The sequence below is a fragment of the Variovorax sp. BGA-UO-ETr-C22 genome (genome assembly GCF_059567965.1).
This window is the reverse complement of record NZ_JCAQPA010000011.1, coordinates 2,503,393-2,615,003: the sequence shown is the minus strand read 5'-3', so window position 1 is coordinate 2,615,003 and position 111,611 is coordinate 2,503,393. Positions and strand designations below refer to the sequence as shown.

The window sequence follows — 111,611 nt, the reverse complement described above, 5'->3', positions numbered from 1 at the left end:
CCAGGATCGCCATCGTCTGGTACAAAAAGTTCAGCGGGTTGGCCGGATGGTTGAAGAACATCACGTAGCCCAAGCCCAGCACCAGGCCCGGCACCGCCATCGACAGCACCGCCATCAGGTGCATGCCCTTGCGCATGAGGCCCAGGTTGCGCGTCTTCTCGATCAGGTAGGCGCCCACGAACACGATGAGCGAGCCGGCCACCGCGGTGACCATGGCCACGAGCAGGCTGTTGCCGTAGGCGGCGGCCATGTCGCTTTCCACCAGCACGAAGTGGTAGTGCTTGAGCGTGAACGACAGGTCGTAGGGCCACAGAGAGATCGCCGAGGTGTAGATTGCCATGCCGATGGTGGCCAGCAGCAGGCTGCAGACCACGGTGCAGAACAGCGTGAGCAGCGCATCGGCCACCTTGCGCGGCTTGGGCGTGTAGGGCACCGAGCGCGCCGTGAGCTGCGCCTTCAGCTTGCGCCGCACCACGTAGTCGATCACGAAGGAAATGATCGACGGAACGAGCAGCAGCATGCCCACCACCGCACCGATGGAGAAGTTGTGCTGGCCCACCACCTGCTTGAACACGTCGACCGACAGCACGTTGAAGTTGCCGCCGATGACCTTGGGCGCGCCGAAGTCGCTCACCACGTAGGTGAAGACCACGGTGGCCGCGCTGATCAGGCCGTACTTGCACGAGGGCAGGGTGATCGTCATGAACTGGCGCAGGGGCCGCGTGCGCAGCGCGGTGGCCGCCTCGTACAGCCGGCCGTCGGCCAGCGACAGCGCGGTGACCAGGATCATCAGCGCGTGCGGAAAGGTGTTGTAGACCTCGGCCAGGATGATCCCGGGCGCGCCGTAGATCGAGGCGCCGCCCAGCAGGAACTTGAGCGCGCCCTGGTTGCCGAACCACTGCACGAACGAGATGGCCGACAGCAGCGAGGGCGCGAGCAGCGGAATGAGCGCGATGAGGCGGAACACCGCCTTCAGCGGCGCCGGCATGCGGCTGCGCGTGAGCGCGTAGGCGAACACGAAGGCCGTGGGCACCGAGATCATCACCACCGCGGCCGACACCCACACCGAGTTCCAGGCCGCGCGCAGCAGGCTCGGCGTCTGGAAGTAGGTGATGAAATGGGCCAGGCCGACGAAGCGGCCGTTCTTGTCCTGCACCGCGTGGGCCAGGATGGTCAGCAGCGGCGCGATGAGGAACACGAACAGCATCGCCATCACCACGAAAAGGATGGCGCGCGCGATGGTCTCGTCGCGGCTCCAGCGCAAGGCTGGGCGTGCGGCGAGCACAGGGCGGGGGTGTGCCAGCGTGTTCATGGCTTGGCGGTGCGCGCGGCAAAGGCGCGGATGCGGTTGGCGCGCAGGGCGATGTCGATCGTGTTGCCCTCGCGGATGTCCAGGTCGTGCAGCTGGTTCAGCGAGAAGTGCAGGCCCAGCGTCTGGCCGTGCAGCGCGTCGGCCGTCACTTCGGCAATGCACAGGCCGCCCAGGAACTCGACCTTCGTGACCTTGGCCTGCAGGCGATTCGGCGTGTCCTCGCGCAGGTGTTCCACCGCACGGTCTTCGGGCCGCAGGTACAGGTTGACGGCGTCGCCGGGCTCGAAGGCGCCGTCGCAGGCGTCGCACTGCAGCTCCATGTCGCCGACCTGGAAGCGCTGGTTGCCCAGCGCCATCGCGCGCAGCACGTTGACCTTGCCCACGAAGTCGGCCACGAAGGGCGTGGCCGGCTGCTCGTAGATTTCCATCGGCGTGCCGACCTGCTCGATCACGCCGTGGTTCATCACCACGATGCGGTCGGCCATCGACAGCGCTTCTTCCTGGTCGTGCGTGACCATGATGGTCGTGATGCCGACCTGCTTCTGCAGCCGGCGGATCTCGCCGCGCAGGCGAATGCGCTCCAGCGCGTCGAGCGCCGACAGCGGCTCGTCCAGCAACAGCAGGCCCGGCCGCGTGGCCAGCGCACGGGCCAGGGCCACGCGCTGTTGCTGGCCGCCCGAGAGCTGGCTCGGGTACTTGGCGCCCGAGGTCGGCAGGCCGACCAGCTTCAGCAGCTCGTCGACGCGCGCCTTGATCTCGCCGCGCTTCGCACGGCTGTTGACGAGGCCGTAGCCCACGTTCTCGGCGATCGACAGGTTGGGAAAGAGCGCGTACGACTGGAACACGATGCCGTAGTCGCGCTTGTCCGGCGACAGCCACGAGACGTCCTTGCCGTTCTGCAGGATCTGCCCGGCGGTCTGCGTCTCCAGGCCCGCGATGATGCGCAGCAGCGTGGTCTTGCCGCAGCCCGAGGGGCCGAGAAAGCACAGCATCTCGCCCGGGTTCACGCGCAGGTGCACGTCGCGCAGCGCGCTGAAGGTCTCGAAGTCCTTGCGAACGCCGACGATCTCGAGGGCCGCGGGCGGGGCCGAGGTGGGAGTCAACTGGCTGGCGATGAAGCGGGTGTCGGTCATGTCCATTTTTCGCACTCGTCGTTGGAGGGCGTCACCAGCTGCGGCGGCACCCTTGAATTGAAAACCGGGGGATGCCGTCGGGCTTATTTGGGTTCGGCCTTGCCTTCGTAGCGCTTGCTCCACTCCGCGAGGATGCGTTCGCGGTTCTTGGCGGCCCAGTTCAGGTCGTTCTTGGCCAGCAGCTTCTCGTAGTTGTCCGGAATGCCTTCGAGCTTGGAGACCACGCCCGGGTAGGCGACCACCGCCCACCAGCGCGCGCTGATCTGGTTGGCTTCCTTGCTCGCCATCCAGTCGGCAAAGCGCTTGCCTTGCGCCAGCTTCGTGCTGGTCTTCATGAGGCTGGTGGCCTCGATGTCCCAGCCCAGGCCTTCCTTGGGGAAGATCAGGTCGACCGGCGCGCCCGACTTCTTCACCTGGTGCGCGCGGAACTCGAACGAGATGCCGATGGGGAACTCGCCCGCGCCCGCCTGCTTGCAGGGCTTGGAGCCCGAGTGCACGTACTGCGCGATGTTCTGGTGCAGCGCGTCCATGTACTTCCAGCCTTCGGCGTCGCCCATGTTCTGCAGCCAGTACGACACGTCGAGGTAGCCGGTGCCGCTGGAGGCGGGGTGCGGCATCGAGATCGTGCCCTTGTAGATGGGCTTGGTCAGGTCCTTCCAGCTCTCGGGCTTGGGCAGGCCGAGCTTCTTGGCCTCGACCGTGTTGAAGCAGATGGTGGCGGCCCACACGTCCATGCCGACCCAGGCGGGCGGGCGGGCTGCGTCGGAGTACGCGGGGTTCAGCTCCTTGAAGCCCTTGGGCTCATAAGGAAGCAGCATGCCTTCCTGCTGCAGCAGCGCCAGGCTGCTGGCGGCCAGGCCGGCCACCACGTCGGCCTGCGGGTTGGCTTTTTCGGCCAGCAGCTTGGCGGTGACGATGCCGGTGGAGTCGCGCACCCACTTCACCTCGATGTCGGGGTTGGCCTTCTCGAACGCGTCCTTGTAGAGCTTCATGGCGTCGGTCTCGAGCGCCGTGTAGACCAGGAGCGGCGTCTTTTGCGCCCACGCACTGCCGGACATGAGGCCGAGGGCCGCAACACACAGGGCGGCCGTGAGACGGCGCGTGCTTTGTTTCATCGTCATCTGTTTCTCCTGAAAGGCTGGCTGTCACTGAAGAAGGGTGAGGGCTGGCGCCGGCGCGAGGGTGGGCAACGCCATCCGGTGTTTGCAATGTAGGTTGCTGATTGATGACTGTCAATAAAAAATTGTTGACAGTTGACGATCCTTCGGGAAAATACGCCCCATGGTCACCAGCAATCACTCCGCCGCCCTCGCGTTCCTCCAGTCCAGCTCGCTGCCGATGCTGATGCAGGAAGAAATCGAGCGTTTGATCATGACGGGCGAGCTCCCTGTGGGCAGCCGCATCAACGAGAGCGAGCTCTCGCAGCGCTTCAACACCAGCCGCGGCCCGATCCGCGAGGCGTTGCGTGCGCTGGAAGAGGCGGGCCTCGTGCGCAACGAGAAGAACCGCGGCGTCTTCGTGCGCGAGATCGCGTTCGAGGAGGCCGACGAGATCTACGAATTGCGCGAGGCGCTGGAAGAAATCATCGGCCGGCGCGTGGCCCTGGCCATCCAGCCCGACGCGGTGGAGCGCCTGCGCGCCATGGTCGACGCCATGCGCTCGGCGGCCCAGGCGCAGGACGTGGAGCAGTACGCGCAGCTAAACCTGCAGTTCCACGAGATCCTGCTCGACACCGCCGGCAGCAAGAAGCTCACCGAAACCTACAAGCGGCTCGTCAAGGAGTTGCACCTTTTCAGAATGCGCGCGCTCGACAGCGGCGGCGGCCTGCGGGTCTCGGCCGACGAGCACAGCCACATCGTCGACGCCATCGCCAGCGGCAACCCCGACACGGCAGGGCGCGCACTGCGTGAACACGTGGCCGGCAGCCGCGCACGCATGCACAAGGCCTTCGGCCGCATCGACAGCGATGCGGCCACTTCCAGCAACACCACCGCTACCCCGAACCACCCACCCCAAAAGGAAGTCTGAAATGACACCGGAGACACTTGAAGTCAATGCCAGGAGCTATCGCTGGATGGCGCGTCCGATCGTGGTCGTGTGCGTGGACGGCTGCGAGCCGGCGTACCTCGACGCGGCCATCGAAGCCGGCGTGGCGCCCTACATCGCCCGCATGCGCAAGGACGGCGCCGACCTGCTCGCCGATTGCGTCGTGCCCTCGTTCACCAACCCCAACAACCTGTCGATCGTGACCGGCGCACCGCCGGCCGTGCACGGCATCTGCGGCAACTACTTCTTCGACCGCGAGCTGGGCCAGGAAGTGATGATGAACGACCCCAAGTACCTGCGCGCCGGCACGGTGCTGGCTGCGTTTGCCGACGCGGGCGCCAAGCTCGCGGTGGTCACGGCCAAGGACAAGCTGCGCAAGCTGCTGGGCCACAAGATGAAGGGCATCTGTTTCTCGTCCGAGAAGTCGGACCAGGTGACGATGGAAGAGAACGGCATCGACAACGTGCTCGACATGGTCGGCATGCCCGTGCCCTCGGTCTACAGCGCAGAGCTGTCGGAGTTCGTGTTCGCGGCTGGCGTGAAGCTCATGGAATCGCGCCGCCCTGACCTGATGTACCTGTCGACCACCGACTACGTGCAGCACAAGGCCGCGCCGGGCAGCCCCGCAGCGAACGCCTTCTACCAAATGATGGACGGCTACCTCGCGCAGCTCGACGCGCTGGGCGCGACCATCGTGCTCACGGCCGACCACGGCATGAACGACAAGCACGGCGCCGACGGCTCGCCCAACGTGATCTACCTGCAGGACGTGCTCGACGGCTGGTACGGCGCTGAAAAGGCCCGCGTGATCCTGCCGATCACCGACCCCTACGTGGTGCACCACGGCGCGCTCGGTTCCTTCGCCACCGTGTACGCACCGGACGAAGCCAGCGTGCCGGGCTGGATCGAACGCATCAAGGGCATTCCGGGCATGGAGCTCGTGCTCTCGCGCGCCGAAGCCGCCAAGCGCTTCGAGCTGCCGCCGGACCGCATCGGCGACATCGTGGTGGTGAGTGAGCAGAGCACCGTCATCGGCACCGCCGCCAGCCGCCATGACCTGTCGGCACTCGAAGTGCCGCTGCGTTCGCACGGTGGTGTCTCGGAGCAGAAGGTGCCGCTGATCTGCAACCGCCCGGTCGAAGGCATTGCACCCGGGCGCCGGCTGCGCAACTTCGATGCGCTCGACCTCGCCCTGAACCACGCACGCTGACACCGCACGGAGCACTCATGAGCCAAGCCATCCTGAAGCCAGGCACCGTCCACCGCGAAGCGCTGCGCATCGCCGGCGAGAAAGTCCATCGCGACCGCACCATCGAGGTCACCTACCCGTACACCGGCGAGGTGATCGCCACCGTGCCCAAGGCCACGCTGGACGACGTGCGCAACGCCCTGCGCATCGCCCGCGACTACAAGCCCACGCTCACGCGCTACGAGCGCTACAAGATCCTCATGCGCGCCGGCGAGATCATCGCTTCGCGCCTGGATGAAATGTCGCGCACCATCACGCTCGAATCGGGCCTGTCGCGCAAGGACTCGCTGTACGAAGTGGGCCGCGCCTCCGACGTGCTGCTGTTCGCCGCCAACCAGGCGCTGGTGGACGACGGCCAGGTGTTCTCCTGCGACCTCACGCACCACGGCAAGAGCCGCAAGGTCTACACGATGCGCGAGCCGCTCTTGGGCGCCATCACCGCCATCACGCCGTTCAACCATCCGCTGAACCAGGTGATCCACAAGGTGGCGCCGGCCATTGCGACCAACAACCGCATCGTGCTCAAACCCAGCGAGAAGACGCCGCTCACGGCCTTCCTGCTGGCCGACATCCTGTACGAGGCGGGCCTGCCGCCGCAGATGCTGTCGGTGCTCACGGGTGACCCCAAGGAGATCGCCGACGAGCTGCTGACCAATGCCGATGTCGACCTCGTCACCTTCACCGGCGGCGTGCCCATCGGCAAGTACATTGCGGGCAAGGCCACCTACAAGCGCCAGATCCTTGAGCTGGGTGGCAACGACCCGATCATCGTGATGGAAGACGCGGACATCGAGGAGGCTGCGACGCTGGCCGCCAACGGGTCGTACAAGAACTCGGGGCAGCGTTGCACAGCGGTGAAGCGCATGCTGGTGCACGAAGCCGTGGCCGATCGCTTTGTCGAGCTGCTGGTGCAGAAGACCAAGGCCTTGAAGTACGGCGACCCGATGGACCCCGACACCGACATGGGCACCGTGATCGACGAGGCGGCTGCGAAGCAGTTCGAAGCCGTGGTCAACGAAGCCATCGCGGCCGGCGCCAAGCTCTTGTACGGCAACGAACGCCGCGGCGCGCTGTACTCGCCCACCGTGCTCGACCACGTCGATCCCGAGATGACCGTCGCCAAGCACGAGACCTTCGGCCCCGTGTCGCCCGTCATCCGCTTCAAGAACATCGACGAGGCGATCCGCATCTCCAACGGCACCGCCTACGGCCTGTCGTCCTCGATCTGCACCAACCGGCTGGACTACATCACGCGCTTCATCCGCGAGCTGAACGTGGGCAGCGTCAATGTGCGCGAGGTGCCCGGCTACCGCCTGGAGCTCACGCCCTTCGGCGGCATCAAGGACTCGGGCCTGGGCTACAAGGAAGGCGTGCTCGAAGCGATGAAGAGCTTCACCAACACCAAGACCTATTCGCTGCCCTGGTAACCATGAGCCTCAGCATCCCCGACATCGTCGGCCTCTTCGAGACCAAGGGCCATGCGCAGTACGACGGCGAGCCGGTCACGCAGCTGGAGCACGCGCTGCAGTCCGCGCACCTGGCCGAGCAGGAGGGGGCGGACAGCGCGCTGATCGCCGCCGCCCTGCTGCACGACCTGGGCCACCTGCTGCACGACTTCGGCGGCACGCCGACGCAGCAGGGCCTGGACGACCTGCACCAGTACCGCTGCCTGCCGTTCCTGCGTGCGCTGTTCGGCCCGGCCACGCTGGAGCCGATCCGGTTGCATGTGGACGCCAAGCGCTTCCTGTGCGCGCGCGTGCCCGGCTACCTGGAGGCGCTGTCGCCCGACTCGAAGCGCAGCCTGCAACTGCAGGGCGGCGTCTTCGACGAGGCGCAGGCCCAGGCTTTCGAGACGCTGCCGTATGCAATGGACGCAGTGCGCCTGCGGCAGTGGGACGACACGGCCAAGTTGGCCGATGCCGACATGCCCGGCCTCGCGCATTTCGTGCGCCACCTCGAGATCAGTTCCGCCGGCCACCGGCAAGCCCTCACCACCGCTTAAGGCACACGGATGCGCCCCTTCTGGATCGAACAAGCGCTCTTCAACGATGGCGATCTGGCACCGGCGCTGCAAGGTGAAACCAGCGCCGACGTCTGCATCGTCGGTGGCGGCTTCACCGGCCTGTGGACGGCCATCCAGGCCAAGCTGCAGGCGCCCGCGCTGGACATCGTCATTCTCGAAAGCGACTTGTGCGGCGCCGGCGCCAGCGGGCGCAACGGCGGTTGCCTGCTCACCTGGTCGGCCAAGTTCCTGACCCTGCGGCGGCTGTTCGGCGAAGACGAGGCGGTGCGTCTCGTGAAGGCGTCGGAAGCGGCGGTGGGGCACATCGCCGACTTCTGCGCGGCGCACGGCATCGACGCCGAGCTGCGGCGCGACGGCACGCTCTACACGGCGACCTCGCAGGCGCAGATCGGCACGCTCGATCCGATGATGCAGGCGCTGGAGGCGCGCGGCATCCACTCGTACCACGCGCTGCCGCCCGACGAGGTGGCGCGGCGCTCGGGTTCTGCGCGCAACCTGGCCGGCGTGTACTCGCCGATCGCCGCCACCGTGCATCCGGGCAAGCTGGTGCGCGGGCTGCGGCGCGTGGCGCTGGCCATGGGCATCCGCATCCACGAGCGCACGCCCATGCTCGACTTCAGCACCGACCAGCCCGTGCTGGTGCGCACGCCGACCGGGCGCGTGCGCGCGAAGAAACTGGTGCTCGCGATGAACGCGTGGATGGCCAGCCGCTTTCCGCAGTTCGAGCGGACCATCGCCATCGTGTCGAGCGACATGATCATCACCGAGCGCTGCCCGGAGCTGCTGCAGCAGATCGGGCTGACCGACGGCGTGTCGGTGCTCGACTCGCGCACCTTCGTGTACTACTACCGCAGCACGGTCGACGGCCGCATCATGCTGGGCAAGGGCGGCAACACCTTCGCCTGGGGCGGCCGCATGGCCAAGGTGTTCGACGAGCGCTCGCCGTACGAGGCCGAGCTCACGCAGGCGCTGCATTCCTTCTTCCCGGCACTGAGCAACACGCCGATCACCGCGAGCTGGAACGGCCCGTCCGACCGCTCGGTGACCGGCTTTCCGTTCTTCGGCAAGCTCGATGGCGCGCCGCACATCTACTACGGCTTCGGCTACTCGGGCAATGGGGTGGGGCCGACCTACATGGGCGGGCAGATCCTGTCGTCGCTGGTGCTCGACCAGGACAACGCATGGACGCGCAGCCCGATCACGGGCGGGCCACTGGGCTACTTTCCGCCGGAGCCCATGCGCTATGTGGGCTCGATCGTCGTGCGCAACGCGATCCGCCGCAAGGAACGCGCTGAGGATGAGGACCGCCAGCCATGGCTGGTGGACCGCATGCTCAGCAAGCTCGCGAACGCCGCAGGCAAGGCTGATAAGGCCTGACCTGCGGAGACCACATCAACGGTTCGAGGGGAACGAGAACATCGTGCCCTCGCGCACGCCGGCCGAGGGCCAACGCTGCGTGACGGTCTTGCGCTTGGTGTAGAAGCGCACGGCGTCGGGGCCGTAGGCGTGCAGGTCGCCGAACAGCGAACGCTTCCAGCCGCCGAACGAGTGGTACGCCACGGGCACCGGCAGCGGCACGTTGATGCCGACCATGCCGACCTGGATGTTGTCGCTGAACCAGCGCGCGGCCTCGCCGTCGCGCGTGAAGATGCAGGTGCCGTTGCCGTACTCGTGCGCGTCGATCAGGTCCATGGCTTCCTGCAGCGTCTTCACGCGCACCACGCCGAGCACCGGGCCGAAGATTTCTTCCTGGTAGATCGTCATGCCGGGCTTGACGTGGTCGAACAGGCAGGCGCCCAGGTAGTAGCCGCCTTCGTGGCCTTCGACCTGGATGCCGCGGCCGTCGACCACCAGCTTGGCGCCGGCGGCCACGCCCGCGTCGACGAAGGCCTTGACCTTCTCGAAGTGCGGCTGGGTGACCAGCGGGCCCATGTCGTTGCCGTTGTCGGTGCCGGGGCCGACCTTCATCTTGGCGATCTCGACCTTCAGGCCTTCGACCACCGCGTCGGCCGTGGCGTCGCCCACGGCCACCACCAGCGGGATCGCCATGCAGCGCTCGCCGCACGAGCCGTAGGCCGCGCCCATGAGCGCGCTCACGGCGTTGCCGATGTCGGCATCAGGCATCACCACCGCGTGGTTCTTGGCGCCGCCGAGTGCCTGCACGCGCTTGCCGTGGGCCGTGCCCGTGGTGTAGATGTATTCGGCGATGGGCGTGGAGCCCACGAAGCTCACGGCCTTCACGCGGCGGTCGGTCAGCAGCGTGTCGACCGCTTCCTTGTCGCCGTTGACCACGTTCAGCACGCCCGGCGGCAGGCCGGCCTGCAGCGCGAGTTCGGCCATGAACAGCGTGGAGGAGGGCGTGCGCTCCGAGGGCTTGAGCACGAAGGTGTTGCCGCAGGCCACGGCCATCGGCCACATCCACAGCGGCACCATGACGGGGAAGTTGAACGGCGTGATGCCGGCCGCCACGCCCATGGCCTGGAACTCGCTCCACGAGTCGATCGACGGGCCCACGTTCTTGCTGTGCTCGCCCTTGAGCAGCTCGGGCACGTAGCTGGCGTACTCGACGTTCTCGATGCCGCGCTGCAGCTCGCCGTGCGCGTCGGCCAGCACCTTGCCGTGCTCGGCGGTGATCAGCGCGGCGATGGTGTCGGCGTTTTCTTCGAGCAGCGTCTTCAGGCGGCTCATCACGCGGGCGCGCTTGAGCGGCGGCGTGTTGCGCCAGGCCGGGAAGGCGGCCTGCGCCGAGGCGATGGCCTGCTCGACCGTGAGCTTGTCGGCGAGTGCCACGCTCTTGGCCGACAGGCCGGTGGCGGGGTCGAACACCGGCTGCACGCGGCTGCCGCCGCCGACGTGCTTGCCGTCGATGAAGTGGCCGATGGTGGCGGTGACGTTCTTGTCGTGTTGCATGTCTTGGTATCTCGAAAGGGGATCAGTTGGTTTCGGCGAGGGCGTCGGCGAGGGCGTTGACCATGCGGTCGATCTCGGCCTTCTCGGCGATGAACGGCGGGGCGAGCTGGATCGTGTCGCCGCCGTAGCGCACGTAGAAGCCCTTCTTCCAGCAGTTCATCGCGATCTCGTAGGGACGGCGTGCGGGCTCGCCCGGCAGCGCGGCGATGGTGATGCCGGCGGCCAGGCCGTAGTTGCGGATGTCGGCGACGTGCTTGCTGCCCTTCAGGCTGTGCACGGCGTTCTCGAAGTGCGGGGCCAGCGTCTGCACGCGGCCGATCATGTCTTCCTTCTGGAGCACGTCGAGCGCGGCGATGCCGGCGGCGCAGGCCACGGGGTGCGCGCCGTAGGTGTAGCCGTGCGGGAACTCGAGCATGTACTCGGGGCCGCCGGCGGCCATGAAGGTGTCGTAGATGTCCTTGCTGGCCACCACCGCGCCCAGCGGCTGCGCGCCGTTGGTGACTTGCTTGGCGATGTTCATGATGTCGGGCGTGACGCCGAAGGCATCGGCGCCCGTGAGCGCGCCGCAGCGGCCGAACCCGGTGATCACTTCGTCAAAAATCAGCAGGATGTTGTTCGCCGTGCAGATGTCGCGCAGGCGCTTCAGGTAGCCCTTGGGCGGAATCACCACGCCGGCTGAGCCCGCGAAGGGCTCGACGATCACAGCCGCGATGGTCGAGGCGTCGTGCAGCGCAATCAGGTCGAGCAGGCGGTCGGCCAGCTCGGCGCCGCTTTCGGGCATGCCGCGCGAGAAGGCATTGCTGGCCAGCTGCGTGTGCGGCAGGTGGTCGGCCTCGACGCCCTGGCCGAACAGCTTGCGGTTGGCCGCGATGCCGCCCACCGAGATGCCGCCGTAGTTCACGCCGTGGTAGCCCTTCTCGCGGCCGATCAGGCGCGTCTTGCCGGCCTGGCCCTTGGTGCGCCAGTAGGCGCGCGCCATCTTCAGCGAGGTGTCGGCGGCTTCGGAGCCCGAGCCGGTGAAGAACACGTAGTCCAGGCCGGCAGGCGTCAGTTCCTTGATCTTGTTGGCCAGCTCGAACGAGAGCGGGTGGCCGAACTGGAAAGCGGGCGAGTAGTCGAGCCTGGCGATCTGGCGGCTCACCGCCTCGGTGATCTCGGGGCGGCCGTGGCCCAGGCCCGAGCACCACAGGCCCGACAGGCCGTCGAAGATCTTGCGGCCGTCGTTGTCGGTGAAGTAGGCGCCCTTGGCCTCCACGATGATCCGCGGATCGGCCTTGAAGTTGCGGTTGCCGGTGTAGGGCATCCAGTGCGCCTCGAGCCAGGCGGCGTCGGTGCGCGCGGTGGGCGTGGGTTCGATGGCGGGTGTGGCGAGGGTCATGGCGCATCCCGCGCAAGGCGGGCTCCGGGGGTGAAGGGATGTGCCGATTGTTCGCAACGCCTTCAGTGTGGAGAATGGCGCAATATCAATGTTCACTTGACGATCCATGCAAGTAAAGGCCAAGGCCTCGCCCGCCACCGAAACCAGTGCCCAGGGCACCCGCAACCGCGCCGTGCTGGGGCAGCTCAGCGACATGGATTTGCGCCTGCTCAAGGTGTTCAAGAGCGTGGTCGACTGCGGCGGCATGGCGGCCGCCGAGCTGGAGCTGAACATCGGCACCTCCACCGTGAGCCGCCACGTGAAAGACCTGGAAACCCGCCTGGGCCTCGTGCTGTGCCGGCGCGGCCGGGCGGGCTTTGCGCTCACGGCCGAGGGCCAGCGCGTGTACGACGAGACGCTGCGCCTGCTGGCCTCGGTCGACGCCTTTCGCGGCAGCATCGACGACATCCACAACCGCATGGGCGGGCAGCTCGACGTGGCGCTGTTCGACAAGACCGCGACCAACCCGAAGGCGCGCATCGGCGAGGCCATTGCGCGTTTCACCGAGATCGCGCCCGAGGTGAACCTGGCGGTGCACGTGGGCTCCATCAACGCCATCGAGCAGGGCGTGCTGGAGGGCAACTTCCAGATCGGCATCATCCCGGCGCACCGCAGCTCGAAGAGCCTGGTGTATGCCGACCTGTTCGACGAGACCATGCTGCTGTACTGCGGCGTGGGGCATCCGCTGTTCGACAGCCCGCACGGCAAGCTCACCTGGTCGAAGCTGGGCGAACACCATTTCGCGGGGCTGGGATACCACTCGCCGAACATGGAACTGAGCCACCGGGCGAGGCTGTCGCGCAAGGCGACGGGGTTCGACCAGGAGGCGATTGCGACGCTGATCCTGTCGGGGCGCTTCCTGGGCTTCTTGCCCGACCACTACGCGCAGGTGTTCGAGCAGCGCGGGCTCATGAAGGCGGTGCTGCCGGCGCGTTTCAACTATGCGTGCCGGTTTGTGAGCCTGCTGCGGCGGTCGCCGAAGCCTTCACGGGCGGTGTTGGCGTTTCAGGCGTGCCTGGAGAAGGCGCATGGCGATGCGAAGATCTGAAGGCACCGAAACCACCCAAGATGACCGAAACACCACTGCGTATTCGCCCTGCACTTGCGTCGGAACACCGGGCACTCGAAGACTTGCAGCGGCGCGCATCGCTCGCGAACCCCGGCGATCGCGAGGCGATTCAGTCCGACCCGGACGCCATCGAACTGCCTCTGGCCCAGATCGTCGATGGCCGGGTGTTCGTGGCAGAGATCCATGGCGTGACGGCGGGGTTCGCTGTCGTGCTGCCCAACGATGACGGCAGCGCCGAACTCGATGGGTTGTTCGTCGAGCCCGAGGCATGGCGTCGCGGCATCGGCAAGGCATTGGTCGCGCACTGTGTCGAGCTTTCCCGGCGCCAGCGTGCATCGGCACTCCACGTCACCGGCAATCCACACGCCGGGTCGTTCTACTTTCGATGCGGATTCGAGGCGAACGGCACTGTCGCCGTGCGCTTCGGCAGGGCCGAGCGGTTCCGCAAGGTCTTCTAGACCTTTGTGGTGCTATCGCTGTCCGCTGGGCAGCAACAAGTGCTTCGCCCCGATGTGCGCTTCCATCTCATGCATGTGGTGCTCCGCATCCACCATGTGCTCCACCATCAACCGCCGCACCTCGTCCGCATCTTCCTTGCGGTAGGCCGCCAGCAGCTGCGTGTGGTAGTCCACGTTGGTCTCGCCGAAGTGGTGGTGGTCCAGCGCCTTCTTGTAGACGACGAGATCGCGCAGCAGGTCGTTGAGAAAGCGGCACATGAAGGACAGCACCGGGTTGGGGCACGCCTCGGCCAGCATCGTGTGAAAGGCCAGCTCGGCCTCGCGCTGCGTGCGCAGTTCGTCCTCGTTGGTGGGCTCGACGGTGCACAGGCGCACGTTGTCTTCGAGCCGCGCGAACTGCTCGGGCGTGAGCCGCCCGACCACGCTCACGGCCAGTTCGGGCTCCAGCGCCTTGCGCAGCTGGTAGATGTGGTGGCCGTCCAGGTGATGAAAGTGCAGGAAGTTGCGCAGCGGCTCCGACGCATGGTCGACCGACACCTGCTGCAGGTACGCGCCGCCGCCCGGGCCGGTGCGGATCGAGATCAGCCCGCGCACCTCGAGCGCCTTCAGCGCCTCGCGCACCGTGCTCTTCGAATAGCCGAAGAGCTCGATCAGTTCCTTCTCGTTCGGTAGCCGGTCGCCGGGCTGCTTGCGCTCGGCAACGATCCATCGCTTGACGTCTTCGACGATGACGTCCGAGAGCTTTTGCCGCTTCGGAGGGTTGTGCCCCACTCTCATCAAAACGCTCCATCCATGCACATCGGGAGATGCGCGGGATGCGCAACAGCGCGCGATCTTAACGGCGTCATCGGCAGGGTCGGGTTGGGTTTGGGCACGGGGCTTGCTAACGGGTTTTTACCAACATATTAATCCTATTTATCCGCTTAAATTGCCGGCGATCGCAGGCACTGTGTTTTCTTCCCCACTTCCCACACCACGACCGGAGAACCCCATGCAACGCAGACAACTCCTTCAGCTGGCCGCCCTGTCGGCCGCCCCGGCTTCGCTCCTGATGAGCCGCTCGGTCTTCGCCCAGGCCACCGACGCGATCCGATTCGGTGCACCGGTGCCCATGTCGGGTGCCTTCGCGGCCAACGGCAAGTTCGCCGACCTGGGCACCAAGCTGGCGATCGAGCAGTACGGCAAGGTGCTGAACCGGCCGCTGGCCTACACGGTGCTCGACACCGAGGGCAAGCCGGCCACGGCCGTGCGCAAGGTGCAGGAGGCCTCGCAGCAGCAGGGCGCGAAGTTCTTCGTCGGCGGCATCCTGTCGTCCGAGGCGCTGGCCATGGGCAAGGAGGCCGAGAAGGCCGGCGGCCTGTTCATCACCACCGCGGGCGCCGATGAGATCACCGGCAAGGACTGCAACCCCGCCACCTTCCGCTGGTCGGTGCCCACCTTCGGTGCCATCGAGCAGACGGTGCGCCCGCTGATCGCGGCCATGCCCAAGGCCAAGCGCTGGTACACGATCACGCCGCAGTACGTCTTCGGCGACGGCCTGCTGAGCGCGGCCAAGACCATCTTCCAGGAGAAGGGCATCGAGCACGTGGGCAACAGCTACCACTCGCTCAACGACAAGGAGTTCAGCGGCTACCTCACCAACGCCATGGCCGCCAAGCCCGACGTGCTGCTGCTCTTGAACTTCGGCGCGCAGTCGTCCGCCGCGCTGCGCCAGGCGGTGAGCTTCGGCATGCACAAGAACATGACGATCCTCATGGCCTGGGCCTCGGGCCTGGAGCAGTTCGACGAGCTGGGCGCCGACCTGTGCGACGGCGTCTACTTCGGTGCGCAGTACTGGCACACGGTCGACACGCCGCTCAACAAGGACCTGGTGAAGCGCACCGCCGACAAGCTGAAGATCGTGCCCAACTACAGCCTGGCCGGCTCGTACATCTGCACCAAGATCCTCATCGACGGCATCGTGAAGGCCGGCACGGTCGACCCGAAGGCGGTGGTCGCGGCGCTCGAAGGCATGAAGTTCGACGGCCTCACGGGCGTGGAAGAAATCCGCAAGGCCGACCACCAGGTCATCAAGGACTACTACCTGCTCAAGGGCAAGGCGAAGTCGAAGATGGCCAACCCGGCCGACTACGTGGACGTGGTGAGTTCCGGCAAGTCGTTCCTGCCGATCGACAAGACCGGCTGCAAGCTGGCCTGACGCCGCCCGGCTTCGCGCCGCGCCCGCGCCGTTTTTGGGCGCGGGCAGGGCGCGTGCCGCCTGCACGTTTGCCACCCCCACGACACCTATGTCCGTCTACCTGCTCCAGACCATCAACGGAATCGGCATCGGCATGCTGTATTTCCTGCTGGCCGTTGGCTTGTCCATCGTGTTCGGCCTGCTGCGCTTCGTGAACTTCGCGCACGGCGCCTTCTACCTGCTGGGTGCCTACCTGTGCTTCCAGGCCATGCAGTGGGGCCTCAATTTCTGGGCCGCGCTCGTGCTGGTGCCGCTGTTCGTCGGCGCGCTCGGCTGGCTGGCCGAGAAGCTGCTGCTGCGCCGCGTGTACGCCAAGCCGCACGAGTTCCACATCCTCGTGACCGTGGGCCTGGCGCTCGCGGTGCAGGAGATCGTCATCGTGTTCTGGGGCCCGCTGGGCAACAGCGTGCCCACGCCCGACCTGCTGCAGGGCGTGGTGATGTGGGGCAGCTTCATCTACCCGAAGTACCGGCTCTTCGTGATCGGCTTCACCGCCGTGCTCGCGGTGGGGCTGTGGTGGGTGCTCGAAGGCACGCGCCTGGGCAGCGCGGTGCGCGCGGGCAGCGAATCGACCGAGATGGTCTCGCTGCTGGGCATCAACGTGTTCCGCGTGTTCAGCCTGGTGTTCGCGCTCGGCGCGGCCACGGCGGCGCTGGCCGGCGTGCTCGCTGCGCCCATCCGCGGGGCCGAGCCCTTCATGGGCGTCGAGGCGCTGGGCGTGGCCTTCGTGGTCGTGGTGATCGGCGGGCTCGGCAGCTTCAGCGGGGCGCTGGTCGGCGGCGTGCTGATCGGCATCGTGCAAAGCCTCATGAGCACCATCTGGCCGCCGGGGGCGAGCCTGATGATCTACATCGCGATGGGCGCCGTGCTGCTGCTGCGCCCGCATGGCCTGCTCGGCCGCAGAGGATGAACGCCGCCATGCCAAAGAAATACACCTTCCTGCTGGCGCTGATCGTCGCGCTCGCGCTGCCGCTGTTCATGCGCTCGGGCTCGCTCGCGAGCGAAGTGCTCATCTACGCGCTCGCGGCCCTGGGCTGCAACCTGCTGCTGGGCTACACGGGGTTGCTCTCGTTCGGCCAGGGCATCTTCTTCGGGCTGGGCAGCTACACCATCGCGATCCTGCTCACGCGGCTGCAACTGCCGATGCCGCTCGCCTTGCTTGCCGCCATCGGCATGGGCGCACTGGGCGCGGCGGTGGTCGGCTGGGTCGCCATCCGCCAGCGCGGCACCTACTTCGTGATGCTCACGCTGGCCTTCGCGCAGATGTTCTATTTCATCGCCTACACGGCCTCGGGGCTCACGGGCGGCGACAACGGCCTGCTCGACGTGCCGCGCCCGGCCTTCATGGACACGCCGTGGAAGTACTACGCCTTCGTGGCGGTGATCTTCCTGGCCGCGTTCGCGCTGCTGCTCAAGGTGACCGACTCGGTCTTCGGCCGCACGCTGCTCGCCATCCGCGACAACGAGGACCGCGCCGCCGCCGTGGGCTACGACCTGAAGCGCTTCAAGCTGCTGGCCTTCGTGATCTCGGGCGCCGTCACCGGCCTGGCCGGCGGCCTGCACGCGATGATGACCGGCATCGCGCCGCTGTCCAACGCCGAGTACCACACGAGCGAAATGATCCTGGTCATCACCGTGATCGGCGGCACCGGCAACCTCTTCGCCTCGGTGCTGGGCTCGGCCTTCTACGTGCTGCTGGCCGACTGGCTCTCCACGCTGTGGCCGCGCTGGCTGCTGCTGCTGGGCCTGCTGCTGATCGGCGTGAGCATCGGCATGCAACGCGGCCTCTGGGGCCTGGGTGAAAGCGCCTGGCGCCGGGTGTTCCGCAAGACGTCGGCCGCGGCCAAGGCGCCGACCGTGCAAGGAGAACAGGCATGAGCGACATCCTCATCGAAGCCATCGGCGTCACCAAGCACTACGGCAAGTTCGCCGCGCTCGGCGGGGTCGACCTGAAGATCAAGCGCAACACCGTGCACTCGGTGATCGGGCCCAACGGCGCGGGCAAGACCACGCTGTTTCACATGCTCACGGGCACCGGCACCACCACGGGCGGGCGCATCCTGTTCGACGGCCACGACGTGACGCGTGAGCCCGACCACCAGCGCGTGCAGCGCGGCATGGCGCGCTCGTTCCAGGTCACCAGCCTGTTCCCCAGCCTGTCGGTGCGCGAGAACCTGCGCGTGGCGGCGCAGGGCGTTGCGCCGCGCCAGGCCATGAACTGCTGGCGCGCGCCCATCGGCGAGCGCGCCTGCGCCGACACGGTGGCCGAGGTGCTCGCGCGCGTCGGCCTCGAACGGCTGGCCGACACGCCCGCCAGCGTGCTCTCGCACGGCCAGCAGCGCCGCCTCGAAGTGGGCATGGCGCTGGCTGCGAAGCCCAAGGCCATCTTCCTGGACGAGCCGACCTCGGGCATGGGCATCGACGACCTCGACGACATGAAGCAGCTCATCCGCGGCCTGCGCGACGCGCACACCGTGGTGCTGATCGAGCACAACATGAACATCGTGATGGACATCTCCGACACCGTGACCGTCATGCAGCTGGGCCGCGTGCTGGCCGAGGGGCTGCCGGGCGACATCCGCTCGGACGCGCGCGTGCGCACGGCGTACCTGGGCAACATGATCACCGGAGGCAAGGCATGAGCGCCGCGAAGAACATCCTCGAAGTCGAAGGCCTGCACGCGCACTACGGCAAGAGCCATGTGCTGCAAGGCGTGTCGCTCACGGTGGGCGAGGCCGAGCTGGTCACGCTGCTGGGCCGCAACGGCGCGGGCAAGTCGACCACACTCAAGAGCATTGCCGGCGCCGTCACGCCCACGAAAGGGCGCGTGCGCTTCCAGGGCGCGGACATCGCGGGCCAGCCGCCGCACCGCATCGCCACGCGCGGCGTGTGCCTGGTGCCGGAGCACCGCGGCATCTTCAAGCTGCTCACGGTGGAGGAGAACCTGCTGCTCGGCCTGCGGCGCGATTCGCCCTGGCAGCTGGCCGACATCTACCGCATCTTTCCGCGCCTGAAGGAGCGCCGGCGCAACGGCGGCGGGCAGCTGTCGGGCGGCGAGCAGCAGATGCTGGCCATCGGCCGCGCCCTCATGAACCACCCGCGCCTGTTGATCCTCGACGAGCCCGTGGAAGGCCTGGCGCCGGTGATCGTGGAAGAGATCGTCGCGCAGCTCAAGACCATCAAGGCCGCGGGCGTGGCCATCCTGCTGGTCGAGCAGAACCTCGAGGTCTGCGTGCAGCTGGCCGACCGCCACTACATCGTGGAGCAGGGCGTGATCGTGCACGAGGCCGGCAACGCCGCCTTCATGGCCGACCACGACGTGAAAGACCGCTATCTGGGTGTTGGCCTTGCCTGAACCCGCCATTCATTCGTCGCAAAAACCATGAACACAACGAACGAACTTTCCACCGCAACGGACGTGCGCGCCCTGCGCGTGAACGGCCAGCGTCTCTGGGACTCGCTGATGCAGCTCGCACAGCTCGGCGCCACCGAGAAGGGCGGCGTGTGCCGCATCGCGCTCACCGACCTGGACCGCCAGGGCCGCGACCTCTTCACGCGCTGGGCGCGCGAGGCTGGCTGCGAGGTGCGCGTGGACGCCATCGGCAACATCTTCGCGCGCCGCGCGGGCCGCAACAACGCGCTGCCGCCCATCACGACCGGCAGCCACATCGACACGCAGCCCACGGGCGGCAAGTTCGACGGCAACTACGGCGTGCTCGCGGGGCTCGAAGTGATCCGCAGCCTGAACGACGCCGGCATCGAAACCGAAGCACCGGTCGAGGTGGCGGTGTGGACCAACGAGGAAGGCTCGCGCTTCGTGCCCGTGATGATGGGCTCGGGCGTGTTCGCCGGCGCCTTCACGCTGGAGCACGCGCTCGCGCAGCGCGACACCGAAGGCGTGAGCGTGGCCGATGCGCTCTCGGCCATCGGCTATGCCGGCGCCGTGCCCGCCTCGGCGGCGGCGTCGCCGGTCGGCGCCTACTTCGAGGCGCACATCGAACAGGGCCCGGTGCTCGAAGCCAACGAGCGCGTCATCGGCGTGGTCGAGGGCGCGCTGGGCCAGCGCTGGTACGACGTGGTGGTGCAAGGCATGGAAGCCCATGCCGGCCCCACGCCGATGGAACTGCGAAAAGACGCGCTGCTGGCCGCCGCCGAACTCGTGGTCGAGGTGAACCGCATCGCGCTGGCCCATGCGCCGCACGGGCGCGGCACGGTCGGCTGGATCGACAACTACCCGAACTCGCGCAACGTGATCCCGGGCCGCGTGAAGCTCAGCGTCGACCTGCGCGCGGCCGACGACGTGGTGCTGTCGGCCATGGACGCGGCGCTGAAGGAAGCCGTGCAGCGCATCGCCACCAAGGGCAAGGTCGAGGCGACGGCCGAGCAGGTCGTGTACTTCCCGCCGCAGCCGTTCACGCCCGCGCTGGTGTCGGCCGTGCGCGAGGCCGCGCAGGACCAGGGCATGACATGGATGAACGTGATCAGCGGCGCCGGCCACGACGCCGTGTACCTCGCGCGCGTGTGCCCCGCGGCGATGATCTTCGTGCCCTGTCTGGACGGCATCAGCCACAACGAGATCGAGGACGCGCAGCCGGATCACCTCGAGGCCGGCTGCAACGTGCTGCTGCAGGCGATGCTGCAGAGCGCGGGAGTGGCCGCGTGAAGGCGGCGCTTCGCCGCATCGGCCTGCACTGCGTGCTGGCGATGGGCATGGTCGCGGTGTCGACGGCGGCCCTGGCGGCTGGAGAACCGATCCTGGTCGGCCAGTCCGCGGTGCTCACCGGCCCGTTCACGCCGAACAGCCTCGCGTTCATGGAAGGCCAGACACTGTTCCTCGACCAGTTGAACAAGGCGGGCGGCGTCGGTGGCCGGCCCGTCAAGATGATCACCTACGACGACGCCTACATCCCCGAGAAGGCCGCGGCCAATGCCGAGAAGCTGCTCGGCACGGACCGCGTCGTCTGCCTGTTCGGAACCATGGGCACGGGCATCGGCGCGGCCATGGTGCCGGTGGCGGCGAAGTACGACAGCTTCATCTTCGGCGGGCTGACCGGCGCGGCGGTGCTGCGCGGGCCGAAGGTGCCGATCTATCACGTGCGGGAGTCGTATGCCGACGAGGTCTCGCGTGTGATGAACCACCTGACGACCGTGGGCCTGACGCGCATTGCCATCGTCTCCAGCGATGACGCCTACGGCAAGGGCATCGAGAAGGACGCGGTGGCCGCGCTCGAGAAGAACAAGCGGCCGGCCCTGCTGTCGCTGCGCTTCGATCCGAAGGAAAAGGACCATCCCGCCATCGCGCAACAGGTCATCGCGAGCGGGGCGCAGGCGGTGTACGTCATCGCGGCCGGCACGCCGGCTATCAACATCATCCGCTCGCTGGTGGCCGCGCCCATCCATCCGCAGATCTACACGAACTCGGTGGCGAGCTCGTTCCTTCTGTACAAGGAACTCGGCGACAAGAGCCGCGGCATCGTGCTGTCGCAGGTGGTGCCGCCGTTCTGGAAGACACGCTTTCCCATCGTCGACGAATACCAGCGCGCGAGGAAGGCCGCGGGCAGCGAAGGCGAAGGCTCCTACCTGGGGCTGGAGGGCTACATCACGGCCAAGGCCTTTGCGGAATCGCTGCAGCGCGTGAAGGGGCCGATCACCACCGAATCGCTGCGCCGCACCATCGAGAACTCGCCGCCCATGAACCTGAACGGCTTCACGGTCGCGTTCCGTCCCGACAACCGCAACGGCTCCAGCTTTGGTGACATCACCATGCTGGGAAGTGCCGGAAAGTTTGCTCAATGAAAGTCCTGATCGCACGTCTCAACCACGAGACCAACACCTTCTCGCCCGTGCCCACGCCGCTCGCGGCCTTCGGGCCCGACGGTCCGACCTTCGGTGCGCAGGCCTACACCGACAACAAGGGCATGCGCACCGCGATGTCGGCCTTCATCGAGCTGGCCGAAGCGGCGGGCGCGCAGCTCGTCACGCCGGTGTCGGCTTCGGCCAACCCGAGCGGGCCGGTCGATGCGCAGGCCTACACCACGCTCACGCAATGCATCGTCGATGCGGCGCCGGGCTGCGATGCCATCCTGCTCGACCTGCACGGCGCGATGGTGGCGCAGAACAGCACCGACGGCGAAGGCGACCTGCTGGTGCGCCTGCGCGCTGCCGCGCCCGGCGTGCCGATCGGCGTGGCGCTGGACCTGCATGCCAACGTGACGCCCGCGATGGTGGAGAACGCCGACGTGATCGTCGGCTTCAAGACCTACCCGCACGTCGACATGTACGAGACCGGCGAGCACGCCGGCCGCCTGCTGTTCGACCTGCTGGCCGGACGCAGCCAGCCGCACATGCGCTGGCGGCAGCTGCCGCTGATGGCGCACACGCTGCGCAGCGCCTCGTTCACCGGTGCGATGCAGCGGGCCATCGAGGCGGCGCGCGCGGCGGAAGTCTCCGAGTCGCTGGCGGTGTCGATCCTGGCGGGCTTCTCGCTGTCGGACATCACGGCGCCGTGCATGAGCGTGATCGCGGTCGATGCGCAATCGCCCGCGCGCGCGCAGGCCACGGCCGACCGCATCGCGGCGCAGATGTGGGCCGAGCGCGAGGCCTTCATCTACCGCAGCGAGCCGCTGGCCGCGTCGGTGGCGCGCGCGAAGCTCATCGCGGGCGGTGCCACGCGCCCGGTGCTGCTGCTCGACCACGGCGACAACTGCATGTCGGGCGGCAGCTGCGACACCATGGACGTGCTGCAGGAAGCGCTGGCGCAGGGCCTGGACGGCATCGGCGTCGGGCCGCTGTGCGACCCCGAGGCGGTGGCCGCGCTGGTCGCGGCGGGCGAGGGCGCCGAGGTGACGGTGGCGCTGGGCAACAAGGTGTCGCTTGAAGGCATCGGCCTGAAGAAGACACCGGTGCAGCTGACGGGCGTCGTGCGAACGGTCAGCGACGGCGAGTACGTGATCACCGGCCCCACCTACACCGGCCAGCGCAGCAGCATGGGGCGCACCGTGCTGTTCGACATCGGCGCGGCGCGCATCGTCGTCACCGAGCGCACGCAGGAGCCGTGGGACATCGGCGTGTTCGAATGCGCCGGGCTCGACCCGCGCACCGAGCGTTTCCTGCTGCTGAAGTCGCGCATGTACTGCCGGCCGGTGTTCGAGCCGCTGTCGGCGGCGCTGGTGGAGTGCGACAGCCCGGGCGTGACCAGCTCCGACTACAGCCTGTTCCCGTTCAGCCAGGTGCGCCGGCCGGTGTTTCCGCTCGATGCGAACGCGGCGATGGACGCGCCGGCATAACCTGCCACGTCATCGACGCGCGGCGCGTGCCCCGCGACCATTCCTTCACCCCGCGCTGTTGCGGGTCGAACCCTCGAAAGGAACAGTCGCCATGAACACCGCCGCCCACGACGCCCATGCCATCGCCACGGGCTACATCGCCGTCTGGAACGAGACCGACGCCGCGCGCCGCGCCGCGCTCATCGACGCCGGCTGGACCGCCGACGCCCGCTATGTCGACCCGATGGCGCAGGCCAGCGGCCGCGAGCAGATCAGCGCGCTGGTCGGCGCAGTGCACCAGCGCTACCCGGGCTTTCGCTTCCACCTGCTGGGCAAGGCCGAGGCGCACGGCGACAACCTGCGCTTCTCGTGGACCCTGGGCCCGAGCGGCACCGACGACCTGATCCAGGGCACCGACTTCGCGCAGGTCGACGCAGGCAAGCTGCGCGTGGTGACGGGTTTTCTCGACCGCGTGCCCGCAGGCGCGTGATGAAGCAGGCGGGTCAGTCGCCCGCCGGCCGACCGCGCCAGAGCTTGCGGTAGACCGTGGCGCGGCTGATGCCCAGCGTGCGCGCCGCCTCGGCCACGTTGCCGCGCGCGTCGCTCACCGCCTTGCGGATCAGGGCGGTTTCCACGTCGCGCAGGCGGGGGCGGCCATCGGTGGCGTCGCCGGGCATGCCCGGCACGCCGCCGTGCTCGCTGCCGCCGCGCTGGGCCCGCACCTGCACCCGCAGGCCCGACCACAGCGGCACCTCGAGCATGGCGTCGCCGCGCCGGGCGGCGTCGAACATCATGTGCAGCGGCAGCGCGAACAGGTCGTTGAAATGCAGGCCGCCGGCGTGGCAGACCAGCGGCTGGTGCAGCATCTGCCGCGCCGCCGCGTTGGCGCCGGTGACGTGGCCGGCGGCGTCGATGCACAGCAGGCCTTCGGTGGTCTCGCTGCTCGGACAACCGGGCCAGAGCAGGCGCAGCAGCAACTCGCAGGGCTCGCGCTGCACCAGCAGGTTCTCGATGCTGCGCGCCGACAGCGTGGCCAGGTGGCGCAGTTCGGGCCGCTCGACCACCTGCACGCCCGTGAGGTCGAGCATGCCGATGCAGTCGCCCCGGGGGCCGAAGAGCGGGGCGCCGGCGCAGCTGTACACACTGGTGTCGTCAAAAAAGTGTTCACCCCGGTGCAGCCACACCGATTCCTGCTCGGCCAGCGCCGTGCCGATCGCGCTGGTGCCGATGGCGCTTTCGGACAGGTCGACGCCGATGCGCCCGATGTCGCGTGCATAGCGGGCGGCGGGGTCGGTGCCGTCGGGCAAGGTACCCACGTCGACCACGATGCCGCGGGCGTCGGTCAGGATGGCGAAATAGCGGGTGTCGGCAATGGCGCGCGAGAGCCGTTCGATCACCGGACGCGCCGCCGTGACCAGGGCCCGGTTGCATTCCGTGACCTCGCGGCTGGCGGTGCGGCTCACGGGCTCGAAGCTCACGCGCTGCTGGGGCCGGCGGCCGGCCTCCAGGCAGCGCTGCCAGGAGCGCGTGATGCCCGGGTCGACCCGCACGCTGCCGCGCGGGCGGGGGCCGTCGCCGTCGATCAGCTCGCGGCGCGCCTGCGCAATGGCCAGCGAGCGCTCAGCAGGAGGGGGGACGGCGGAAGCGGACATCATCGTGAAAGTTCTTCTTCGCGCGGGGAGGGCTGCTTTTGCGGGCCGGCCGGTTGGCAAGCTGTTTCATTTTGAGAATTTCCCGCGCTCTGTGCAAGTGTCAAGGGTTTTTGCCTAGGATAGTGCGAAAGGGCGGCATCCAAGATGCCTCGCTGAACCAGCCATCACCTTTCACGGAGACAGCCACATGCAGGTCGCTTTCAAGGTCAACGGCCGGCCGGTCACGGTCGACGCCCCACCCAACACCTTCCTTGTGCACGCGATCCGCGAGCACCTCCACCTCACCGGCACCCACGTCGGCTGCGACACCGCCCAGTGCGGCGCCTGCACGGTCCACCTGAACGGCCGCGCGGTCAAGTCGTGCAACATCCTGGTCGCGCAGGCGGCCGGCGCCGACGTCACCACCATCGAGGGCGTGGCCGCCGCCGACGGCACCATGCATCCCATGCAGGCGGCCTTCAAGGAATGCCACGGCCTGCAGTGCGGTTTCTGCACCCCGGGCATGGTCATGAGCGCCATCGACCTGTGCACCCACCACCCCAAGTCGAGCGAATCGGAGATCCGCGAGCTGCTCGAGGGCAACCTGTGCCGGTGCACGGGCTACCAGAACATCGTCAAGGCCGTGAAGATGGGCGGCGAGGCCATGGCATCGGGCAATCCGGTGCCGACCCAGCAAACCACGGTCACGGCCTGAGGAGAGCGACATGGGCGCTTCCGACTTCTCCAACCTGCCGCACATCGGCGAGGCGCTGCGGCGCAAGGAAGACTATCGCTTCCTGACCGGCGCGGGCAACTACACCGACGACATCACGCTGGCCAACCAGAGCCATGCGGTCTTCGTGCGCTCGCCGCACGCGCATGCCGTCATCAAGTCCATCGACATCGCCGAGGCCTCGAAGATGCCCGGCGTGGTTGGCATCTTCAGCGGCAAGGACATCGAAGGAAAGATGGGCGGGCTGCCCTGCGGCTGGCTCATCAACAACCCCGACGGCACCCCGATGAAGGAGCCGATGCACCCGATCCTGGCGATCAACAAGGTGCGCTACGTGGGCGACCACGTGGCCATGGTGGTGGCCGAGACGGTCGAGCAGGCCAAGAACGCGGCCGAGGCCGTGGTGGTCGACTACGACGTGCTGCCGGCCCTGGTGAGCGTGGCCGACGCCGCCAAGAAGGCCAGCGGCGTCACCCTGCACGACGAGGCGCCCGACAACCAGTGCTACAAGTGGGCGCTGGGCGACAAGGCGGCGGTCGACAACGTGTTCACCACGGCGGCGCACGTCACCAAGCTCGACCTCGTCAACAACCGGCTGATTCCCAACCCGATCGAGCCGCGCGTGGCCATCGGTAGCTACAGCCGCGGCACCGACGACTACACGCTCTACGTGTCGAACCAGAACCCGCACGTCGAGCGCCTGCTGATGACGGCCTTCGTGCTGGGCCTGCCCGAGCACAAGGTGCGCGTGATCGCGCCCGACGTGGGCGGCGGCTTCGGCTCCAAGATCTTTTTGTACGCCGAAGACGTGTGCCTGACCTGGGCGGCCAAGCAGCTCAACCGCAACATCAAGTGGACGGCGGAACGCTCGGAGTGCTTCCTGTCGGATGCGCACGGCCGCGACCACGTGAGCTACGCAGAGATGGCGATGGACAAGGACGGCAAGTTCCTGGCCATGCGCGTGCACACCGATGCCAACCTCGGCGCGTATCTGTCGACCTTCTCGACCGCGGTGCCGACCATCCTGTACGCCACGCTGCTGGCGGGCCAGTACACCACGCCGCAGATCTACGTCGAGGTCGATGCCTGGTTCACCAACACCTCGCCGGTCGATGCGTACCGCGGGGCCGGGCGGCCCGAGGCCACCTACCTGCTGGAGCGCCTGGTGTCGCGCTGCGCCTGGGAAATGAACCTGGGCCAGGACGAGATCCGCAAGCGCAACTTCATCACCAGCTTCCCGTACCAGACGCCCGTGGCGCTGCAGTACGACACCGGCGACTTCCATGCCTGCATGGACAAGGCGCGGGTGCTGGCCGAGGTCGACGGCTACGCCGCGCGCAAGGCGGCAACCGAGGCCAAGGGCAAGCTGCGCGGCATGGGCTATTCGAGCTACATCGAGGCCTGCGGCATCGCGCCGTCGAACATCGCGGGGGCGCTCGGCGCGCGCGCGGGCCTGTTCGAGTGCGGCGAGATCCGCGTGCACCCGACCGGCAGCGTGACGGTGTTCACCGGCTCGCACAGCCACGGCCAGGGCCATGAAACCACCTTCGCGCAGGTCGTGGCCGCACGCCTGGGCATTCCGGTCGAGAACGTCGACGTGGTGCACGGCGACACCGGTCGCGTGCCCTTCGGCATGGGCACCTACGGCTCGCGCTCCATCTCGGTGGGCGGCGCGGCCATCATGAAGGCGCTCGACAAGATCGAGACCAAGGCCAAGAAGATCGCCGCGCACCTCATGGAGGCGAGCGACGCCGACATCGAGTTCGCCAACGGCGAGTTCACGGTCAAGGGCACCGACAAGAAGATCCCGTTCGGCCAGGTGGCGCTCACGGCCTACGTGCCGCACAACTACCCGCTCGACAAGCTCGAGCCCGGCCTGAACGAAACCGCCTTCTACGACCCGACCAACTTCACCTTCCCGGGCGGCACCTACATCTGCGAGGTCGAGATCGACAAAGAGACCGGCGAAGTGAAGGTCGACCGCTTCACCGCGGTGGACGACTTCGGCACCATCATCAACCCGATGATCGTCGAGGGCCAGGTGCACGGCGGGCTGGTGCAGGGCATCGGCCAGGCGCTGCTCGAGAACTGCGTGTACGACAACGAAACCGGCCAGCTGCTCACCGGCAGCTTCATGGACTACGCCATGCCGCGCGCCGGCGACTTCCCGCAGTTCAAGCTCGACACCGTCTGCACCCCCTGCACCCACAACCCGCTGGGCACCAAGGGCTGCGGCGAGGCGGGCGCCATCGGGTCGCCGCCGGCGGTCATCAACGCCGTGCTCGATGCGCTGGCGCCGCTGGGCGTCAAGGATTTCGACATGCCCGCTTCGTCCAGCCGCGTCTGGGAAGCGATGCAAGCCGCCGCCAAGCCCTGAACGACACAAGAAATAACAGAGAAGGAATCACCCCATGTATGCCTTCACACTCGAACGGCCCGCCAGCGTGGCGGACGCGGCCCGGCTCATCGCCGCGGGCGGCAAGCCACTGGCCGGCGGACAGACCCTGCTGGCCTCGATGAAGCTGCGGCTGTCGGCGCCCGAGCAGCTCGTCGACCTCGGCGGCATCAAGGAACTCACCGGCATCAAGAAGGACGGCGGCGCGATCACCCTCGGCGCCATGTCGCGCCACCTCGACGTGGCGAACAACGCCGACGTGAAGGCCGCGTACCCCGCGCTGGCCGACCTCGCGTCGCGCATCGGCGACCGGCAGGTGCGCGCGATGGGCACGGTCGGCGGCTCGGTGGCCAACAACGACCCGGCGGCGTGCTACCCGAGCGCGGTGCTGGCCTCGGGCGCGACCATCGTCACCTCGAAGCGCGAGATTGCGGCCGACGACTTCTTCCAGGGGCTGTTCACCACGGCGCTCGAAGAAGACGAGCTGATCGTCGCCATCCGCTTCCCGATTCCGAAGCGCGCGGTGTACGAGAAGCTGCGCCAGAAGGCCTCGAACTTCCCGCTGGTCGGCATCTTCCTGGCGCAGTACGACAGCGGCGTGCGCGTGGCCGTCACCGGCGCGGGCAACGGCGTGTTCCGCCATGCCGGGCTCGAAGATGCGCTCAACAAGAGCTTCACCGCCGCGTCCGCCGCGGCCGTGAAGATCGACGCGAGCGACCTCAACAGCGACCTGCATGCCTCGGCCGCCTACCGCGCGAACCTGATCAGCGTGCTGACGCAGCGCGCCGTGACCAAAGCACTCGGCTGAAGCAGCCCAGCGCCGCCGCCCACCGGAAGGCGCGACACCCTCGCGTCTTCCGCTACGCTTGCCCATGATCTTCCCGACCATCGACGCCCTTTCCGACGGCTTGCGGCAGGCCGGCTACTTTGCCGACCGCCGCCTGGCCACCGCGGTGTTCCTCGCGCTCAAGCTGCAGCGCCCGCTGCTGCTCGAAGGCGAGCCGGGCGTCGGCAAGACCGAGCTGGCCAAGGCGCTGTCGACGGCCCTGAACCGCGAGCTGCTGCGCCTGCAGTGCTACGACGGCATGGAGCAGCGCGAGGCGCTTTATGAATGGAACTACGCCGCGCAGCTGCTGCACATGCGCGCGGCCGAAGCCACCGGGGCGGCACGCGACGTGGAGGCCGAGGTCTACCAGCCGCACTACCTGATCCGCCGCCCGCTGCTGCAGGCGCTGCAGACGCCGGCCCCTGGCTCGGTGCTGCTGATCGACGAGGTCGACCGCGCCGACGAGCCCTTCGAAGCCTTCCTGCTCGAATACCTGGGCGAGTACCAGGTCAGCATTCCCGAGCTGGGCACCGTGCGCGCCGTGGTGCCGCCGGTCACCTTGCTCACCAGCAACCGCACGCGCGAACTCAACGACGCCGTGAAGCGGCGCTGCCTCTACCACTGGCTCGACTACCCCGAGCGCGAGCGCGAGCTCGCCATCGTGCGCGCGCAGGTGCCGCAGGCCGGCGAGGTGCTGTCGGCGCAGGTGGCGGCCTTTGTCGCGCGGCTGCGTTCGGCGCCGTTCGTCAACGCCTTCCAGCGCGCACCCGGCATCGCCGAAAGCGTGGAGTGGGCGCGGGCGCTCATCGCGCTCGACACCGTCGAACTCGATCCTGAAGTGGTCGTCGACACCGCCGGCATCCTCTTCAAGCAGCGCGACGATGTGGCGGCGCTGACGCACGAGCTGGCCTCCGACCTGCTGAGGCCCGAGGAACCGCTCGCGAGCTGAGCGAGGCCGAGGCACCTACATGGCCGGCATCCAGCAACTCGGCGACGTGCGCAGCGGCAAGCTGGCGGGCAACATCGCCGCCTTCGGCCGCGCACTGCGCCGCGCCGGCGTACGCACCGACGCCATGCGCATCGCGCTCGCCACCGAGGCGGCCACGCTGGTCGGCGTGGAAGACAAGCTCGACCTGGGCGCCGCCATGGAAGCCGTGATGGTCAGCCGCGAGCAGGACCGGCTGGTGTTCCGCGAACTCTTCGACGCGTGGTTTCGCGACCCCGAACTGGCCAACAAGCTGCTCGCCCAGATGCTGCCCAGCGCCGAAGGCAAGGCCGAGCCCTCCAAACGCCGCCCGCGCGTGCGCGAAGCGCTGAGCTCGCCGCGCGATGCCGTGAAGCCCGCGACGCCGACGAAGCCCGACGAGGAAATCAAGTTCGACGCCGCCATGACGGCCAGCGACCGCCAGCGGCTGCAGCACGCCGACTTCAACGCGCTGGGCGCGGCCGAGTACCGCCTGGTCGAGCGGCTGGCGCGCGACATCCGCTTGCCGGTGCCCGAACTGCCCGCGCGCCGCCTGCGCCCGGCGGGCGACGCGGGCCGGGCGCACGCCCGCATGCACTGGCCCGGCGTGCTGCACGAGGCGGCCCGCACCGGTGGCGAGATCCTGCGCCTGCCCCGGCTGGCGCGGCGCGAGCAGCCCCTGCCGCTGCTGGTGCTGGTCGATGTGTCGGGCTCGATGGAGCGCTACGCCCGCCTGCTGCTGGCCTTCCTGCATGCCGCCACGCGACGGGCCGGGCGGCGCGACGTGTTCGCCTTCGGCACGCGGCTGACCGACCTCACGCCGGCCTTCCGGCTGGCCGACACCGACGCCATGCTGGGGGCCGCCAGCCTGGCCATCGACGATTTCGCGGGTGGCACGCGGCTGGGCGGTTCGCTGACCGAGTTGCGCCAGTCGCATGCGCGCCGGCTCATCGGCCGCCGCACGCTGGTGCTGGTGATCAGCGACGGCCTCGACACGGGCGAGCCCGCGCAGCTCGAGACCGAGCTGCAGTGGCTGAAGCGCCATTCGCGCCGGCTGCTGTGGCTCAACCCGCTGCTGCGCTTCGAGGGCTACGCCCCTCTGGCGCGTGGGGCCGCCGTGCTGCACCGCCATGCGGACGCGATGCTGGCGGTCCACAATCTGAATGCACTCGAACAGCTGGCCGCCAGCCTGGCCGCGCTGATGCGCGCCAGTCGCTAGGACTGGACTCAGGAAGGAACAAAGGAAACCCACCATGGAAATGCTCGGAAACCGCCGCCTCGGCGTCACCCAACAACAGGCCTGGGACGCGCTCAACGATCCCGAGACGCTCAAGAAGTGCATCCCCGGCTGCGACAAGTTCGAGCTCACGGGCGACAACACCTACAGCGTGGCGCTGGCCGTGAAGATCGGCCCGGTGTCGGCCAAGTTCAGCGGCAAGGTGATGCTGTCGGACATCGTTGCGCCCGACGGCTACAAGCTCACCTTCGAGGGGCAGGGCGGCGTGGCGGGGTTTGCCAAGGGCTCGTCGAGCGTGTCGCTCAAGCCGGTGGCCGGCGCATCGGAAGCGGCGCCCGTCGTGGCCGCGACCGACGGCGCACCTGCCACCGAAGCCGCCCCCGTGGCGGCGACATCCGCCGGCTGCGAACTCGACTACACCGTGCAGGCCCAGGTCGGCGGCAAGATCGCCCAGCTCGGCCAGCGCCTGATCGACGGCGCGGCCAAGTCCACCGCCGACGATTTCTTCAAGCGCTTCGAGGCCGAGATGCAAAGCCGCTACGGCCCGCCGCCCGCACCGCCCGCGGAAGCGGCGGCCGAGGCGCCCGCCGAGAAGGCCGGCGTGATGTCGGGCCTCATGAAGAAGATGGGCTTCGGCAAGAAGGACGGCGAAGACGCCGCCACCCCGGGCGACGCCGCCTGACGCACAAGGTCCTGCCATGGAAAACCTCGACGTCATGGTGCTGCGCACGCTGCGCGACTGGCGGCGTGCCGGCAAGCGCGCGCTGCTGACCACCGTGGTGCGCACCTGGGGCTCCTCGCCGCGGCCCGTGGGCTCGATCATGGCGCTGGCCGAGGACGGCGCCGTGGTCGGCTCGGTCTCGGGCGGCTGCATCGAGGACGACCTCATCGCGCGCTACAGCCATGCCCACGGCAAGGGCGAAGACGTGCCGCTGGGCGCGCCGCCCGCGCTCGTCAAGTACGGCATCACGGCCGACGAGGCGCACCGCTTCGGGCTGCCCTGCGGCGGCACGCTCGAGCTGCTGCTCGAATACGCGCCCGACGCCGACGCGCTCGACACGCTGGTCGCCGAACTCGAACGCGGCAAGCTCATGCGCCGCACGGTGACGCTGGCCACCGGCGCGGTGCGGCTGGCCGAGGCGACCGCGCCCGACGAGCTCACGGTGAACGACACCGAGCTCACCAACACCTTCGGCCCCGAGTACCGCATGCTGCTGATCGGCGCCGGCCAGCTCGCCGAGTACCTGGCGACCATGGCCAAGTTCAGCGGCTTCGCCGTGACGTTGTGCGACCCGCGCGCCGAGTACCGCACCGCGTGGACGCTGTCCGGCGTGACGATCACCACCGAGATGCCCGACGACGCCGTGCTGGCCTTCAAGCCCGATCGCCGCAGCTGCGTGGTCGCGCTCACGCACGACCCCAAGCTGGACGACCTCGCGCTGCTCGAGGCGTTGCAGAGCGAGGCCTTCTACGTGGGCGCCATCGGTTCGCGCCGCAACGCCGACGCGCGGCGCGACCGCATGATCGAACACTTCGACCAGACGGCCGAGTCGCTCGCACGCCTGCGCGGGCCCATCGGCATCTTCATCGGCAGCAAGACGCCGCCCGAGATCGCGGTGAGCGTGATGGCGGAGATCCTGGCCGTGAAGAACGCGGTGACCCTGCCGCGCGAAGTGGAAGTGGCGCGCGCCAAGGAAATCCAGCAGCTGCAACCCAGCTGAGCTGAACCGGCCTGCTGCGCGGGGCTCAGTCCACGCCCAGCAGGTCGTAGATGCGGCGCACGTACTCGCCGAACTCGGGGCTGGTCTTCACGTGCAGCTTGCGCGGCTCGGGCAGGTCGATGCGAAAGAAGTCGGCCATGCGCGCCGGCCCGGCCGTGAGCACGGCGCAGTGCGAGCCCAGGAACACGGCTTCCTGGATGCTGTGTGTGACCACGATGAAGGTCTTGCGGCTGCGCTCCCAGATGCGCAGCATCTCCAGGTTCATCTTCTCGCGCGTGAGCGCATCGAGCGCGCCGAAGGGCTCGTCCATCAGCACCAGCTTCGGGTCGTGGATGAGCGCACGCGCGATGGCCGCGCGCTGCTGCATGCCGCCCGAGAGTTCGTAGGGCAGCTTGTCGGCGAAGCCCGTGAGGCCGACCATGTCGAGCAGCTCGTGCGCGCGCGCCTTGGCAGCCTTGCGGTCCAGCCCGAGGATGTCGGCGGGCAGCAGCACGTTCTCGAGAATCGTGCGCCACTTCAGCAGCAGCGGCTGCTGGAACACCATGCCGACGTCGCGGCCCGGGTTGAAGCCCGTGCCACCGGGGCCGCCGATCTCGAGCGTGCCGCCGTCGTGGCCGTGCAGGCCCGAGAGAATCTTCAGCAGCGTCGACTTGCCGCAGCCCGAGGGACCGACCAGCGAGATCATGTCGCCCGCATGCACGTCCATCGTGACGTCGGACACCGCGAGGAATTCTTCGTTGCGCTTGCGGTAGACCTTGCGCAGCTGCTGCATGCGGATCAGCGGCGCATCTTGCTGCGGTGCGAGCACGGCGCTCATGCCAGCCACCGTGCCAGGTTGTCGCGCACGAAGGCGTCGTCGGCCAGGTCGCCGTGCTGGCGGTAGACGCGGTCGATTTCCGCCGACTGCCCGTGGCCCAGGCCTTCTTCGGGGTCGAGGCACCAGATGCCTTCAAGCAGACCTTGGCGCCGCAGCACCTCGTGGCAGCCCGCGATGCAGCCGTGGAAGTTGTTCGCCACGTCGAAGAAGGCGGCGTTGCAGTCGGTCACGCGCGAATCGAGCGCGAGCAGGGCGGGGCTCAGCGCGCCGCCGCTGGCGGCCAGCTCGGCCTTGATCTGCTGCAGCTGGTGCACCGCGCTCGACGTCCACACCGACCAGTGGCCCAGCAGGCCGCCGCGAAAGCGCACCTGCACGGGCACGCCGTCGCGCATCGCGGCAAAGGGCAGCGCCAGGTCGAGCACGATGTGGTCGTCGTTGCCGGTGTAGAGGAACACGCGCTCCTCGGCGCGCGCATCGACCAGCCCGCGCACCACGTCGATGCTGCGGTAGCGGTTGAAGGGCGCCACCTTGATCGCCAGCGCGTTGGGAATGAGCGCGAAGCGGCGCCAGAAGTCGCTCGACAGGATCGGGCCGCCGACCACGCTCTGCAGGTAGAAGCCGATCAGCGGAATCTCCTGCGCCACCGCCTCGCAGTGCGCGATGAGTGCGTCTTCCGACGAGCCGGCCAGCGCCGCGAGGCTCAGCAATCCTGCGTGATAGCCGAGAGAAACGGCGGTGCGCGCCTCGGCCTGCGCCTGCGCGGTCGGGCCGCACAGGCCCGCGATCATCGCCATCGGGCGGTCGTTCCAGGCCAGGCGGTCCTGCATCGCGGCCTCGAGCACGGTGGCGTACAGGCCGCGCTCGCGGATCGCGAACTGCGTGGTGTGCACGCCCACCGCGAGGCCGCCCACGCCGGCATCGACGTAGTAGCGCGTGAGCGCGCGCTGGCGCCGGCGGTCGAACTGGCGTTCGGCGTCGAGCGCGAGCGGATGCGCCGGGATGACGGTGCCTTGCGACAGCAGCGCAAGCACGTCGGCGGGAAGGTCGGAGCGGTTCAGTGGCATGGGAAAAGGTCCTCAGGCGAACTCGGGGCCGGCGATGGCGTGGATGAAGGCGGGGTGTCCGGTGGGCGGCTGCGCGCCCTCGCGCGTGGCCAGCGCCATGCGTGCGAAGCTGCGCTGCGGTGTGAAGCCGGCGGCGCGCAACGCGGCGGTCATGGCCTTGCGGTCGTCGGGCACGTCGACATAGATGCGACCGTCGAGGCCGCGTGCGGCCTGCGTCAGCAGCGCGGTGGCCGTGGCCTCATCGGACGACAGCAGCGGTCCGATGTGGTGTGCGGTGCGGCCCGCGCGCACGAGGCCGAAGCCCAGGCCGTTGCGCACGCAGCGACTGTCCTCGCGGCCGAGCAGGTCGGCGAGCACGGCGGGGCGTGCGAAGCCCAGCGCCTGCGCGTCGAGCGCCGCCAGGTTGTCGAGGGCTGGCTTGTCTGTGGTGAGCGATGCGGTGGCGGGCGCGGCCTCGCGCTGCCAGCGCGTGAGGCACCACAGCGGCGTGAAGCCGAAGCTCGCATAGAGCGGCTCGCCCTGCGGCGTGGCGTCGAGCATCGCGACGAGGCCGGCGGCCTTCACCTGGGCGAGGCAGTGCGCGAACACCGCGCGGCCCTGGCCTTGCCCGCGCGCGGCAGGCATCACGAGGATCATGCTGATCCAGGCCACGTCGTCCATCGGCAGCACCGCGCCGCTGGCGACGAGCTGGCCTTCGCCGTCACGCACACCATGCACCGTGCCGAGCCGCTCGAACAGCCGCCAGTCGTGCGCGGTCTGGTTCCAGCCGCTCGCGGCGACCAGCGCGTCGAGCATCGGGGCGATGCCGGGCGTGATCGACGACAGGGCTTCGACGGCGGGCATGGTCATGGGCTCAGTACTTGCCGTCGCGCGATTCGAATTTGGTCGGCTTGCCGTACTGGCGCTGCGCGCGCGAAATCCAGTCAGCCACCCAGCGGATCTGCTGCGCCAGCGGCACGCGCGGGTAGCCGAACAGGCGCTCGGCTTCGCCGGTGTTCATGAGCCACGCGGTCGGTGCTTCTTGACCGGCGATCGTCACGGGTTTGCCGAACTGGCGCGCGAACTCTTCCGCGAGCCAGCGGATCGACGTGGTCTCGGGCCCGCTCACGTTGAGCGGCGAGGTCGGCACCGTGGCCGCCGCGAGGCAGCGCAGCGCCTGCGCGTTCGCGTCGCCCTGCCAGATCACGTTGACGTGGCCCATGGTCACGTCGACCGGCTCGCCGCGCCACACCTTGAGCGCCACGTCGGCCAGCACGCCGTAGCGCAGGTCGATGGCGTAGCTCAGGCGGAACAGGCGGCCCGGTGTGCCGTGGCGCTGCGAGAAGTACTCGAACATGCGCTCGCGGCCCACGCACGAGTTGGCGTACTCGCCGGGCGGGTTGGGCGCGTCGCTCTCGCTCGCGCCCTGGCTGGTCACGGGCACGAAGGGGTACACGCAGGCGGTCGAGAAGGCGACGATGCGCGAGGCGTGGAAGTGCTCGGCCACCAGCGCCGGCACGTGCGCGTTCATGGCCCAGGTCAGCGGGTTGTCTGCGTCGGCGCCGAACTTGCGCCCGGCCATGAAGACCACGTTGGCGCACGGCGGCAGCGCGGCGATGGCGGCGCGGTCGAGCAGGTCGCAGGCGATGGTCTCGATGCCGTGCGCTTCGAGCGCTTCGCGCACGCCGGCTTCGCTGAAGCGGGCGACGGCGATCACGCGGCGACCGGGCATGGCGTTCTTCGCGAGGCGGGCCAGCGTGGGGCCCATCTTGCCGCCCACGCCGAGGATCATCAGGTCGCCGTCGAGGCGGGCCATGTCGCGCACGAGATCGCGCGAGGGCGTGGCCAGGTAGTCTTCAAGCGCGGCTTCGCTCTCGAAGCGCTCGGGAAAGGGCAGGTCGTCGAGGACAGGCGTGGAGGTCATTGGATTCTTGCGTCCTGGGTGATGAAGAGGCGCTCCAGCAGAAGCACCAGCAGATAGAGCAGCACGCCCAGGCCCGTGATGAGCAGCACGGCCATGAAGACCGCGGGCGTGTCCAGCGAGGCCTGGACCTGGATCATCAGATAGCCCAGGCCGCGTTCCGAGGCGATGAACTCGCCCACCACCGCGCCCGCCACGGCGAGGATGGTGGCGACCTTCATGCCCGAGAACACGTACGGCAGCGAGCCCGGCAGCTGGATGTAGCGAAACAGCTGCCAGCGCGAACCCTTGAGCGCGCGCACCAGGTCGAGCAGCTCGGGCTCGGTCTCGTTCAGGCCGCGGATGGTGGTCAGCAGGATGGGGAAGAAGCACAGGCTGAAGGTGATGAGGATGTTCGGCCCGATGCCGTAGCTGAACCACACGATCACCAGCGGCCCCATCGCCACCTTCGGAATCATGTTGAGCGTGACCAGCAGCGGGAACACCAGCAGCATCAGCCGCTTGCTGGTGATGAAGAGCAGCGCGCAAAGAATGCCGAGCACCAGCCCCAGCGCGTAGCCGCCGAACACTTCGAGCGCGGTGACGCCGGTGTTCTTGAGCCAGCTGTAGTTCGGGTTGGCCAGCGTGGCCAGCACCTTCGAGGGCGCCGGCAGGATGAAGGGCTGGATCGCGAAGACCCGCACCGCGAGCTCCCACAGCGCGATGCCCGCCAGATGCACCGCGACCACGAGGGCCCAGCGCTGCCATTCGGGGCGCTCGCCCGACAAGGGCGCAGGTGCAGGGGGCGCCAGAGCGCCATCAGGTGCCGTCATCTCAATTCCTGGGTCTAGGAAGCAATGCGGCGAATCATAGGAGTCGCCACGACCCGAGTCAACCAACTAGTTGATAATTTTCATGCGGCAGCTTTGTCGGGCCGCAAGGCGTTGAGCGCGAACTCGATCACGTGCCGGCGCCGCTGCAGCAGCGCGCCGCGTGCATCGAGCGGCTTGCCGAAGATGGCCGACAGCGTGTGGTTGTTGGAGAAGAAGAAGTACGAGATGCCGGCGATCGAGATGTAGAGGTTGATCGCGTCGAAGTCGGGCCGGAACACGCCGGCCGCCACGCCGCGCTCGAGCGTGGCCTCGAGCATCTCGATGAAGGGCGAGTGCATCTTCTGCAGCCGCTCCGACTCGCGCAGGTGCGCGCCGTGGTTGCGGTTCTCGTCGGCCAGCAGCGCGATGAACTCGGGGTGCTCGGCCAGGTAGTCGAACGAGAAGGCCACCAGCTGTTTCATGGCCTCCAGCGGCTCGAGTGCATCGAGCGTGAGCTTCTGTTCCTTCTCGCGGATCTCGGCATAGACCGATTCGAGCGCGACCAGGTACAGCCCCTGCTTGCTGTCGAAGTAGTGGTACACGAGCTGCTTGTTGACGCCGGCGTTGGCGGCGATCTCGTCGACGCGCGCGCCCGCGAAGCCCTTGGTGGCGAACTCGGCCACCGCGGCAGATATGAGGGCTTGCTTGGCGGCGACGGGATCGCGCTCGCGTTTCGTGGCGACGGCGGTGCGGGCGGGGGTTGCGGGGCTCGCGGGCTTGGTGGCGGTCATGGTGTTTTTGATTCTCCCGGCAGGGGCAACTCAGTCTGGATGATCTGGATTGCCTGTCAACCAAACAGTTGGTAATATGAATTTCAGGACTTGTTTTTACCTTCTTTTGGAGTGTTCCGCATGAAAAAGCTGTTGTCGGCCGCCGGCGCCACCGCCTTGCTCATGGCCTCGGCCCCTGCCGCGTTCGCGGCCGATGCCATGAGCCTGATGCTCAACTGGACACCCACGGCCGATCATGCGCCGATCTATTTCGCGAAGGCCAAGGGCTGGTACACCAAAGCGGGCATCGACCTGAACATCGAGGCCGGCAAGGGCTCGGCCGTGTCGGCACAGCGCGTGGGCACGGGCGGCAGCGACCTGGGCATTTCCGACCTGCCCACCACGATCCAGGCCAAGGGCAAGGGCGCCGACGTGAAGGCCGTGATGGTCATCTACGCCAACAGCCCGCAGGGCTTCTACTGGCTCAAGTCCTCGGGCATCAACGGGCCCAAGGACTTCGCGGGCCGCAAGATCGGCAACCCGCCCGGCGACGCCGCGCGCCTCATGTGGCCGGCCTTCGCCAAGAAGGTGGGGCTCGACCCGGCCAGCGTGACCTTCGTCAACGTGAGCCCGCAGGCCAAGGTGGCGGCGCTGAAGAGCAAGTCGGTCGACATCATCAGCGACTTCTACAACGAGCACGACCTGAAGGCGCGCGAGTTCGGCGCCGACCTGGGCTTCCAGCCGTGGCGCGACGCGGGCGTGAACGTGTACGGCAACTCGCTGATCGTGAACGGCCCGTACCTCGCGAAGAACCCCGGCCAGGTGAAGAAGTTCGTGGCCGTGACGCAGCGTGCCTACGACGCCTGCGTGAAGAGCTTCGAGCCCTGCCTGCAGGCGCTGCAGGCCAGCGTGAGCGGCCTCACGCCCGACAACCAGCGCGACCAGTGGAATCGCATCAAGCAGCTGATGCGCGACGACACCACCACCAAGGTGGCGCTCGGCGCCTTCGACGGTGCGCGCGTGAAGGCCGACTACGAATTGGTGTCTTCGCTGATCGGCATCGACAAGGCCTACGACCCTGCGACGCTCTTTACCAACGAGTTCCTCGAAAAGGGCGTGCGCATGGCGCCCAACTGATGGGAGAGAGCCGCTTCAGCGCGACTCGGAGGAAGGCGGCACCTTCGTGTTGCCCTTCTGCCGTTCGCGGAAGAGGGCGGCACGCATCAGGAAGATGGTGGTGATCGGCGCCGTCAGCACGATGAACAGCACGATCAGCACCGCGTGCAGGAACAGGCTGAAGCCCTGCACCGAGAAGTAGGCGATGGTGGCCACCGTCAGGCACCAGGCGCCCACCGTGGCGCCCAGCGTGGGTGCATGGATGCGGCGGAAGAAGGTGGGCATGCGCACCAGGCCGAAGGAGCCGATGGCCGCGAAGGCCGCGCCCAGCACCGCGAACACGGCGGTGATGATCTCGGCCCAAAGAGGAAGTGCGGTGGTCATTGGTGTACCTTCGTGCTTCGCACTGCGGTGCGAGCTTGCTTGGGGCGGCCCGGCGCGGCGCTCATTCGATGACCTCCCCGCGCAGCAAGAACTTGGCGATCGAGGTCGACCCCACGAAGCCGAACAGCGCCACCAGCATCGCCGCCTCGAAGTACACGCTGCTCGCGTAGTTGATGCCGAGCACCAGCATCATCAGCATGCCGTTGATGTAGAGGCAGTCGAGCGCCATCACGCGGTCCTGCGCGGACGGGCCGGCCAGCAGGCGAAAGAGCGCGCACAGCATCGCCACGGCCAGCAGGAAGAGCGCGGCCTTCAGGGCCCAGAAGAGAACAGGCGTCATGATTCGAAAATCTCCATCAGCGGACGTTCGTAGCGGGTCTTGATCAGGGCGATGAAGGCCGCCTCGTCCTCGAGGTCGAACACGTGGATCAGCAGCGTGGTGCGGTCGAACGAGACCTCGCCCCAGGCCGTGCCTGGCGTGAGGCACATGATCATCGCGAGCACGGCGAGGCCGTTGGGGTCGCGCATGTCCAGCGGAATCTGCACGAAGCGCGCCGAGATGTCGGCGGTGCGGCGCGTGAGCAGCAGCCGCGCCACGTCGTACGCCGACTTCAGCATGTCGAAGGTGACGAGGAACGACAGCCGCAGCGCCACGCCGGGCCGGCGCATGCGCACGGTGGCGGGGCGCAGGCCCTTGGTGATCAGCGGCACGGCAATGGCGAGCAGCGCGGCCGACAGCAGCGTGGCCGCTTCGAGCGACTGGTTGAGCAGCAGCCAGATGACGAACAGCGCGAACGACAGCGGCGGGGAAGGCATCAAGCGCTTCATGGCTTGGCCTCCTCTTTCTTCACGGGCCCCGGGTTGGGCTTCTGCTTGGCGCCGAGCACGGCCTCGCGGTACGCGGTGGGCGTGCGCAGCCCGCCGGCGGTGGCCTGGGCGTGCTGCATCACGGGTTCGGCCCAGACGGTGAGCGCGACGCAGGCCGCGAGCAGGGCCGCCACCGGCAGTACCTCGAGCGCAGGCAGCGAGGGCATGGTGGCGTGGGGCTGCGTCCAGAAATGGCGGATGCCGGTGCGGCTCAGGGCGATCAGCGAGAGAAAGCCCGAGACGATCAGCAGGCCCAGGAAGGTCCAGCCGGCCGAGGCCATGGCCCTGCCGTCGAGCAGACCCGAGAGCATCGCGAACTTGCCGACAAAGCCCGACAGCGGCGGCAGGCCCGCCAGCAGCAGCGTGCACAGCATGAAGCTCAGGCCCAGGAAGGCCACGCCCGCCGGGATGGCGCGGCCGTAGAGCGCCTGGGCGTCGTCGTCGAGGTTCACGTCGTCGAGCGCGCGCAGGTCTTCGGCCAGGAAGGGCGCGTTGCCCGCCGCCTCGTGAGGCGCGACGCTCATGCCCGCATTGCGCCAGCGCTCGATCATGTCGATCAGCAGGAAGAAGGCCGCCACCGCGAGCGTCGAGCTCAGCATGTAATACAGCGCACCCGCCCACACGGCCGGATCGCCCAGCCCGACGGCGGCCAGCAGCGTGCCCGCCGACACCAGCACGCTGAAGCCCGCGAGGTTCGACAGCCGCTGCGTGCCGACGATGCCGATGGCGCCGACGAACAGCGTCGCCAGCCCCACGCCCACCAGCGCGGCCTGCCCGAAGGCGGCCGAGGCGCCGGTGTCGGGCGCGAACAGCACGGTCCACAGGCGCAGCACGGTGTACACGCCGAGCTTGGTCAGGAGCGCAAACACCGCGCCCACCGGCGACACGGCCGCGCTGTAGGCCGGCACCAGCCAGAAGTTGAGCGGCCACGCGCCCGCCTTGGCGAAGAAGGCGGTGGCCAGGATGGCTGCGGCGGCGTGCACCAGGCCGCGGTCGCCCGGCGCGAGCTCGGCGATGCGCGCGCCCAGGTCGGCCATGTTGAGCGTGCCGGTCACGCCGTACAGGATGGCCGCGCCGATCAGGAACAGCGACGAGGCCGCGAGGTTGATCGCGATGTAGTGCAGCCCGGCGCGCACGCGCAGCCGGCCCGAGCCGTGCAGCAGCAGGCCGTACGAGGCCGCCAGCATCACCTCGAAGAACACGAACAGGTTGAACAGGTCGCCCGTGAGGAAGGCGCCGTTCAGGCCCATGAGCTGCAGCTGCAGCAGTGGATGAAAGTGCACGCCCGCGCGGTCCCAGCGCGAGGTGGAGTAGATCGAGGCCGCGAAGGCGACCACGCCCGTGAGCGCGACCATCATGGTCGAGAGCCGGTCGGCCACCAGCGTGATGCCGAAGGGCGCGCGCCAGTTGCCCGGCAGGTACACGCCGATGGAGCCCGGACCGCCGCCGGTGTCGGCCGCGTTCACCCAGCGCAGCAGCGCGAGCGCGGCCAGCAGGCCGACCAGGCCCGAGACCACGCTGAGGAAGGACTTGGTGCGCCGGTGGTTCTCGTTCATCAGCAGCATCAGCGCCGCCGTGAGCATGGGCACGAGGATGGGCACCGCCACCAGGTGCGGCATGCTGAACTCGAGGAAGCGGTCGAGCAGGTGGAACACGTCGTTCATTCGACCGCCTCCCGCTCTTCACCGTCCACGTGGTCGGTGCCCGACAGGCCGCGCGAGGCGAGCATCACGACGAGGAACAGGGCGGTCATCGCGAAGCCGATCACGATCGCCGTGAGCACCAGCGCCTGCGGCATCGGGTCGGCCGTGTTGGCCAGCGTGGCCTTGAAGCCTTCGACCAGCACCGGCTCGCTGTCGACCTTGAGCCGGCCCATGCTGAAGATGAACAGGTTGACCGCGTACGAGATGAGCGTCAGGCCCATGATGACCTGGAAGGTGCGCGGGCGCAGCAGCAGGTACACGCCCGACCCGGTGAGCACGCCGATGGCGATGGCCAGCACGATTTCCATCAGCGGGCCCCTCCGGTGGCGGCAGCCGCTTCTTCGGCTTCGGCGGCCGCGCGGGCCTGCGCTTCTTTCTCTTCTTGCTCGTCGGCCCAGCGGTGGCTTCGGATGGACTGGTGGGCCAGCGCGGTCAGGATCAGCATGGTGGCGCCGAGCACCAGCGCGAACACGCCGATGTCGAAGAAGAGGGCGCTGGGCACGTGCATGTCGCCCAGCAGCGGCACGTGCACGTGCGCGGTGTGCGTGGTGAGGAACGGGTAGCCGAACACGATCGCGCCGCCGCCGGTGGCGAGCGCGAACAGCAGGCCGATGGCGATCCAGCGGCGCGGGTAGATGCGCAGGTGCTCTTCCACCCACTCGGTGCCCGAGACGATGAACTGCAGCACCAGCGCGACCGACATCACCAGCCCCGCGACGAAGCCGCCGCCGGGTGCGTTGTGGCCGCGCATGAAGAAGTACACCGACACCAGCACGGCCACCGGCAGCACGAGGCGCACCAGCACGGCCGGCACCATCAGGTAGCCGATGGCGGAGTCGGTGGCGCGGCGCGGGTTCAGCAGGTCGCTGCTGCCGTCGTCGACCTGCAGCCGCTGCTGGATGGGCAGCGCCATCGATTCGATGGCCGGGCGGAAGCGCCGCAGCAGCGCATACACGGTGAGCGCCACGATGCCCAGCACGGTGATCTCGCCGAAGGTGTCGAAGCCGCGGAAGTCGACCAGCATCACGTTGACCACGTTGGTGCCGCCGCCTTCGGTGAGCGCGCGTTCGAGGAAGAAGGGCGAGATGCTCTGCGGGAAGGTGCGCGTCATCATCGCCCAGGCCAGCGCCGCCATGCCGCAGCCGGCGATGGTGGCCACCAGCAGGTCGCGTCCGCGCCGACCCCAGGGCCGCAGCCGCATGCGCGCGGGCTGCACCACGTCCTTGCTGCGCATCGGCAGCCAGCGCAGGCCGAGCAGGATGAGCACGGTGGTCACGGCCTCGACCACCAGCTGCGTGAGCGCCAGGTCGGGGGCCGAGAACCAGATGTAGGTGACGCACGAGACCAGCCCGGCGCCCGCGGCCAGCATCAGCGCGGCGAGCCGGTGGAACTTGGCCTGCCAGGCGGCGGCCACGGCGCAGGTGCAGCCGATGAGCCAGGTCATCGCGAACATCGGCGAGAACGGCAGCAGCTCGCGCGTGCCGCGATCGGCCGGCGTGGTCCACAGCGAGGCCGCGGCGCCGGCCACGGCCACCACCACCAGCCACAGCAGCTGCCATTGCAGGCGGCGCGTGCCGAAGAGGCGGCGGCTGCGCCGGCCGGCTTCGCTCAGCAGCGCGATCAGGTGTTCGAAGATGAGCTGCCCGTCGAAGCGGTGCAGCAGCGGCGTGTGCTCCAGGCGCCCGCTGCCCAGCGGACGGCGCAGCAGCAGGTAGAGCACGGCGCCGCCTGCCAGTGCGACGAAGCTCATCATCAGCGGCAGGTTGAAGCCGTGCCACACGGCCAGGCTGTAGACGGGCAGCGTGCCGCCGACCACCGGCGTGGCCGCGGCCGCGAGCATCGGGCCGACCGACCAGGCCGGCGCCACGCCCACCACCAGGCACACCAGCACCAGCAGCTCGACCGGCACGCGCATCCAGTGCGGCGGCTCGTGCGGCGGCTTGGGCACGTCGGGGCCGCAGGGCGGGCCGAAGAACACGTCGAACACGAAGCGCGCCGAGTACGCCACGCTGAAGATGCCCGCGAGCGTGGCGATGACCGGCAGGCTGAAGTCGATCCAGGGCGTGGCCTGGATGAAGACGGTCTCGGCGAAGAACATCTCCTTCGACAGAAAGCCGTTGAGCAGCGGCACGCCGGCCATCGAGGCGCTGGCGATGATGGCCAGCGTGCCCGTGATGGGCATGAGGCGCATCAGGCCGCTGAGCTTGCGGATGTCGCGCGTGCCGGTCTCGTGGTCGATGATGCCGGCCGCCATGAACAGCGACGCCTTGAAGGTCGCGTGGTTCATCACGTGGAAGACGGCCGCGACGGCCGCCAGCGGGCTGTTCAGGCCCAGCAGCAGCGTGATGAGGCCCAGGTGCGAGATGGTCGAGTAGGCCAGCAGCGCCTTCAGGTCGCGCTGGAACATGGCCGCGAAGCCGCCCAGCAGCAGCGTGATCGCACCCGCGCCGCCCACCATCCAGAACCACTGCTCGGTGCCCGAGAGCACGGGCCACAGGCGCGCCATCAGGAACACGCCCAGCTTCACCATGGTGGCCGAGTGCAGGTAGGCCGACACCGGCGTGGGCGCGGCCATGGCGCGCGGCAGCCAGAAGTGGAACGGGAACTGCGCGCTCTTGGTGAACGCGCCGAGCAGGATCAGCACCAGCGCCACCGGGTACAGCGCGTGCGCGCGGATGATGTCGCCCGAGGCCAGCACGATGTCGAGCTCGTAGCTGCCGACGATGCGGCCCAGCACGAGCACGCCGGCCAAGAGGCACAGCCCGCCCGCGCCGGTGACGGTGAGCGCCATGCGCGCGCCGCGCCGCGCGTCGCGCCGGTGGTGCCAGTAGCCGATGAGCAGGAAGGAGAACAGGCTGGTGAGCTCCCAGAACAGCACCATCTGAATGAGGTTGCCCGAGAGCACCACGCCCATCATCGCGCCCATGAACGCGAGGAAGAACGAGAAGAAGCGCGGCACCGGGTCGGAGGCCGACATGTAGTAGCGCGCATAGAGCACCACCAGCGCGCCGATGCCCAGCACCAGCATGCAGAACAGCCACGCGAAGCCGTCGAGGCGGAACACGAGGTTCAGGCCGAGGGCGGGCAGCCACTCGATCTCCTGGCGCAGCACGTTGCCGTGCGCGATCTGCGGAAAGAGCCATGCGACCTGGATCGCGCAGCCCAATGCGACGAGCCCTGCGAGGGTCGACTCCCGGTTGCGCGCGTTGGACGGCATCAACGCGGCCAGCACGCTGGCAAGAAAGGGGAGTGCGACGAGAAGGGCGAGGGGCATCGGGGGTCGATTCTATCGACCGGCCCTCTGGAGAGCCCCTGTCTATAACCGCAGGAGCGCGGGCAGTTTTGTCGCTGTCACGAAGCCAGCACGAGCTGCACGCTGCGGATGCCCAGCCAGGTCAGCACCAGCGAACCGCACAGGTGCAGCAGGCCGGTGCCCAGCGCCAGCAAGGGCCGTCCGCCGAGCAGCAGCGCGACCACTTCGGCCGAGAAGCTCGAGAAGGTCGTGAGCCCGCCGAGGAAACCGGTGATGAGCAGCAGCCGCCACACCGGGTCGAGCTGCGGCAGCGCCTGGAAGACGGCCACGGCCACGCCGACGAGGTAGCCGCCGACGAGGTTGGCGGCCAGCGTGCCGTAGGGCACGGGGCCGCCGGTGTTGAGCCACAGGCCCAGGCCCCAGCGGGCGAGGGCGCCGCACGAGGCTCCCACGCAGATCGCTAGAACCGGCAATAGAGGAGGCATCCGTTCCCTTGTCGTCGTCGCACTGTCATTTCTCCTTGCCCATCACCAGGTCGGGCAGGATCGTGACGATACCCGGGAACAGCGTGATCAGCGCGATGCACAGCACGAGGCAGAAGAAGAACGGAATGGCCGCCTTGGCGATCACGTTGCTGTCTTTTCCGGTCATGTTCTGCAGCACGAACAGGTTGAAGCCCACCGGCGGCGTGACCTCGGCGATCTCGACCAGCAGCACCACGAAGATGCCGAACCAGACCAGGTCGAAGCCCGCCTTCTGGATCATCGGCAGCACCACCGCGCTGGTCAGCACGATCATCGAGATGCCGTCCAGCGCCGTGCCCAGCACGAGGTACACCACCACCAGCGCACCGATGAGCGCATAGGGCGACAGGTGCATGCTGTCGACCCACTCGGCCAGCTCGCGCGGGATGCCGGTGAAGGCCATGGTCTTGGTCAGGAAGGCGGCGCCGGCCAGGATGAACATGATCATGCAACTGGTGCGCGTGGCGCCCATGATCCCGTCCTTGAAGTTCTGCCAGGTCAGGCTCTTGCCGTAGGCCGCGATGGCCAGCGAGCCCAGCACGCCGAAGGCCGCGCACTCGGTGGCCGTGGCCCAGCCGGCCACCAGCACCCAGACGATGAACACGATCAGCAGCGCGCAGGGAATGAGGTTGCCCGAGAGCCGGATCTTCTCCATGAAGGTGGTCGGTGGATCGGCCGGCGGCACCTGGTCGGGGTGGCGCAGGCTCCACCAGCCGATGTAGCCCGAGAACAGCAGCATCAGCAGGAAGCCCGGCAGGAAGCCGGCCAGGAAGATGCGGATGATCGAGGCGTCGGCCGCCACCGCGTACACCACCATCGTGATCGAGGGCGGAATCAGGATGCCCAGCGTGCCGGCCGTGGCCAGCGAGCCGATGGCCAGCTTCTCGTTGTAGCCGCGGCGCTTGAGCTCGGGCAGCGCCACCTTGGCGATGGTCGCGCAGGTGGCGGCCGAGGAGCCCGAGACCGAGCCGAACACGCCGCAGCCGAGGATGGTGGTGTGCATGAGCCGGCCGGGCACGCGGTTGAGCCAGGGGCGCAGGCCCTCGAACATCTCCTCGCTGAGCTTGGTTCTGAAGAGGATCTCGCCCATCCAGATGAACAGGGGCAGCGCCGCCAGCTCCCAGCTCGCGTTGCTTTCCCAGAAGGCCGAGAACAGGTTCTTGCCCGGCAGCGTGTTGGTGAAGAAGGCCTGGCCGACCCAGCCGACGATGGCCAGGGTCATGGCGATCCAGACGCCGCCGGCGAGCAGCAACAGCATGATGCCGAGCAGCAGCGCGCCCATCAAAAGGGTTTCGAGCATCGGTGTCTTTTGTTGTTGTCGTTATCGGTCAGACGTCGGAAGAGAAGTCGCCCGCCGCGTGGCGCTCCTCGACGGCGCGCTGGTAGCTGGGCTTCTCGCCGCGCACCACACCCACCAGCTCATCGACCATGGCGATCAAGAGCAGCCAGCAGCCGATCACGAAGCTCGACTGCGGAATCCAGATCGGGATCACGAGCAGGCCCGTGGCCATTTCCTTGAACTCGTAGCTCTCGTACGTGAAGCTGGTGGCCCAGTAAGTCAGGTAGGCGACCGAGACGGCGGCGATCAGCAGGCAGGCCACGTCGAGCACGCGGCGCACCTTCGGCGGCACGGCATCGAGCAGCAGCGTGACGCGCACGAAGTCGCCGTGGCGAAAGGCGTGCGCCATCGCGAAGAAGGCTGCCGCCGCGCACAGCCAGGCCACCGCGTCGTTGAGCCCGCTCACATGCCAGTTCATCTGGCGGCCCACGCCGGCCACGATCATCAGCACGAAGATCAGGAACACGCAGAAAGCGCCGAGCGCGCCGGCACCGTTGTACAGGCGGTCGAGGAAGCGCCTCACGGCTTACTTCTTCTTGTAGGCGTCGACGATCGCCGCGCCGTCTGCACCGGCCGCCTTGAGCCAGTCGGCCTGCATGATGCCGCCGACCTGGCGCATGTCGGTGTCCAGCTTGGGCGAGGGCTTGTGGATCTTCATGCCGCGCTCGGCCAGGAGGCGCTTGTACTCGTCGTTCTTCTCCTGCGCGACCTTCCAGCCGCGTGCCTCGGCATCGGCTGCGGCCTTGGTCACGGCGGCCTTGCCGGCGGCGTCGAGTGCATCGAAGGCCTTGGCGTTCACGAGGATCGCGTTCTTCGGAATCCAGGCCTGCGTGTCGTAGAAGTTCTTGATGTGCTCGAAGGTCTTGGTGTCGTAGCCGGTGGAGCCCGAGCTCATGTAGCTCTCGATCACGCCGGTCGCCATGGCGGCGCTCAGTTCAGCCTGCTGGATTTGCACGGGCTGCGCACCGATGAGCTCGGCGATCTTGGCCGTGGCCGGGCTGTAGGCGCGCCACTTGATGCCGCGCAGGTCGGCCACCGAGCCGATCTCCTTCTTGGTGTAGATGCCCTGCGGCGCCCAGGGCACCACGAACAGCACCTTGATGCCTTGGGCGGCCAGCAGCTTGTCCATCGCGGGCTTGGAGGCGTCGTAGAGCTTGCGGGCTTCGGGATAGGTTGTCGCCAAGAAGGGCACACCGTCCAGTGCGTAGATAGGGTTCTCGTTGGCGTAGTTGGCCAGCAGGATCTCGCCGGCCTGGGCCTGCCCGCTTTGCACGGCGCGCTTGATCTCGGGCGCCTTGAACAGCGACGCGTTGGCGTGCACCGTGATCTTCAGCTTGCCGCCGGTGGCCGCGTCCACGTCCTTGGCGAACTGCGTGATGTTCTCGGTGTGGTAGTTGGTCGCGGGGTAGGCGGTGGGCAGGTCCCACTTGGTTTGCGCGAAGGCGGCGGCGCCAAGGGTGAGGCCCGCCAGGGCAATGCCGAACTTGTGATTCATGGACGCGCTCCGGAATGTAGTCAAAGCTGAATGAAAGAAAAGCATACGTGCAAATTCCGGGCCATTCGCTGAGGCATTTCCCTGCCATGTGGTGTCGATGCGGCACCCGGCGCGGGCATGAAAAAACCGCCTCGGGGGCGGTTTCTTCGTTTCAGGGCGAGGTCACTGCTTGGCGGGTTTCGCCTCGGCCACCTTGGCGGCCTTGCTTGCCTTGGCCGGTGCCGCCGCGCCGTTGAAGCTCTGGCCGTTGACCGTCAGGCCTTCGGCCGACAGCTTGGCCGCGCTCTTTTCCTTCACGCCCTTCACGCGCTGCATGAGGTCGGGCCAGTCCTTGAACTCGCCTTCCTTGCGCGCGTCGAGGATGCGCTTGGACAGCGAGGGGCCGACGCCCTTGAGGCCGTCGAGGTCGGCGGCGCTGCCCTTGTTGGCGTCGACGGCGGCAAACGAGACGGCCGCGAAGCACATGGCGAGCGTGGCGATGACTTTCTTGAACATGGTGAAAACTCCCTCTTCAATCGTTGGTATGGCTATGCCGACAGGAATATCGGCTTCGGCTCAACGAGAGGGCGCGCGCGGCAGTTGACGTGAAAACGGGGCCCAGGGCCCCGTGTGACGATTGTTCTGAACCGTGGTCAGAGTTCTTCCACGCGCCGCGGTGGGTAGCTGTCCCAGGCCTGGCAGCCGGGGCAGTGCCAGAAGTACTGGTGCGCCTCGAAGCCGCAGGCCGCGCAGCGGTAGCGCATGAGCGGACGGGTCGCCTGGTCGAGCGCGCGTTGCACCTGCGGGTGGAACTGCTCGTGCTCGAAGCGCTCGCCAGCCAGCCAGCGCGAGGCGGCGACCAGCGAGGGCTGGTGCGCGAGGTGTGCGATGTAGCTGTCGCGCGGCGTGGGGGCTTCGGTGGGCGTGTCCGATGGCGTGGCGTCGGGTGTGCCGCCGAGCGCGATCATCGCTTCGAGCACGTCGATCGACGGCGACTCGGCATAGCGTCGTTGCAGCAATGCCAGCGCCTCGCCTTCGCGCTGCGCGGCCACGGCGGCCTTCTGCAGCGACGCGGCATACAGCGGCAGCGCCAGCGGCGCCGTGTCGCTGAGCCCTTCGAGCGTGTCGAAGGCCGAGGCGGCTTCGCCGTTGCGCAGCTGCAAGGTGGCGGTGTCGATGGCCGGGCGCGGTGCCTGCGGTGCCAGCGCGCGGGCCTGCGTGAGCAGGTCGCTGGCGCCCTGCAGGTCGCCGGCCGCGACGCGTTCGTTGGCCTGCTCGCACAGGTGGTGGGCGCGGCGCGTGCTGTAGCTGGCCTGGTCGGACTCGTCGAGCTTCTGTGCCACGTCGGCGGCCTGCGCCCATTCGCGCGAGCGTTCGTAGATGGCCAGCAGCGCGAGGCGGGCCTCGTTCTCGTAGCGCGTGCCTTCGAGCTTTTGAAGCGCCGCTTCGGCGCGGTCGAGCAGCCCGGCGCGCAGGAAGTCTTGCGCCAGCGCGTGCTGTGCGCGCTCGCGGTCGGCACGGCTCAGGTCGCCGCGACCCAGCAGGTGCTCGTGCACGCGCACGGCGCGCTGGTACTCGCCGCGGCGGCGGAACAGGTTGCCGAGCGCGAAGTGCAACTCTTGCGTGTCGGGGTCGTTCTGCACGGCCTCGATGAAGGCGTCGATGGCCTGGTCCTGCTGCTCGTTGAGCAGGAAGTTCAGGCCGCGAAAGTAGGCCTTGGGCGCCTGCCGGTTCTCGAGCTTGAGCTGGCGGATGTCGAAGCGCGATGCGAGCCAACCCAGCACGAAGGCGACGGGCAGGCCGATCAGCAGCCAGCTGGGATCAAAGTCCATGTTGACGTACGGCGGGAAGGTCGGTGGCGGAGATGGACGGCGTTGCCGCGGAGGCGGTCGCAGTGGCCAGCGGTGCGGGCGAGGGGGCTTCGGTGGTGGCAGGCACTTGCGCCGCGGCGGCGCGGTGTTTCCACCAGCCGGGCAGCATGCCCAGCGCGCCGACCACGAGCCCGCCGGCAAAGGCCGCGAGCACGACGAGCACCAGCGGCGCGCGCCAGTGGGTTCCGAAGAAGAAGTAGACGGTCGCGTCGTGCTGGTTGTTCAGCGCGAAGGCGAAGAGCGTAAAAAAAATGGCTGCCTTGAGCAGCCACAGGAGGTACTTCATAGCTGTTCCCGTTGCCGGGAGCATTCTACGTTTGCATTCATTTGCATCAGGCCTTGCGGCCGGCGGCTTCCTTGCCTGCATCGAGCTCAGCGGTCTTCGCGTCGACGGCTTCGCGCAGCGCCTTGCCCGGCTTGAAGTGCGGCACGCGCTTCTCGGGAATCTGCACGCTCTCGCCCGAACGCGGGTTGCGGCCGATGCGCGGCGGACGGCGGTTGACCGAGAAGCTGCCGAAGCCACGGATCTCGATGCGGTGGCCACGCACCAGCGCGTCGCTCATGGCGTCCAGGATGGTCTTGACGGCGTATTCGGCATCGCGGTGCGTGAGCTGCGCGAAACGGGCTGCGAGTTCTTCGACGAGGTCTGAGCGGGTCATAGGCCAAACATAAACGAAAAACGTGGACGAAAAAAAAGACAGAGCGGCCCCGGGGGCCTGCCTCTGTCTTCGGACTCAGCTTACTTGTTGTCGCTGTTGTCGAGCTTGGCGCGCAGCAGGGCGCCCAGGCTGGTCGTGCCCGCGTTTTCGCGTGCCGACTGCTGGCTCAGGCTGGCCATGGCGCCTTGTTCGTCGACCATGTCCTTCTGCTTGATCGACAGCTGGATGTTGCGGGTCTTGCGATCCACATTCACCACGATGGCCGTGACTTCGTCGCCTTCCTTGAGCACGTTGCGGGCATCTTCGACGCGGTCGCGCGAGATTTCCGAAGCACGCAGGTAGCCGATGATGTCTTCGCCGAGGTCGATTTCAGCGCCGCGGGCGTCCACGGTCTTGACCTTGCCGGTCACGATCTGGCCCTTGTCGTTCACGGTGGTGAACGTGGTGAACGGATCGCTGTCGAGCTGCTTGATGCCCAGCGAGATGCGTTCGCGGTCGACGTCGACAGCCAGCACGATCGCTTCGACTTCCTGGCCCTTCTTGTAGTTGCGAACGGCGGTTTCGCCGGTTTCGTTCCACGAGAGGTCCGACAGGTGAACCAGGCCGTCGATGCCGGCAGCCAGACCCACGAACACGCCGAAGTCGGTGATCGACTTGATCGGGCCCTTGACGCGGTCGCCACGCTTCGTGTTCTGAGCGAACTCTTGCCACGGGTTGGCCTTGCACTGCTTCATGCCCAGGCTGATGCGGCGCTTGTCTTCGTCGATTTCCAGGACCATGACTTCGACTTCGTCGCCCAGCGAGACGATCTTGTTCGGAGCGATGTTCTTGTTGGTCCAGTCCATTTCGGAGACGTGCACCAGGCCTTCGATGCCGGGTTCGAGTTCGACGAACGCGCCGTAGTCGGCAATGTTCGTGACCTTGCCGAACAGGCGGGTCGATTGCGGGTAGCGGCGCGAAACGCCCATCCACGGGTCGTCACCCATTTGCTTGAGACCCAGCGAGACACGGTTCTTTTCGGTGTCGAACTTGAGGATCTTGGCGGTGATTTCCTGGCCGGCCTGAACGACTTCGCTCGGGTGGCGGACACGGCGCCATGCCATGTCGGTGATGTGCAGCAGGCCGTCGATGCCGCCGAGGTCCACGAACGCACCGTATTCGGTGATGTTCTTGACCACGCCGCGCACGACTGCGCCTTCCTTCAGGGTTTCCATCAGCTTGGCGCGTTCTTCGCCCATGCTGGCTTCGACCACGGCACGGCGCGACAGCACGACGTTGTTGCGCTTGCGATCGAGCTTGATGACCTTGAATTCGAGGGTCTTGTTTTCGTACGGGGTCAGGTCCTTGATCGGACGCGTGTCGATCAGCGAACCCGGCAGGAACGCGCGGATGCCGTTGACCAGGACGGTGAGACCGCCCTTGACCTTGCCGCTGGTGGTGCCGGTGACGAAGTCGCCCGATTCCAGGGCCTTCTCGAGGGCGAGCCACGAAGCCAGACGCTTGGCGGTGTCGCGCGAGAGGATGGTGTCGCCGTAGCCGTTTTCAACGCTGCCGATGGCAACGGAAACGAAATCGCCGGCCTGGACTTCGAGTTCGCCCTTGTCGTTCTTGAACTCTTCGATCGGCACATACGCTTCGGACTTCAGACCGGCGTTGACGACGACGTGGTTGTGTTCGACACGCACGACTTCGGCGGTGATGACCTCGCCGCTGCGCATTTCGGAACGCTTCAGGGACTCTTCGAATAGGTCGGCAAAAGATTCAGACATTTATGGTTCCTTCCGTCAGGCAGGGTTGGCAGGCGCTCTTGCGAAATTGCGTGCGGCTGCTGTGGGTCTGTAGACGGCGGTTAGGTTGTGGGCGTGAGCCCGGTTGGTTGAACAACCAGCAGGCCGGTGCGCTGTCGCGCGGAAGGAGCCTGCTGGAGCGGTAGGCGCCACCCGGAACACCCGGGAGACGCAAGCCTTTCAAGCGGACTTGAAAGGCTGCACTTCAATCCGCTCAAGCGGACTTGAACGGTTGAATTTCTTGCCACCAGTTCAACACCGTGTCGATCGAGCGTTCGATGGACAGCTGGGAGTTGTCGAGGTGGCGAGCGTCCTGCGCCGGCTTCAGAGGTGCAACGCTGCGGGAAGAGTCCCGGGCGTCACGTGCTTCCAAGTCGGAGCGAAGACTGTCGAGTGTAGTCGAAATACCCTTTGAAATCAACTGCTTATGCCGTCGTTCGGCGCGCTGGGCGGCACCCGCCGTGAGGAACACCTTGAGCGCCGCGTCGGGGAAGATCACGGTGCCCATGTCGCGCCCGTCGGCCACGAGGCCGGGCAGGCGGCGAAAGCGGTGCTGCAGGTCTTGCAGCGCCTCGCGCACGGCCGGCAGCGCGGAGACGCGCGAGGCGTTCATGCCGGCGGCTTCGGTGCGGATGTCGTCGCTCACGTCTTCGCCGGCCAGCAGCACCTTGCCCTCGGTGAACTGCAGGGGCAGGGCGGCGGCGAGGGCGGCGATCTGCGCTTCGTTCGCGGCGTTGGCCTCCAGGCCGGCGCGGCGCGCGGCAAGCCCGGTCACGCGGTAGAGCGACCCCGAATCGAGGTAGTGGTAGCCCAGCAGGCGCCCCACCTCGGCCGCCAGCGTGCCCTTGCCCGAGGCGGTCGGGCCGTCGATGCAGATCACGGGCACTTCGGCGGCATCAGCCACCGAGAACAAGGTCTCGAAGTAGTCGGGGAAGGTCTTGGCGACGCAGTGTGGCTCGAGGATGCGCACCGGCACGCCGGCCGGGTTGAAGGCCGCGAGCGAGAAGCACATGGCGACCCGGTGGTCGTCGTAGGTGCGGATGCTGGCGGGCCGCCAGCCGGCGGCGGGGAGGGGGTGGACGCGGATGAAATCGGGCCCGGCCTCGACCGTGGCGCCGAGCTTTTGCAGCTCGTTCGCCATGGCGTCGATGCGGTCGGTTTCCTTCACGCGCCAGCTCGCGATGTTGCGCAGGGTGGTGGGACCGTCGGCGTACAACGCCATGACGGCCAGCGTCATAGCGGCGTCGGGGATGTGGTTCGCGTCGAGGTCGATGGCCTTCAGGGGCCAGGCGCCGCGGCGGATTTCGAGCCAGTTCGGGCCACTGTCGACCCGCGCACCCATCTGTTGGGCAGCGTCGATGAAGCGGATGTCGCCCTGGATCGAGGCCGCGCCGACGCCTTCGATGCGGATGCCGTTCCGGCCCGAAACGCCCGTTGCGATGGCGCCGAGTGCTATGAAATAGCTAGCAGACGAGGCGTCCGCCTCGACGTGGATCTCGCCCGGCGAGCTGTAGCGGCTGCCGGCGGGGATGGTGAAGCGCTCCCAGCCGTCGCGCTGCACCGTGATGCCGAAGCGGGCCAGCAGGTTCAGCGTGATCTCGATGTAGGGCTTGGAAATCAGCTCGCCGACGACCTCGATCACGATGTCGTGGGCCGCCGCGAGCGGCAGCGCCAGCAGCAGGGCGGTCAGGAACTGGCTCGACACGTCGCCGCGCACGCGGATCGGTGCGCCGAGCGCCAGCTCGTCGTGCGACACCGGGTGGATGCGCAGCGGCGGGTAGCCGGGGTTGCCGAGGTAGTCGATGCGGCAGCCGAGTTGCGTGAGCGCGTCGACCAGGTCACCGATCGGCCGCTCGTGCATGCGTGGCACGCCGCTGAGTTCGAACTCGCCGCCGAGCAGCGACAGCGCCGCCGTCAGCGGACGCATGGCCGTGCCGGCGTTGCCCAGGAACAGCGGCAGCAACGTCGCGCCCAGCGAGGGCGGCAGCTGGCCGCCGAGGCCGGTGATGCGCAGCGAACTGCCGGCCGGCTCGATGCCGCAGCCCAGCGCGCGCAGGGCGTCGAGCATCACGCGCGTGTCGTCGGAGTCGAGCAGGTCGTGGATCGTGGTGGTGCCGCTGGCGAGCGCGGCCAGCAGCAGCACGCGGTTGGAGATGCTCTTGGAGCCCGGCAGCCGGACCGTGCCGGCGGCGCCCGCGAGGGGCGGAAGGTCTAGGAAAGCGGTCGAGAACATGTCAGCTGTCCTGCTGGGCCAGAGCGTCGGTGCTCGAATTCGGCCGCCAGGCGGCGCGCGCCTTGCTGGCGGCGGCGATGGATTGCTCCAGGCCTTGCAGGTCGCCGGCGGTCATCAGCGTCTCGAGGTCTTCCAGCGCCTTGCGGAAGGCCTGCGACTGTTGCAGCACCTGCTCGCGGTTGGCGAGCAGCACGTCGCGCCACATGACGGGGTCGCTGGCGGCGATGCGCGAGAAGTCGCGAAAGCCCGGTCCCGCGAGGCTCAGGAAGCGGTCGCCCTGCGGCTGGCTGATGAGGGCGTTGGTGTAGGCAAAGGCCAGCAGGTGCGGCAGGTGGCTCACGGCGGCGAAGGCGGCGTCGTGCTCTTCGTGCGTCATGGTGACGACGTTGGCGCCGATGCCGCTCCACACCTGCGAGGCGCGCTGCACATTGGAGCGCAGCGTGGTCTTGACGGGGGTCAGCACGACCTGGCGGCCGGTGAAGAGCGAGGCTTCGGCATGCTCGATGCCGGAGACTTCCTTGCCGGCGATCGGGTGCGCCGGCACGAAGTTCGCGAACTGCTTTTGCAGGCCGTTGCGCGCGGCCTCGATCACGTCGCCCTTGGTCGAGCCCACGTCCATCACCAGAGTGTCGGCCGAGATGCCGTGGCGGATGGCCTTGAAGGTGGCTTCCGAGGCGGCCACCGGCACGGCCAGCAGCACGATGTCGGCGCCCGACACCGCCAGCAGTGCCGAGGGCGCCGCCACGTCGATCACGCCGAGCTGGCGCGCCCGTTCGGTGGTGGAGGGCGACTTGCTGTAGCCGACCACGCGTTTCACCAGCTTCGCGCGCTTGAGCGCGAGCGCAAAGGAGCCGCCCATGAGGCCGCAGCCGATCAATCCCAGTTGCTCGAACATCGCGTCGGTCCGTTCGGCTCAGGCTTTGATCGGGTAGGCGCCGAGCACCTTGTAGAAGGCGCAGAGGCCGCGCAGTTCGGCCAGCGCCGCCGCCACGTTGGGCTGCGAGGGGTGGCCGTCGAGGTCGATGTAGAAGTAGTACTCCCACTGGCCGGTGCGCGCGGGGCGCGACTCGAAGCGCGTCATCGAGACGTTGTTGGCCTTGAGAGGCACCAGCAGGTCGTGCACCGCGCCGGGGCGGTTGGGCACCGAGACGATCAGGCTCGTGCAGTCCTTGCCCGAGGCCGGCGGCATGGCCAGCGTCTGCGGCAGGCAGATCACGGAGAAGCGGGTGCGGTTGTAGGAGTCGTCCTGGATGGCGTGCGCCACGATGTGCAGGCCGAAGCGGGTGGCGGCGCGTTCGCCGGCCAGCGCGGCCCAGGCCGGGTTGGTGGCCGCGAGGCGCGCGCCTTCGGCGTTGCTCGACACGGCGCGCCGCTCGGCGTTGGGCAGGTGCTTGGACAGCCAGGTCTGGCACTGCGCCAGTGCCTGCGGATGGGCCAGCACGGCCTCGACGCCTTCGAGCGAATTGCTGCTGCGCATCAGGTGATGGCGCACCAGCAGGCTGACTTCGCCGACGACATGGGTGGGCGAGTGCAGGAACAGGTCGAGCGAGCGCGTGACCACGCCTTCGGTCGAGTTCTCGACGCCGACCACGCCGTACTGGGCGCTGCCCGCGGCGGTGGCGTGGAACACCTCGTCGAAGCTGGCGCAGTAGATCAGGTCGGCGGCGCCGCCGAAGTACTCAATGGCGGCCTGTTCGCAGAAGGTGCCTTCGGGGCCGAGCACGGCCACGCGCTGGGGCGATTCGAGTGCCAGGCAGGCCGACATGATCTCGCGCCAGATGGCCGCGACATGGAGGTCCTTGAGCGGACCGCCATTGCTTTTCTGCATCTTGTCGATGACCGCGGCGACGCGGTCGGGGCGGAAGAAGGGCGTGCCTTCGCGCTTCTTGACCTCGCCGACCAACTCGGCCACATGGGCGCGCTCATTGAGCAGGCTCAGGAGTCGTTGGTCGAGCGAGTCGATCTGCACGCGCAGACCGGCCAGGCTTTCGGAATTGTCGGGGGAGGTGGGTGGTGTGGGGGCAGAGGCGGTCATCGGTGCGAGCAACAGGGCATGCGCCTACGCATGCGATCGCTCGAATTCTCTCATGTAGGCCACCAAGGCCTGCACCCCTGCCAACGGCATGGCGTTGTAGATGCTCGCGCGCATGCCGCCGACCGACTTGTGGCCCTTGAGCTGCAGCAGCCCAGCTTCGCGCGCGCCGGCCAGGAAGGCCTCGTTGCGCCCCTCGTCGGCCAGGAAGAACGGCACGTTCATGCGCGAACGGCAGTTGGCGTCGATGCGGTTGGCGTAGAAGTCGGAGCCGTCGATGAAGTCGTACAGCAGCTTCGCCTTCTCGACATTGCGCTGCTCCATGGCGGCAACGCCGGTGAGCGCGCCCTCGGTCTGCTGCAGCAGCCACTGGAACGTGAGCCCCGCCATGTAGATGCCCCAGGTCGGCGGGGTGTTGTACATGGAGTGGTTGTCGGCCACGGTCTTGTAGTTGAACGCGCTCGGGCAGATCTCGAGCGCGTGCCCCAGCAGGTCGTCGCGCACGACCACGATGGTCAGGCCGGCGGGACCGAGGTTCTTCTGGGCGCCGCCGAAGGCCAGGCCGACGCGGCTCCAGTCGACGCTGCGCGAGGCGACGTGCGAGGAAAAATCAATGACCAGCGGCGCCTTGCTGCCGAGCGCGGCCAGGTCGGGCAGTTGCTGGAACTCGATGCCGTTGATGGTCTCGTTGCTGCACACGTGCACGTACGAGGCATCAGAAGACAGCTGCCAGCTGGCAGGATCGGGCAGCTGCGTGTGCTGGTTGTCGGCGTTGCTGGCCGCCACGCGGGCGGTGCAGTAGCGCTGCGCTTCCTTGTGCGACTTGGCGCTCCAGCTGCCGGTGACGACGAAGTCGGCAACGCCGCCGCGCGACAGGTTCAGCGGCACGATGGCGTTCTCGCCGAGGCCGCCACCCTGCATGAACAGGATGTGAAAGTGCGAGGGGATGGCCAGCAGCGTGCGGATGTCGGCTTCGGCCTGGGTGCAGATGGCACCGAATTCCTTGCCGCGATGGCTCATCTCCATCACGCTCATGCCGCTGCCCTGCCAATCGAGCATCTCGGAAGCGGCGCGTTGCAGCACCGCCTCCGGCATGGCAGCCGGACCGGCCGAAAAGTTGTAGGGGCGCTTGCCGGCCGGCGTCTGCTGCTGGGTCACGTTGCTTTACTTCTTGGCGGGAGCCTTGGCAGCGGGTGCCTTGGCGGGAGCTGCTGCACCGTCGGTCGGAGCACCGAGGGCCTTGGCGACGTTGGTGTCGAGTGCGCGCATCTTGGGTTCGATGGTGGCGCGGGTTTCGGTCACCAGCTTTTCCGTCAGAGCGGTCTGCATCTTCGGGTTCAGTTCCTGGTACTTCTTGCTCAGGGGCGAGTTGATCCAGGCCAGCAGCTGCTTGAGCTCGTCTTCGCTGAAGTTCTGCTCGAGGATGGGCGTGAGGGCGCCAGGGGCGATCTGCACGGCCTTGTCGCGCACCAGCGGATAGGCGTCGTCGAAGTACTTCTTCAGCTCGGCGTCCGCGGCCTTGGCGGCGGATTCGCGCTTGGCTTCGGGCACCTGGGTCTGCAGGTACTGCGAACCGGCTTGCGCGATGGGGGCGCTCGACTGCTCGATCAGGCCGCGTGCCAGCGACTCGATGCCGGGGCGCTGGATCTCGATGAACTGCTTGATCAGCGTGGCCTTGTCCTGGGCCATGGCGGCCATGGACGAGCCGGCGAGGGCAGCGGTCAGGAGTGCGAGCTTGAGTTGTTTTTTCACTGAGGATTCTCCGTTGAAGATGTGGAAGTGTCGTCTGCGTCCGGCTCACCTTCGCCGTTCGCGTCGTTTTCGACGATGCGTTGAAGCCCGCTGAGTTTGGCGCCTTCGTCGAGCCCGATCAGCGTGACGCCTTGCGTCGCCCGACCCAGTTCGCGAATCTCGGCCACACGGGTGCGCACGAGCACACCCTTGTCGGTGATGAGCATGATCTCATCGTCCGCATGAACGAGCGTGGCGGCAACGACCTTGCCGTTGCGCTCACTCTGTTGAATCGCGATCATGCCTTTGGTTCCGCGGCCATGACGCGTGTATTCGGTAATGCTTGTGCGTTTTCCGTAACCATTTTCGGTGGCGGTGAGCACGCTCTGCTGCTCGTCCTCGGCCACCAACATGGCGATCACGCCCTGGCCCGGTTCCAGCGACATGCCGCGCACGCCGCGAGCGTTGCGGCCCAGCGGGCGGACGTCTTCCTCGTCGAAGCGCACGGCCTTGCCGTTGTCGCTGAAGAGCATCACGTCGTGCTTGCCGTCGGTGAGTGCCGCGCCGATGAGGTAGTCGCCTTCATCGAGGTTCACGGCAATGATGCCGCCCTTGCGCGGGTTGCTGAATTCGTCGAGCGCCGTCTTCTTGACCGTGCCCATCGAGGTCGCCATGAACACGTACTGGTCGGCCGGGAAGTTGCGCTTCTCGCCGGTGAGAGCGAGGGCGACGTTGATCTTCTCGCCTTCCTGCAGCGGGAACATGTTGACGATGGGGCGTCCGCGCGAGCCGCGCGAACCCGCCGGCACTTCCCACACCTTGAGCCAGTACAGCCGGCCGCGGTTGGAGAAGCACAGGATGTAGTCGTGCGTATTGGCGATGAAGAGCTGATCGATCCAGTCGTCGTCCTTGGTGGACGTGGCCTGCTTGCCGCGCCCGCCGCGCTTTTGCGCGCGGTACTCGCCCAGCGGCTGGCTCTTGATGTAGCCGCTGTGCGAGAGCGTGACGACCATGTCGGTCGGCGTGATCAGGTCTTCGGTCGAGAGGTCGTAGGCGCTGTGCTCGACCAGGCTGCGGCGCGCGCCGATCTTCGACTGACCGAACTCCTGCTTGATCTCGCCGAGTTCGTCGCCAATGATGATCGAGACGCGCTCGGGCTTGGCCAGGATGTCGAGCAGGTCGTCGATCTCGGCCATGACGTCCTTGTACTCGGCAACGATCTTGTCCTGCTCGAGGCCGGTCAGGCGCTGCAGACGCATCTGCAGGATTTCCTGCGCTTGCGTTTCCGACAGGCGGTACAGGCCGTCGCCGCCCATGCCGTATTCACGCTCGAGGCCTTCGGGGCGGTAGTCGTCGGCGTTGATCACGCCGCCGTCGGCACGCGAACGCGTGAGCATTTCGCGCACCAGCTTGCTGTCCCAGCTGCGGGTCATGAGCTCGGCCTTGGCGACCGGCGGGGTGGGCGACTCGCGGATGATGCGGATGAACTCGTCGATGTTGGCCAGCGCCACCGCCAGGCCTTCGAGCACATGGCCGCGTTCGCGGGCCTTGCGCAGCGTGAAGACGGTGCGGCGCGTGACCACTTCGCGGCGGTGCTGCAGGAAGACCTCGATCAGGTCCTTCAGGTTGCACAGCTTGGGCTGGCCGTCGACCAGCGCCACCATGTTGATGCCGAAGGTGTCCTGCAGCTGCGTCTGCTTGTAGAGGTTGTTGAGCACCACCTCAGGCACTTCGCCGCGCTTGAGCTCGATCACCAGGCGCATGCCCGACTTGTCGGATTCGTCCTGGATGTGGCTGATGCCTTCGATCTTCTTCTCGTGCACCAGCTCGGCCATGCGCTCCTGCAGCGTCTTCTTGTTGACCTGGTAGGGGAGCTCGTCGACGATGATCGCCTGGCGCTGGCCGCGGTCGATGTCCTCGAAGTGGCACTTGGCGCGCATCACGACCTTGCCGCGGCCGGTGCGGTAGCCGTCCTTCACGCCGTTGATGCCGTAGATGATGCCGGCGGTGGGGAAGTCGGGCGCCGGCACGATTTCCATCAGTTCGTCGATGCTCGCCTGCGGATTGCGCAGCAGATACAGGCAGGCATCCACCACTTCATTCAGGTTGTGCGGCGGGATATTGGTGGCCATGCCGACCGCAATACCGCCGGAGCCATTGACCAGCAAATTCGGCAGCTGGCTGGGCAAAACTTTCGGTTCTTTTTCGGAGCCGTCGTAATTGTCCTGAAAGTCGACAGTTTCCTTGTCGATATCGGCCAGCATTTCGTGCGCAATTTTGGCCAGCCGGATTTCCGTATAACGCATTGCGGCGGCGTTGTCGCCGTCGACCGACCCGAAGTTGCCCTGGCCGTCGACCAGCATGTGGCGCATCGAGAAGTCCTGGGCCAGCCGGACGATGGTGTCGTAGACCGACTGGTCGCCGTGCGGGTGGTACTTACCGATCACGTCACCGACGATACGGGCCGACTTCTTGTACGGCCGGTTCCAGTCGTTGTTGAGCTCGTGCATCGCGTACAGCACGCGCCGGTGCACCGGCTTGAGGCCGTCGCGGGCGTCGGGAAGCGCCCGGCCGACGATCACGCTCATGGCGTAATCGAGGTAGCTGCTGCGCATTTCCTCTTCGAGACTGATGGGCAGGGTTTCTTTGGCGAAGGAGGTCATGAGCAAGAGGCTGGCGGCAGGAAGGCGAAATTTTACGCTGTGAGGGGTGTCGCACCGCCGCAACACAAGGGCTCTATTCCGCCTCCGTCCTACGCTTCAGGGGCGTCCAGCGGCCTGTTTGCCAAAGACCCTATGGCACAATCGTCTCAACGTTTTGGGTGGTGGTCACTTAAAGCGTCCTTGATTCGCAGCGCGGCTGCGGCTTTTTCCCCAAGAGGAGAACCATGAAGAAACTGAATAAAGTGGCGATGATGTTTGCAGTCGCTGCGCTCGCCACTGCCGCCGGCGCGCAGACCCGTGTCACCGCTGCGAACGGCGGTCCTACGATCGACAACTGGCAAAACGGCACCGGCGAACTGGTCTGGAAGAACGGCACGAACGAACTGTGCTGGCGCGATGCCAACTGGACGCCCGCAACGGCTGCCGCCGGTTGCGACGGCGCTCTGGTTCCGGCTGCTCCGGCTGCTGTGCCCACCGCTCCTGGCGTGGCTCCCGTGGCTCCCCCGGCTCAAGTCGCTGCTTCGAAGGTCACCTTCGCTGCTGACGCCTTCTTCGACTTCGACAAGTCGGTGCTGAAGCCCGAAGGTCGCGCCAAGCTGACCGACCTGGTCGAGAAGATCCGTGGCGTGAACCTCGAAGTCATCATCGCTGTGGGTCACACCGACTCCATCGGTACCGACGCCTACAACCAGCGTCTGTCGGTGCGTCGCGCCGAAGCCGTCAAGGCCTTCCTGGTCTCGAAGGGCATCGAACGCAACCGCGTCTACACCGAAGGCAAGGGCGAGAAGCAGCCTGTGGCTGACAACCGCACCAAGGAAGGCCGCGCCAAGAACCGTCGCGTGGAAATCGAAGTGGTTGGCACCCGCGCCAACTGATCGATCGATTCCATCGACGAATGAAAACCCCGCCTCGGCGGGGTTTTTTTATGCCTGCCGTATTTGCGGCCGTGCCCGATGCAAGCCCATTGCGTTCGAGCCGGGCTTTGCTCGCTTCATAATTGCCCCATGACAGAAAACGTGAATGCAGACCCGGCCGAACTGGCCAAGTTTTCGGAGCTTGCGCACCGATGGTGGGATTTGGAGAGCGAATTCCGCCCGCTGCACGAAATCAATCCATTGCGGCTGGAATGGATTGACGGTATTGCGCCTATTTCGGGCCAGCGCGTGGTCGATATCGGCTGCGGCGGCGGCATCCTGGCCGATTCGATGGCGCGCAAGGGCGCTGACGTGCTGGGCGTCGACCTCGCGACCAAGGCGCTCAAGGTCGCTCAACTGCACGCCCTCGAAGCCGGGACGCGCGGCGTCAAGTACCGCGAAATCAGTGCCGAGGCGCTGGCGGCCGAGCAGCCCGGCAGCTTCGATGTCGTTACCTGCATGGAAATGCTGGAGCACGTGCCCGACCCGGCGTCGGTGATCCAGGCCTGCGCCACCCTGGTGAAGCCGGGCGGCTGGGTGTTCTTCTCGACCATCAACCGCAACCTGAAGTCCTTCATGCTGGCGATCGTGGGCGCCGAGTACGTCCTGGGCATGCTGCCGCGCGGCACGCACGAGTACCCCAAGCTGATCCGCCCCAGCGAACTGGCCGGCTACTGCCGCGCTGCCCGCCTGGACCTGCGCCACACCCGGGGCATGGAATACAACCCGCTGACCCGCCGCTACTGGCTCAGTGCCGACACCAGCGTCAACTACCTCTTCGCGACCCAGAAGCCGGCGCTGCCGGAGGCGCAGGGATGATGAAGATCGGGAGCACGACCACACAGGCCATCCTGTTCGACCTCGACGGCACGCTGATCGACAGCGCGCCCGACCTGGGCGCGGCGGCCGACAAGATGCGCACCGACCGCGGCCTGGCGCCTTACCCGCTGGAGCGCTACCGCCCGATGGCCGGCGCCGGCGCACGCGGCATGCTCGGCATTGCCTTCGGCATCACGCCCGATGCGCCGGAGTTCGATGCGCTGCGCGAGGAGTTCTACGTCGGCTACGAGCGCCGCATGCTGCTCAACACCCTGGTGTTCGACGGCGTGGCGCCGCTGATCGAAGCGATCCGCGAGCGCGGCCTGCGCTGGGGCGTGGTCACCAACAAGTCGGCCCGCTTCACCGAACCGCTGACCGCCGCGATGCCGCTCTTCGCAAGCGCGGGCGCGATCGTGAGCGGCGACACCACGCCTTTCGCCAAGCCGCACCCCGAACCGCTGCACGAGGCGGCGCGTCGCCTCGGCGTGGCGCCCGAGGCCTGCATCTACGTGGGGGACGACGAGCGCGACATCATCGCGGGCCGCGCCGCGGGCATGGGAACCGTGGCGGCCACCTACGGCTACATGGGTTCTCAGGCCGATGCGGCGCTGTGGAAAGCCGATGCCTCAATCTCTTCGCCCCTGGAGCTCTTGAAGTTACTCAATAGCGCCTAAAATGAGTCGCTTGGGGCTGCACTGGTTTCGACGTGGGTTCGGAGTCGCAGCGGGGCATGTCGAGCTGAATGCGCTCGTAAAACAGATTCAAACAAACTAACTGCAAACGACGAACGTTTCGCACTCGCTGCTTAATTGCCAGTGAGCCTTGCAACAGTTGGCCGATGGGCTGGGCAAGGGGGTCTGGAGCAATCCTGACCTCCCGGCTGCAAGGATAATTACATGGGCTGGCTCCGATCCGGGTACCTTGGGTTGGGGCGAGAAAATAGGGTGCTGGCGTCCGGTTTAGCGTGTGACTGCGCGACTCCGGAAGCGAGACTTAAATCAGATCACTACACATGTAGAACTGCGCGATGAAGGCTTGCGGACGGGGGTTCAAATCCCCCCAGCTCCACCAACATAACGTCCAAGGGCGTTCACTGAAGTCCAGTGAACGCCTTTTTTCATTGGGAAATCGCCTGCTGGCAGTCCAGTGATATCCGACGGAGTCCACTGGTAGCCGACTGTTGGATTCCGCCGATCGCTGACCCTAGATTTCCATTGAATACTGACCCACCCGTTTTGTGAGCCTGAAGGCTTCACAGTGTGGATAAGTGCTTGGTGTTCTCCTTTTTAGGTTGGGACTTTGCAGAACTGTTTTTGAACCTGAAGCTGTCGTTTCCGGTCTCCAGGATGTGGCACCGATGTGTCAGTGTGTGGATCTGCCGTAGATTGCGCCGCTGTTTGCGCGATTTGGTTGCCTCGATCGCGAGCCAGGTCGCGAGCTTCTCGGCATAGGGATCGAGCTTGCTTGAACTCGTCCTCTTGGCGTAGCGCGGCTCTTCATCGCCGGCTCGCAGGTACTTCTTTACGGTGTTGCGAGACAGGCCTGTACGCTTGGCTATCTCGCGAATGGACATCTGCTCGCGCAGGGCCCAGCGTCTGATGACACTCAATGTCGCCACGTCTATCACTCCTAGGATCCCCTGCTTTAAAAAACAGCAGGGTAGGGTTTTACGTGGGTCAGTCTTAGACGGAAATTACTGCGTTAGCTGGGGCAATTTTCGGCGGCAATCAACACCGTGTGGACGTCGGCGCCAGCCAGGCTTCACCACCCGCACGCGACTCTTTCTTTAACTGACTCGGATGAGGAACACCGGCGCTTGTTGGGGACGCAGGCGGCTGTGCAGCGGCTGCTGACGTAGCGTCTTCTCGAAAACAGACCTCAAATTCCCGGCCATCTACCTGTTTTCGGGTATTGCCCCTCGGTAGCGCGTTGCATAGGATCGCCGCCTTACAAAATGTAACCAGGGTGATCATGGGGAGCATTACTGCAAGGGCGCGATTGCTCCGCGCTCAATCCGTTTGGCTTTGGCTAATGGCCCTGTGGCTGGGCTGCCTCGTGGCCTTGTCCGGCTGCGGCGGCGGCTCGGGCGGCGCGAGCTTCGTCGGCTTCGGGCTCAACCTCACGCAGCCGCCCGCGGGCTTGAGCTATGCCATGACCTCCGCGGTCTACGAGGTCGGGCAGGCCATCGTGCCGAATCGGCCCACCGCCAGCGGCGGCGCCGTCGAGCGCTATGCCGTGGCGCCGCCGTTGCCGGCGGGCCTGGCGCTCGACGCGGGCACGGGCGTCATCAGCGGAGCGCCCACCGCCGTTGCCGCATCCGCCGTGTACGTGGTGACCGCCGAGAACGCGGGCGGCAGCGCGACGGCCCGCGTGCAGATCGAGGTGCGCAGCACGCCTGCCGCGCCGTCCGGGCTGACCTACCGTGAAAGCGCCGCGATCTACACCGTGGGCCAGGCCATCGCGGCCAACGCGCCCGCCAGCAGCGGCGGTCCGATCACCGGCTACAGCATCGCGCCGGCCTTGCCCGCGGGGCTGCTGCTCGACCCGCAGACCGGCGTGATCAGCGGAACACCCTCCGCCGCCGCGGCGGACGCGGCCTACACCGTCACCGGCACCAACGCGGCCGGATCGGCCGAGGTCACGTTGCAGCTGGCAGTCCAGGCGGCGCTGGCGGCGCCTGCCAGCGTGGCGTATGCCACGCCGCGCGCGCTCTACGCCACGGCGCAAGCCATCGTTCCCAACACAGCGCTGGTGATCGGCGGCACGCCCTCGGCGTTCTCGGTGATGCCGGCGCTGCCCGGCGGCCTGAGCCTCAACGCGCTGACCGGTGCGATCACCGGCACGCCGGCGGCCATCCAACCGCTGACGACATACACGGTCACGGCCAGCAACAGCGCGGGCTCGGCGCAGGCGCAGGTGCAGATCGCGGTCACCGGAAGTGGCAGCTGGGTTTCGCAAGCGGTTCTGCCGACCGGACGTCACTACGCGCCGGTCGTGCGCCTGCAAAGCGGCAAGGCGCTGGTCATCGGCGGGTTCACGGCCTCCGGCGTGACCGCGTCGGTCCTTGTCTACGACCCGGCGGGCAACAGCTGGACCGCGGCCGCGCCCATGTTGACGCCTCGCTCCGACGGATCGGCGACCGTGCTGCCCGACGGACGCGTGCTGGTCGCCGGCGGCGACGGCGCGGGCATCTCCCCCGTTGCGGCCGCCGAAATCTACGACCCGGTCGCCGATACCTGGCAGCTCGCCGCGAGCATGGCCGAGGCGCGCACGCGGGCCACAAGCACACTGCTGCCCAATGGCAAGGTCCTCGTCATCGGTGGCTACCGCCGGATTCCCAGTTTGACCTTTTCGCAGACAGCCGAGCTGTATGACCCGGCTTTCAACACCTGGACCTCCATGGCCACGCCGTTGTCGTCCCCACGCGCTCAGCATGCCGCGCAGCTGCTGCCGGGCGGCAATGAAGTGCTGGTGATCGGCGGCGTCAACCGAAACGGGTTCGTGACCTCCGCCGAACGGTTCCCTGTCAACGACAACGGTGCCACCACGCCTGTTGCTGGCACCGTGCCCGCCGCCAACGTATACACCTCCGTGCTGCTGGCGGACGGCGACGTGCTTGCGATGGGCGATGGCAGCAGCACCGCGATGCGCTTCGACGTCGCCACGTCGGGCTGGACGGCGAGCGTTTTTTCCAGCACGCGCTCCCTTCCGACGATGACGACGCTGGCCGATGGCCGCGTGTTGCTCGCGGGCGGTACTGGCAGTGGCGGCGTTCGCCTGACCACCGCAGAAATCTACAACCCCGACTTCGACGTCTGGACGCCGGCGAGTTCGATGTCCACCGGGCGCAGTGCCGCCTCCGCGGTCTTGCTCAGCGACGGCTCCGTCCTGGTTGTCGGCGGGTTCTCCAACCCTGCCGGCGAAGTCGACGCGGTGGAGCGCTTCCTGCCCTAGGCCTTGCCGTGTCACAAGCGAACGGCCGCTCTCCTGGCCTGCGAACGTCGGCTATCTGGCGATTTTTGGGAAGTGGTCGACCGTCCGGTTCTGGCCGCTTGACGTGGGTTGCTCATTGAGCGCCTTCAAGGGCCTCGATGTATGGCAGCACCTGTGGATGAGCCTGAACCCACTGCTCGCCCAAGTACGTCGCTACGGAGCTCGAGCCGATGACGCTCTCGATTGCCCCGAATTTCGAAGCGGCCTGCAGCAGACCGTGGGCCGCATGCATTGCCTCCTCGCTCGCGGCCGCCTCCGGCCCCCCAGCTTCGATGCCCCACTCCTTCTGAATTGCCGCAATGAGTTTGCCTGCGGCGGTCTCAAGTGGTGTTCGTGAGCGTGTCATGGACGCCAATCTAACCTGCTTGTGAAGGTCCGGTTGTGGCCGATAGTACCCATTCGCGCGAGGCCGAGGGATGTCGGCAAGCGCTGCATAGCCGCCCTTCGGGTATGCCCCCTTCAAATGGGTGGCGGCAATCGCTGCGAAGCTGCCTTCTGCCGATGGCCGGTTCAGACTGATCTGAGTCACTCGAGGTTAGCCGCGGGATGACGGCTCTCGCCCGGACCGGTCACCGCCGAGCGCTTTCCGCTGCGCGTCGTCGAGCGCCCGGTGGAGATCCCCGCGTTTGCCGAGCACATGCGACGGCATAAGTATCAGGACCGAGACCCTGTGATCGCCTAGCTCCGCGGTTTGCTTCTGGACGTTGCACAGGTCTTGCAGCCGAGCCGGGCGACAACGAAACGCGCCAGGGGATGAGCGCGACATGAGGGCGGCCCCACCGCAAGTTTCACGGGATCGACGTGCGCGCAGCGATGCAGCATCGCTACGCGTCGTGCCGGAGGCTGGGTGCAGAACGGGCGTTGGCGCGCATGGCGGGGCCGTGCGCATCCGTTGCCTGCCGCCTGCATTCGCGCTGCTTGTTGTGCTGAAAGACGCGTGCCGCACGTCGCACCGAACCCTCTCGCCTCCATCACGTCAACCCACGCGACTGCTTCCAGCCTCGTGCGGCCTTCGCTTGAGCGCCGCGAATCCTCCATTTTGGTGCTTAGGGTAATCCATATAGCTAAGTAACTTAGCTATGTTGAGAATCGCCTCCAACGAAGCCGGGGCACAGAAAACCTCCGCGACGCGATGCCGGAAGCCGTCGAGGTGCCCAGGCATCCGGGCTTTGTGATCCGTCCCAACCAACCAGGAGTTCTCATGAAGATCGCAAGCAAGAAGCTCAGGAAGCTGACCTCGGCGGTCGCGCTGACACTGTCCGCCGTCGGCGTCTGGGCGCAGGCCCCGGGCGCGCCCGTGAAGATCGGCGTGCTCACCGACATGAGTTCGCTGTTTGCCGACATCGGCGGGCAGGGGTCGGCCGTGGCACTGCGCATGGCGGTGGAAGACTTCGGCGGCAAGGTGCTGGGCATGCCCATCGAGGTGCTGCAGGCCGACCACCAGAACAAGGCAGACATCGCAGCCAACAAGGCGCGCGAATGGTTCGACGTGCAGGGCGTCGACATGGTCACCGACCTGCTGCCTTCATCCGTGGCGCTGGCGGTGTCCGACGTCGGCCGCCAGAAGAACAAGGTGGTCATCGTCAATGGCGGCGGCACCTCGCGGCTGACCAGCGAGGCCTGCTCGCCCAACACCATCCACTACACCTACGACACCTACGCGCTGTCGACCAACACCGTCAACGCACTGATGGCGCAAGGCCAGGACAGCTGGTTCTTCCTCACGGTCGACTACGCGCTGGGTCACTCGCTGGAGGCCGATGCGATGGCGGCGGTGAAGGCGCGCGGCGGCAAGATCGCCGGCGCCGTGCGCCATCCGATCAATTCGTCGGACCTCGCGTCCTACCTGCTGCAGGCGCAGGGTTCGAAGGCCAAGGTGATCGCGCTGGCCGATGCGGGCGGCGACTTCACCAACGCGGTGAAGCAGGCCGACCAGTTCGGGCTGCGCAAGTCGGGCAAGCAGACGCTGGCAGGTCTGCATGTCTTCATCTCCGACATCCACAGCCTGGGGCTGGAGCAGGCGCAGGGCATGGTGCTGACCACCGGCTTCTACTGGAACCAGAACGACGCCACGCGCAAGTGGGCGCGCCGCTTCTTCGAGAAGACCAAGCGCATGCCGACCATGGTGCATGCCGGCGTGTACTCCTCGACGATGCACTACCTGAACGCAGTGAAGGCCGCCGGCAGCAAGGCGCCGCAGGCCGTGCTCGCCAAGATGCGCGAGACCCCCATCAACGACTTCTTCGCGACCAACGGCCGGATCCTGCCGAACGGCCGGATGGTGCACGACATGTTGCTGGTCGAAGTGAAGAAGCCTTCGGAATCGAAAGAGCCCTGGGACTACTACACGGTCAAGGCCGTGATCCCCGGCGCCTCTGCATTCATGCCGCTCGAGAAGACGAACTGCAAGCTGCAAGCCACCAACTGAAAGAGGTAACCATCATGATCAAGAACGGAAAACAGCATCTGGACAGCCTGCGTGACGGGCGCGAGGTCTACATCGACGGAGAGCGCGTGGGCGACCACACCGAGCATCCCGCGTTCCGCCAGGCCATCCGCTCCGCGGCGGGGCTGTACGACTACCAGGCCAAGCCCGAGAACATCGAGAAGATGACCTATACGTCGCCCGGCAGCGGCGCACCGGTCAACCGCATGTGGCAGCTGCCCACCTCCTACACGGAGCTGGTCGAGCGTCGCAAGGCACTCGAAGCGTGGGCGGAACAGAGCGGCGGCTTTCTTGGCCGTTCGCCCGACCACGTGGCCTCCTGCCTGTCCGGCATGGTCATGGGGCTGGACGTGTTCGAGCGCTACGACGCGCAACGCGCCAAGGCGCTGTGGAGCTACTACGAGTACGCCCGCGATCGCGACCTGTACCTGACGTACGTCATCGTCAATCCCCAGGGCGACCGCGGCAAGGACCCCGGGCAACAGTCCGAAGGTCTGGTCGCCAGCGTGGTCGACGAGGACGCCGAGGGCATCACCATCAAGGGCGCGAAGATGCTGGGCACGGCCTCGCCGATGGCCAACGAAGTGTTCGTCGGCGCCATCCAGCCGCTGAAGGCCGGCGAGGAGCACCTGAGCTTCACCGCCTGCATTCCGCTCAACGCCAAGGGCGTGAAGATGTTTTCGCGCAAGTCCTACGAGGCGTCGGCGGTGTCCACCTTCGACAACCCGCTGGCCAGCCGCCTGGACGAGAACGACGCCGTCATCTACTTCGACGAAGTGAAGGTGCCCTGGGACCGCGTGTTCGTGCACAACAACGTGCAGATGGCGCATGCGCAATGGCACGTGACACCCGCGCACGTCTACCAGAACTACCAGTGCCAGATCCGCTTCGCCGTGAAGTCGCGCTTCCTGCTGGGCCTGGCGCGCAAGCTCACCGAGGTCAACGGCGTGATCAAGTTCCCGCAGGTGCAGGAAGCGCTGGGCCAGATTGCTGCCGAAGTGGCGATGGTCGAGGGGCTGCTCCACGGCATGGAGGTTGCGGGCACGCACCACGGCAAGTACTTCGTGCCGAACCGCAAGATGCTGTACTCGGCCATGGTGGTCACGCAGCAGCTCTATCCGAAGCTGCTAACGCAGATCCGCGAGTTGGCCGGCGGCGGGCTGATCATGCTGCCGTCGTCCTACAGGGACTTCGGCAACGACGCGATCGCGCCCTACATCGCCAAGACGCAGTGCTCGCCGACCACCGACCACATGGGGCGCGTGAAGCTCTTCAAGCTGGCCTGGGATGCGGTGGGCTCGGAGTTCGGCTCGCGTCACCTGCAGTACGAGATGTTCTACGGCGGCACCAACATGGTCACGCGCGGCCATGCCTTCCGCTCCTACGACTGGGACCGCGCTGTCGCCCAGGTGGACGACTTTCTTGGCGGCTACACGCTCGACGCGGCGACCGCACCCGCGCCGCTGCTGCGCGTCGCCTGAGCGGGCCCGGCATTCGAGGAGATGGCCATGCTGCCCACCCTGGACCCGCGCACGCTGCGCAACGCCTTCGGCTGCTACACCACCGGCGTCGTCGTGGTGACGACGAACGGCGCCGACGGCCAGAAGACCGGCGTGACCGTCAACTCGTTCACGTCGGTCTCGCTGGACCCGCCGCTCGTGCTGTTCTGCCTGCTCAACAGCGCGAACGCCTACCGCACCTGGGAACAGGCTACGCACTTCACCATGAACATCCTGGCCTCGGGCCAGCAGCAGGTGTCGAATGCCTTCGCCCGGCCTTCGTCCAACCCGTGGGATGCCATTGGCCACACCACAGGCGACAACGGTTGTCCCCTGATCGACGGCGCGGCTGCGAGCCTGGAGTGCGAGCGCTTCCAGCACTTTCCCGGCGGCGACCACCTGATCCTCGTCGGCCGCGTGACGGCCGTGCGCATCGCCGCCGGCCCGATGGAGCCGCTGGCCTTCCATCGCGGCAAGTACGGCACCTACTGGGGCGTGGACTTCGGTGCACCCCCGCCCGACAGCAGCCTCTCCGACATGGTCATGGCCGGCTTCGGCTAGGCCCCGCATTCGACTTCACCCCTTCATCTCCACGCATTCAGAACAGAAAAGGTACACGCCATGAAAATCACCAAGACCCACGCAGAGTTCTTTCCCGTCGACATGAAGACGGCCGGCTGGGCCGTGCCGCCCGGCTATCCGCAAGGCATCGAGCAGCGCATCCTGTCGGGCGACCTCGACGAGCAGAAGAAGCAGGGCTTTCGCACGCGCCTGCTGCGCTTCAAGCCCGGCATCTACACCACCAGCCCCTTCGTGCACGACTATTGGGAAGAGGTCTACCTGGTGGAGGGCGACCTGACCGTCGGCAACGACGCACAAGGGCAGGGCGGCAAGTCCTTTGCGCCGCACACCTACGCCTGCCGCCCGCCGGGCGCTTTTCACGGTCCCTTCAAGTCGGAGAACGGGTGCGTGCTGCTGGAGCTGCACTACTACGAAGACGAGAACACCTACCCCGTGCGCTGAGCGTCGTCGCGCAGCTTCCTACGCTTCTTCACGAACCGGGCGCGCAGGCGCCCCGATCATCATGGCCACAGACGTTATTTTGGAAACGCGGGGGCTGCGCAAGGAATTCAATGGGTTCGTCGCTGTCAACAGCGTGAGCCTGAAAGTCCGGCGCGGGCAGATTCACGCGTTGATCGGTGCCAACGGCGCCGGCAAGACGACCTGCTTCAACCTGCTGACCCAGTTCCTCAAGCCGACCGCCGGCAGCATTCATTTCGACGGCGAGGACATCACCGGCACGCCGCCGCAGGACCTGGTCGAGCGCGGGCTGGTGCGTTCGTTCCAGATCTCCTCGGTCTTTCCCAACCTCAGCGTGCTCGAGAACGTGCGCATGGGTCTGCAGCGCTCGCTGGGGCTCACCTACCGTTTCTGGCGCCACCAGAAGGCACTGGACCGCCTGAACGGCCAAGCCATGCGCGCACTCGACGAGGTCGGCTTGGCCGACCAGGCCGACGTGCGCGCCGGCGAGCTGCCCTACGGGCGCAAGCGCGCGCTCGAGCTGGCCACCACCCTGGCAGTCGAGCCGAAGGTGATGCTGCTGGACGAACCCACACAGGGCATGGGCCATGAAGACGTGAGCCGCGTGACCGCCCTCATCAAGAAGGTCGCCACCGGGCGCACGGTGCTGATGGTCGAGCACAACATGAAAGTGGTGTCGGGCATCTGCGACCGCATCACCGTGATGCAGCGCGGCGAGATCCTCGCCGAAGGCAGCTACGAGGAGGTGTCGGCCGACCCGCGCGTGCGCGACTCCTACATGGGCCAGTCGAAGAAGAACAGGAGTGCGGGCCATGCATGAACCCCTGCTTTGCATCGAAGGCCTGCACGCCTGGTATGGCGAGTCGCACGTGCTGCACGGTGTCGACCTGCACGTCGGGCAGGGCGAGCTGGTCACGCTGCTGGGCCGCAACGGGGCCGGTCGCACCAGCACGCTGCGCGCCATCCTGGGCCTGACCGGGTCGCGTGCCGGCACGGTGCGCATCGGCGGGGTCGAAACGGTCGGCCTGCCGACCTTCGAGATCGCCCGGCTCGGCGTGGGCTATTGCCCGGAGGAGCGCGGCATCTTCGCGAGCCTGTCGGTGCAGGAGAACCTGATGCTGCCGCCGCCGCTGGCGGCCGGCACGCCGATGCCGCTCGACGAAATCTACGAGATGTTTCCCAACCTCGCCAACCGGGGCAAGACGCAGGGGACGCGGCTGTCGGGCGGCGAGCAGCAGATGCTGGCGCTTGCCCGCATCCTGCGCAGCGGCGCTCGCCTGTTGCTGCTGGACGAAATCTCGGAAGGCCTGTCGCCGGTCATCGTCGAAGAGATCGGCCGCGCCATCGGAAAGCTCAAGCAGCGGGGCTACACGATCTTGCTGGTGGAGCAGAACTTCGAGTTCGCCGCCGGCCTGGCCGACCGTCTCTACGTGATGGAGCACGGGCAGATCGCCGCGCACTTTCCGGCGAGCGAGGTGGACGCGCGGGCCGACATGCTCAATGAACTGATCGGGGTGTGAACCATGGATGAAATTTTCGGAATCCCGGTGCAGGTGATCGCGAGCCAGCTGATGCTGGGCTTGGTCAACGGCGCTTTCTACGCGGTGCTGTCGCTTGGGCTGTCGGTGGTGTTCGGCCTGCTGAACATCATCAACTTCGCGCACGGCGCCTTCTACATGCTCGGCGCCTACGTGGCCTTCATGGCATTGACCTACCTGGGCGTGAACTACTGGGTGGCGCTGCTCCTCACGCCTTTTCTCGTGGGGCTGCTGGGCATCGTGTTCGAGAAGACGCTGCTGCGCCATCTCTACAAGCTGGACCACCTGTACGGCCTGCTGCTGACCTTCGGGCTGACGCTCGTGCTGGAAGGGACTTTCCGCGCCGCCTACGGCGTGTCGGGCCAGAGCTACCCGATGCCGGAGGTGCTGCGTTCGTCGCTCGACCTGGGCTTCATGGTGCTCCCGGCCTACCGGGCCTGGGTCGTCGCCGCGTCGCTGGTCGCGTGCGGCGCCACCTGGTTCGTGATCGAGCGCACCAGCCTGGGCGCCTTGCTGCGGGCCGGCACCGAGAACCCGAAGTTGGTGGAGTCCTTCGGCGTGAACGTGCCCCGGATGGTGATGCTCACCTATGCCTTCGGCGTGGCGCTGGCCGCCTTTGCCGGCGTGCTGGCGGCGCCAGTGCTGCAGGTCAATCCGCTCATGGGATCGAACCTGCTGATCATCGTCTTCGCGGTCGTGGTGATCGGCGGCCTGGGATCGACCCTGGGCACCGTGGCCACCGGCGTGGGCCTGGGCGTGGTGGAGGGGATGACCAAGCTGGTGTGGTCTGAAGCCTCTTCGACGGTGGTGTTCCTGATCATGGTCGTCGTGCTGCTGATGCGGCCGGCCGGCCTCTTCGGCAAGGAGAGCTGAAATGAAATTCCCGACTGGTGCGGCGCTGCTGCTGGTGCTTGCGGTGGGTCTGCTGGCCCCCGCCTTCGTGTACCCGGTGCTGCTGATGAAGCTGATCTGCTTTGCACTGTTTGCCTGCGCCCTCAACCTGTTGCTGGGCTACGGCGGCCTGCTGTCGCTCGGCCACGCCGCCTTCTTCGGCGGCGCGGGCTACGCAACCGGTTACGCGATGACCGTCTGGGGCGTGCCTTTCGAGCTGGGCATCCTGATCGGTGTCGGCCTGGCCGCGGCGCTGGGCTGGGTCATCGGCAGCCTGGCGATGCGACGCCAAGGCATCTACTTCGCGATGATCACGCTGGCCCTGGCGCAACTGGCATTCTTCGTCGTGCTGCAGTGGCCGGCGCTGGGCGGCGAGGACGGACTGCAGCGCATCCCGCGCGGCACGCTGTTGGGGTGGATCGACCTGGGCAACGACAAGGCGCTGTACTACCTGTTCCTCGGCTTCTTCGCGCTGGCCTGCTTCCTGATCCACCGCACCATCCACTCGCCGTTCGGGCAGGTGTTGGTGGCGGTGCGCGACAACGCGCCGCGCGCCACGTCGCTGGGCTACGACATCAACCGGGTCCGCACCACGGCCTTCGTGCTGTCGGCCGCGCTTGCAGGGCTGGCTGGCTCGATGAAGGCCGTGCTCTTCGGCGTGGTGACCCTGGCCGATGTCCATTGGCACCTGTCCGGGCTGGTCGTGCTGATGACGCTGCTCGGCGGTCTGGGCACGGTGTTCGGCCCTGCGGTGGGCGCCTGCATGGTGGTGCTGCTGGAGAACGAGCTGGGCGACATCGGTACGAAGTTGGCCGAGCTCACCGGCATCGGCGCCTTCAACCTGCTGGGCGATTCCGTGCCGATCGTGACGGGCATCGTCTTCATGCTGTGCGTGCTGCTGTTCCGCCGCGGCGTGGTCGGGGAAGCCCGGGCCTTCATGACCCGATGGCAAGCCAATGCACCGCAACGGGCGCTCGCCGTGCCCGACAAGAACGTCGGCTTCGTGGTGACACCGCCGCCCTGAGGGCGCTTGGCGAAGGGGCCGCGATGCGGGACAGTACCCTTGGGTATCATCCTTCGAATGAGCCGCAGGACTGCCCCCGACAAACCTTCGAAGCCAGGCGAAAGCAGCCAGCGAGCGTCCCGTGCGGTCGCGGCTGCCGCGCCCAAGACGAAAGCACGCACCAGGTTCGCACTGATGCCCACGGTTTCTTCCCCTGCGGTGCTCGACAGCGCGGCCGGTGGCGACCGCAGCTTCCGGCAGTTGCTCTACGACATCTCGATCGCTGCGTCGCACCTCGAGTCGGCGCGTGCCTACCTGGCGTCGCACCTGGGCGTGACCTCGCCGCAGTACAACATGATCATGGTGATCGCCCAGTACGAGGGCAGCACCGGCATCAGCGTCAACGAGATCGCGGACCACCTGCATGTGAGCAACACCTTCGTGACCACCGAGGTCAAGAAGCTCGAGCGCCAGGGCATGGTCGTGAAGGTGCCGAACCCCGCCGATGCGCGCAGCGTGCTGGTTCACCTGTCCGAAGAAGGCGAGCAGCAGGTGCAGGCGCTGCAGCCCGAGCTGCTGTTCGTCAACGACCATCTGTTCGAGAGCATCTCGCCGGCGGATTTCAAGGCGCTGTCGCGCATCGTCGCGTCGCTGCTGGGCGATTTCTCGCGCACAGTGGCCATGCTGCAGGTGGTGAGCCATTCGCAGGGCAGCCAGTCCCTGGGCGGCATCTCGAAGGCGCTCAAGCGCGCCGGCCCGCGCGCCGCCTAGGCGCCACTCCAGTTTTTCTTGCACGCCGATCCCCGCGACGCTGGCGCGGGGATTGAATGCTTTCTAAAATATAAGTAACTCAGCTAAGTTAAACAACTTTCTGGTTGCCGCCTGCGGGCGACAACCGCCTTCTGGAGACACCCACACCATGACGCCCCACCTGCCCATTTACCTGGACCACGGCGCCACCACGCCGGTCGATCCGCGCGTGGTCGCCGCCATGGTGCCCTGGCTCGGAGAAAACTACGGCAACCCGGCCTCGCGCACGCACGCGTGGGGCTGGAGCGCCGAAGAGGCCGTAGAGCGCGCCAGGGAGCAGGTGGCGGCATTGGTCGGTGCGGACCCGCGCGAGATCGTCTGGACCTCCGGCGCGACGGAGTCCGACAACCTGGCGATCAAGGGCGCCGCGCACTTCTACAAGTCGAAGGGCCGACACCTGATCACCGTGAAGACCGAACACAAGGCCGTGCTCGACACCATGCGCGAGCTCGAACGCCAAGGCTTCGAGGTGACCTACCTGGAGGTGCAGGAAGACGGCTTGCTCGACCTGGCGGCGTTCAAGGCCGCGCTGCGGCCCGACACGATCGTGGCCTCGGTCATGCTGGTCAACAACGAGATCGGCGTGGTGCAGGACGTGCAGGCCATCGGGGCGCTGTGCCGTGCGAACGGCACAGTCTTCCATGTGGACGCAGCGCAGGCCACGGGCAAGGTGCACATCGACCTGAAGACCTGGCCGGTCGACCTCATGAGCCTCACCGCGCACAAGACCTACGGCCCGAAAGGCATCGGCGCGCTCTACGTACGGCGCAAGCCGCGCATCCGCATCGAGGCGCAGATCCATGGCGGCGGCCATGAACGCGGCATGCGCTCGGGCACCTTGCCCACGCACCAGATCGTCGGCATGGGCGAGGCCTATCGCATCGCCAGGGACGAGATGGACGTCGAGATCGCCCGCATCCATCGCCTGCACGACCGGCTGGTCGCCGGGCTGACGGGCATGGAAGAGGTCTTCATCAACGGGCACGCGACCCAGCGCGTGCCTCACTATGTCAACGCGTCCTTCAACTACGTCGAAGGGGAGTCGCTGATCATGGGTGTCAAGGGCATCGCCGTGTCGTCCGGCTCCGCATGCACGTCCGCCAGCCTGGAGCCGAGCTATGTGCTGCGTGCGCTGGGGCGCAGCGACGAGCTGGCCCACTCGAGCCTGCGCATCACCATGGGGCGCTTCACCACGGAGGCGCACATCGACGCGGCCATCGACATGCTCAGGGAGCGCGTCGAGAAACTGCGCGAGCTGTCGCCGTTGTGGGAGATGTACAAGGAAGGCGTCGATCTGTCGACCATCCGCTGGACTGCTCATTGACCTTGCATTGCGTCCTGTGTCGATGAGCCATCCATTTGCACGGGGTCCGTGGGCAGTCCCGCTAGGTCAGGGGCGCAGCGATGTCAACGCGATCCAAGCCGCTGGGAAAACCAGTCTGAAACAAGCGCAGTCAGCGCTCTATCGCGTGGTTGTTGATCGTGTGTTCGCCGTCGTCCCACACGTGCAGCGTGGCGTCGGGATTCACTGCGGTGCCCAGAAAGGGTTGCTGGTCTTCCGGGCGCGGTGAGCCCGGCAACCGGGTCCATGAACTCGGATGTCGGGTATCAGCCTCAATGCCGGCGTCGATGGCTTCGAGCCCGACGACGGCTCCCGCTGCGGAGCAGACATCAGTGACGGCGGGAGTGGTCATGACAGCGCACCAGCCCCGTCTGTGCGCTAAAGCTAGTCCTCCTAGATGACTCGTTGTCGGAGCTTCGTAGAACCTTGTTGGGGCACAGGTCGCGGCATAGGCCGTTCACCGGGCGTAGGCCGTTGCTTTCAGGGTCTTGCGTCCCCCGTGAATCAGGAGATGGACAACCAGGCCCGCCACAAGGCCCCAGAACGCGCCTCCCACGCCCAGCAGGGGCACATTGGCCGAGGTTGCTAGGAAGGTGATCAACGCCGTCTCGCGCGTGCGGGCTTCGGCCATGGCGTTGGCCAGGGTGACACCGAAGATGCCGACCGTGACGTACAGAAGGCCGCATACTAGGCCCGCGATGTAGCGCTTCGACGGATCTTCACGCGCGTCCTTGTTGGTGCAGATGGCAGCGGTGATAGCCGCCACGTTGAAGGCGTGCGCGCCGAAGGGCGCCATGACGAGTGAGCCCAGGCCCGTGAGGGTGACGATCGGGTTGTCGAACGCCTCAGTTGAGCCGCTGACCACCTGCCGCATCGAAAAGGTGCGCCTTCGCTGCCACGGGCCACAGCGGCAGCCGCTCGCCGGGACGGGCGTCGATGCGGTCGCGGAAGGCGGCCATCACCGGATGGCCGCCCAGGCGCAGCGCCACCTGCGTTTCCGAACCCGTCGGCTCGACCACCACCACGTCGGCGGGCAGGCCCTGCCCGGCGTCGAGGATGAAGTTTTCCGGGCGCGTGCCGTAGAGCACGCGGTCGCCGTGCGTGCCGCTCGATGCGTTGGCCAGCGGCAGCCGCAGGCCGTCGTCCGTCAACACATGCGGTGCGCCGTCGAGCTGCAACCGGCCCGGAATGAAATTCATCGCGGGCGAGCCGATGAAACCGGCCACGAAGGCGTTGCGCGGGCGGTCGTACAGGGCGAGCGGCTCGCCGATCTGTTCGACCTTTCCTTCCTTCAGCACCACGATGCGGTCGGCCATGGTCATTGCTTCGACCTGGTCATGGGTGACGTACACCGTGGTTGTGCCCAGCCGCTGGTGCAGCGCCTTGATCTCGGTGCGCATCTGCACGCGCAGCTTGGCGTCGAGGTTCGACAGCGGCTCGTCGAACAGGAAAGCCTGCGGCTGCCGCACGATGGCCCGGCCCATGGCTACGCGCTGGCGCTGGCCGCCCGAGAGCTGGCGCGGGTGCCGCTGCAGCAGCTCGCCCAGGCCCAGCGTGTCGGCCGCCTGCTGCACGCGGCGGGCGATCTGGTCTTTCGCGATGCCCTGGATCTTCAGGCCGAAGCCCAGGTTCTGCGCCACGGTCATGTGCGGGTAGAGCGCGTAGTTCTGGAACACCATCGCCACGTCGCGGTCGCGCGGCGCGGTGTCGTTGATGCGGCGGTCGCCGAGCAGGATGTCGCCGCCTTCGGCGGTTTCCAGCCCGGCAATCACGCGCAGCAGCGTCGACTTGCCGCAGCCGCTCGGCCCCACGAGCGCCACGAACTCGCCGTCGCGGATGTCGATGTCGATGCCGCGGATCACCGGCGTGCTGCCGAACTGCTTGAAGAGCTTGCGGATGCTGATGGAGGCCATGAGTTTCTTGTCTGTCTGTGTTGCTGTTCGCGAAGGCCTGCATCAGTCCTTGACGCCGCCGGCCGTCAGCCCGCGCACGAGGTACTTGCGCACCAGCACCGTGAAGACGATCACCGGTAGCATCACCAGCGTGCCGCTCGCGGCGATCTTGGTCCACTCCCAGCCTTCGTACTGCAGGAAGTTGACGATGGCCACGGGCGCGGTGATGGCGTTGGTGCGCGTAAGGATCAGCGCGTAGAAGAAATCGTTCCACGAGAAGATGAAGCACATCACCGCGGTGGCCGCCAGGCCCGGCGCGGTGAGCGGCAAGGCCACGCGCCAGAACGCCTGCCAGACGCCGCAGCCGTCGATCCAGGCGGCCTCTTCGAGCGATGCGGGCACCGCCTCGAAGAAGGTCTGCATGAGCCAGATGACGATCGCGAGGTTGAACGTGAGGTATACGATGGCCAGCCCGATCACCGTGTCCTGCAGCCCGAGGTATTGGTAGGCGAGGAAGAACGGAATGGTGAAGGCGATGGGCGGCGCCATGCGCGTCACTAGGATCCACAGCGCGATGCGGTCGCGGCCCCTGAACTTCCAGCGTGTGAGCGCATAGGCCGCGGGCACGCCGATCACCAGCGAGAAGCCGGTCGACAGCGTGCTCACCAGCAAGCTGTTGCCGAACGACTTGAGGAAGTTGCCCTGCAAGAGGCTCGCAAAGCCGTCCAGCGTGGGCACGAAGAGCAGGGCGTCGTCGAAGATGTCGGCCGCGGGCTTGAAGGCGAGCTGCACCAGCCACAGGAAGGGCGAGAGCACGAGCAGCACCAGCAGGGCGACTGTGAGCGAGCGGCCGTGGGCGTGCCACCACGGCGCGCGGCGACGATCCGCGGTGCCGATGCCGGCGAGGCCCGCACCTTCTTCGTGTGCGCCCGCCAGGTCGGCGGCGGCTAGCGTGCGGCTAATGCTGTTCATGGTCGCTCCAGCCCAGTTTGCCGACCAGCCAGCTCAGCACGAATACGCCCACCAGCATCACCGTGGCAATGGCGCTCGCGTAGCCCCAGTACGAGAAGTTGAAGGCCTGGATGAAGCCGTAGTAGTTGGTGACCTCGCTCACGTTGCCCGGCCCGCCATTGGTCAGCACGTAGATGAGCGGAAAGGCCTTGAAGCTGTCGATGAGCCGGAAGAGGCCGCACACCACCAGCACCGGCCGGATGTAGGGGAACACGATGTAGCGGAACAGCTGCCAGCGGTTGGCACCTTCGAGTCGTGCGGCCTCCAGCGGGTCGTCCGGAATCATCTGCAGCGAGGCCAGCACCATCAGCATGGTGAACGGAAACCATTGCCAGGTGTCGGCCAGAGAAATGGCCCAGAGCGCCGTGTCGGGGTTGGCGATGAGTGAGCGTACCGGCCAGCCCAGGTGCTCCAGCGCGCGGTGCATCGGGCTCACGTCGGGCGTGTACATGATCTTCCAGATCAGCGCGACAACGATCGGCGGCAGCACCATCGGGATGAGGAACAGCGTGCGTGCGCCGTCGAGCACGCGCGACTTTCCGTTGAGCAACAGCGCGAGCCCCAGGCCCACCAGCAACTGCAACACCACGCTCGATGCCGACAGCTTGAACTGCACCGCGATGGAACCGAGGAAGCGGTTGTCGTGCAGCAGCTGCCGGTAATTGACGAGCGGGTCGTCGAAGCGGAAGGTGGCCGCCGGGTCGGTGAGGCTGAGCGGCGTGAAGCTCGCCACCAGCAACGCCCCGGCCGGCACCAGCGTGATGACGAGCAGCACCGCCAGTGACGGCGACAGGCCCAGCAGGAAGGCCCGGCGCCGCTCGGCCTGCCAGCCCGGCGCGGAAAGAGCGAAGGCCATGGCTCAGGGCCTCACAGCTTGATGCCGGCGCGCTTGAGTTCGGCAATCGAGTTCGCCTGCGCCTGCTGGAACGCCTGCTTGGCCGACAGCTGGTTGCTCGCGATCAGTTCGATGGCCTTGTTCAGTTGCTGGTCGATCTGCGGATAGACCGACACGGTGCGGTACTTCATGTGGCCCGTCTTCGAAGCCAGCTCGATGGCGTCGAGCGAGAGCTTGGCCAGGTCGCTGCCGTTGATGACCTGCTTCTGGCGGAACTCTGCCGAGTCGATGTCCGAGCGCCGCGCCGGCGAGCCGTAGCCCGCGACCACCGCCTTGCGCGTGGTCTGTTTGCTCAGCGCCCATTGAATGAAGGCCCACGCCGCTTCCTTGTTCTTCGAGCCGGCCGGAATGCCCAGACCGTGCACCGCAGTGCCCGGAAAGCGGCCAGCCGGGCCCTTGGGCACCTGGCCGAATTTCACGGTCTTCAGCGTCTTGCTGGTCGCCGCATCGCCCAGTTGGGCGAGATGCAACTGCCCCGCATCGGTGAAGTTCACGCGCCCGAGCTTCAGCGCCTGCGTGACCTGGTCGGGCTGGTAGGTGATGGCGCCGTCGGGGCCGAACTCGCGCAGCAGGTTCGCGTAGTACTCGCCGGCGGCAATCGCCTCGGGCGTGTCGAGCGTGGGGAACAGGTCGTCGGGCGCCTTGCGGAACACGTCGCCGCCGAACGCGTGTAGGTAGGGCACGAAGGTCCAGCCGTAGTGGTTGTCGGCCACGAAGCCGGCCACGCGCTCTTTCTTGTGGACCGCGCGCAGCACCTTCACGAGGTCGTCGGTGGTGTCGGGGAACGCGAAGCCCGCCTTCTCCAGCAGGTCGAAGCGCGACGATGCGGTGAGCAGCGCCTCGGCGGTCCAGGGAATTCCGTAAAGCTTGCCGTCCTTGCCGGTCTCCGGCGCGCGGGCGCCGGGCAGGAAGTCGTTCAGGTCCCAGTCGGCGCCGGTGAGGTTGGGGTTGCGGATGTAGTCGTCCAGCGGTGTGAGCCAGCCCGAGTTGATCCAGCGACTCGAGTAGATGAAGGTGACGTTGACCACGTCGTAGGCCGAACCGCGCGTGGACAGCTCCAGGTCGACGCGCTGGTTGTAGACGGGGAACGAAGGCGCATCGAAGTTCACCTTGGCGCCGGTGAGCGCCTCGAACTCGGGCAGCCACTGCTGCAGCAGCTTGGGGTAGGTGGCGCTGAAGGTCGACACGTTCAGCGTGACGCCGGCGAATTTCTTCGCGCCGCCTTGCGCCGCGGCGAGGCCTGAAAGTCCGGGCAGCAGCGATGCGGCGCCGAGCGCGGCCGAGGTCTTGAGCAGGCTGCGCCGCTGCAGGCCGATGAGAGAGGGGTGTGTCATGGGATGCGGTGACTTCATTTAGGCCGTGGCGGAAATGACTTCGTCGATGCGCGCGTCGTTCGTCGCTTCGGGCCGGCTGCGCGTGCGGCTGCGTTGGCCGTCGATGGCCACGGCGGCTTCGCCATGCACCGTCACGCGGCGCACTAGGCGTGCCTGGTTGCCGTAGTCGTTGATCGCGAAGTGCTGCGTGGCGCGGTTGTCCCAGATCGCCACGTCGTCTTGTTGCCAACTCCAGCGCACGGTGTTTTCGAGGCGTGTCACGCGGTTCTGCAGCAGCTCGAAGAGACGCGCTGACTCGGCACTCGACAGCCCCACCAGCTTCTTAACGAAATGCCCGAGCAGCAGCGCGCGCTCGCCCGACACCGGGTGCACGTGCACCACCGGATGCTCGGCCTCATACACGGCCGAGACGAACACGTTGCGGTGGTGCCGAAGGCGCTCTTCTTCCACCACCACGCGGTCGGCGCCGTAGTCGTAGTCGTTGCTGTGCACGGCCCAGAGCTGGTCGGCCAGTTGCTTCAACTGTGCAGGAAGGCGCTCGTAGGCGACGGCCGTGTTGGCCCACACGGTGTCGCCGCCATAGGCCGGAATCTTCACGCCGCGCAGGATCGAGATTTTGGGAAACGCATCGACGAAGGTCACGTCGGTGTGCCACGAATCGGCGCGCCCGCCGCCCTTGGAGGCGTCGAGCTCGAAGAGCTTCGTGCCCGTGGGCGAAGGCACCGTGGGGTGCGCCACCGTGCGGCCGAAGCGCGCGCCAAAGGCTTGGTGCGCGGCGTCGTCCAGATGGTACTGGCCGCGGAAGAAAAGAACCTTGTGCTTTACGAGGGCAGCCTCGACATGCGCGATCTCTTCCGCAGAAAGACCGGCCGAAAGCTTCAGGTTCTGCACCTCGCCGCCGATATGGCCCGCCACGCGCCGGATGCGCAGATCTCCGAAGCTCGTGTCGATGGATGAAGGGGGTGCGCTGTCGCTCATCGGGGACTCCTCTGTTCGTTCGTGACGTGGGCAGGCAATGCCGGAAGCCGTAGATTCTGTGGTCACGTGGGGCAAGAGCGAACAACGGAATCGTTGTTTCGACATGCGCGAATTTTCTTTGGCGCTACAGCATTGGGAAGAGACGACCTCTCGATGGTGAGCGTGCATGTGGCGAGGAGGCGCTTCTTTGCTCCTTGCATATTGAAATGCGCAAATGTCAGTTCACGCACCGGGCCATTGCACATAAGGTACGACTTCTGTTTCCCGCGTGCTTCATCACAAGCGGCATCCGCTCTTTCCGTCAGAGCAGCCTGCGTCGCCTTGCATCCCTTCCATGAGTGCCGTTCTCCCTCGTCTGCCTTCCGATTCCCCGGCATCCTCCAAGCCATCGAATTCCCGTTTCGAAAGCCGCGTCACCGTCATCGCGGATGTGACGGACGACAGGACGCAGCGTGTCTCGACGCGTCGCGCAACGGGCCGCTGGCGCCTCGTCGCTCCCTGGATCCTGCCGGTCGGGCTCATCGCGTTGTGGCAGTACTTTTCGGCCATCGGTCGGCTGCCCGCGGGCATTCTTCCCGCACCGTCCGACGTGCTGCGTGCCGCGTGGCTGCTCGCCGAGCGCGGGGAACTGCAGCGGGATGTGCTGGTGAGCCTGCGGCGCGTCGCGATCGGTTTCGCGACGGGTGCAGCAACCGGCCTGGTGCTGGGCTTCCTGGTGGGCTTGTCGAGCCTGGCGCACGGCTTGCTCGACCGCTCGCTGCAGATGGTGCGCACCATTCCTCATCTGGCGCTGGTGCCGCTGATGATTCTCTGGTTCGGCATCGGCGAGGAGCCGCGCGTGCTGCTGGTGGCGATGGGGTCGCTGTTCCCCGTCTACATCAACACCATGAGCGGCATTCGCAGCGTGGACCCGAAGCTGATCGAACTGGGCCGGTCGTACGGCCTCGGGCCCTTCGGTCTGATCGTCAGCGTCGTGCTGCCGGGGGCGTTGGCGCCGATCCTCACTGGCATCCGCTACGCGCTGGGCGTGGCCTGGCTTACGTTGGTGGTCGGTGAAACCATCGCCTCGCGTGACGGCATCGGCTACATGGTTCAGAACGCCCGCGAGCTGCTGCGCACCGACGTCATCCTGCTGGCGATCGTGCTGTACGCCATCGCTGGCTGGCTGGCCGACTCGATCACGCGGGGGATCGAGCGGCGCCTGCTGCGCTGGCATCCGAACTACGCCAAAGGAGCGGCGCGATGACACACCCTTCGTCCAGCGGCGAACGACTGAGCTTGCGCGGTGTTGGCAAGGCCTTCGGCGAGCGCACCGTGTTGCACGCGGTCGACCTGGAGATTCCCGCCGGCCAGTTCATCGCGCTCATCGGTGCCAGCGGTGTTGGCAAGTCGACCTTGCTGCGTATCGTCGCGGGGCTCGAACCGCCGACGTCGGGCCGTGTCGAACTGCATTCACGCCATGCGTCGCCGGACATCCGGATGATGTTCCAGGAAGACCGGCTGATGCCCTGGCGCACCGTGCTGCGCAATGTGACCTTGGGCCTGCGCGGTCGCGACGACGAGGCCCGCGCGCTGCTCGCGGCGGTCGGACTGGCCGGGCGCGACAACGACTATCCGGTCGTGCTGTCGGGCGGGCAACGGCAGCGCGTGGGGCTGGCACGCGCCCTGATCCACGAACCCGAACTGCTGCTGCTCGACGAACCTTTCGGGGCGCTCGATGCGATCACGCGAGCGTCGATGCAGTTGCTGCTCGAAGGCCTGCTCGCGCGCAGGCCGCGCACGGTGCTATTGGTCACGCACGACGTCGAAGAGGCGCTGGTCTTGGCCGACCGCGTGCTTCTGATGCGCGAGGGACGCATCGCCCGCGACCTGTTCATCGATCGCGAGCGACCGCGCCATCGCGGTGACCCTGAACTGGCCGCACTCAAGGAAGAGCTGCTCGAAGGGCTCGTTTCTGCGCAGGCTGCACAGGCCGCCGGCTGAAGGCCGGCGGGCACGCCAGTTCCCTCCGACTCTTCGTTCCTCTTTATCCCTGTCAGGACTCTCGACCATGTCGATCGATCAGCTTTCTCATTCCATCCCCACCGCGTTGAACGGACGGCGGCGCTTCCTCGGCCTGAGCGGGCTGGCGCTGGCCGGCGGCGCCGGCGCGCTGTCACTCGTCGGCTGCGGCAAGAGCGATGCGCCCCCGCCAGCACCGGCCGCTGCAACCGGCGCCGCGACCCAGGCGGCTGCGCCGCCGCAGGTCACGATCGCCATCATCGGCGACGGCCGCACGGGCGTGTTCGCGTCGCTGCGTTCGGAGGGCGGCGGCAGCAAGCTCGAGAATGACATTGCGGCCAAGGTGGTCTGGCAGCCCGGCTTCACTGCATCGCTGCCGGTCATGGAGGGCATCAAGGCCGGCGGCATCGACTTCAGCTTCGCGACCGCCACGGCGATCGTCAACGCGGTCGCGGCGGGCGTGCCGATCGTGCCGCTGGCGGCCTATCCGCTGCCGGCAACCGAGGTCGACGTGCTGGTGGCGAAGGATTCGCCGATCCGGTCCGCGGCCGATCTCAAGGGCAAGAAGATCGCCCACCAGAACGGCACCACCGGCACCTACAGCCTGATCAAGTACCTGGAGAGCGCCGGACTGCGGCTGAGCGATGTGCAGGCGGTCAGCCTGAGCGGTGCCGACGCCTACACGGCCTTTGCCCAAGGCAGTGTGGACGCGTGGATCCACTGGCAGCCCGCCAGCGCCTTGGCCCTGACCAAGCTCGGCGACAAGGCGCGCACGCTGCCGGACGTGAAGACCTATGACTATGCCTTTTACGTTGCACGTGCCGACTTTGCCGAAAAGCACCCGCAGGTGGCGGCCAGACTCGTGCGGCTGATCCGCGAGGCGCAGCAACATGCAGTCGCGCATCCCGACGAGACGGTCGCGGCATGGGCCACGCTCGGTGGCTTCGAAGCCGGCAGCGTCGAGCAGAAGGTGTACCGGCAGCTGATCGTCGACGCCCGGTTGTCCGACTCGGGGGCGGTTGCGCTCAAGCCCATCGACAGCGCCACCGCCGACTCGACGCAGGATCTGGCCGACAACTTCCAGTCGCTGGGCGTCCTGCCGAACAAGGTCGACGTGCGCAGCTTCCTGCTCGATGCGCGGTTCGACGCCATCAAGAAACTCGTTGCCGCCGAACTCGGCGCCTGAACCATGACCCACACCCAAGACAAGAAGATCCACCTCGCCGCCTTTGTCACCGCGGGCCCGGGCCGCCCCGGCGGCTGGCGCTATCCGGCATCGGAGAGTGGCTGGCTCGATGCCGACTACTACCAGGGCATCGCGCGCACGCTCGAGAAGGGCCTGTTCGACCTGGCCTTCTTCGCCGACATCCTCGCGGTGCCCGACCGCTACCAGGGCAGCAACGACACGCAGCTGCGCTACGGCGCGCTCGGCTCGCTGCGGCTCGATCCGGTAGTGGTGCTGTCGATCATGGCGGCTGCGACCCGGAACCTAGGACTGGCGTCGACGCGCTCGACAAGTCACTACGAGCCCTTCGAGGTGGCGCGCTCCTTCGCGACGCTGGACCATCTGAGCGCGGGCCGCGCCGCGTGGAACGTCGTCACGTCGTTCCAGGACGCAGAAGCCCGCAATTTCTCGAAGAAGGAACAGGTGCCGCGCAACAAGCGATACGACCGGGCCGACGAGTTTCTCGAGGTGGTCTTCAAACTCTGGGACAGCTGGCAGGACGACGCCCTGGTGCAGGACCGCCAGACGCCGCTCTTTGCCGATCCGTCGAAGGTTCACTACGTCGACCACGAGGGTGAGTGGTTCAGCGTCAAGGGACCGCTGAACGTCTCCCGCCCCCCGCAGGGCTACCCGGTGATCCTGCAGGCCGGCGCGTCAGACCGCGGCCGGGACTTCGCGGCGCAATGGGCCGACGCCATCTTCGTGAGCCACGATTCGCTGGACAGCGCCAAGGCCTTCTACAAAGAGATCAAGGACCGCGTGCGCTCCCATGGCCGCGACCCCGACTCGCTCAAGGTGCTGCCCGCTGCGACGCCGCTGGTCGGCGAGACACAAGCCATCGCCGACGAGAAAGACCGCGCGCTGCGTGCGCTGGTCGATCCTCATGCCGGCTTGTCCACGCTGTCCTATCACCTGGACGTGGACCTCTCGAAATACCCGCTCGACTCGGCGTTGCCCGACATCGATGTGCCGGGTGTGCAGGGCCATTACCAAGAGGTGCGCGAAGCCACCGAACGCGACAAGCTGACCCTGCGTGATCTGGGCAAGCGCTATGGCAGCCGCTACGAAGGCGACCTGATCGGTACGCCTGACAAGGTGGCGGACGGCATGGAGCGCTGGTTCCGCGAAGGTGCCTGCGACGGCTTCATGATCAGCGCGCCCTACCAGCCGGGCGGGTTCGAAGACTTCGTGCGGCTGGTGGTGCCTGAATTGCAGCGGCGTGGGCTCTACCGCACGGCGTACGAAGGCGCGACCCTGCGCGAGAACCTGGGCCTGGAGCGGCCGGCTGCCGGCGCATGGAAGGAGCGTGCTGCATCGGGCGCCGCTGCGTCCGCAAGGAGGACTGCATGAGACCGAGCGCCGATCAACCGCTCGAAGCCCCGGTGGCGCCTGGCGAGATCGTGACCGTGAGCGCACGAGGCGTCGACGTCTTCGGCCGCTTCCTCGTGAGCGCACGTCACCATCATTTCGTTTCCGACACCAAGGTGGCGGCCGGCGGGCCGGGGGATGCGGTGCAGGCGGGCGAACTGCTACTGGCGTCGCTCGCTTCGTGCGGGCTGGGGTTGGTGCAGAAGACAGCGCGCGAGCGCGACGTGTCGCTCGCCGGCGCGGAGGCGACTGTTTCCTTTGAGCGTGACCCGAACGATGGCACCCGCTACACAGCCATCCGGCTGGGGTTCGTACTGGACGGTGTCGACCTGGACACCGCACGCTCGCTGGTAGATGCGTTTACCAGCGCCTGTCCGATCTATAACACCTTAGGAAGGGGTGGCCCGATCGAGACCACCGTCGCGATTCGCTGAAAAATTTGAACGTAGAGGGGCTTCATCGAAATGCCAAGAATGAAGACCGAGGAAGCCTTCGGTGGAATTGCCAGAGTGCTTTTGGCTGCTTCTCCCCTTACTTTAGGGCCGAGATCTCCCGGCTCTTGATGAGGCGCGAACGCAGCACGTTGCGGCTGATGCCCAACAGCTTGGCCGCCTGCACCTGGTTCCGGTGGCAGAATTCGAAGGCGGTGCGCATCACGGCCTCCTCGATTTGCTCGAACAACTGTTCATTCGGTTCGTTGAAGAGGTCGCGCAGCACGGTTTCCAGCGCCTGTTGCGGCGTGGCGCTGCCTCGGGGCTCGGGGGCCGGCGAACGGCGCTGGATGTTCAGCGACGACAGGTGCAGGTGCTCGGCGCCCAGCACGCTGTGCTGGCAGATCAGCAACGCGTGGTGGATGACGTTCTCCAATTCGCGGATGTTGCCGGGCCAGGCATGCTCGGAGAGCTTGTGTTCGGCGTTCGCATCGAGGCGCACGGCGCCATAGCCCAGCCGCTGGCGGTACTCCTCAATGAAATGCCGTGCCAGCGGAAGAATGTCGCCAGGCCGCTCGCGCAGCGTGGGCAGCGCCAGATGCACCACGTGCAGCCGGTAGAACAGGTCTTCGCGGAAATGGCCGGCGGCCACTGCGTCCTGCAGCCGCACGTTGGTCGCGGCCACCACGCGCACGTCGATCGGCACGCTCTTGCGCGAGCCCAGGCGCACCACTTCTCTCTCCTGCAGCACGCGCAGCAGCTTCACCTGGATCGACAGTGGCAGGTCGCCGATCTCATCGAGGAACAGCGTGCCGCCGTTGGCCGCCTCGAACCAGCCCGTCTTGGCGGAGAACGCGCCGGTGAAGGCGCCTTTCTCGTGGCCGAAGAGCTCGCTCTCGACCAGGCTCTCGGAGAAGGCGCCGCAGTTCACGGCCACGAAAGGCTTGCCGCTGCGGCGGCTGAGGTCGTGCACATGCCGCGCGATCAGCTCCTTGCCGGTGCCGGTCTCTCCGATGATGAGTACGTTGGCGTCGCTGGGCGCCACCATGCGGATGCGTTCGAGCAGTGCGGCCGAGCGCGGGTCCTGGAACACCTGGGCGGTGGCGCGGATCGAGGTGGTGAGCTTGCGCGGGTTGGGCAGCGTGAGCAGTGTGGACGGCGCGGGGGCATCCCAGTCCTCGTCCGTTGCGGTGGTGGACGCATCGGCCGGCGGCGGCACAGCGAGAGGGCGGGTGTAGGCGGTCATGAGTAGAAGGTCGGTACGGGGTATTGCTGCTTGAGGGCCCATTCGCCGAGCTCGCGCAGCTTGTAGGCCACCGGGTCGTGCAGGGTCTGGGTGCGCAGGTTGCGCCAGTGGCGGTCCAGCCGCAGGCCGCCGTGCGTGGCGCGCGCGCCGGCCACGTCGAACATGCGCGTACAGATGTCCAGCCCCGTGTTCGTGGCCGCGACCTTGGCGGTGGCCACGGCCACGGCCACGTCGCCGCGCTCGTGCTCGGTGAGCGCCGGGCCGCGCCGCCATGCCGCGTCGAGCCGGTCGGCCGCGCGGTCGGCCAGCACCCGCACGCTCTCCAGGCCCACCCAGAAGTCGCCGTAGTGTCCCAGTACGTAAGGGTCATCGTGCATCTGCGCCACATGGGCCGCATGCCAGGGGCGCGACTCGTGCTGCGTGTAGTGCCGTGCATCGTCGAACGCCGCCTCGGCAATGCCTAGGTAGATATTGGCCAGCACAAGCTGCGACACCAGCGGGCGCAGGCACGCGAACGGGGTCGAGAGCGGCCCCGGGTCGGCCAGCACCTCGTGCTGCTCTACGCGCACCTTCTCGAAGGTCACGCTGCCGCTGTCGGTCTGGCGCTGGCCGATGTTGTTCCAGTCGGGCGCGACGAAGATGCCCGAGCGGGCGGTGGGCACCGCCGCGACGATGAAGGCGCCGCTGCCCGCTTCGCGCGCCGAGGCGATGAGCATCTCGGAGTCGAGCGCGCCCGAGCAGAAGCTCTTCTGGCCGGTGAACTCGCGCCAGCCTTCGTGTGCGCTGGCAACCGTGCGGTCGTCCAGCGGGTTGAGCGCATTGCCCCAGAACCAGCGGCGGCGCGCGGTCTGCTCGAACCACGGTTGCCATTGCGCGGGCCGCGCGAACAGCCGCACGGTGGCCAGCATCAGGTGATGAAAGCCGAACACGTGCGCGATCGAGCTGTCGGCCTGCGCGAGCAGGCGCACGACGTCGAGTGTCTCGCGCCAGTCGGCGCCGCCGCCGCCGAACTCGTGCGGAATGCTCAGCGCCAGCAGGCCACTGTCGCGCAGCGCATCGCGCTCGGCTTTCGGCGTGCCGCCGCGCTCGTCGCGTTCGACCGCGGTCGCGGCGAAGCCTTTCATGAGTTCGCGTGCGATGTCGCGGTGCGATTCGGAAACCGGAATGGAAAGAACGGAACTCACGCAGCCTCTCGGTGATGTGCAGGCAGCACAGTTGCTGCGCCAGCAGCATGTTCGTGGCGAAGGCGTGCCCGACCAACGATGCGATCCGTCTATCGATCCTCGTTTTGCTTCCATGGCAGCAATGCGCTGGGACCGATGTGCTGCATGCAGCAGATGTGGTGCTTGGCTGCTGATGGAGCAGCAGAAATCGCACGTTCCGGTACGTTCCCGCAGGCAGGGCGACTGGCACGCTAACTGCTGAACCGCTGCATGCAACTTTTCTGGTTCCTCCCCACGCACGGCGACAGCCGCTACCTCGGCACCTCGCGCGGCGCGCGCACCGTGAGCCATCACTACCTGCGACAAGTGGCGCAGGCCGCCGACGAGCTGGGCTACGAAGGCGTGCTGATTCCCACGGGACGTTCCTGCGAAGACTCGTGGGTGGTCGCCTCGTCGCTCGCGGCGCAGACCGAGCGCCTCAAGTTCCTGGTGGCGATCCGTCCCGGCATCATTTCACCGACGGTCTCGGCGCGGCAGGCCGCGACGCTCGATCGTTTTTCCGATGGCCGGCTGCTCATCAACGTGGTGACTGGCGGCGACCCAGACGAGCAGCACGGCGATGGCAGCTTCCTCACGCATGCCGAGCGCTATGAAGTGACCGACGAGTTCCTGCGCATCTGGCGGAGCGTGGCGGCGGGCGAAACGGTCAACTTCACGGGCAAGCACCTGCGCGTGGAAAACGCGAAGACGCTTTATCCACCGGTACAGAAGCCGTATCCCCCGCTGTGGTTCGGCGGCTCGTCGGATGCGGCCATTGCGCTCGCGGGCGAGCAGGTCGACGTGTACCTCACCTGGGGCGAGCCGCCGGCGGACGTAGCCGACAAGATCGCAAAGGCCCGTGCCGCGGCAGCCAGCCATGGCCGCACGCTGCGCTTCGGTATCCGGCTGCATGTGATCGTGCGCGAGACCAGCGAAGCCGCCTGGCGCGCCGCCGACGAGCTTATTTCCTATGTGACCGACGACACCATCTCGGCCGCGCAGAAGGCTTTCTCGCGCTTCGACTCGGTGGGCCAGCAGCGGATGGCGGCGCTGCACGGTGGGCGGCGCGACAAGCTCGAGGTGTCGCCCAACCTGTGGGCCGGCGTGGGGCTGGTGCGCGGCGGTGCGGGCACGGCGCTCGTGGGAAGCCCCGAGGAGGTGGCGGCGCGCATCAAGGAGTACGCGGCGCTCGGCGTGGAGACCTTCATCTTCTCGGGCTACCCGCATCTCGAAGAAGCGTACCGCGTGGCCGAGCTGCTGTTCCCGCTGTTGCCGCTCGACCATGTGCGCCCGGAGGGGCAGGCCAACATCACCGGGCCCTTCGGCGAAGTCATCGCCAACGACATCGTGCCGCCGTCGTCGAATGAAGCCGTGCGCGAGAAAGCCGCCGCATGAAGCATTTCTCTGCAGAGGCCGGAGACGAGGTCGTGCCATGGCATGCGACCGTGCAGCGCATCACGCAAGCATTGGCGCAGACCGCCGTCGAGCGCGACCAGCGCGGTGGCACGCCCAAGGCCGAGCGCGACCTGCTGCGGGCCAGCGGCCTGCTCATGCTCAGTGTGCCGACCGAGCTTGGCGGCCTCGGCGCAAGCTGGCAGCAGACGCTCGACGTGGTGCGCGGCTTTGCGCGCGTCGACAGTTCGGTGGCGCACCTGTTCGCCTTTCATCACCTGCTGCTCGCGACCACGCAGCTCTTCGCGCAACGCGCGCAGTGGCAGCCGTGGATCGAGCAGACCCACGCGCACCGATGGTTCTGGGGCAATGCGCTGAACCCGGTCGACAAGTCCACGCGCGCCCAGGCGATCGATGGTGGTTATGTGTTCTCGGGCCGCAAGAGCTTTTGCTCCGGCGCGAGCGACTCCGACATGCTGCTCGCTTCGGCGTTCGATGCAAACGACCGCCTGCTGATCGGCGTCGTGCCCACGCAGCGCGCAGGCATCGCGGTGCAGGGCGACTGGGACAACATGGGCCAGCGCCAGACCGACAGCGGCAGCGTGTTGTTCGACAACGTTCGCGTCGACGCGAACGAGCTGCTGCTCGACCCCGGCCCGCTCTCGACGCCGTTCGCCTGCCTGCGCCCGCTGCTGGCGCAGCTGATCCTGGCGAATATCTACCTCGGGCTGGGCGAAGGCGCGCTCGAAGAGGCGAAGTCTTTCACGCTGCACCAAGGCCGTCCCTGGCTGTTCTCGACAGCCTCGTCCGCGAACGAAGATCCATACGTGCTCACGCACTACGGCGACTTCTGGCTCGCGCTGCAGGGCGCTCGCCTGCTGCTCGACCAGGCGGCCGCAGCCTTCGACCAGGCGTGGCTGCGTGGCACTTCGCTCGACGAGCGCGAGCGCGGCCAGGTGGCTGTGGCGGTCGCTGCTGCCAAGGTCGCGAGCACGCGCGCGAGCCTTGAGGTGGCGCACCGCATGTTCGAAGTGACGGGTGCGCGCGCTACCACCGCGGCGCTGCGCCTCGACCGCTACTGGCGCAACCTGCGCGTACACACGCTGCACGATCCGGTGGACTACAAGCTGCGCGAGCTCGGTGACTGGGCGCTCAATGCGCGCGTGCCGCAACCCAGTTTCTATTCCTGAACTTCGGCTTTCGATGCAACGGGCCTGCGACCTCGCGTCGCAGGCCCGTCGTGCTTTCAGGCGCCCCGGGGCGGCTGCTGCGTGAGAAGCAGGTTTTCCCTTGGGTTGCTGCCTGGCATTCATTTGGTGTGCGCATACCGATGCGCGCCAAACAACTATGGAGTGCGTGCTGCTGCCCCATCAGCAATCCACCCGCAGCCTGCTGCCGATCCAGCATGCGAACAAGCCGCCATCTCGTTCTAACTTGTTGATTCATAAGGAAAAAGAAAGTGGCACGCCATTCGCTTATATCCATTGCGCTGCGAATTGATTGCAGCTTCCAAACAGAGGTCATATCAACATGAGTCGAAAACTGAAAGTCGTTGCCGTCTCCGGCAGCCTGCAACGTCCCTCGCGCACGCTGGTGCTGGTCGATGAGCTGTTGGCTGCGCTCGGCGATGAAGTCGCCATCGATGCGCGCGTGATCTCGCTCGGCGAGATCGGCCCGCAGTTCGCCGGTGTGCTCTATCGCAACCAGTTGCCCGCTGTGGTCGAAGAAAGCATTGCGGCCATTGAATCGGCTGACCTGCTGCTGGTAGCGAGCCCGGTGTACCGCGGCTCGTACACGGGGCTGTTCAAGCACCTGTTCGATTTCGTTCACCACGAGGCGCTGACCGAAAAGCCCGTGCTGCTTGCGGCCACCGGCGGCAGCGACCGGCACGCGCTGGTCATCGACCACCAGCTGCGCCCGCTCTTCAGCTTCTTCCAGGCGCGCACGCTGCCCATCGGCGTCTACGCGGTCGAGAAGGATTTCGAGGGCTACGAGATCGCCAACCCGGCGCTGCGCGAGCGCATCGCACTGGCCGTCGCGCGTGCCGTGCCGCAACTGCGTGACGCCACTCCGGTCCCCACGCCTGCACCCGCCCGTCGCAGGGCCGTGGCGCTGCCCGCCTGAAGCCCCTTCGACCTTTACAGAGAAAGAGCCTTGCCATGAGCCAAACGCCTTCCACCCCCGCCCCCGTCAAGTTCGCCTATTGGGTGCCCAACGTCAGCGGCGGCCTCGTGGTCAGCACCATCGAGCAGCGCACCGACTGGAGCCTTGAATACAACCAGCGCCTGGCGCTCGCGGCCGAGACGGCCGGCTTCGAATATGCGCTGAGCCAGATCCGCTTCACCGCGGGCTACGGCGCGGAGTACCAGCACGAGTCGGTGTCGTTCAGCCAGGCGCTGCTGCATGCGACCACCAAGCTCAAGGTGCTGGCCGCGATCCTGCCCGGCCCGTGGAACCCGGCCGTGGTGGCCAAGCAGATCGCCACCATCGACCACATCTCTAACGGCCGTATCGCCATCAACGTGGTGAGCGGCTGGTTCAAGGGCGAATTCCAGGCCATCGGCGAGCCATGGCTGGAGCACGACGAGCGCTACCGCCGTTCCAACGAATTCATCCGCGCGCTCAAGGGTATCTGGACGCAGGACAACTTCACCTTCAAGGGCGACTTCTATCGCTTCAGCGACTACACGTTGAGCCCGAAGCCGGTGCAAAAGCCGCACCCCGAAATCTTCCAGGGCGGCAGCTCGCGTGCTGCGCGCGACAACGCGGCCAGCGTGTCGGACTGGTACTTCACCAATGGCAACACGCCCGAAGGCCTGAAGGCGCAGATCGACGACATCCAGGCCAAGGCCGCACAGAACGGCCACACGGTGCGCATCGGCGTCAACGCTTTCGTCATTGCTCGCGACACCGAGGAAGAAGCCAAGGCGGTGCTCGCCGACATCATCAAGCACGCCCACGTCGAGGCGGTGCAGGCCTTCGGCGATGCGGCTAAGCAGGCCGGCAAATCGTCGCCCGAGGGCGAAGGCAACTGGGCCAAGTCGACCTTCGAGGATCTCGTTCAATACAACGACGGCTTTCGCACCAACCTCATCGGCACGCCGCAGCAGATTGCCGAACGCATCGTGGCGCTCAAGGCCATCGGTGTCGACCTGATCCTCACGGGCTTCCTGCACTTCATCGAAGAGGTGGAGTACTTCGGCCAGAAGGTGCTGCCGCTGGTGCGCAAGCTCGAAGCCGAGCAGGGCGCCGATGTTGGCAACCACAGCAAGCCGGCGCTGGAAGCCGTGGCGTGAGCCTGGCGATGCGTGACCTTCTCTTCGAGGCGGGCCCGGTCTCGCTCGGTGCTGACCCGGTGGCCTTCGTGCCGGCAGGACGCGCAGCAGCGGCCGGTGAAGACTCGGGCACCTCGGCCGTGCTGCAGCTCGAAGGCATCGACCTGTCTTTTGGCGGCGTCACCGCGCTGTTGGGCGTGGACCTGTCGATCGCCAAGGGAGAGATTCGCGCCGTCATCGGCCCGAACGGCGCCGGCAAGAGCTCGCTCGTCAACGTCATCAGCGGGCTGTACCGGCCCGACCGGGGGCGCGTGTGGATCGGCGGGCGCAGCTTCGGCCACGTGCCGACGGCGCGGCTGGCGCGGCTGGGCGTCGCACGCACCTTCCAGAACCTCGCGCTCTTCAAGGGGCTGAGCGTGCGCGACAACATCGTGCTGGGCCGCGTCGATGCGGCGCGCTCCAGCTTCATCGAACAACTCGTCGGCCTGGGCCGCGCACGGCGTGAACGTGACGATGCGCGCGCACGCGCCGACGCGATCGTCGGCTTTCTCGGGCTTGGCAGCGTGAGCGATCGGCTGGCCGGCACGCTGGCCTATGGGCTGCAAAAGCGCATCGAGCTGGCGCGTGCGCTGGTCGCTGCGCCGCAATTGCTGCTGCTCGACGAGCCGATGGCCGGCATGACCGTCACCGAAAAAAGCGAGATGGCCCATTTCGTGCGCGCCGCGCGCGACGAGTTCGGCACCACCATCCTCCTCATCGAACACGACATCGGCGTCGTGCTGGGTCTGTCGGACCGCGTGGCCGTGCTCGACTATGGTCGCAAGATCGCCGACGGCACGCCGGCCGAGGTGCGTCGCGACCCTGCGGTGATCGACGCCTACCTGGGCGTGGCCCACGACAACGAAGCGGAGCAGGGCTGATGGACGCCTCAGACCTCAGCTTCTTCGCCGAAGTGCTCATCGGCGGCCTGCTCTCGGGCGTGATGTATTCGCTTGTGGCCATCGGCTTCGTGCTGATCTACAAGACATCGGGCGTTCTCAATTTCGCGCAGGGCGCGCAGCTACTGTTCGCAGCGCTCACCTTCGTGAGCCTGGTGGAGCGCGGCGTGCCTTTTGCACTGGCGCTCGTGCTGACCCTCGCGCTCATGGTACTGCTGGGCCTGGCCATCGAGCGCACGGTGCTGCGCCCCCTGGTGAACCAGCCGCCGATCACGCTGTTCATGGCGACCCTGGGCCTGTCGTACGTGATCGAGGGCGTGGCCCAACTCGTGTGGGGCACGCAGGTGCATGCGCTGGAACTGGGCATCGCTGACGAGCCGCTGCAGTTCCTCGGCATCATGGTCTCGACCTTCGACCTGTTCGCAGCCGCAACAGCCGGCGTGATGGTCGCGCTGCTCTCGGCGTTCTTCCGCTACACCCGCGTGGGCCTCGCGTTCCGTGCGGTCGCGGACGACACCTATGCAGCGATTGCGGTGGGCCTTCGGCTGCCGCGCATCTGGGCCACGGTGTGGGCCGCGGCCGGTGTCATCGCGCTGGTGGCCGGGTTGCTATGGGGTGCGCGGCTGGGCGTGCAGTTCTCGCTCTCGCTGGTGGTACTGAAGGCGCTGCCGGTGCTGGTGCTCGGTGGCTTTGACTCGATCCTCGGCGCAGTCGTCGGCGGGCTGGTGATCGGCGCGCTCGAGAAGCTGGCCGAGGTGTACATCGGGCCTTTCGTGGGTGGCGGCATCGAGAGCTGGTTCGCGTATGTGGCAGCACTGGCTTTCCTGCTGATCCGGCCGAGCGGACTTTTCGGACAGAAGCTGGTGGAGCGCGCCTGAGCCATGCGTACCGTTGCGCTACCTCCATGGACCTGGCCGCTGGCGGTGCTTGTCGTCGCGTTCGGTGTCGTGCCGTTCGTTGCCTCCGGCTATGTGTTCGATGCGTTGCTGATTCCGTTCCTTGCACTGTCGCTCGCGGCGGTGGGGCTCAACCTGCTGACCGGCTACGCGGGCCAGCTGTCGCTGGGCACTGCGGCCTTCATGGCTGTGGGCGCCTTCGCGGCCTACAACTTCAACCTGCGCGTGGAAGGGCTTCCACTGCTTGTGAGCATCGGACTCGCGGGGCTGGCCGCCACGGCCATCGGTCTGGTGTTCGGCCTGCCGAGCCTGCGGCTGCGCGGCTTCTATCTCGCGGTGTCGACGCTGGCCGCGCAGTTCTTCGTGCAATGGGCTCTGACCAAGTTCAGCTGGTTCAGCAATGACAGCGCCTCAGGCGTGATCGATGCGCCCGCGCTCGAAGTAGCCGGCGTTGTGTTCGACACGCCGGTGGGCCGATACCTCTTCTCGCTGAGCATCGTTACCGTGCTGACGCTACTTGCTTGGCGCTTGGTGCGTACGCAGACCGGCCACCATTTCATTGCCGTGCGCGACAACGAACTGGCCGCGCGCGTCATCGGCGTGCCGGTGCTGCGCACCAAGCTGCTGGCGTTCGCGGTGTCGTCGTTCATCGTGGGCGTGGCGGGCGTGCTGTGGGGCTTCGTGTACCTGCGCACGGTGGAGCCCGCGGGCTTCAACCTCGACCGCTCGTTCCAGATCCTCTTCATCGTGATCATCGGCGGGCTCGCGACGATCCGCGGCGCCTTCCTCGGCGCGGCGCTGATCGTGGTGTTCCCGCTGCTGCTCTCGCGCGTGGGCAGCTTTGTCTTCGGCGGCTGGTTCGATTCGGGCGTGCTCGACATGAGCCAGCGCATCGTGCTGGGCGCACTGATCATTTTCTTTCTCGCCGTGGAACCCCAGGGGCTGGTTGCTCTCTGGGACCGCGCGCGCAAGCGACTTTCGCCCGCCTGAGCGCACGCATTCGTTTTTCCTTTCGCATCCCTCCCTAGAGCCTTCATCACCATGTCCTTCCTTAAGCACCTGAAAACCGCGGCCCTGGCCGCCACTCTGTCCTTGGTCGGCCTGCAGTTCGCGCATGCCGACGGCAACGAGCAGTTCTTCCCGCTGCAGAGCTACCGCGTCGGCCCCTACGCGGCCGGCGGCACGGGCTTCTTCGGCGGCTTCATCGACTACCTGAACCTGGTCAACACGCGCGACGGCGGCGTGGGCGGCGTCAAGCTGACCTGGGAGGAGGGCGAGACGCAATATGAAGTGGAGCGCGGCGTAGAGGTATATGAGCGCCTGAAGCAACGCCCCGGCATCGCGACCTGGAACCCCTTGTCGGTTGGCATCGCCTATGCGCTCATCGACCGCGTGACGGCCGACAAGGTGCCGCTGCTCACCATCAACCACGGCCGCACCGATACCACCGACGGGCGCGTGTTCAAGTACATCTTTCCGCTGCTGCTCAACCCGTACAGCGAAACCTCGGGCATCGTGAACTACATCGCAGGCAAGGAGGGCGGCGCTGACAAGCTCAAGGGCAAGAAGATCGTGGTGCTGTACCACGGCTCGCCCTACGGCAAGGAAACGATCCCGGTCTACGAGCTGCTCGCCAAGAAGTACGGCTTCACGCTGCAGCAGATCGAGGTGCCGCATCCGGGCAACGAGCAGCAGTCGCAGTGGCTCACCATCCGCCGCACCAAGCCCGACTACGTGGTGCTGCGCGGCTGGGGCGTGATGAATCCGGTGGCGCTCAAGACGGCGCAGAAGACCGGCTTTCCGGTCGACCACATCGTGGGCAACGTGTGGTCCAACTCGGAGGAAGACGTGATCCCCGCGGGCGATGCGGCCAAGGGCTATGTGGCGATCACCACCGTGGCGGCGGGCGCGCAGTACCCCGTGCTGCAGGACATCGCGAAGGTCGTGTACGGCGCGGGCAAGGGCAACCTGCAGGACCCCAAGCGCATCGGCAGTGTCTATCACAACCTGGGCGTGCTCAATGGCATCCTGAACGTCGAGGCCATCCGCATCGCGCAAGCGAAATTCGGCAAGCGCACGCTCACCGGCGACGAGATCCGCTGGGGCCTGGAGAACCTGAAGATCGACGAAGCGCGCGCCGCCGCACTCGGCGCCAAGGGCCTGTTCCATTCGATCAACGTGACCTGGGACAACCACGAAGGCGACGGCCGCGTGGCCTTCCAGCAGTGGGACGGCAGCAAGTGGAACGTGGTGTCCGACTGGATCGCGCCCGACTGGAAGCTGCTGCGTCCGATCATCGAGAAGTCTTCGCTGGCCTATGCGAAAGAGAAGAACGTGAAGGTGCGCAAGAGCATCGACGACTGATCCGCACGCCCACACGCACCTGAAAGGAAGCCCCATTCCATGTCCGCCGTTCTCCAACCCCCTGCACCCGCACTAGCCGCCGCCAACGATCCCGTGCCCGGCCTGCCACTGTCCGACACGCCCGCGCATGTGATCCGCGACGACGCCGAGGCCATCGCCGTGGCGCACGCGCTGGCCGCCCGGCTGATCGTCGGCGCCTCCGAGCGCGACCGTCTGCGCCGCTGGCCGGTCGAGGAGATCGATGCCTACTCGCAAAGCGGGCTCTGGGCTATCAACGTGCCCAAGGCCTTCGGTGGCGCGGAGGTGTCGTACGCCACGCTGGCCGAGGTGATCGCGATCATCTCGGCGGCCGACCCGTCACTCGGGCAGATCACGCAGAACCACCTGGGTTTCGTTGCCGCGGTGCGCACGGTGTCTGATGCCGCGCAGCAGACACTGTTCTTCGCCGACTTTCTTCGCGGCGTGCGCTGGGGCAATGCGTTCTCAGAGTCGGGTTCGAAGCGCGCGGCCGATTTTGAGACGCGCTTCACCGACGCGGGCGACCACGTGGTGGTGACCGGCAAGAAGTTCTATTCGACCGGTGCGCTGCTCGCGCACTATGTGCCCATCGTGGCCAACGACGAAGCGGGCAACACCTGGTACGTGGTGGCCGATCGCAATGCGCCGGGCCTCACGGTGATCGACGACTGGTCGGCCTTCGGCCAGCGCACCACGCTCAGCGGCACGGTGGTCATCGACCATGTGAAGGTGCCCAAGTCGCACCTGATCCCGGCGTTCAAGGGCTACGACACGCCTTCGGCTGATGGCGCGATCTTCCAGATCATCCAGGCGGCGGTCGATGTGGGTATTGCGCGTGGCACTATTGCCGAGACGGTCGATTTCATCCGCACCAAGACGCGACCGTGGATCGACAGTCAGCGTGAGCATGCATGGGAAGACCCGTATTCGATCCAGGCCGTGGGCGACCTGCAGATCCGCTTGCATGCGAGCGAAGCGCTGCTGGAGCGCGCGGGCCGCGCTATCGACCGCGCGGTTGCCGCACCCGGTGCCGACAGCGTGGCCGCAGCGCAGATCGCGACCGCCGAGGCCAAGGTGCTCTCCACCGAAATCGCGATCCTGGCGACCAACAAGCTTTTCGAGCTGGCTGGCACGCGCTCGACGTTGGGCCAGTACAACCTGGACCGCCACTGGCGCAATGCGCGCACGCACACGCTGCACGACCCGGTGCGCTGGAAGTACGCCATCGTGGGCAACTACTTCCTCAATGGCGTGAATCCACCGTTCCACGCGTGGAGCTGAGGTGACGGCCCCCTTGTTGCGCATCGAGGCGGTAGCGGCCGTGTATCAGCGCTCGATCGTCGCGCTGCACGGCGTGAGCCTGGAGGTGCGCGCCGGCGAGATCCACGTGCTGCTCGGCGCCAACGGGGTGGGCAAGTCGACCACGCTCAAGGCGGTGTCGAACCTGCTGCTTGCCGAGCGCGGTGAGGTGACGGCCGGGCGCATCGTCTTCGACGGGCGCGACACCGGCCGCACGAGCCCGGCCGACCTCGTGAGGCTGGGCCTGGTGCAGGTGCTGGAGGGCCGCCACTGCTTTCGCACGCTGACGGTGGAGGAAAACCTGCTGACCGGCGCGCTCGGGCGCAGCGCGCGACGCGCGGAAGTCGCCGAAGACCTTGCGCGGGTCTACACGATCTTTCCGAAGCTCAAGGACCGGCGAAAGACCCTGGCGGGACTGAGCTCCGGCGGCGAGCAGCAGATGACGGCCATCGGCCGAGCGCTGATGTCGCGGCCCCGGCTGCTGGTGCTCGACGAGCCGTCGATGGGCCTCGCACCGCTCGTGGTGCGCGACATCTTCGAGCAGCTACGGCGGCTCAACCGCGAGGAGGGCCTGTCGATCCTCGTGGCCGAGCAGAATTCGACCGTGGCGCTGCAGTACGCCGACCGTGCGACCGTGCTCGATGCCGGCGTGGCGGTCTTGAGCGGCGACGCACAGGCGTTGCGCCAGCGCGCCGACATCCAGTCTTTCTATTTCGGCGAAGGCGTTGTGGCCGGCGCTGTTTCCCACGCCGCGGCCTGAAGGCCCGGCGCCTTGTTCCATCCGTTTCATCAGGAGTTCGCACCATGAGCCTCACGCTCGAGCAAGCGCTCAAGACCTCGCCCTGGCAAGGCAAGCCGCGTCCGGCCGACGCACCCCAGTGGCTGGCCCGCGCCGCCGAGGTGGCGGCCATTCTCGCGGTCGACCAGGTGGCGCGCGACCGCCAGCAAGCGGTGCCCACGGCCGAAGTGCAGCTGCTCAAGGACGCGGGCCTCACCACGCTGCTCGGTCCCGTGCAGCATGGCGGGGCGGGGCAGCCTTGGGACACGGCCTACAAGGTGATCCGCATCGTGGCCTCGGGCGACGGCTCGATCGGCCAGCTGCTGGGCTACCACTACCTCTGGGCCTGGGCGGTGCACCTGGTGGGAACGCCGGAACAGATCGATGCGGTGGAGGCGCTCTACACGGCCAACGACCTGTTCTTCGGCGGTGCGGTGAACCCGCGCGACGGCGACCTGGTGATCACCGAGGTCGATGGGCAACTGGCCTACAACGGCCGCAAGTCGTTCTCGACCGGCTCGAAGGTCTCGGACCTCACCGTGCTCGAAGGCGTGCTGCAAGGCACGGACAAGCACATCTTCGCGATCGTGCCGTCGAAGCAGGACGGCATCCGTTACCTCGACGACTGGGACCACCTGGGTCAGCGCCTCACCGAGTCGGGCGGCGTGACCATCGAGGACGTGCGCATCGACTGGGCGAGCGCCGCGGGCTATGTCGACAAGGTCTACCAGAGCCGCACCTACGAGACGCTGAACCTGCCCGCGATCCAACTCGTGTTCGCGAACTTCTACCTGGGCATCGCCGAGGGCGCGCTGAAGACGGCCGCGGGCTACACGCGCGAGAAGACGCGCGCCTGGCCCTACGGCGGCGACAACAAGGAATCCGCGAGCGACGAGTGGTACATCCTGGAAGCCTACGGCACACTGCAGTCGCGCCTGTGGGCGGCGGAGGAGCTCGCCAACTCGGCCGGCGCGGAAATTTCCGCGCTGCTGCATGCCGAGCGCGATGCGCTGACACCCGGGGCTCGCGGGCGCGTGGCGGTGCGCATTGCAGCGGCCAAGCAGGCGGCGGTGGACATTGGGCTGGAGATCGGCACCAAGGTGTTCGAGGTCACCGGCGCGCGCGCCACCGCCAACGCAGTGGGCCTGGACATCTTCTGGCGCAACATCCGCACGCATTCGCTGCATGACCCCATCGCCTACAAGCGGCGCGAGGTGGGTGCCTATGCGCTGAGGGGGCAGATCCCGGAGCCAAGCTGGTATACCTGAGAAGTAGTCATCACCGAGGAGAAGGATGCAAGCGCGTTGTTTGCATGCGAACCAAACGCCGGTTCAACCGGCGATAGCCTGGGATTTCGGCCACTTGTGGGCCGACCAACGAATGGCAACTGGGTGTTTGCGTGCCTGTGGTTATCGCCGGTTGGGCAACAGGCTCATCGTTGGAGCGGACGTGGCTTGCTTCAGCGACGCTTCGATGGGGCAGGATATCAGCCCGCGTCCTCGTCGCATCAGTCGGCGTATTCGCCAGCGTCCTTGATCACCTTCGACCATCGCACCTTTTCGGCTTCAAGGTATTTCCTGTGGCCGGCGGGATCGAGCCGGTCGTCATTGACAACTGTGAGGCCGAGCGCCTCCTCCCGCTTGATCAGATCAGGATCTTTCAATGCAGTGCGCAGTGCGGCGTTGAGCTTGGCGAGCACTGCGGCAGGCGTGCCACGCGGGGCGTACAAGCCGTGCCAGACCTGGACGTTGAAGTCTTTCATCCCGGCTTCGGACAGGGTCGGCGTGTCCTTCAGCGCCGCGAGCGGCAGCCGCTGCAAGCTGGTGATGCCGTAGACCTTGACCTTCTTGCCCTCGATCTGCGGCACCGCGTTGGTCGCTTGCTCGCACATCACATCGACCTGTCCGCCGATGAGGTCCGTCATTGCCGGTGCGGTCCCTTTATAGGGCACGGGCGTCATGCTTGTCTTCAGCGCGCCTTGGAGCATCAGGCCACACAGGTGCGATGCGGAACCGAGCCCCGCGTTGGCGAGGTTCACCTTGCCGCCGTTCGATGTGATCCACTGGCGCAACTCGGCGAAGTTGCCAGCAGCGAGGCTCGGCTTGCCGATCAGCACCGACGGCGCTTCGTTGATCACACCCAGTGTTTCGAAATCGTCCGGCACCTTGTAGCTGAGCTTGCGGTACAGGGCCGGCGCGGTGGCCATGCCGATGTGATGCACCAGCAGCGTGTAGCCGTCCGGTGCGGCACGCGCAACCTTGGCCGAGCCGACCGTGCCGCCCGCGCCGGCGGCGTTTTCGATGATGACGGTCTGGCCCAGGGGCTTGCGAAGCGCCTCGGCCAGGTCCCGGGCGATCTTGTCGCTGGGGCCGCCAGCGGAAAAAGGCACGACCAGCGTGACGGGCTTGTCGGGAAACTCCGCGCACGCGAGCGAAGCGAATCCGAGCACGGCCAGGCCGGCGCCGCAGCGCCAAAGATAGGTCATGGTCTTGTCTCCTTGGTTTTTTGGGCGTCAGGCCGACAGCGCTTGCATCTCGCGATACAGATCGGCCTTGCCTTCGAAGCCGATGCCGGGCAGGTCAGGCAGCGTCACATGGCTGTTCTCGACCTTCACACCGTCCGGGAATCCGCCGAACGGTTGGAACAGGTCGGGGTAGGACTCGTTGCCGCCCAGTCCGAGCCCGGCGGCGATGTTCAGCGACATCTGGTGTCCGCCATGGGGGATGCAGCGGCTGGCCGACCAGCCGTGCTCCTTGAGCATCTCGAGCGTGCGCAGGTACTCCACCAGGCCGTAGCTCAGCGCGCAGTCGAACTGCAGCCAGTCGCGGTCGGGGCGCATGCCGCCGTAGCGAATCAGGTTGCGCGCGTCCTGCATCGAGAAGAGGTCTTCGCCCGTGGCCATCGGGTTCTTGTAGAAGTTGCGCAGCGCCGCCTGGAGTTCGAAGTCCAGCGGGTCGCCCGGCTCCTCGTACCAGAACAGGTCGTATTGCGATAGCGCCTTGGCGTAGGCGATGGCGGTTTCAAGGTCGAAGCGCCCGTTCGCGTCGACGCAGAGCTTCTGGCCGTCCTGCAGCACTTCCATGATCGAATCGATGCGGCGAAGGTCTTCGTCGAGCGAGGCGCCGCCGATCTTCTTCTTGACGACCGTGTAGCCGCGGTCGATGTAGCTGCGCATCTCGTCCTGGAGCTTCCTGTGGTCCTGCCCAGGGTAGTAGTAGCCGCCCGCTGCGTACACGAAGATCTTGCGGTTCGGCTTTCCGTCGCCGTAGCGGTCTGCGAGCAACTGGAAGAGGGGCTTGCCTTCGATCTTGGCCACGGCGTCCCACACCGCCATGTCGATCGTGCCGATGGCCACGGAGCGTTCACCATGGCCGCCCGGCTTCTCGTTGGTGAACATCGTGTTCCAGATCTTGTGCGGGTCGAGGTTGTCGCCCGTGTCGTCGACGAGCGACGACGGGTCCGCTTCAAGGATGCGCGGGATGAACCGCTCGCGCATCAGCTTGCCCTGGCCGTAGCGGCCGTTCGAATTGAAACCGTAGCCGACCACCGGCTTGCCGTCGCGGATCACGTCGGTGATCACCGCGACAAGACTCAGTGTCATCTTGCTAAAGTCGATGTAGGCGTTGCGGATGGGCGAGCTGATGGGAATGGTTTTCTCGCGAATTTCGACGATCTTCATGGCTGGCTCCAGAGGGCTTTGATTGAGAGCCTCTATGGTCCGCCGCACGGGATGTTTCGGCCAATGTTCCTTTTCGCTGCTTCTATGCACTGGACGAACCGCACATGAATCTGATCTGGCTTGAAGATTTCGTGGCCCTGGCTGCCACAGGGAATTTTTCGCGCGCCGCAGAGGACCGCCACAGCTCCCAACCCGCGTTCAGCCGGCGCATTCGGGCGCTGGAGGAGTGGATCGGCGCCGAGCTTTTCGACCGGAGCTCGCAACCCGCCCAGCTGACCGAAGCCGGTGAATGGTTCACCGGCGTGGCACAGGAATTGATCGCTCGCGTCGCGCGGGTGCCGGGTGATGCCAAGAAGGTCGCCGAGGCCAGTTCGGTCACCTTGCGCATTGCGTCCACGCATGCGCTCTCGTTCACTTTTCTGCCGCGATGGCTGCGAAGCCTCGAATCGAATACGACGCTCGGGCCGGTGCAACTGATGTCCGACGTGCTCCAGCGTTGCGAAGCACTGATGCTGCAAAGCAAGGTTCAATTTGTGTTGAGCCACGCGCACAGCAAGGCGCAAGGGGCGCTGGACGCGGAGCCGTACAAGTCGACCCGCATCGGCGAGGATCTGCTGATTCCGGTCTCGGCGCCGGACGAGAAGGGGCAGGCGCGTTATCAGCTTGCGCGTCGAGGCGACGCTGCAGTCCCTATGCTCCAGTACACCGAGGAATCAGGACTGGGACGCATCATGCGCGCCGTGATCGGACGCAGGCTGGAGTCGGTTCCTGCGCAGGCCGTCTTCACGGCGCATCTCGCCTCTGTCCTTCGAACGATGGTGCTGGACGGTAGGGGGATCGCGTGGTTGCCGCAGACGCTGGTGGAGGACGACATGGACCAGGGGCGGCTTGTCGCCGCGGCGGGCAACGACTGGGAAGTGCCTCTGGAAATAAGGCTCTATCGCGACAGCGAGCTATTGGGGAAGGCCGCGAACGCCTTCTGGAATGCTGCCATTGGCATGTGACCGCATCTTGGTCGCAGTCACCGAATGGGATGACCTTACGTCCCGCTTCGCGTCGGCAGCACGAACCGAGGCTTGCCAAGCACTTGCGTCGCCACCCGTGACGCGAAGCGCCGCGTCAAGAAGCGCACGCCAAAGCACGACAGCTTGTTGAACAAGCCGGGCACCACCGTGCGCGATCCGCGCAGCATCGCGCGGATCGCGGCGTGCGCCACGAACTCCGCGCTTTTCATCGACGCGTTCGCGATCCATGAGTAGTCGCCTCCGCCAGACGTGGCGTGGAACGCGGTTTCGGTGCCGCCAGGGCAGATGCAGGTCACCGTCAGCGGCGTGCCACGGTGCTCGTCATGGAGACCCTCGCTGAAGTTGTGGACGAACGCCTTCGACGCAGCGTACAGCGCCATGTTCGGCACCGACTGGTACGCGCCGGGCGACGCGATGTTCACCATGTGCGCGGGTCCGGTGCTTGTCTTGTGCGCGTCAACGAAGCACCGCGCGAGCGCGACCAGCGAGGTCATGTTGAGTTGAATGAGTTCCGCGTCGCGCGCCCAGTCGACCTCGTCGAACCGTCGGAAATAGCCGAACCCGGCGTTGTTGATCAGGATGTCGATCGGGCCGCAGGCGATCGCGTCGGTCCACAACGCGCGCGCGGCATCGGGCTTGCCCAGATCTGCAGTGACGATCTCGACCTTCACGCCCTTGCAGCTTGCGGCGACCGCATCGAGTGCGTCGCGGTGCCGCGCCGTCAGCACGAGATCCACGCCGAGCGCCGCGACCTCACGCGCGATGGCCGCACGGATGCCGCTAGATGCGCCAGTCACCAGCGCGCGCTTGCCGATGCGGGCGGTTGTGTATGAACCCAAGGTCGATCTCCTGGTCATACAGAGCGGGTACAGAACGCCAAGGCCACCGGAGGCTTGCGCGTCGGCCGTGCGATGGCCTGAGTCGGCGGGGCAAGGGCCTGATCAAAGACGCTAGCGCAGGCAGGCGGCAGCTACACCACTTGCACCACGACCTTGCCCTTGGCGCGCCCACTGTCGACGTAGGCCAACGCTTTGTGGGTGTCCTGAAATGGGAACACTTTGTCGACGATCGGGCGGATGGCGCCTGACTCGATGAGGGCGGTGATCTCTCGCAACTGCGCCCCATCGGCCCGCATGAAGACGAAGGTGTAGTGGCCCCCGTTCTTCTTTGCCTTGTTCCTGATGCCGAAACTCAACAGGCGCAGCACTTGCCTGAGCGGCCAGGCCAGTCCTCGCGCGATGGCGAACGCCGGGGTGGGCGGCCCCGAGATGGAGATGAGATGCCCGCCCGGCTTGAGAACCTGGAGGGATTTGTTCAGCTCGCCGTTGCCGAGGCTGTTCAACACCACGTCGTAGTCGCGGAGCACCGTGGCGAAATCCTGCTGCTTGTAATCGATGACGACGTCCGCGCCCAAGGCCTTCACCCAGGCGACGTTGGCCGTGCTGGTGGTCGTGGCCACGAATGCCCCGAGATGCTTGGCAAGCTGGATGGCGATGGTGCCGACGCCGCCGGAGCCGGCATGGATCAGGACCTTCTGCCCCTTTTTCAGCTTGGCGGTCTCGACCAGCACCTGCCAGGCGGTCAGGGCCACCAGAGGAACGGATGCGGCCTCGACCATGCTGAGATTCTTGGGCTTCAGCGCCAGCGACGATTCCTTGACGGCGATGAACTCGGCGAAGGTGCCGATGCGATCGTCGTCGGGGCGCGCATAGACCTCGTCGCCCGGTTTGAAGCTGCGAACGCGAGCGCCGACCCGCTCAACCGTACCGGCCAGGTCGTTGCCCAGGATCAGGGGGAAGTGGTAGGGAAGAATCAATTTGAATTCGCCGTTCTTGATCTTCGAGTCCAGGGCATTGATGCTCGCCGCGTGGATCTGGATCAGGACGTCATCGTCCCGCACCTCGGGCTCGGGCGTTTCGCCGATGCGGCCAACTTCATTCTTTCCGTAACGATCGATGATGAACGCTTTCATGGGCGACTTTTCTCCAGGGTGTTTGATTGGACGCGCTTCGGGCAGCCCCGCCCCACAGGGGGCGGCCGGGAAAGTCGGCCTGAAGCCGGTTGCAAAAGATGCCGTCGTTCAGTCATTGAGAAAGGCCAGCGCCTTGGGCACGAATTCGCCGTGGTACTGGAAAATCCCGCCATGCCCAGCGTCTTTGTAGATGACCAGTTGCGAGCCTGGGATGCGACGCGCCATGTCATGGCTGTTCACGGTGGGCACCATGATGTCGTTGTCGCCATTGGCAATCAACACAGGGATGCGGATGCCGCCCAGATCCTGGGGCACCTGCCGGCCCCAGGCCTTGATGGCCTTCAGCTGCCGCAGGAAGGCAGGGGGCGTCGGCCCCTTGTCCCGATCCGCCTTGCGCTCCTTCAGTCGCTCCAGGAAGGCTTTCGCGGCTTGACGACCGTTGGCCGTGGAGGTGAAGAACAGAAAGGTCTTCGGATCCCGCAGCGTCAACAGGCCTTTGACTATCAGCGGCCAGGAGACCGCTCCGACCCGTTCGATGCCTGTGCCGCCTGCCGGCCCTGTGCCGGTCAGGATGAGTCGGCGCACCAGGCCGGGGGCTTTCAGCACGATGTCCTGCGCCACGAATCCTCCGAGGGAGAAGCCAAGCAGATCAATCTTCTCGAGGCCCAGTGCGTGGATCAGTGCGATCGCATCCTGTGCCATCGCATCGATGGTCACGGGTGCCGTTCCGCCTGAAGCACCGATCCCCCGGTAGTCGATGGCGATGATGCGATGCCGGTGGGCAAGTCCATCGACGATCCGCGGGTCGAAATTGTCGAGGACCGCGCCCCAGTGGTTGAGCAGGACCAGCGGCACGCCACTGCGAGGCCCCAGGTCGCGGTACGCGAATGCAGTCCCGTCGACATCGATCGAGAGGTTGGGAGCGTCGATGAAGGGCATGCGCGATCCGGTCAGGCGTTCACATCCACGATGGTGCGCCCCTGGACCTTCCCTGCGAGTACCTGGCTGGCAACGTCAGGAACCTCTGCCAATCCGATCACCTTGGTGGTCCGTGCCAGCTTGTCCAGGTCCAGGTCGCTGGCCAGACGCGACCACGCCTGCAGCCGCGCAGGCTGCGGCGCATTGACCGAGTCGATACCGGCGAGGGTGACGTTGCGCAGGATGAAGGGCAGGACGGATGCCGGCAGGTCCGCGCCCTGTGCGAGCCCGAAGGCCGCGACCACGCCGCGATACCGGGTCTGCGCCAGGACGTTTGCCAAGGTATGGCTGCCGACCGAATCGATGGCCCCGGCCCATCGCTCCTTGGCGATCGGTGTGCCCGCTTCGGACAGGGTGTGACGGTCGATGATGTCCGCCGCGCCCAGCGCACGCAGGTAATCGGATTCCTCGAGACGCCCGGTCGACGCGATCACGCGATAGCCCAGGCTCGACAGCAGCGCGATCGCCACGGAGCCGGCGCCGCCATTGGCGCCCGTCACCAGGATGTCGCCGTGCTCGGGCGTCAGGCCACCATGCTCGAGCGCGAGCACCGACAGCATGGCGGTGTACCCGGCGGTGCCGATGGCCATGGCATCCCGGGTCGAAAACACCTCGGGAACCTTGACCAGCCAATCACCGCTCACCCGCGCCTTTTGCGCAAAGCCGCCGTGGTGCGTCTGGCTCAGTCCCCAGCCGTTGGCCAGCACACGGTCGCCGGCTGCGATGCCGGGATAAGTCGACGACTCGACGACACCGGCAAAGTCGATGCCCGGAATCAGCGGAAACTGGCGAATGACCGGTGACCGGCCACTGAGCGCCATCGCGTCCTTGTAGTTCACCGTCGAGTACTCGACCGCGACGGTGACGTCGCCCGGCATCAGGTCCTCTTTCTTGAAGTCGACCAGGCTGCTTGAAATGGTGTCGCCGGTCTTGCTGGCGAGCAGTGCCTTGAATGTCATGTGCTGTTCCTTCCGTTCTGGCGTTCTTGCCGTTTCAGGCGGCGGTTCGATAGCGCTCTGCCACCTGCGCCTGCCGGATGTCGCCGACCAGGGCCTGGCGTGCCGCGTTCAGCGTTTCCCAGCGCGCGGCATCGTGCAGCGGCGGGATGGTCACGAGTTCACGGCGGTCGAATCCGGCCAGCGCGGCATCCACCAGCTCTTCTACGCCCATCAGGTCAGGCATTGCACGGGTATCGATGCCCGCGCGCTCCCAGATCTCGGTGCGGGTGCCGGCCGGCAGCACCGCCTGCACGTAGACGCCCTTGGGCGCGAGCTCCAGGCTCAACCCCTGGGACAGGAACAGCACGAAGGCCTTGGTCGCGCCGTAGACCGACATACCGAACTCGGGCGCCAGGCCGACCACCGAGCCGATGTTGACGATCGCGCCTTTGCCGGCCTGCACCAGGCGCGGGGCGATGGCGCTCGCCAGCCTCACGAGTGCGGTGGTGTTGAGGCTGACCAAGCGGGCGACATCGTCTGTCGACTGGTCGATGAACGGGCCGGACAGTGCGGCCCC

At 66.9% G+C, this 111,611-nt stretch carries 105 protein-coding genes, 1 other RNA gene and 3 pseudogenes (2 of these 109 only partly in view); 56 read left to right on the top strand and 53 right to left on the bottom strand.

Annotated elements, in window-relative coordinates; genetic code table 11:
* The 3 genes from AC57B8_RS32250 to AC57B8_RS32240 form a co-directional block, all read right to left on the bottom strand.
* Positions 1-1,312, bottom strand: the 5' portion of a protein-coding gene (locus AC57B8_RS32250; RefSeq protein WP_070061827.1) for a putative 2-aminoethylphosphonate ABC transporter permease subunit. It extends 413 nt beyond the left edge of the window; only the first 1,312 of its 1,725 coding nucleotides appear in the window; the start codon lies at positions 1,310-1,312; the stop codon falls past the left edge of the window.
* Complete coding sequence (locus AC57B8_RS32245) at positions 1,309-2,451, bottom strand: putative 2-aminoethylphosphonate ABC transporter ATP-binding protein (RefSeq protein WP_070061828.1); 1,143 nt, start codon at positions 2,449-2,451, stop codon at positions 1,309-1,311. Before AC57B8_RS32245 ends, AC57B8_RS32250 begins: the two co-directional genes overlap by 4 nt.
* A gap of 77 nt (positions 2,452-2,528) precedes the next feature.
* Positions 2,529-3,566 (bottom strand): putative 2-aminoethylphosphonate ABC transporter substrate-binding protein, encoded by a 1,038-nt coding sequence (locus AC57B8_RS32240; RefSeq protein WP_095946855.1) that lies wholly within the window; start codon positions 3,564-3,566, stop codon positions 2,529-2,531.
* Positions 3,567-3,726: 160 nt separating this feature from the next.
* Here AC57B8_RS32240 and AC57B8_RS32235 point away from each other — a divergent pair, with 160 nt between their 5' ends.
* From AC57B8_RS32235 to AC57B8_RS32215, 5 genes are read left to right on the top strand one after another with little or no spacing between them, the layout of a single operon-like run.
* Positions 3,727-4,473: a phosphonate utilization associated transcriptional regulator gene (locus tag AC57B8_RS32235; RefSeq protein WP_496481838.1), complete on the top strand. Its 747-nt coding sequence runs from the start codon at positions 3,727-3,729 to the stop codon at positions 4,471-4,473.
* A 1-nt stretch (position 4,474) separates the two neighbouring features.
* Positions 4,475-5,701, top strand: a complete 1,227-nt coding sequence (gene phnA / locus AC57B8_RS32230) for a phosphonoacetate hydrolase (RefSeq protein WP_095946856.1) — start codon at positions 4,475-4,477, stop codon at positions 5,699-5,701.
* 17 nt (positions 5,702-5,718) lie between these two features.
* Positions 5,719-7,167 carry a phosphonoacetaldehyde dehydrogenase gene (phnY, locus tag AC57B8_RS32225; RefSeq protein ID WP_139701867.1) on the top strand — a complete coding sequence of 483 codons (1,449 nt, stop codon included), beginning with the start codon at positions 5,719-5,721 and terminating at the stop codon, positions 7,165-7,167.
* A gap of 2 nt (positions 7,168-7,169) precedes the next feature.
* Positions 7,170-7,742 (top strand): phosphonate degradation HD-domain oxygenase, encoded by a 573-nt coding sequence (locus AC57B8_RS32220; protein WP_496481837.1) that lies wholly within the window; start codon positions 7,170-7,172, stop codon positions 7,740-7,742.
* A 9-nt stretch (positions 7,743-7,751) separates the two neighbouring features.
* Positions 7,752-9,140: an FAD-dependent oxidoreductase gene (locus AC57B8_RS32215; RefSeq protein WP_496481836.1), complete on the top strand. Its 1,389-nt coding sequence runs from the start codon at positions 7,752-7,754 to the stop codon at positions 9,138-9,140.
* A gap of 15 nt (positions 9,141-9,155) precedes the next feature.
* On the opposite strand, the gene AC57B8_RS32210 is transcribed toward AC57B8_RS32215, so the two are convergent.
* Together AC57B8_RS32210 and aptA are read right to left on the bottom strand one after the other, a co-directional pair.
* Positions 9,156-10,673, bottom strand: coding sequence for a CoA-acylating methylmalonate-semialdehyde dehydrogenase (locus tag AC57B8_RS32210; RefSeq protein WP_095744313.1), 1,518 nt, complete (start codon positions 10,671-10,673; stop codon positions 9,156-9,158).
* 22 nt (positions 10,674-10,695) lie between these two features.
* Positions 10,696-12,051, bottom strand: coding sequence for an omega-aminotransferase AptA (gene aptA, locus AC57B8_RS32205; RefSeq protein ID WP_496481835.1), 1,356 nt, complete (start codon positions 12,049-12,051; stop codon positions 10,696-10,698).
* Between the two features lie 106 nt (positions 12,052-12,157).
* Between aptA and AC57B8_RS32200 the strand changes: the two genes are divergently transcribed.
* On the top strand, positions 12,158-13,138 hold the full coding sequence (locus AC57B8_RS32200) for a LysR family transcriptional regulator (protein ID WP_496481834.1): 981 nt from the start codon (positions 12,158-12,160) through the stop codon (positions 13,136-13,138).
* A gap of 20 nt (positions 13,139-13,158) precedes the next feature.
* Positions 13,159-13,617: a GNAT family N-acetyltransferase gene (locus AC57B8_RS32195; RefSeq protein WP_307584872.1), complete on the top strand. Its 459-nt coding sequence runs from the start codon at positions 13,159-13,161 to the stop codon at positions 13,615-13,617.
* Between the two features lie 12 nt (positions 13,618-13,629).
* Here the strand turns inward: AC57B8_RS32195 and AC57B8_RS32190 are convergent, their stop codons facing one another.
* A complete protein-coding gene (locus AC57B8_RS32190) occupies positions 13,630-14,394 on the bottom strand; it encodes a FadR/GntR family transcriptional regulator (protein ID WP_062468755.1) in 765 nt (254 codons plus the stop codon).
* Positions 14,395-14,608: 214 nt separating this feature from the next.
* Here AC57B8_RS32190 and AC57B8_RS32185 point away from each other — a divergent pair, with 214 nt between their 5' ends.
* The 9 genes from AC57B8_RS32185 to AC57B8_RS32145 all read left to right on the top strand — a co-directional run bounded on the left by AC57B8_RS32185 (position 14,609) and on the right by AC57B8_RS32145 (position 23,608).
* Positions 14,609-15,814: an ABC transporter substrate-binding protein gene (locus AC57B8_RS32185; RefSeq protein WP_307584874.1), complete on the top strand. Its 1,206-nt coding sequence runs from the start codon at positions 14,609-14,611 to the stop codon at positions 15,812-15,814.
* An 88-nt stretch (positions 15,815-15,902) separates the two neighbouring features.
* Positions 15,903-16,763, top strand: a complete 861-nt coding sequence (locus AC57B8_RS32180; RefSeq protein WP_062468750.1) for a branched-chain amino acid ABC transporter permease — start codon at positions 15,903-15,905, stop codon at positions 16,761-16,763.
* A gap of 8 nt (positions 16,764-16,771) precedes the next feature.
* Entirely contained in the window at positions 16,772-17,731 is a 960-nt protein-coding gene (locus AC57B8_RS32175) for a branched-chain amino acid ABC transporter permease (protein ID WP_496481833.1), read from the top strand.
* On the top strand, positions 17,728-18,495 hold the full coding sequence (locus AC57B8_RS32170; protein WP_095946861.1) for an ABC transporter ATP-binding protein: 768 nt from the start codon (positions 17,728-17,730) through the stop codon (positions 18,493-18,495). The genes AC57B8_RS32175 and AC57B8_RS32170 overlap by 4 nt, the downstream gene beginning before the upstream one ends.
* A complete protein-coding gene (locus AC57B8_RS32165) occupies positions 18,492-19,208 on the top strand; it encodes an ABC transporter ATP-binding protein (RefSeq protein ID WP_496481832.1) in 717 nt (238 codons plus the stop codon). The genes AC57B8_RS32170 and AC57B8_RS32165 overlap by 4 nt, the downstream gene beginning before the upstream one ends.
* 27 nt (positions 19,209-19,235) lie before the next feature.
* A complete protein-coding gene (locus AC57B8_RS32160) occupies positions 19,236-20,516 on the top strand; it encodes a Zn-dependent hydrolase (RefSeq protein ID WP_496481831.1) in 1,281 nt (426 codons plus the stop codon).
* Positions 20,513-21,649, top strand: a complete 1,137-nt coding sequence (locus AC57B8_RS32155; protein WP_496481830.1) for an ABC transporter substrate-binding protein — start codon at positions 20,513-20,515, stop codon at positions 21,647-21,649. The genes AC57B8_RS32160 and AC57B8_RS32155 overlap by 4 nt, the downstream gene beginning before the upstream one ends.
* Positions 21,646-23,139, top strand: a complete 1,494-nt coding sequence (locus tag AC57B8_RS32150) for a M81 family metallopeptidase (protein WP_496481829.1) — start codon at positions 21,646-21,648, stop codon at positions 23,137-23,139. Before AC57B8_RS32155 ends, AC57B8_RS32150 begins: the two co-directional genes overlap by 4 nt.
* A gap of 91 nt (positions 23,140-23,230) precedes the next feature.
* Positions 23,231-23,608 carry a nuclear transport factor 2 family protein gene (locus tag AC57B8_RS32145; RefSeq protein WP_496481828.1) on the top strand — a complete coding sequence of 126 codons (378 nt, stop codon included), beginning with the start codon at positions 23,231-23,233 and terminating at the stop codon, positions 23,606-23,608.
* Between the two features lie 13 nt (positions 23,609-23,621).
* On the opposite strand, the gene AC57B8_RS32140 is transcribed toward AC57B8_RS32145, so the two are convergent.
* Entirely contained in the window at positions 23,622-24,770 is a 1,149-nt protein-coding gene (locus AC57B8_RS32140) for a helix-turn-helix domain-containing protein (RefSeq protein ID WP_447748668.1), read from the bottom strand.
* Positions 24,771-24,957: 187 nt separating this feature from the next.
* On the opposite strand from AC57B8_RS32140, the gene AC57B8_RS32135 reads away from it, so the two are divergent.
* The 7 genes from AC57B8_RS32135 (at position 24,958) to AC57B8_RS32105 (ending at position 32,625) form a co-directional block, all read left to right on the top strand.
* Positions 24,958-25,464, top strand: coding sequence for a (2Fe-2S)-binding protein (locus AC57B8_RS32135; RefSeq protein ID WP_062468730.1), 507 nt, complete (start codon positions 24,958-24,960; stop codon positions 25,462-25,464).
* A 10-nt stretch (positions 25,465-25,474) separates the two neighbouring features.
* Complete coding sequence (locus AC57B8_RS32130) at positions 25,475-27,859, top strand: xanthine dehydrogenase family protein molybdopterin-binding subunit (RefSeq protein WP_496481827.1); 2,385 nt, start codon at positions 25,475-25,477, stop codon at positions 27,857-27,859.
* A gap of 34 nt (positions 27,860-27,893) precedes the next feature.
* Positions 27,894-28,685, top strand: coding sequence for an FAD binding domain-containing protein (locus AC57B8_RS32125; RefSeq protein ID WP_095744326.1), 792 nt, complete (start codon positions 27,894-27,896; stop codon positions 28,683-28,685).
* Positions 28,686-28,749: 64 nt separating this feature from the next.
* Complete coding sequence (locus tag AC57B8_RS32120; RefSeq protein WP_070063989.1) at positions 28,750-29,652, top strand: AAA family ATPase; 903 nt, start codon at positions 28,750-28,752, stop codon at positions 29,650-29,652.
* Between the two features lie 19 nt (positions 29,653-29,671).
* Positions 29,672-30,886, top strand: a complete 1,215-nt coding sequence (locus tag AC57B8_RS32115) for a vWA domain-containing protein (protein WP_496481826.1) — start codon at positions 29,672-29,674, stop codon at positions 30,884-30,886.
* Between the two features lie 34 nt (positions 30,887-30,920).
* Positions 30,921-31,586 (top strand): SRPBCC family protein, encoded by a 666-nt coding sequence (locus AC57B8_RS32110; RefSeq protein WP_496481825.1) that lies wholly within the window; start codon positions 30,921-30,923, stop codon positions 31,584-31,586.
* 16 nt (positions 31,587-31,602) lie between these two features.
* Positions 31,603-32,625, top strand: coding sequence for an XdhC family protein (locus AC57B8_RS32105; protein ID WP_062468715.1), 1,023 nt, complete (start codon positions 31,603-31,605; stop codon positions 32,623-32,625).
* Positions 32,626-32,650: 25 nt separating this feature from the next.
* Here AC57B8_RS32105 and AC57B8_RS32100 read toward each other — a convergent pair whose 3' ends face one another.
* The 6 genes from AC57B8_RS32100 to AC57B8_RS32075 all read right to left on the bottom strand — a co-directional run bounded on the left by AC57B8_RS32100 (position 32,651) and on the right by AC57B8_RS32075 (position 37,988).
* Positions 32,651-33,442, bottom strand: a complete 792-nt coding sequence (locus tag AC57B8_RS32100) for an ABC transporter ATP-binding protein (protein ID WP_496481824.1) — start codon at positions 33,440-33,442, stop codon at positions 32,651-32,653.
* Positions 33,439-34,506, bottom strand: coding sequence for a dihydrodipicolinate synthase family protein (locus AC57B8_RS32095; protein ID WP_496481823.1), 1,068 nt, complete (start codon positions 34,504-34,506; stop codon positions 33,439-33,441). The genes AC57B8_RS32100 and AC57B8_RS32095 overlap by 4 nt, the downstream gene beginning before the upstream one ends.
* A 12-nt stretch (positions 34,507-34,518) precedes the next feature.
* Complete coding sequence (locus AC57B8_RS32090; RefSeq protein ID WP_496481822.1) at positions 34,519-35,355, bottom strand: GNAT family N-acetyltransferase; 837 nt, start codon at positions 35,353-35,355, stop codon at positions 34,519-34,521.
* A gap of 4 nt (positions 35,356-35,359) precedes the next feature.
* The gene (locus AC57B8_RS32085) at positions 35,360-36,409 is read right to left on the bottom strand and encodes an NAD-dependent epimerase/dehydratase family protein (RefSeq protein WP_496481821.1); all 1,050 of its coding nucleotides are present in this window, start codon (positions 36,407-36,409) and stop codon (positions 35,360-35,362) included.
* Positions 36,406-37,218 (bottom strand): ABC transporter permease, encoded by an 813-nt coding sequence (locus AC57B8_RS32080; RefSeq protein WP_447742336.1) that lies wholly within the window; start codon positions 37,216-37,218, stop codon positions 36,406-36,408. Before AC57B8_RS32080 ends, AC57B8_RS32085 begins: the two co-directional genes overlap by 4 nt.
* Positions 37,219-37,298: 80 nt before the next feature.
* Positions 37,299-37,988, bottom strand: a complete 690-nt coding sequence (locus AC57B8_RS32075) for a TetR family transcriptional regulator (protein ID WP_496481820.1) — start codon at positions 37,986-37,988, stop codon at positions 37,299-37,301.
* Positions 37,989-38,108: 120 nt separating this feature from the next.
* On the opposite strand from AC57B8_RS32075, the gene AC57B8_RS32070 reads away from it, so the two are divergent.
* Positions 38,109-39,104, top strand: coding sequence for an ABC transporter substrate-binding protein (locus AC57B8_RS32070; RefSeq protein WP_496481819.1), 996 nt, complete (start codon positions 38,109-38,111; stop codon positions 39,102-39,104).
* 15 nt (positions 39,105-39,119) lie between these two features.
* On the opposite strand, the gene mnhG is transcribed toward AC57B8_RS32070, so the two are convergent.
* From mnhG to gyrA, 21 genes are all read right to left on the bottom strand, one after another.
* The gene (mnhG, locus tag AC57B8_RS32065) at positions 39,120-39,467 is read right to left on the bottom strand and encodes a monovalent cation/H(+) antiporter subunit G (protein ID WP_496481818.1); all 348 of its coding nucleotides are present in this window, start codon (positions 39,465-39,467) and stop codon (positions 39,120-39,122) included.
* 61 nt (positions 39,468-39,528) lie between these two features.
* Positions 39,529-39,807: a K+/H+ antiporter subunit F gene (locus tag AC57B8_RS32060; protein WP_062468691.1), complete on the bottom strand. Its 279-nt coding sequence runs from the start codon at positions 39,805-39,807 to the stop codon at positions 39,529-39,531.
* Positions 39,804-40,295 carry a Na+/H+ antiporter subunit E gene (locus tag AC57B8_RS32055; protein ID WP_062468688.1) on the bottom strand — a complete coding sequence of 164 codons (492 nt, stop codon included), beginning with the start codon at positions 40,293-40,295 and terminating at the stop codon, positions 39,804-39,806. Before AC57B8_RS32055 ends, AC57B8_RS32060 begins: the two co-directional genes overlap by 4 nt.
* Positions 40,292-41,998: a monovalent cation/H+ antiporter subunit D gene (locus tag AC57B8_RS32050; RefSeq protein WP_496481817.1), complete on the bottom strand. Its 1,707-nt coding sequence runs from the start codon at positions 41,996-41,998 to the stop codon at positions 40,292-40,294. The genes AC57B8_RS32055 and AC57B8_RS32050 overlap by 4 nt, the downstream gene beginning before the upstream one ends.
* Positions 41,995-42,345: a Na+/H+ antiporter subunit C gene (locus AC57B8_RS32045; RefSeq protein WP_056582686.1), complete on the bottom strand. Its 351-nt coding sequence runs from the start codon at positions 42,343-42,345 to the stop codon at positions 41,995-41,997. The genes AC57B8_RS32050 and AC57B8_RS32045 overlap by 4 nt, the downstream gene beginning before the upstream one ends.
* Positions 42,345-45,311: a monovalent cation/H+ antiporter subunit A gene (locus AC57B8_RS32040; protein ID WP_492738539.1), complete on the bottom strand. Its 2,967-nt coding sequence runs from the start codon at positions 45,309-45,311 to the stop codon at positions 42,345-42,347. Before AC57B8_RS32040 ends, AC57B8_RS32045 begins: the two co-directional genes overlap by 1 nt.
* Positions 45,312-45,388: 77 nt before the next feature.
* Positions 45,389-45,775: a fluoride efflux transporter CrcB gene (crcB, locus tag AC57B8_RS32035; RefSeq protein ID WP_062468679.1), complete on the bottom strand. Its 387-nt coding sequence runs from the start codon at positions 45,773-45,775 to the stop codon at positions 45,389-45,391.
* Between the two features lie 25 nt (positions 45,776-45,800).
* Positions 45,801-47,114: a TRAP transporter large permease gene (locus AC57B8_RS32030; protein ID WP_174250226.1), complete on the bottom strand. Its 1,314-nt coding sequence runs from the start codon at positions 47,112-47,114 to the stop codon at positions 45,801-45,803.
* Positions 47,115-47,142: 28 nt separating this feature from the next.
* The gene (locus tag AC57B8_RS32025) at positions 47,143-47,676 is read right to left on the bottom strand and encodes a TRAP transporter small permease (protein WP_095744336.1); all 534 of its coding nucleotides are present in this window, start codon (positions 47,674-47,676) and stop codon (positions 47,143-47,145) included.
* Between the two features lie 3 nt (positions 47,677-47,679).
* Complete coding sequence (locus AC57B8_RS32020; protein WP_062468673.1) at positions 47,680-48,648, bottom strand: TRAP transporter substrate-binding protein; 969 nt, start codon at positions 48,646-48,648, stop codon at positions 47,680-47,682.
* Between the two features lie 162 nt (positions 48,649-48,810).
* Positions 48,811-49,143 carry a ComEA family DNA-binding protein gene (locus tag AC57B8_RS32015; protein WP_062468671.1) on the bottom strand — a complete coding sequence of 111 codons (333 nt, stop codon included), beginning with the start codon at positions 49,141-49,143 and terminating at the stop codon, positions 48,811-48,813.
* Positions 49,144-49,280: 137 nt separating this feature from the next.
* Positions 49,281-50,459 (bottom strand): lipopolysaccharide assembly protein LapB, encoded by a 1,179-nt coding sequence (lapB, locus tag AC57B8_RS32010; protein ID WP_496481816.1) that lies wholly within the window; start codon positions 50,457-50,459, stop codon positions 49,281-49,283.
* On the bottom strand, positions 50,449-50,784 hold the full coding sequence (locus AC57B8_RS32005) for a LapA family protein (RefSeq protein WP_062468665.1): 336 nt from the start codon (positions 50,782-50,784) through the stop codon (positions 50,449-50,451). The genes lapB and AC57B8_RS32005 overlap by 11 nt, the downstream gene beginning before the upstream one ends.
* Positions 50,785-50,830: 46 nt before the next feature.
* Positions 50,831-51,157: an integration host factor subunit beta gene (locus AC57B8_RS32000; protein ID WP_056582668.1), complete on the bottom strand. Its 327-nt coding sequence runs from the start codon at positions 51,155-51,157 to the stop codon at positions 50,831-50,833.
* A gap of 80 nt (positions 51,158-51,237) precedes the next feature.
* A complete protein-coding gene (gene rpsA / locus AC57B8_RS31995) occupies positions 51,238-52,926 on the bottom strand; it encodes a 30S ribosomal protein S1 (RefSeq protein WP_062468664.1) in 1,689 nt (562 codons plus the stop codon).
* A gap of 232 nt (positions 52,927-53,158) precedes the next feature.
* Complete coding sequence (locus tag AC57B8_RS31990) at positions 53,159-55,177, bottom strand: bifunctional 3-phosphoshikimate 1-carboxyvinyltransferase/cytidylate kinase (protein WP_496481815.1); 2,019 nt, start codon at positions 55,175-55,177, stop codon at positions 53,159-53,161.
* Position 55,178: 1 nt separating this feature from the next.
* A complete protein-coding gene (locus tag AC57B8_RS31985) occupies positions 55,179-56,072 on the bottom strand; it encodes a prephenate dehydrogenase (RefSeq protein ID WP_496481814.1) in 894 nt (297 codons plus the stop codon).
* Between the two features lie 18 nt (positions 56,073-56,090).
* On the bottom strand, positions 56,091-57,212 hold the full coding sequence (gene pheA, locus AC57B8_RS31980) for a prephenate dehydratase (protein ID WP_159275245.1): 1,122 nt from the start codon (positions 57,210-57,212) through the stop codon (positions 56,091-56,093).
* 24 nt (positions 57,213-57,236) lie between these two features.
* A complete protein-coding gene (gene serC, locus AC57B8_RS31975) occupies positions 57,237-58,367 on the bottom strand; it encodes a 3-phosphoserine/phosphohydroxythreonine transaminase (RefSeq protein ID WP_496481813.1) in 1,131 nt (376 codons plus the stop codon).
* Between the two features lie 6 nt (positions 58,368-58,373).
* On the bottom strand, positions 58,374-58,961 hold the full coding sequence (locus AC57B8_RS31970; protein ID WP_235926701.1) for a DUF2059 domain-containing protein: 588 nt from the start codon (positions 58,959-58,961) through the stop codon (positions 58,374-58,376).
* Positions 58,958-61,603, bottom strand: coding sequence for a DNA gyrase subunit A (gyrA, locus tag AC57B8_RS31965; RefSeq protein ID WP_062468652.1), 2,646 nt, complete (start codon positions 61,601-61,603; stop codon positions 58,958-58,960). Before gyrA ends, AC57B8_RS31970 begins: the two co-directional genes overlap by 4 nt.
* Before the next feature lie 224 nt (positions 61,604-61,827).
* On the opposite strand from gyrA, the gene ompA reads away from it, so the two are divergent.
* From ompA to ssrA, 4 genes are all read left to right on the top strand, one after another.
* Positions 61,828-62,478: an outer membrane protein OmpA gene (ompA, locus tag AC57B8_RS31960; RefSeq protein ID WP_070064005.1), complete on the top strand. Its 651-nt coding sequence runs from the start codon at positions 61,828-61,830 to the stop codon at positions 62,476-62,478.
* A 129-nt stretch (positions 62,479-62,607) separates the two neighbouring features.
* Entirely contained in the window at positions 62,608-63,336 is a 729-nt protein-coding gene (ubiG, locus tag AC57B8_RS31955) for a bifunctional 2-polyprenyl-6-hydroxyphenol methylase/3-demethylubiquinol 3-O-methyltransferase UbiG (RefSeq protein ID WP_062468650.1), read from the top strand.
* Positions 63,336-64,010, top strand: coding sequence for an HAD-IA family hydrolase (locus AC57B8_RS31950; RefSeq protein WP_174254456.1), 675 nt, complete (start codon positions 63,336-63,338; stop codon positions 64,008-64,010). The genes ubiG and AC57B8_RS31950 overlap by 1 nt, the downstream gene beginning before the upstream one ends.
* A gap of 12 nt (positions 64,011-64,022) precedes the next feature.
* Positions 64,023-64,407, top strand: a transfer-messenger RNA (tmRNA) gene (ssrA, locus tag AC57B8_RS31945).
* A 181-nt stretch (positions 64,408-64,588) separates the two neighbouring features.
* Here the strand turns inward: ssrA and AC57B8_RS31940 are convergent.
* Positions 64,589-64,702: pseudogene (locus tag AC57B8_RS31940) on the bottom strand (ATP-binding protein); the annotation flags it as partial.
* A 3-nt stretch (positions 64,703-64,705) separates the two neighbouring features.
* Positions 64,706-64,963: pseudogene (locus AC57B8_RS31935) on the bottom strand (helix-turn-helix domain-containing protein); the annotation flags it as partial.
* Between the two features lie 404 nt (positions 64,964-65,367).
* On the opposite strand from AC57B8_RS31935, the gene AC57B8_RS31930 reads away from it, so the two are divergent.
* A complete protein-coding gene (locus AC57B8_RS31930; protein WP_496481812.1) occupies positions 65,368-67,290 on the top strand; it encodes a putative Ig domain-containing protein in 1,923 nt (640 codons plus the stop codon).
* A 112-nt stretch (positions 67,291-67,402) separates the two neighbouring features.
* Here AC57B8_RS31930 and AC57B8_RS31925 read toward each other — a convergent pair whose 3' ends face one another.
* On the bottom strand, positions 67,403-67,675 hold the full coding sequence (locus AC57B8_RS31925; protein ID WP_496481811.1) for a hypothetical protein: 273 nt from the start codon (positions 67,673-67,675) through the stop codon (positions 67,403-67,405).
* An 855-nt stretch (positions 67,676-68,530) separates the two neighbouring features.
* Here AC57B8_RS31925 and AC57B8_RS31920 point away from each other — a divergent pair.
* From AC57B8_RS31920 to AC57B8_RS31875, 10 genes are all read left to right on the top strand, one after another.
* A complete protein-coding gene (locus AC57B8_RS31920) occupies positions 68,531-69,757 on the top strand; it encodes an ABC transporter substrate-binding protein (RefSeq protein ID WP_496481810.1) in 1,227 nt (408 codons plus the stop codon).
* A gap of 14 nt (positions 69,758-69,771) precedes the next feature.
* Positions 69,772-71,256, top strand: a complete 1,485-nt coding sequence (locus AC57B8_RS31915; RefSeq protein ID WP_496481809.1) for a 4-hydroxyphenylacetate 3-hydroxylase family protein — start codon at positions 69,772-69,774, stop codon at positions 71,254-71,256.
* Positions 71,257-71,283: 27 nt separating this feature from the next.
* On the top strand, positions 71,284-71,835 hold the full coding sequence (locus tag AC57B8_RS31910) for a flavin reductase family protein (RefSeq protein WP_496481808.1): 552 nt from the start codon (positions 71,284-71,286) through the stop codon (positions 71,833-71,835).
* A gap of 60 nt (positions 71,836-71,895) precedes the next feature.
* On the top strand, positions 71,896-72,297 hold the full coding sequence (locus AC57B8_RS31905) for a cupin domain-containing protein (protein ID WP_070059868.1): 402 nt from the start codon (positions 71,896-71,898) through the stop codon (positions 72,295-72,297).
* Positions 72,298-72,355: 58 nt separating this feature from the next.
* Positions 72,356-73,135, top strand: coding sequence for an ABC transporter ATP-binding protein (locus AC57B8_RS31900; RefSeq protein ID WP_496482256.1), 780 nt, complete (start codon positions 72,356-72,358; stop codon positions 73,133-73,135).
* Complete coding sequence (locus AC57B8_RS31895; RefSeq protein ID WP_070059867.1) at positions 73,128-73,835, top strand: ABC transporter ATP-binding protein; 708 nt, start codon at positions 73,128-73,130, stop codon at positions 73,833-73,835. Before AC57B8_RS31900 ends, AC57B8_RS31895 begins: the two co-directional genes overlap by 8 nt.
* Positions 73,836-73,838: 3 nt before the next feature.
* A complete protein-coding gene (locus AC57B8_RS31890) occupies positions 73,839-74,726 on the top strand; it encodes a branched-chain amino acid ABC transporter permease (protein ID WP_496481807.1) in 888 nt (295 codons plus the stop codon).
* Between the two features lies 1 nt (position 74,727).
* The gene (locus AC57B8_RS31885; RefSeq protein ID WP_496481806.1) at positions 74,728-75,768 is read left to right on the top strand and encodes a branched-chain amino acid ABC transporter permease; all 1,041 of its coding nucleotides are present in this window, start codon (positions 74,728-74,730) and stop codon (positions 75,766-75,768) included.
* A gap of 174 nt (positions 75,769-75,942) precedes the next feature.
* The gene (locus AC57B8_RS31880) at positions 75,943-76,518 is read left to right on the top strand and encodes a MarR family winged helix-turn-helix transcriptional regulator (protein WP_083259049.1); all 576 of its coding nucleotides are present in this window, start codon (positions 75,943-75,945) and stop codon (positions 76,516-76,518) included.
* A gap of 148 nt (positions 76,519-76,666) precedes the next feature.
* Complete coding sequence (locus AC57B8_RS31875; protein ID WP_496481805.1) at positions 76,667-77,881, top strand: IscS subfamily cysteine desulfurase; 1,215 nt, start codon at positions 76,667-76,669, stop codon at positions 77,879-77,881.
* A gap of 130 nt (positions 77,882-78,011) precedes the next feature.
* Here the strand turns inward: AC57B8_RS31875 and AC57B8_RS31870 are convergent, their stop codons facing one another.
* The 7 genes and pseudogenes from AC57B8_RS31870 to AC57B8_RS31840 form a co-directional block, all read right to left on the bottom strand.
* Positions 78,012-78,251, bottom strand: coding sequence for a hypothetical protein (locus tag AC57B8_RS31870; protein WP_496481804.1), 240 nt, complete (start codon positions 78,249-78,251; stop codon positions 78,012-78,014).
* A gap of 105 nt (positions 78,252-78,356) precedes the next feature.
* Positions 78,357-78,734: pseudogene (locus tag AC57B8_RS31865) on the bottom strand (benzoate/H(+) symporter BenE family transporter); the annotation flags it as partial.
* 10 nt (positions 78,735-78,744) lie between these two features.
* Complete coding sequence (locus AC57B8_RS31860) at positions 78,745-79,812, bottom strand: sn-glycerol-3-phosphate ABC transporter ATP-binding protein UgpC (RefSeq protein WP_492741347.1); 1,068 nt, start codon at positions 79,810-79,812, stop codon at positions 78,745-78,747.
* A 42-nt stretch (positions 79,813-79,854) separates the two neighbouring features.
* Complete coding sequence (locus tag AC57B8_RS31855; protein ID WP_492741346.1) at positions 79,855-80,763, bottom strand: ABC transporter permease subunit; 909 nt, start codon at positions 80,761-80,763, stop codon at positions 79,855-79,857.
* Positions 80,750-81,658, bottom strand: a complete 909-nt coding sequence (locus AC57B8_RS31850) for a carbohydrate ABC transporter permease (protein WP_496481803.1) — start codon at positions 81,656-81,658, stop codon at positions 80,750-80,752. The genes AC57B8_RS31855 and AC57B8_RS31850 overlap by 14 nt, the downstream gene beginning before the upstream one ends.
* A gap of 11 nt (positions 81,659-81,669) precedes the next feature.
* Complete coding sequence (locus tag AC57B8_RS31845) at positions 81,670-83,031, bottom strand: ABC transporter substrate-binding protein (RefSeq protein WP_496481802.1); 1,362 nt, start codon at positions 83,029-83,031, stop codon at positions 81,670-81,672.
* Between the two features lie 18 nt (positions 83,032-83,049).
* Positions 83,050-84,009, bottom strand: coding sequence for a TauD/TfdA dioxygenase family protein (locus AC57B8_RS31840; protein WP_496481801.1), 960 nt, complete (start codon positions 84,007-84,009; stop codon positions 83,050-83,052).
* A 334-nt stretch (positions 84,010-84,343) separates the two neighbouring features.
* Between AC57B8_RS31840 and AC57B8_RS31835 the strand changes: the two genes are divergently transcribed.
* The 5 genes from AC57B8_RS31835 (at position 84,344) to AC57B8_RS31815 (ending at position 89,037) form a co-directional block, all read left to right on the top strand.
* Positions 84,344-85,255, top strand: a complete 912-nt coding sequence (locus AC57B8_RS31835) for an ABC transporter permease subunit (protein ID WP_492741342.1) — start codon at positions 84,344-84,346, stop codon at positions 85,253-85,255.
* Positions 85,252-85,992: an ATP-binding cassette domain-containing protein gene (locus AC57B8_RS31830; protein WP_492741341.1), complete on the top strand. Its 741-nt coding sequence runs from the start codon at positions 85,252-85,254 to the stop codon at positions 85,990-85,992. The genes AC57B8_RS31835 and AC57B8_RS31830 overlap by 4 nt, the downstream gene beginning before the upstream one ends.
* 67 nt (positions 85,993-86,059) lie before the next feature.
* Positions 86,060-87,196, top strand: a complete 1,137-nt coding sequence (locus AC57B8_RS31825) for an ABC transporter substrate-binding protein (RefSeq protein ID WP_496481800.1) — start codon at positions 86,060-86,062, stop codon at positions 87,194-87,196.
* A gap of 3 nt (positions 87,197-87,199) precedes the next feature.
* Entirely contained in the window at positions 87,200-88,585 is a 1,386-nt protein-coding gene (locus AC57B8_RS31820) for an LLM class flavin-dependent oxidoreductase (protein WP_496481799.1), read from the top strand.
* A complete protein-coding gene (locus AC57B8_RS31815; protein WP_496481798.1) occupies positions 88,582-89,037 on the top strand; it encodes an OsmC family protein in 456 nt (151 codons plus the stop codon). The genes AC57B8_RS31820 and AC57B8_RS31815 overlap by 4 nt, the downstream gene beginning before the upstream one ends.
* A 97-nt stretch (positions 89,038-89,134) precedes the next feature.
* Here AC57B8_RS31815 and AC57B8_RS31810 read toward each other — a convergent pair whose 3' ends face one another.
* Both AC57B8_RS31810 and AC57B8_RS31805 read right to left on the bottom strand, forming a co-directional pair.
* Positions 89,135-90,280: a sigma-54 interaction domain-containing protein gene (locus tag AC57B8_RS31810; RefSeq protein WP_496481797.1), complete on the bottom strand. Its 1,146-nt coding sequence runs from the start codon at positions 90,278-90,280 to the stop codon at positions 89,135-89,137.
* On the bottom strand, positions 90,277-91,404 hold the full coding sequence (locus tag AC57B8_RS31805; protein WP_492741359.1) for an acyl-CoA dehydrogenase family protein: 1,128 nt from the start codon (positions 91,402-91,404) through the stop codon (positions 90,277-90,279). The genes AC57B8_RS31810 and AC57B8_RS31805 overlap by 4 nt, the downstream gene beginning before the upstream one ends.
* 309 nt (positions 91,405-91,713) lie before the next feature.
* Between AC57B8_RS31805 and ssuD the strand changes: the two genes are divergently transcribed.
* The 11 genes from ssuD (at position 91,714) to AC57B8_RS31750 (ending at position 103,710) form a co-directional block, all read left to right on the top strand.
* Positions 91,714-92,877 carry an FMNH2-dependent alkanesulfonate monooxygenase gene (ssuD, locus tag AC57B8_RS31800; protein WP_496481796.1) on the top strand — a complete coding sequence of 388 codons (1,164 nt, stop codon included), beginning with the start codon at positions 91,714-91,716 and terminating at the stop codon, positions 92,875-92,877.
* The gene (locus AC57B8_RS31795) at positions 92,874-94,064 is read left to right on the top strand and encodes an acyl-CoA dehydrogenase family protein (RefSeq protein ID WP_496481795.1); all 1,191 of its coding nucleotides are present in this window, start codon (positions 92,874-92,876) and stop codon (positions 94,062-94,064) included. Before ssuD ends, AC57B8_RS31795 begins: the two co-directional genes overlap by 4 nt.
* A 340-nt stretch (positions 94,065-94,404) precedes the next feature.
* Positions 94,405-94,998, top strand: a complete 594-nt coding sequence (gene msuE / locus AC57B8_RS31790) for an FMN reductase (RefSeq protein WP_496481794.1) — start codon at positions 94,405-94,407, stop codon at positions 94,996-94,998.
* Between the two features lie 35 nt (positions 94,999-95,033).
* On the top strand, positions 95,034-96,170 hold the full coding sequence (sfnG, locus tag AC57B8_RS31785) for a dimethylsulfone monooxygenase SfnG (protein ID WP_496481793.1): 1,137 nt from the start codon (positions 95,034-95,036) through the stop codon (positions 96,168-96,170).
* An 8-nt stretch (positions 96,171-96,178) separates the two neighbouring features.
* Positions 96,179-97,069, top strand: coding sequence for an ABC transporter ATP-binding protein (locus AC57B8_RS31780; RefSeq protein ID WP_496481792.1), 891 nt, complete (start codon positions 96,179-96,181; stop codon positions 97,067-97,069).
* Entirely contained in the window at positions 97,069-97,965 is an 897-nt protein-coding gene (locus tag AC57B8_RS31775) for a branched-chain amino acid ABC transporter permease (RefSeq protein WP_496481791.1), read from the top strand. Before AC57B8_RS31780 ends, AC57B8_RS31775 begins: the two co-directional genes overlap by 1 nt.
* Before the next feature lie 3 nt (positions 97,966-97,968).
* Positions 97,969-98,973, top strand: a complete 1,005-nt coding sequence (locus AC57B8_RS31770; protein ID WP_496481790.1) for a branched-chain amino acid ABC transporter permease — start codon at positions 97,969-97,971, stop codon at positions 98,971-98,973.
* Between the two features lie 51 nt (positions 98,974-99,024).
* Positions 99,025-100,347 (top strand): ABC transporter substrate-binding protein, encoded by a 1,323-nt coding sequence (locus AC57B8_RS31765; protein WP_496481789.1) that lies wholly within the window; start codon positions 99,025-99,027, stop codon positions 100,345-100,347.
* A 39-nt stretch (positions 100,348-100,386) separates the two neighbouring features.
* Positions 100,387-101,646, top strand: coding sequence for an SfnB family sulfur acquisition oxidoreductase (locus AC57B8_RS31760; RefSeq protein WP_492741330.1), 1,260 nt, complete (start codon positions 100,387-100,389; stop codon positions 101,644-101,646).
* A 1-nt stretch (position 101,647) separates the two neighbouring features.
* The gene (locus tag AC57B8_RS31755) at positions 101,648-102,424 is read left to right on the top strand and encodes an ABC transporter ATP-binding protein (RefSeq protein WP_496481788.1); all 777 of its coding nucleotides are present in this window, start codon (positions 101,648-101,650) and stop codon (positions 102,422-102,424) included.
* Between the two features lie 44 nt (positions 102,425-102,468).
* Complete coding sequence (locus AC57B8_RS31750) at positions 102,469-103,710, top strand: acyl-CoA dehydrogenase family protein (RefSeq protein WP_496481787.1); 1,242 nt, start codon at positions 102,469-102,471, stop codon at positions 103,708-103,710.
* 239 nt (positions 103,711-103,949) lie between these two features.
* Here AC57B8_RS31750 and AC57B8_RS31745 read toward each other — a convergent pair whose 3' ends face one another.
* Together AC57B8_RS31745 and AC57B8_RS31740 are read right to left on the bottom strand one after the other, a co-directional pair.
* The gene (locus AC57B8_RS31745) at positions 103,950-104,927 is read right to left on the bottom strand and encodes a tripartite tricarboxylate transporter substrate-binding protein (protein ID WP_496481786.1); all 978 of its coding nucleotides are present in this window, start codon (positions 104,925-104,927) and stop codon (positions 103,950-103,952) included.
* A gap of 27 nt (positions 104,928-104,954) precedes the next feature.
* Positions 104,955-106,121 carry a mandelate racemase/muconate lactonizing enzyme family protein gene (locus tag AC57B8_RS31740; RefSeq protein WP_496481785.1) on the bottom strand — a complete coding sequence of 389 codons (1,167 nt, stop codon included), beginning with the start codon at positions 106,119-106,121 and terminating at the stop codon, positions 104,955-104,957.
* Positions 106,122-106,225: 104 nt separating this feature from the next.
* On the opposite strand from AC57B8_RS31740, the gene AC57B8_RS31735 reads away from it, so the two are divergent.
* A complete protein-coding gene (locus tag AC57B8_RS31735) occupies positions 106,226-107,125 on the top strand; it encodes a LysR family transcriptional regulator (RefSeq protein ID WP_496481784.1) in 900 nt (299 codons plus the stop codon).
* Between the two features lie 35 nt (positions 107,126-107,160).
* Here the strand turns inward: AC57B8_RS31735 and AC57B8_RS31730 are convergent, their stop codons facing one another.
* The 5 genes from AC57B8_RS31730 to AC57B8_RS31710 all read right to left on the bottom strand — a co-directional run.
* Entirely contained in the window at positions 107,161-107,985 is an 825-nt protein-coding gene (locus AC57B8_RS31730; protein WP_496481783.1) for an SDR family NAD(P)-dependent oxidoreductase, read from the bottom strand.
* Positions 107,986-108,116: 131 nt separating this feature from the next.
* The gene (locus AC57B8_RS31725; protein WP_496481782.1) at positions 108,117-109,118 is read right to left on the bottom strand and encodes an NADP-dependent oxidoreductase; all 1,002 of its coding nucleotides are present in this window, start codon (positions 109,116-109,118) and stop codon (positions 108,117-108,119) included.
* 108 nt (positions 109,119-109,226) lie between these two features.
* On the bottom strand, positions 109,227-110,057 hold the full coding sequence (locus AC57B8_RS31720) for an alpha/beta fold hydrolase (RefSeq protein ID WP_496481781.1): 831 nt from the start codon (positions 110,055-110,057) through the stop codon (positions 109,227-109,229).
* A gap of 11 nt (positions 110,058-110,068) precedes the next feature.
* Positions 110,069-111,055, bottom strand: a complete 987-nt coding sequence (acuI, locus tag AC57B8_RS31715) for an acrylyl-CoA reductase (NADPH) (RefSeq protein WP_496481780.1) — start codon at positions 111,053-111,055, stop codon at positions 110,069-110,071.
* A 34-nt stretch (positions 111,056-111,089) separates the two neighbouring features.
* A protein-coding gene (locus AC57B8_RS31710) for an SDR family NAD(P)-dependent oxidoreductase (RefSeq protein ID WP_496481779.1) crosses the window boundary here: on the bottom strand, positions 111,090-111,611 show its 3' portion. 267 nt of this gene lie beyond the right edge of the window; 522 of the gene's 789 nt are visible here — the last part of the coding sequence; the start codon falls outside the window, past its right edge; the stop codon is at positions 111,090-111,092.

What these genes read in the sequence shown, in the direction of transcription:
- AC57B8_RS32245 (WP_070061828.1), bottom strand. Translation starts at nt 2,451, where the DNA reads ATGGACATGACCGACACCCGCTTCATCGCCAGCCAGTTGACTCCCACC.
- AC57B8_RS32240 (WP_095946855.1), bottom strand. Translation starts at nt 3,566, where the DNA reads ATGACGATGAAACAAAGCACGCGCCGTCTCACGGCCGCCCTGTGTGTT.
- AC57B8_RS32235 (WP_496481838.1), top strand. Translation starts at nt 3,727, where the DNA reads ATGGTCACCAGCAATCACTCCGCCGCCCTCGCGTTCCTCCAGTCCAGC.
- phnA (WP_095946856.1), top strand. Translation starts at nt 4,475, where the DNA reads ATGACACCGGAGACACTTGAAGTCAATGCCAGGAGCTATCGCTGGATG.
- phnY (WP_139701867.1), top strand. Translation starts at nt 5,719, where the DNA reads ATGAGCCAAGCCATCCTGAAGCCAGGCACCGTCCACCGCGAAGCGCTG.
- AC57B8_RS32220 (WP_496481837.1), top strand. Translation starts at nt 7,170, where the DNA reads ATGAGCCTCAGCATCCCCGACATCGTCGGCCTCTTCGAGACCAAGGGC.
- AC57B8_RS32215 (WP_496481836.1), top strand. Translation starts at nt 7,752, where the DNA reads ATGCGCCCCTTCTGGATCGAACAAGCGCTCTTCAACGATGGCGATCTG.
- AC57B8_RS32210 (WP_095744313.1), bottom strand. Translation starts at nt 10,673, where the DNA reads ATGCAACACGACAAGAACGTCACCGCCACCATCGGCCACTTCATCGAC.
- aptA (WP_496481835.1), bottom strand. Translation starts at nt 12,051, where the DNA reads ATGACCCTCGCCACACCCGCCATCGAACCCACGCCCACCGCGCGCACC.
- AC57B8_RS32200 (WP_496481834.1), top strand. Translation starts at nt 12,158, where the DNA reads ATGCAAGTAAAGGCCAAGGCCTCGCCCGCCACCGAAACCAGTGCCCAG.
- AC57B8_RS32195 (WP_307584872.1), top strand. Translation starts at nt 13,159, where the DNA reads ATGACCGAAACACCACTGCGTATTCGCCCTGCACTTGCGTCGGAACAC.
- AC57B8_RS32190 (WP_062468755.1), bottom strand. Translation starts at nt 14,394, where the DNA reads ATGAGAGTGGGGCACAACCCTCCGAAGCGGCAAAAGCTCTCGGACGTC.
- AC57B8_RS32185 (WP_307584874.1), top strand. Translation starts at nt 14,609, where the DNA reads ATGCAACGCAGACAACTCCTTCAGCTGGCCGCCCTGTCGGCCGCCCCG.
- AC57B8_RS32180 (WP_062468750.1), top strand. Translation starts at nt 15,903, where the DNA reads ATGTCCGTCTACCTGCTCCAGACCATCAACGGAATCGGCATCGGCATG.
- AC57B8_RS32175 (WP_496481833.1), top strand. Translation starts at nt 16,772, where the DNA reads ATGCCAAAGAAATACACCTTCCTGCTGGCGCTGATCGTCGCGCTCGCG.
- AC57B8_RS32170 (WP_095946861.1), top strand. Translation starts at nt 17,728, where the DNA reads ATGAGCGACATCCTCATCGAAGCCATCGGCGTCACCAAGCACTACGGC.
- AC57B8_RS32165 (WP_496481832.1), top strand. Translation starts at nt 18,492, where the DNA reads ATGAGCGCCGCGAAGAACATCCTCGAAGTCGAAGGCCTGCACGCGCAC.
- AC57B8_RS32160 (WP_496481831.1), top strand. Translation starts at nt 19,236, where the DNA reads ATGAACACAACGAACGAACTTTCCACCGCAACGGACGTGCGCGCCCTG.
- AC57B8_RS32150 (WP_496481829.1), top strand. Translation starts at nt 21,646, where the DNA reads ATGAAAGTCCTGATCGCACGTCTCAACCACGAGACCAACACCTTCTCG.
- AC57B8_RS32145 (WP_496481828.1), top strand. Translation starts at nt 23,231, where the DNA reads ATGAACACCGCCGCCCACGACGCCCATGCCATCGCCACGGGCTACATC.
- AC57B8_RS32140 (WP_447748668.1), bottom strand. Translation starts at nt 24,770, where the DNA reads ATGTCCGCTTCCGCCGTCCCCCCTCCTGCTGAGCGCTCGCTGGCCATT.
- AC57B8_RS32135 (WP_062468730.1), top strand. Translation starts at nt 24,958, where the DNA reads ATGCAGGTCGCTTTCAAGGTCAACGGCCGGCCGGTCACGGTCGACGCC.
- AC57B8_RS32130 (WP_496481827.1), top strand. Translation starts at nt 25,475, where the DNA reads ATGGGCGCTTCCGACTTCTCCAACCTGCCGCACATCGGCGAGGCGCTG.
- AC57B8_RS32125 (WP_095744326.1), top strand. Translation starts at nt 27,894, where the DNA reads ATGTATGCCTTCACACTCGAACGGCCCGCCAGCGTGGCGGACGCGGCC.
- AC57B8_RS32120 (WP_070063989.1), top strand. Translation starts at nt 28,750, where the DNA reads ATGATCTTCCCGACCATCGACGCCCTTTCCGACGGCTTGCGGCAGGCC.
- AC57B8_RS32115 (WP_496481826.1), top strand. Translation starts at nt 29,672, where the DNA reads ATGGCCGGCATCCAGCAACTCGGCGACGTGCGCAGCGGCAAGCTGGCG.
- AC57B8_RS32110 (WP_496481825.1), top strand. Translation starts at nt 30,921, where the DNA reads ATGGAAATGCTCGGAAACCGCCGCCTCGGCGTCACCCAACAACAGGCC.
- AC57B8_RS32105 (WP_062468715.1), top strand. Translation starts at nt 31,603, where the DNA reads ATGGAAAACCTCGACGTCATGGTGCTGCGCACGCTGCGCGACTGGCGG.
- AC57B8_RS32100 (WP_496481824.1), bottom strand. Translation starts at nt 33,442, where the DNA reads ATGAGCGCCGTGCTCGCACCGCAGCAAGATGCGCCGCTGATCCGCATG.
- AC57B8_RS32095 (WP_496481823.1), bottom strand. Translation starts at nt 34,506, where the DNA reads ATGCCACTGAACCGCTCCGACCTTCCCGCCGACGTGCTTGCGCTGCTG.
- AC57B8_RS32090 (WP_496481822.1), bottom strand. Translation starts at nt 35,355, where the DNA reads ATGACCATGCCCGCCGTCGAAGCCCTGTCGTCGATCACGCCCGGCATC.
- AC57B8_RS32085 (WP_496481821.1), bottom strand. Translation starts at nt 36,409, where the DNA reads ATGACCTCCACGCCTGTCCTCGACGACCTGCCCTTTCCCGAGCGCTTC.
- AC57B8_RS32080 (WP_447742336.1), bottom strand. Translation starts at nt 37,218, where the DNA reads ATGACGGCACCTGATGGCGCTCTGGCGCCCCCTGCACCTGCGCCCTTG.
- AC57B8_RS32075 (WP_496481820.1), bottom strand. Translation starts at nt 37,988, where the DNA reads ATGACCGCCACCAAGCCCGCGAGCCCCGCAACCCCCGCCCGCACCGCC.
- AC57B8_RS32070 (WP_496481819.1), top strand. Translation starts at nt 38,109, where the DNA reads ATGAAAAAGCTGTTGTCGGCCGCCGGCGCCACCGCCTTGCTCATGGCC.
- mnhG (WP_496481818.1), bottom strand. Translation starts at nt 39,467, where the DNA reads ATGACCACCGCACTTCCTCTTTGGGCCGAGATCATCACCGCCGTGTTC.
- AC57B8_RS32060 (WP_062468691.1), bottom strand. Translation starts at nt 39,807, where the DNA reads ATGACGCCTGTTCTCTTCTGGGCCCTGAAGGCCGCGCTCTTCCTGCTG.
- AC57B8_RS32055 (WP_062468688.1), bottom strand. Translation starts at nt 40,295, where the DNA reads ATGAAGCGCTTGATGCCTTCCCCGCCGCTGTCGTTCGCGCTGTTCGTC.
- AC57B8_RS32050 (WP_496481817.1), bottom strand. Translation starts at nt 41,998, where the DNA reads ATGAACGACGTGTTCCACCTGCTCGACCGCTTCCTCGAGTTCAGCATG.
- AC57B8_RS32045 (WP_056582686.1), bottom strand. Translation starts at nt 42,345, where the DNA reads ATGGAAATCGTGCTGGCCATCGCCATCGGCGTGCTCACCGGGTCGGGC.
- AC57B8_RS32040 (WP_492738539.1), bottom strand. Translation starts at nt 45,311, where the DNA reads ATGCCCCTCGCCCTTCTCGTCGCACTCCCCTTTCTTGCCAGCGTGCTG.
- crcB (WP_062468679.1), bottom strand. Translation starts at nt 45,775, where the DNA reads ATGCCTCCTCTATTGCCGGTTCTAGCGATCTGCGTGGGAGCCTCGTGC.
- AC57B8_RS32030 (WP_174250226.1), bottom strand. Translation starts at nt 47,114, where the DNA reads ATGCTCGAAACCCTTTTGATGGGCGCGCTGCTGCTCGGCATCATGCTG.
- AC57B8_RS32020 (WP_062468673.1), bottom strand. Translation starts at nt 48,648, where the DNA reads ATGAATCACAAGTTCGGCATTGCCCTGGCGGGCCTCACCCTTGGCGCC.
- AC57B8_RS32015 (WP_062468671.1), bottom strand. Translation starts at nt 49,143, where the DNA reads ATGTTCAAGAAAGTCATCGCCACGCTCGCCATGTGCTTCGCGGCCGTC.
- lapB (WP_496481816.1), bottom strand. Translation starts at nt 50,459, where the DNA reads ATGGACTTTGATCCCAGCTGGCTGCTGATCGGCCTGCCCGTCGCCTTC.
- AC57B8_RS32005 (WP_062468665.1), bottom strand. Translation starts at nt 50,784, where the DNA reads ATGAAGTACCTCCTGTGGCTGCTCAAGGCAGCCATTTTTTTTACGCTC.
- AC57B8_RS32000 (WP_056582668.1), bottom strand. Translation starts at nt 51,157, where the DNA reads ATGACCCGCTCAGACCTCGTCGAAGAACTCGCAGCCCGTTTCGCGCAG.
- rpsA (WP_062468664.1), bottom strand. Translation starts at nt 52,926, where the DNA reads ATGTCTGAATCTTTTGCCGACCTATTCGAAGAGTCCCTGAAGCGTTCC.
- AC57B8_RS31990 (WP_496481815.1), bottom strand. Translation starts at nt 55,177, where the DNA reads ATGTTCTCGACCGCTTTCCTAGACCTTCCGCCCCTCGCGGGCGCCGCC.
- AC57B8_RS31985 (WP_496481814.1), bottom strand. Translation starts at nt 56,072, where the DNA reads ATGTTCGAGCAACTGGGATTGATCGGCTGCGGCCTCATGGGCGGCTCC.
- pheA (WP_159275245.1), bottom strand. Translation starts at nt 57,212, where the DNA reads ATGACCGCCTCTGCCCCCACACCACCCACCTCCCCCGACAATTCCGAA.
- gyrA (WP_062468652.1), bottom strand. Translation starts at nt 61,603, where the DNA reads ATGACCTCCTTCGCCAAAGAAACCCTGCCCATCAGTCTCGAAGAGGAA.
- ompA (WP_070064005.1), top strand. Translation starts at nt 61,828, where the DNA reads ATGAAGAAACTGAATAAAGTGGCGATGATGTTTGCAGTCGCTGCGCTC.
- ubiG (WP_062468650.1), top strand. Translation starts at nt 62,608, where the DNA reads ATGACAGAAAACGTGAATGCAGACCCGGCCGAACTGGCCAAGTTTTCG.
- AC57B8_RS31950 (WP_174254456.1), top strand. Translation starts at nt 63,336, where the DNA reads ATGAAGATCGGGAGCACGACCACACAGGCCATCCTGTTCGACCTCGAC.
- AC57B8_RS31930 (WP_496481812.1), top strand. Translation starts at nt 65,368, where the DNA reads ATGGCCCTGTGGCTGGGCTGCCTCGTGGCCTTGTCCGGCTGCGGCGGC.
- AC57B8_RS31925 (WP_496481811.1), bottom strand. Translation starts at nt 67,675, where the DNA reads ATGACACGCTCACGAACACCACTTGAGACCGCCGCAGGCAAACTCATT.
- AC57B8_RS31920 (WP_496481810.1), top strand. Translation starts at nt 68,531, where the DNA reads ATGAAGATCGCAAGCAAGAAGCTCAGGAAGCTGACCTCGGCGGTCGCG.
- AC57B8_RS31915 (WP_496481809.1), top strand. Translation starts at nt 69,772, where the DNA reads ATGATCAAGAACGGAAAACAGCATCTGGACAGCCTGCGTGACGGGCGC.
- AC57B8_RS31910 (WP_496481808.1), top strand. Translation starts at nt 71,284, where the DNA reads ATGCTGCCCACCCTGGACCCGCGCACGCTGCGCAACGCCTTCGGCTGC.
- AC57B8_RS31905 (WP_070059868.1), top strand. Translation starts at nt 71,896, where the DNA reads ATGAAAATCACCAAGACCCACGCAGAGTTCTTTCCCGTCGACATGAAG.
- AC57B8_RS31895 (WP_070059867.1), top strand. Translation starts at nt 73,128, where the DNA reads ATGCATGAACCCCTGCTTTGCATCGAAGGCCTGCACGCCTGGTATGGC.
- AC57B8_RS31890 (WP_496481807.1), top strand. Translation starts at nt 73,839, where the DNA reads ATGGATGAAATTTTCGGAATCCCGGTGCAGGTGATCGCGAGCCAGCTG.
- AC57B8_RS31885 (WP_496481806.1), top strand. Translation starts at nt 74,728, where the DNA reads ATGAAATTCCCGACTGGTGCGGCGCTGCTGCTGGTGCTTGCGGTGGGT.
- AC57B8_RS31880 (WP_083259049.1), top strand. Translation starts at nt 75,943, where the DNA reads ATGCCCACGGTTTCTTCCCCTGCGGTGCTCGACAGCGCGGCCGGTGGC.
- AC57B8_RS31875 (WP_496481805.1), top strand. Translation starts at nt 76,667, where the DNA reads ATGACGCCCCACCTGCCCATTTACCTGGACCACGGCGCCACCACGCCG.
- AC57B8_RS31870 (WP_496481804.1), bottom strand. Translation starts at nt 78,251, where the DNA reads ATGACCACTCCCGCCGTCACTGATGTCTGCTCCGCAGCGGGAGCCGTC.
- AC57B8_RS31860 (WP_492741347.1), bottom strand. Translation starts at nt 79,812, where the DNA reads ATGGCCTCCATCAGCATCCGCAAGCTCTTCAAGCAGTTCGGCAGCACG.
- AC57B8_RS31855 (WP_492741346.1), bottom strand. Translation starts at nt 80,763, where the DNA reads ATGAACAGCATTAGCCGCACGCTAGCCGCCGCCGACCTGGCGGGCGCA.
- AC57B8_RS31850 (WP_496481803.1), bottom strand. Translation starts at nt 81,658, where the DNA reads ATGGCCTTCGCTCTTTCCGCGCCGGGCTGGCAGGCCGAGCGGCGCCGG.
- AC57B8_RS31845 (WP_496481802.1), bottom strand. Translation starts at nt 83,031, where the DNA reads ATGACACACCCCTCTCTCATCGGCCTGCAGCGGCGCAGCCTGCTCAAG.
- AC57B8_RS31840 (WP_496481801.1), bottom strand. Translation starts at nt 84,009, where the DNA reads ATGAGCGACAGCGCACCCCCTTCATCCATCGACACGAGCTTCGGAGAT.
- AC57B8_RS31835 (WP_492741342.1), top strand. Translation starts at nt 84,344, where the DNA reads ATGAGTGCCGTTCTCCCTCGTCTGCCTTCCGATTCCCCGGCATCCTCC.
- AC57B8_RS31830 (WP_492741341.1), top strand. Translation starts at nt 85,252, where the DNA reads ATGACACACCCTTCGTCCAGCGGCGAACGACTGAGCTTGCGCGGTGTT.
- AC57B8_RS31825 (WP_496481800.1), top strand. Translation starts at nt 86,060, where the DNA reads ATGTCGATCGATCAGCTTTCTCATTCCATCCCCACCGCGTTGAACGGA.
- AC57B8_RS31820 (WP_496481799.1), top strand. Translation starts at nt 87,200, where the DNA reads ATGACCCACACCCAAGACAAGAAGATCCACCTCGCCGCCTTTGTCACC.
- AC57B8_RS31815 (WP_496481798.1), top strand. Translation starts at nt 88,582, where the DNA reads ATGAGACCGAGCGCCGATCAACCGCTCGAAGCCCCGGTGGCGCCTGGC.
- AC57B8_RS31810 (WP_496481797.1), bottom strand. Translation starts at nt 90,280, where the DNA reads ATGACCGCCTACACCCGCCCTCTCGCTGTGCCGCCGCCGGCCGATGCG.
- AC57B8_RS31805 (WP_492741359.1), bottom strand. Translation starts at nt 91,404, where the DNA reads ATGAAAGGCTTCGCCGCGACCGCGGTCGAACGCGACGAGCGCGGCGGC.
- ssuD (WP_496481796.1), top strand. Translation starts at nt 91,714, where the DNA reads ATGCAACTTTTCTGGTTCCTCCCCACGCACGGCGACAGCCGCTACCTC.
- AC57B8_RS31795 (WP_496481795.1), top strand. Translation starts at nt 92,874, where the DNA reads ATGAAGCATTTCTCTGCAGAGGCCGGAGACGAGGTCGTGCCATGGCAT.
- msuE (WP_496481794.1), top strand. Translation starts at nt 94,405, where the DNA reads ATGAGTCGAAAACTGAAAGTCGTTGCCGTCTCCGGCAGCCTGCAACGT.
- sfnG (WP_496481793.1), top strand. Translation starts at nt 95,034, where the DNA reads ATGAGCCAAACGCCTTCCACCCCCGCCCCCGTCAAGTTCGCCTATTGG.
- AC57B8_RS31780 (WP_496481792.1), top strand. Translation starts at nt 96,179, where the DNA reads ATGCGTGACCTTCTCTTCGAGGCGGGCCCGGTCTCGCTCGGTGCTGAC.
- AC57B8_RS31775 (WP_496481791.1), top strand. Translation starts at nt 97,069, where the DNA reads ATGGACGCCTCAGACCTCAGCTTCTTCGCCGAAGTGCTCATCGGCGGC.
- AC57B8_RS31770 (WP_496481790.1), top strand. Translation starts at nt 97,969, where the DNA reads ATGCGTACCGTTGCGCTACCTCCATGGACCTGGCCGCTGGCGGTGCTT.
- AC57B8_RS31765 (WP_496481789.1), top strand. Translation starts at nt 99,025, where the DNA reads ATGTCCTTCCTTAAGCACCTGAAAACCGCGGCCCTGGCCGCCACTCTG.
- AC57B8_RS31760 (WP_492741330.1), top strand. Translation starts at nt 100,387, where the DNA reads ATGTCCGCCGTTCTCCAACCCCCTGCACCCGCACTAGCCGCCGCCAAC.
- AC57B8_RS31750 (WP_496481787.1), top strand. Translation starts at nt 102,469, where the DNA reads ATGAGCCTCACGCTCGAGCAAGCGCTCAAGACCTCGCCCTGGCAAGGC.
- AC57B8_RS31745 (WP_496481786.1), bottom strand. Translation starts at nt 104,927, where the DNA reads ATGACCTATCTTTGGCGCTGCGGCGCCGGCCTGGCCGTGCTCGGATTC.
- AC57B8_RS31740 (WP_496481785.1), bottom strand. Translation starts at nt 106,121, where the DNA reads ATGAAGATCGTCGAAATTCGCGAGAAAACCATTCCCATCAGCTCGCCC.
- AC57B8_RS31735 (WP_496481784.1), top strand. Translation starts at nt 106,226, where the DNA reads ATGAATCTGATCTGGCTTGAAGATTTCGTGGCCCTGGCTGCCACAGGG.
- AC57B8_RS31725 (WP_496481782.1), bottom strand. Translation starts at nt 109,118, where the DNA reads ATGAAAGCGTTCATCATCGATCGTTACGGAAAGAATGAAGTTGGCCGC.
- AC57B8_RS31720 (WP_496481781.1), bottom strand. Translation starts at nt 110,057, where the DNA reads ATGCCCTTCATCGACGCTCCCAACCTCTCGATCGATGTCGACGGGACT.
- acuI (WP_496481780.1), bottom strand. Translation starts at nt 111,055, where the DNA reads ATGACATTCAAGGCACTGCTCGCCAGCAAGACCGGCGACACCATTTCA.